107 protein-coding genes, 1 tRNA gene, 1 other RNA gene and 1 other annotated feature (2 of these 110 running past the window's edge) are annotated in these 114,581 nt (G+C 57.3%); of the genes, 56 read left to right on the top strand and 53 right to left on the bottom strand.

All coding sequences use genetic code 11. The features are described 5' to 3' along the window. From queA to secF, 5 genes are all read left to right on the top strand, one after another. A protein-coding gene (gene queA / locus F3J39_RS00555) for a tRNA preQ1(34) S-adenosylmethionine ribosyltransferase-isomerase QueA (protein WP_094111493.1) crosses the window boundary here: on the top strand, positions 1-76 show its final stretch. 1,004 nt of this gene lie to the left of the window's left edge; 76 of the gene's 1,080 nt are visible here — the last part of the coding sequence; the start codon falls outside the window, past its left edge; its stop codon occupies positions 74-76. A gap of 71 nt (positions 77-147) precedes the next feature. Next, the gene (gene tgt / locus F3J39_RS00560) at positions 148-1,272 is read left to right on the top strand and encodes a tRNA guanosine(34) transglycosylase Tgt (RefSeq protein WP_039385736.1); all 1,125 of its coding nucleotides are present in this window, start codon (positions 148-150) and stop codon (positions 1,270-1,272) included. Between the two features lie 25 nt (positions 1,273-1,297). Beyond that, positions 1,298-1,630, top strand: coding sequence for a preprotein translocase subunit YajC (gene yajC / locus F3J39_RS00565; RefSeq protein ID WP_039382958.1), 333 nt, complete (start codon positions 1,298-1,300; stop codon positions 1,628-1,630). A 25-nt stretch (positions 1,631-1,655) separates the two neighbouring features. After that, entirely contained in the window at positions 1,656-3,503 is a 1,848-nt protein-coding gene (gene secD / locus F3J39_RS00570) for a protein translocase subunit SecD (protein WP_071668617.1), read from the top strand. 10 nt (positions 3,504-3,513) lie between these two features. Next, the gene (gene secF, locus F3J39_RS00575) at positions 3,514-4,482 is read left to right on the top strand and encodes a protein translocase subunit SecF (RefSeq protein ID WP_065649969.1); all 969 of its coding nucleotides are present in this window, start codon (positions 3,514-3,516) and stop codon (positions 4,480-4,482) included. Positions 4,483-4,531: 49 nt separating this feature from the next. Here secF and F3J39_RS00580 read toward each other — a convergent pair whose 3' ends face one another. Both F3J39_RS00580 and lysM read right to left on the bottom strand, forming a co-directional pair. After that, a complete protein-coding gene (locus F3J39_RS00580) occupies positions 4,532-5,086 on the bottom strand; it encodes a DUF3251 domain-containing protein (protein WP_108569655.1) in 555 nt (184 codons plus the stop codon). Between the two features lie 15 nt (positions 5,087-5,101). Beyond that, on the bottom strand, positions 5,102-5,539 hold the full coding sequence (gene lysM / locus F3J39_RS00585; RefSeq protein ID WP_039382962.1) for a peptidoglycan-binding protein LysM: 438 nt from the start codon (positions 5,537-5,539) through the stop codon (positions 5,102-5,104). A 172-nt stretch (positions 5,540-5,711) separates the two neighbouring features. Between lysM and nrdR the strand changes: the two genes are divergently transcribed. The 6 genes from nrdR to pgpA all read left to right on the top strand — a co-directional run bounded on the left by nrdR (position 5,712) and on the right by pgpA (position 9,773). Beyond that, the gene (gene nrdR / locus F3J39_RS00590) at positions 5,712-6,161 is read left to right on the top strand and encodes a transcriptional regulator NrdR (protein WP_039382963.1); all 450 of its coding nucleotides are present in this window, start codon (positions 5,712-5,714) and stop codon (positions 6,159-6,161) included. 3 nt (positions 6,162-6,164) lie between these two features. Next, complete coding sequence (ribD, locus tag F3J39_RS00595; RefSeq protein ID WP_166713753.1) at positions 6,165-7,268, top strand: bifunctional diaminohydroxyphosphoribosylaminopyrimidine deaminase/5-amino-6-(5-phosphoribosylamino)uracil reductase RibD; 1,104 nt, start codon at positions 6,165-6,167, stop codon at positions 7,266-7,268. 94 nt (positions 7,269-7,362) lie between these two features. Then, the gene (gene ribE / locus F3J39_RS00600) at positions 7,363-7,833 is read left to right on the top strand and encodes a 6,7-dimethyl-8-ribityllumazine synthase (RefSeq protein ID WP_039382965.1); all 471 of its coding nucleotides are present in this window, start codon (positions 7,363-7,365) and stop codon (positions 7,831-7,833) included. 19 nt (positions 7,834-7,852) lie between these two features. Further along, positions 7,853-8,272, top strand: a complete 420-nt coding sequence (gene nusB, locus F3J39_RS00605; protein ID WP_039382966.1) for a transcription antitermination factor NusB — start codon at positions 7,853-7,855, stop codon at positions 8,270-8,272. A 45-nt stretch (positions 8,273-8,317) separates the two neighbouring features. Further along, on the top strand, positions 8,318-9,295 hold the full coding sequence (gene thiL, locus F3J39_RS00610; protein ID WP_039382967.1) for a thiamine-phosphate kinase: 978 nt from the start codon (positions 8,318-8,320) through the stop codon (positions 9,293-9,295). After that, positions 9,282-9,773 carry a phosphatidylglycerophosphatase A gene (pgpA, locus tag F3J39_RS00615; RefSeq protein WP_039382968.1) on the top strand — a complete coding sequence of 164 codons (492 nt, stop codon included), beginning with the start codon at positions 9,282-9,284 and terminating at the stop codon, positions 9,771-9,773. The genes thiL and pgpA overlap by 14 nt, the downstream gene beginning before the upstream one ends. Positions 9,774-10,011: 238 nt before the next feature. On the opposite strand, the gene F3J39_RS00620 is transcribed toward pgpA, so the two are convergent. From F3J39_RS00620 to xseB, 4 genes are all read right to left on the bottom strand, one after another. After that, on the bottom strand, positions 10,012-10,986 hold the full coding sequence (locus F3J39_RS00620) for an aldo/keto reductase (protein ID WP_039382969.1): 975 nt from the start codon (positions 10,984-10,986) through the stop codon (positions 10,012-10,014). Between the two features lie 68 nt (positions 10,987-11,054). Further along, a complete protein-coding gene (dxs, locus tag F3J39_RS00625) occupies positions 11,055-12,920 on the bottom strand; it encodes a 1-deoxy-D-xylulose-5-phosphate synthase (protein WP_071668929.1) in 1,866 nt (621 codons plus the stop codon). Positions 12,921-12,939: 19 nt separating this feature from the next. Then, entirely contained in the window at positions 12,940-13,839 is a 900-nt protein-coding gene (ispA, locus tag F3J39_RS00630; RefSeq protein WP_039382971.1) for a (2E,6E)-farnesyl diphosphate synthase, read from the bottom strand. Further along, positions 13,839-14,081, bottom strand: a complete 243-nt coding sequence (xseB, locus tag F3J39_RS00635; protein WP_039382972.1) for an exodeoxyribonuclease VII small subunit — start codon at positions 14,079-14,081, stop codon at positions 13,839-13,841. The genes ispA and xseB overlap by 1 nt, the downstream gene beginning before the upstream one ends. A gap of 234 nt (positions 14,082-14,315) precedes the next feature. Between xseB and thiI the strand changes: the two genes are divergently transcribed. Further along, entirely contained in the window at positions 14,316-15,764 is a 1,449-nt protein-coding gene (gene thiI / locus F3J39_RS00640; protein ID WP_039382973.1) for a tRNA uracil 4-sulfurtransferase ThiI, read from the top strand. 199 nt (positions 15,765-15,963) lie between these two features. Here thiI and yajL read toward each other — a convergent pair whose 3' ends face one another. Both yajL and panE read right to left on the bottom strand, forming a co-directional pair. After that, positions 15,964-16,575 carry a protein deglycase YajL gene (yajL, locus tag F3J39_RS00645; protein ID WP_039382974.1) on the bottom strand — a complete coding sequence of 204 codons (612 nt, stop codon included), beginning with the start codon at positions 16,573-16,575 and terminating at the stop codon, positions 15,964-15,966. Next, positions 16,529-17,449 (bottom strand): 2-dehydropantoate 2-reductase, encoded by a 921-nt coding sequence (gene panE, locus F3J39_RS00650; RefSeq protein ID WP_039382975.1) that lies wholly within the window; start codon positions 17,447-17,449, stop codon positions 16,529-16,531. Before panE ends, yajL begins: the two co-directional genes overlap by 47 nt. A gap of 124 nt (positions 17,450-17,573) precedes the next feature. On the opposite strand from panE, the gene F3J39_RS00655 reads away from it, so the two are divergent. Next, positions 17,574-18,065 carry a YajQ family cyclic di-GMP-binding protein gene (locus tag F3J39_RS00655; protein ID WP_039382976.1) on the top strand — a complete coding sequence of 164 codons (492 nt, stop codon included), beginning with the start codon at positions 17,574-17,576 and terminating at the stop codon, positions 18,063-18,065. Positions 18,066-18,163: 98 nt separating this feature from the next. On the opposite strand, the gene F3J39_RS00660 is transcribed toward F3J39_RS00655, so the two are convergent. The 8 genes from F3J39_RS00660 to F3J39_RS00695 form a co-directional block, all read right to left on the bottom strand. Beyond that, positions 18,164-19,528 carry an MFS transporter gene (locus F3J39_RS00660; RefSeq protein ID WP_094111498.1) on the bottom strand — a complete coding sequence of 455 codons (1,365 nt, stop codon included), beginning with the start codon at positions 19,526-19,528 and terminating at the stop codon, positions 18,164-18,166. Between the two features lie 202 nt (positions 19,529-19,730). Then, positions 19,731-20,618, bottom strand: a complete 888-nt coding sequence (cyoE, locus tag F3J39_RS00665) for a heme o synthase (RefSeq protein ID WP_039382978.1) — start codon at positions 20,616-20,618, stop codon at positions 19,731-19,733. A 13-nt stretch (positions 20,619-20,631) separates the two neighbouring features. Further along, positions 20,632-20,961, bottom strand: a complete 330-nt coding sequence (locus F3J39_RS00670; RefSeq protein WP_039382979.1) for a cytochrome o ubiquinol oxidase subunit IV — start codon at positions 20,959-20,961, stop codon at positions 20,632-20,634. Further along, the gene (locus F3J39_RS00675) at positions 20,961-21,575 is read right to left on the bottom strand and encodes a cytochrome o ubiquinol oxidase subunit III (RefSeq protein WP_039382980.1); all 615 of its coding nucleotides are present in this window, start codon (positions 21,573-21,575) and stop codon (positions 20,961-20,963) included. The genes F3J39_RS00670 and F3J39_RS00675 overlap by 1 nt, the downstream gene beginning before the upstream one ends. Next, complete coding sequence (gene cyoB / locus F3J39_RS00680) at positions 21,575-23,557, bottom strand: cytochrome o ubiquinol oxidase subunit I (RefSeq protein WP_039382981.1); 1,983 nt, start codon at positions 23,555-23,557, stop codon at positions 21,575-21,577. The genes F3J39_RS00675 and cyoB overlap by 1 nt, the downstream gene beginning before the upstream one ends. Positions 23,558-23,561: 4 nt before the next feature. After that, entirely contained in the window at positions 23,562-24,485 is a 924-nt protein-coding gene (gene cyoA, locus F3J39_RS00685; protein WP_039382982.1) for a cytochrome o ubiquinol oxidase subunit II, read from the bottom strand. Positions 24,486-24,921: 436 nt separating this feature from the next. Continuing rightward, positions 24,922-26,409: a muropeptide MFS transporter AmpG gene (ampG, locus tag F3J39_RS00690; RefSeq protein ID WP_071668931.1), complete on the bottom strand. Its 1,488-nt coding sequence runs from the start codon at positions 26,407-26,409 to the stop codon at positions 24,922-24,924. 55 nt (positions 26,410-26,464) lie between these two features. Continuing rightward, a complete protein-coding gene (locus tag F3J39_RS00695; protein WP_039382984.1) occupies positions 26,465-27,043 on the bottom strand; it encodes a lipoprotein in 579 nt (192 codons plus the stop codon). 265 nt (positions 27,044-27,308) lie between these two features. On the opposite strand from F3J39_RS00695, the gene bolA reads away from it, so the two are divergent. From bolA to F3J39_RS00740, 9 genes are all read left to right on the top strand, one after another. After that, positions 27,309-27,623, top strand: coding sequence for a transcriptional regulator BolA (bolA, locus tag F3J39_RS00700; RefSeq protein ID WP_039382985.1), 315 nt, complete (start codon positions 27,309-27,311; stop codon positions 27,621-27,623). A 301-nt stretch (positions 27,624-27,924) separates the two neighbouring features. Next, positions 27,925-29,229: a trigger factor gene (gene tig / locus F3J39_RS00705; protein WP_094111500.1), complete on the top strand. Its 1,305-nt coding sequence runs from the start codon at positions 27,925-27,927 to the stop codon at positions 29,227-29,229. A 335-nt stretch (positions 29,230-29,564) separates the two neighbouring features. Then, a complete protein-coding gene (gene clpP / locus F3J39_RS00710) occupies positions 29,565-30,188 on the top strand; it encodes an ATP-dependent Clp endopeptidase proteolytic subunit ClpP (protein ID WP_010616837.1) in 624 nt (207 codons plus the stop codon). A gap of 129 nt (positions 30,189-30,317) precedes the next feature. Beyond that, positions 30,318-31,589: an ATP-dependent protease ATP-binding subunit ClpX gene (gene clpX, locus F3J39_RS00715; RefSeq protein ID WP_039382987.1), complete on the top strand. Its 1,272-nt coding sequence runs from the start codon at positions 30,318-30,320 to the stop codon at positions 31,587-31,589. A 189-nt stretch (positions 31,590-31,778) separates the two neighbouring features. Then, complete coding sequence (gene lon / locus F3J39_RS00720; protein WP_166713754.1) at positions 31,779-34,133, top strand: endopeptidase La; 2,355 nt, start codon at positions 31,779-31,781, stop codon at positions 34,131-34,133. 211 nt (positions 34,134-34,344) lie between these two features. Further along, positions 34,345-34,617, top strand: coding sequence for a nucleoid-associated protein HU-beta (gene hupB, locus F3J39_RS00725; RefSeq protein WP_039382989.1), 273 nt, complete (start codon positions 34,345-34,347; stop codon positions 34,615-34,617). Between the two features lie 235 nt (positions 34,618-34,852). Further along, positions 34,853-36,721 carry a peptidylprolyl isomerase gene (gene ppiD, locus F3J39_RS00730; protein ID WP_166713755.1) on the top strand — a complete coding sequence of 623 codons (1,869 nt, stop codon included), beginning with the start codon at positions 34,853-34,855 and terminating at the stop codon, positions 36,719-36,721. A gap of 139 nt (positions 36,722-36,860) precedes the next feature. After that, positions 36,861-37,187: a helix-hairpin-helix domain-containing protein gene (locus F3J39_RS00735; RefSeq protein ID WP_166713756.1), complete on the top strand. Its 327-nt coding sequence runs from the start codon at positions 36,861-36,863 to the stop codon at positions 37,185-37,187. 101 nt (positions 37,188-37,288) lie between these two features. After that, positions 37,289-37,693, top strand: a complete 405-nt coding sequence (locus tag F3J39_RS00740; protein WP_166713757.1) for a YbgC/FadM family acyl-CoA thioesterase — start codon at positions 37,289-37,291, stop codon at positions 37,691-37,693. 42 nt (positions 37,694-37,735) lie between these two features. On the opposite strand, the gene queC is transcribed toward F3J39_RS00740, so the two are convergent. Next, positions 37,736-38,431 (bottom strand): 7-cyano-7-deazaguanine synthase QueC, encoded by a 696-nt coding sequence (gene queC / locus F3J39_RS00745; RefSeq protein WP_039382992.1) that lies wholly within the window; start codon positions 38,429-38,431, stop codon positions 37,736-37,738. A 26-nt stretch (positions 38,432-38,457) separates the two neighbouring features. Further along, the gene (locus F3J39_RS00750; protein ID WP_145339246.1) at positions 38,458-40,167 is read right to left on the bottom strand and encodes an SgrR family transcriptional regulator; all 1,710 of its coding nucleotides are present in this window, start codon (positions 40,165-40,167) and stop codon (positions 38,458-38,460) included. 92 nt (positions 40,168-40,259) lie between these two features. On the opposite strand from F3J39_RS00750, the gene cof reads away from it, so the two are divergent. Further along, positions 40,260-41,081, top strand: coding sequence for an HMP-PP phosphatase (gene cof / locus F3J39_RS00755; RefSeq protein ID WP_094111504.1), 822 nt, complete (start codon positions 40,260-40,262; stop codon positions 41,079-41,081). Between the two features lie 35 nt (positions 41,082-41,116). On the opposite strand, the gene F3J39_RS00760 is transcribed toward cof, so the two are convergent. Further along, complete coding sequence (locus F3J39_RS00760) at positions 41,117-42,151, bottom strand: PLP-dependent cysteine synthase family protein (protein WP_039382995.1); 1,035 nt, start codon at positions 42,149-42,151, stop codon at positions 41,117-41,119. 115 nt (positions 42,152-42,266) lie between these two features. On the opposite strand from F3J39_RS00760, the gene F3J39_RS00765 reads away from it, so the two are divergent. The 5 genes from F3J39_RS00765 to amtB all read left to right on the top strand — a co-directional run bounded on the left by F3J39_RS00765 (position 42,267) and on the right by amtB (position 48,184). Continuing rightward, entirely contained in the window at positions 42,267-42,728 is a 462-nt protein-coding gene (locus tag F3J39_RS00765; protein WP_039382996.1) for an Lrp/AsnC family transcriptional regulator, read from the top strand. Positions 42,729-42,750: 22 nt separating this feature from the next. Further along, positions 42,751-44,535: a SmdA family multidrug ABC transporter permease/ATP-binding protein gene (locus tag F3J39_RS00770; protein ID WP_104084630.1), complete on the top strand. Its 1,785-nt coding sequence runs from the start codon at positions 42,751-42,753 to the stop codon at positions 44,533-44,535. Further along, positions 44,528-46,291, top strand: coding sequence for a SmdB family multidrug efflux ABC transporter permease/ATP-binding protein (locus F3J39_RS00775; RefSeq protein ID WP_039382998.1), 1,764 nt, complete (start codon positions 44,528-44,530; stop codon positions 46,289-46,291). The genes F3J39_RS00770 and F3J39_RS00775 overlap by 8 nt, the downstream gene beginning before the upstream one ends. 232 nt (positions 46,292-46,523) lie before the next feature. Then, on the top strand, positions 46,524-46,862 hold the full coding sequence (glnK, locus tag F3J39_RS00780; protein ID WP_003850469.1) for a P-II family nitrogen regulator: 339 nt from the start codon (positions 46,524-46,526) through the stop codon (positions 46,860-46,862). Positions 46,863-46,894: 32 nt separating this feature from the next. After that, positions 46,895-48,184 carry an ammonium transporter AmtB gene (gene amtB, locus F3J39_RS00785; RefSeq protein WP_071669033.1) on the top strand — a complete coding sequence of 430 codons (1,290 nt, stop codon included), beginning with the start codon at positions 46,895-46,897 and terminating at the stop codon, positions 48,182-48,184. 41 nt (positions 48,185-48,225) lie between these two features. Here amtB and tesB read toward each other — a convergent pair whose 3' ends face one another. After that, on the bottom strand, positions 48,226-49,089 hold the full coding sequence (gene tesB / locus F3J39_RS00790; protein WP_039382999.1) for an acyl-CoA thioesterase II: 864 nt from the start codon (positions 49,087-49,089) through the stop codon (positions 48,226-48,228). Positions 49,090-49,292: 203 nt separating this feature from the next. Here tesB and F3J39_RS00795 point away from each other — a divergent pair, with 203 nt between their 5' ends. Further along, complete coding sequence (locus tag F3J39_RS00795) at positions 49,293-49,850, top strand: YbaY family lipoprotein (RefSeq protein WP_039383000.1); 558 nt, start codon at positions 49,293-49,295, stop codon at positions 49,848-49,850. 36 nt (positions 49,851-49,886) lie between these two features. On the opposite strand, the gene F3J39_RS00800 is transcribed toward F3J39_RS00795, so the two are convergent. Beyond that, the gene (locus F3J39_RS00800) at positions 49,887-50,198 is read right to left on the bottom strand and encodes an MGMT family protein (protein WP_039383001.1); all 312 of its coding nucleotides are present in this window, start codon (positions 50,196-50,198) and stop codon (positions 49,887-49,889) included. 157 nt (positions 50,199-50,355) lie between these two features. Here F3J39_RS00800 and ffs point away from each other — a divergent pair. Continuing rightward, positions 50,356-50,452, top strand: an RNA gene (ffs, locus tag F3J39_RS00805) — signal recognition particle sRNA small type. Positions 50,453-50,555: 103 nt separating this feature from the next. Here the strand turns inward: ffs and F3J39_RS00810 are convergent. From F3J39_RS00810 to F3J39_RS00820, 3 genes are all read right to left on the bottom strand, one after another. Continuing rightward, positions 50,556-50,774: an HHA domain-containing protein gene (locus tag F3J39_RS00810; RefSeq protein WP_039383002.1), complete on the bottom strand. Its 219-nt coding sequence runs from the start codon at positions 50,772-50,774 to the stop codon at positions 50,556-50,558. Between the two features lie 24 nt (positions 50,775-50,798). Beyond that, positions 50,799-51,176 (bottom strand): Hha toxicity modulator TomB, encoded by a 378-nt coding sequence (tomB, locus tag F3J39_RS00815; protein WP_039383003.1) that lies wholly within the window; start codon positions 51,174-51,176, stop codon positions 50,799-50,801. A gap of 145 nt (positions 51,177-51,321) precedes the next feature. Next, positions 51,322-51,675 (bottom strand): hypothetical protein, encoded by a 354-nt coding sequence (locus F3J39_RS00820; RefSeq protein ID WP_039385744.1) that lies wholly within the window; start codon positions 51,673-51,675, stop codon positions 51,322-51,324. Between the two features lie 317 nt (positions 51,676-51,992). Here F3J39_RS00820 and F3J39_RS00825 point away from each other — a divergent pair, with 317 nt between their 5' ends. The 3 genes from F3J39_RS00825 to F3J39_RS00835 are packed head-to-tail and all read left to right on the top strand — an operon-like array spanning position 51,993 to position 54,370. Beyond that, positions 51,993-52,634, top strand: coding sequence for an ATP-binding cassette domain-containing protein (locus tag F3J39_RS00825; protein WP_039383005.1), 642 nt, complete (start codon positions 51,993-51,995; stop codon positions 52,632-52,634). Continuing rightward, positions 52,631-53,470: a metal ABC transporter permease gene (locus F3J39_RS00830; protein ID WP_094111507.1), complete on the top strand. Its 840-nt coding sequence runs from the start codon at positions 52,631-52,633 to the stop codon at positions 53,468-53,470. Before F3J39_RS00825 ends, F3J39_RS00830 begins: the two co-directional genes overlap by 4 nt. A gap of 21 nt (positions 53,471-53,491) precedes the next feature. Then, positions 53,492-54,370, top strand: coding sequence for a metal ABC transporter substrate-binding protein (locus F3J39_RS00835; RefSeq protein ID WP_094111508.1), 879 nt, complete (start codon positions 53,492-53,494; stop codon positions 54,368-54,370). Positions 54,371-54,410: 40 nt separating this feature from the next. Here F3J39_RS00835 and ykgO read toward each other — a convergent pair whose 3' ends face one another. From ykgO to F3J39_RS00855, 4 genes are all read right to left on the bottom strand, one after another. Beyond that, the gene (ykgO, locus tag F3J39_RS00840; protein WP_071668939.1) at positions 54,411-54,551 is read right to left on the bottom strand and encodes a type B 50S ribosomal protein L36; all 141 of its coding nucleotides are present in this window, start codon (positions 54,549-54,551) and stop codon (positions 54,411-54,413) included. Positions 54,552-54,563: 12 nt separating this feature from the next. Beyond that, positions 54,564-54,821, bottom strand: coding sequence for a type B 50S ribosomal protein L31 (locus tag F3J39_RS00845; protein ID WP_039383008.1), 258 nt, complete (start codon positions 54,819-54,821; stop codon positions 54,564-54,566). 123 nt (positions 54,822-54,944) lie between these two features. Further along, on the bottom strand, positions 54,945-58,097 hold the full coding sequence (locus F3J39_RS00850; protein WP_039383009.1) for a multidrug efflux RND transporter permease subunit AcrB: 3,153 nt from the start codon (positions 58,095-58,097) through the stop codon (positions 54,945-54,947). 16 nt (positions 58,098-58,113) lie between these two features. After that, on the bottom strand, positions 58,114-59,310 hold the full coding sequence (locus F3J39_RS00855) for an efflux RND transporter periplasmic adaptor subunit (protein WP_039383010.1): 1,197 nt from the start codon (positions 59,308-59,310) through the stop codon (positions 58,114-58,116). A gap of 143 nt (positions 59,311-59,453) precedes the next feature. Here F3J39_RS00855 and acrR point away from each other — a divergent pair, with 143 nt between their 5' ends. Then, on the top strand, positions 59,454-60,089 hold the full coding sequence (gene acrR, locus F3J39_RS00860; RefSeq protein WP_039383011.1) for a multidrug efflux transporter transcriptional repressor AcrR: 636 nt from the start codon (positions 59,454-59,456) through the stop codon (positions 60,087-60,089). On the opposite strand, the gene rsmS is transcribed toward acrR, so the two are convergent. Genes rsmS through priC form a run of 3 tightly spaced genes read right to left on the bottom strand, consistent with a single transcriptional unit; the run spans position 60,086 to position 61,052 of the window. Beyond that, the gene (gene rsmS / locus F3J39_RS00865) at positions 60,086-60,241 is read right to left on the bottom strand and encodes a pleiotropic regulatory protein RsmS (protein ID WP_071668940.1); all 156 of its coding nucleotides are present in this window, start codon (positions 60,239-60,241) and stop codon (positions 60,086-60,088) included. The two genes, acrR and rsmS, sit on opposite strands and share 4 nt — an antisense overlap. A gap of 8 nt (positions 60,242-60,249) precedes the next feature. Then, complete coding sequence (locus F3J39_RS00870) at positions 60,250-60,495, bottom strand: membrane protein (protein ID WP_039383012.1); 246 nt, start codon at positions 60,493-60,495, stop codon at positions 60,250-60,252. Between the two features lie 44 nt (positions 60,496-60,539). Continuing rightward, complete coding sequence (priC, locus tag F3J39_RS00875) at positions 60,540-61,052, bottom strand: primosomal replication protein PriC (RefSeq protein ID WP_166713758.1); 513 nt, start codon at positions 61,050-61,052, stop codon at positions 60,540-60,542. A gap of 52 nt (positions 61,053-61,104) precedes the next feature. Here priC and F3J39_RS00880 point away from each other — a divergent pair, with 52 nt between their 5' ends. The 6 genes from F3J39_RS00880 (at position 61,105) to htpG (ending at position 67,352) form a co-directional block, all read left to right on the top strand. Next, on the top strand, positions 61,105-61,482 hold the full coding sequence (locus F3J39_RS00880; RefSeq protein WP_039383014.1) for a DUF454 family protein: 378 nt from the start codon (positions 61,105-61,107) through the stop codon (positions 61,480-61,482). A gap of 153 nt (positions 61,483-61,635) precedes the next feature. Then, complete coding sequence (gene apt / locus F3J39_RS00885; RefSeq protein ID WP_039383017.1) at positions 61,636-62,187, top strand: adenine phosphoribosyltransferase; 552 nt, start codon at positions 61,636-61,638, stop codon at positions 62,185-62,187. Positions 62,188-62,412: 225 nt separating this feature from the next. Beyond that, a complete protein-coding gene (dnaX, locus tag F3J39_RS00890; RefSeq protein WP_104084633.1) occupies positions 62,413-64,392 on the top strand; it encodes a DNA polymerase III subunit gamma/tau in 1,980 nt (659 codons plus the stop codon). Next, positions 63,737-63,798: a sequence feature (DnaX frameshifting element), on the top strand. It overlaps the preceding gene by 62 nt. 50 nt (positions 64,393-64,442) lie before the next feature. Continuing rightward, positions 64,443-64,772 carry a YbaB/EbfC family nucleoid-associated protein gene (locus F3J39_RS00895; protein ID WP_031377860.1) on the top strand — a complete coding sequence of 110 codons (330 nt, stop codon included), beginning with the start codon at positions 64,443-64,445 and terminating at the stop codon, positions 64,770-64,772. Beyond that, positions 64,772-65,377, top strand: coding sequence for a recombination mediator RecR (gene recR, locus F3J39_RS00900; RefSeq protein ID WP_039383019.1), 606 nt, complete (start codon positions 64,772-64,774; stop codon positions 65,375-65,377). Before F3J39_RS00895 ends, recR begins: the two co-directional genes overlap by 1 nt. A gap of 100 nt (positions 65,378-65,477) precedes the next feature. Then, positions 65,478-67,352 (top strand): molecular chaperone HtpG, encoded by a 1,875-nt coding sequence (gene htpG, locus F3J39_RS00905; protein WP_071668943.1) that lies wholly within the window; start codon positions 65,478-65,480, stop codon positions 67,350-67,352. A 65-nt stretch (positions 67,353-67,417) separates the two neighbouring features. Here htpG and F3J39_RS00910 read toward each other — a convergent pair whose 3' ends face one another. Next, positions 67,418-68,287, bottom strand: a complete 870-nt coding sequence (locus F3J39_RS00910) for a LysR substrate-binding domain-containing protein (protein WP_039383021.1) — start codon at positions 68,285-68,287, stop codon at positions 67,418-67,420. Between the two features lie 185 nt (positions 68,288-68,472). Here F3J39_RS00910 and F3J39_RS00915 point away from each other — a divergent pair, with 185 nt between their 5' ends. From F3J39_RS00915 to F3J39_RS00930, 4 genes are all read left to right on the top strand, one after another. Next, the gene (locus tag F3J39_RS00915) at positions 68,473-69,294 is read left to right on the top strand and encodes a DUF6024 family protein (protein WP_071668945.1); all 822 of its coding nucleotides are present in this window, start codon (positions 68,473-68,475) and stop codon (positions 69,292-69,294) included. A 151-nt stretch (positions 69,295-69,445) separates the two neighbouring features. Then, the gene (gene adk / locus F3J39_RS00920) at positions 69,446-70,090 is read left to right on the top strand and encodes an adenylate kinase (protein ID WP_039383025.1); all 645 of its coding nucleotides are present in this window, start codon (positions 69,446-69,448) and stop codon (positions 70,088-70,090) included. A 114-nt stretch (positions 70,091-70,204) separates the two neighbouring features. Further along, entirely contained in the window at positions 70,205-71,164 is a 960-nt protein-coding gene (gene hemH / locus F3J39_RS00925) for a ferrochelatase (RefSeq protein ID WP_039383026.1), read from the top strand. A 61-nt stretch (positions 71,165-71,225) separates the two neighbouring features. Beyond that, positions 71,226-72,527, top strand: a complete 1,302-nt coding sequence (locus tag F3J39_RS00930; protein WP_039383027.1) for an inosine/guanosine kinase — start codon at positions 71,226-71,228, stop codon at positions 72,525-72,527. Between the two features lie 53 nt (positions 72,528-72,580). On the opposite strand, the gene ybaL is transcribed toward F3J39_RS00930, so the two are convergent. After that, positions 72,581-74,269: a YbaL family putative K(+) efflux transporter gene (ybaL, locus tag F3J39_RS00935; protein WP_039383029.1), complete on the bottom strand. Its 1,689-nt coding sequence runs from the start codon at positions 74,267-74,269 to the stop codon at positions 72,581-72,583. A gap of 408 nt (positions 74,270-74,677) precedes the next feature. On the opposite strand from ybaL, the gene ushA reads away from it, so the two are divergent. Further along, on the top strand, positions 74,678-76,372 hold the full coding sequence (gene ushA / locus F3J39_RS00940; protein WP_247648226.1) for a bifunctional UDP-sugar hydrolase/5'-nucleotidase UshA: 1,695 nt from the start codon (positions 74,678-74,680) through the stop codon (positions 76,370-76,372). 47 nt (positions 76,373-76,419) lie between these two features. On the opposite strand, the gene F3J39_RS00945 is transcribed toward ushA, so the two are convergent. Beyond that, complete coding sequence (locus F3J39_RS00945; protein WP_039383032.1) at positions 76,420-76,851, bottom strand: multidrug/biocide efflux PACE transporter; 432 nt, start codon at positions 76,849-76,851, stop codon at positions 76,420-76,422. 90 nt (positions 76,852-76,941) lie between these two features. On the opposite strand from F3J39_RS00945, the gene F3J39_RS00950 reads away from it, so the two are divergent. After that, a complete protein-coding gene (locus F3J39_RS00950) occupies positions 76,942-77,814 on the top strand; it encodes a LysR family transcriptional regulator (RefSeq protein WP_039383034.1) in 873 nt (290 codons plus the stop codon). Here F3J39_RS00950 and ybaK read toward each other — a convergent pair. From ybaK to copA, 3 genes are all read right to left on the bottom strand, one after another. After that, positions 77,811-78,290 (bottom strand): Cys-tRNA(Pro)/Cys-tRNA(Cys) deacylase YbaK, encoded by a 480-nt coding sequence (gene ybaK, locus F3J39_RS00955; RefSeq protein WP_104084634.1) that lies wholly within the window; start codon positions 78,288-78,290, stop codon positions 77,811-77,813. The genes F3J39_RS00950 and ybaK overlap by 4 nt on opposite strands. A gap of 207 nt (positions 78,291-78,497) precedes the next feature. Next, on the bottom strand, positions 78,498-79,307 hold the full coding sequence (locus F3J39_RS00960; protein ID WP_104084635.1) for a TraB/GumN family protein: 810 nt from the start codon (positions 79,305-79,307) through the stop codon (positions 78,498-78,500). 71 nt (positions 79,308-79,378) lie between these two features. Continuing rightward, on the bottom strand, positions 79,379-81,886 hold the full coding sequence (gene copA, locus F3J39_RS00965) for a copper-exporting P-type ATPase CopA (RefSeq protein WP_166713760.1): 2,508 nt from the start codon (positions 81,884-81,886) through the stop codon (positions 79,379-79,381). A gap of 94 nt (positions 81,887-81,980) precedes the next feature. On the opposite strand from copA, the gene cueR reads away from it, so the two are divergent. After that, positions 81,981-82,397 carry a Cu(I)-responsive transcriptional regulator gene (gene cueR, locus F3J39_RS00970; protein WP_071668947.1) on the top strand — a complete coding sequence of 139 codons (417 nt, stop codon included), beginning with the start codon at positions 81,981-81,983 and terminating at the stop codon, positions 82,395-82,397. On the opposite strand, the gene F3J39_RS00975 is transcribed toward cueR, so the two are convergent. The 5 genes from F3J39_RS00975 to tesA form a co-directional block, all read right to left on the bottom strand. After that, positions 82,373-82,831, bottom strand: coding sequence for an NfeD family protein (locus F3J39_RS00975; protein WP_071668948.1), 459 nt, complete (start codon positions 82,829-82,831; stop codon positions 82,373-82,375). The two genes, cueR and F3J39_RS00975, sit on opposite strands and share 25 nt — an antisense overlap. Continuing rightward, entirely contained in the window at positions 82,831-83,745 is a 915-nt protein-coding gene (locus tag F3J39_RS00980; RefSeq protein WP_104084637.1) for an SPFH domain-containing protein, read from the bottom strand. The genes F3J39_RS00975 and F3J39_RS00980 overlap by 1 nt, the downstream gene beginning before the upstream one ends. Positions 83,746-83,803: 58 nt before the next feature. Then, on the bottom strand, positions 83,804-84,658 hold the full coding sequence (locus F3J39_RS00985) for a co-chaperone YbbN (RefSeq protein ID WP_094111783.1): 855 nt from the start codon (positions 84,656-84,658) through the stop codon (positions 83,804-83,806). A gap of 79 nt (positions 84,659-84,737) precedes the next feature. After that, on the bottom strand, positions 84,738-85,511 hold the full coding sequence (locus tag F3J39_RS00990; RefSeq protein WP_104084638.1) for an SDR family oxidoreductase: 774 nt from the start codon (positions 85,509-85,511) through the stop codon (positions 84,738-84,740). Between the two features lie 25 nt (positions 85,512-85,536). After that, positions 85,537-86,169, bottom strand: coding sequence for a multifunctional acyl-CoA thioesterase I/protease I/lysophospholipase L1 (gene tesA, locus F3J39_RS00995; protein WP_139803627.1), 633 nt, complete (start codon positions 86,167-86,169; stop codon positions 85,537-85,539). On the opposite strand from tesA, the gene ybbA reads away from it, so the two are divergent. Together ybbA and ybbP are read left to right on the top strand one after the other, a co-directional pair. Further along, positions 86,137-86,823 carry a putative ABC transporter ATP-binding protein YbbA gene (gene ybbA, locus F3J39_RS01000; protein WP_039383054.1) on the top strand — a complete coding sequence of 229 codons (687 nt, stop codon included), beginning with the start codon at positions 86,137-86,139 and terminating at the stop codon, positions 86,821-86,823. The genes tesA and ybbA overlap by 33 nt on opposite strands. Next, positions 86,820-89,237, top strand: a complete 2,418-nt coding sequence (ybbP, locus tag F3J39_RS01005; protein ID WP_104084640.1) for a putative ABC transporter permease subunit YbbP — start codon at positions 86,820-86,822, stop codon at positions 89,235-89,237. Before ybbA ends, ybbP begins: the two co-directional genes overlap by 4 nt. 36 nt (positions 89,238-89,273) lie before the next feature. On the opposite strand, the gene purK is transcribed toward ybbP, so the two are convergent. The 4 genes from purK to ppiB all read right to left on the bottom strand — a co-directional run bounded on the left by purK (position 89,274) and on the right by ppiB (position 92,186). Then, a complete protein-coding gene (purK, locus tag F3J39_RS01010; protein ID WP_166713761.1) occupies positions 89,274-90,338 on the bottom strand; it encodes a 5-(carboxyamino)imidazole ribonucleotide synthase in 1,065 nt (354 codons plus the stop codon). Next, positions 90,335-90,844 carry a 5-(carboxyamino)imidazole ribonucleotide mutase gene (purE, locus tag F3J39_RS01015; protein ID WP_039383061.1) on the bottom strand — a complete coding sequence of 170 codons (510 nt, stop codon included), beginning with the start codon at positions 90,842-90,844 and terminating at the stop codon, positions 90,335-90,337. Before purE ends, purK begins: the two co-directional genes overlap by 4 nt. Positions 90,845-90,975: 131 nt before the next feature. Then, the gene (gene lpxH, locus F3J39_RS01020) at positions 90,976-91,692 is read right to left on the bottom strand and encodes a UDP-2,3-diacylglucosamine diphosphatase (RefSeq protein WP_094111780.1); all 717 of its coding nucleotides are present in this window, start codon (positions 91,690-91,692) and stop codon (positions 90,976-90,978) included. After that, a complete protein-coding gene (gene ppiB, locus F3J39_RS01025; protein WP_039383066.1) occupies positions 91,692-92,186 on the bottom strand; it encodes a peptidylprolyl isomerase B in 495 nt (164 codons plus the stop codon). The genes lpxH and ppiB overlap by 1 nt, the downstream gene beginning before the upstream one ends. A gap of 215 nt (positions 92,187-92,401) precedes the next feature. On the opposite strand from ppiB, the gene cysS reads away from it, so the two are divergent. Then, on the top strand, positions 92,402-93,787 hold the full coding sequence (cysS, locus tag F3J39_RS01030; protein WP_094111779.1) for a cysteine--tRNA ligase: 1,386 nt from the start codon (positions 92,402-92,404) through the stop codon (positions 93,785-93,787). A 33-nt stretch (positions 93,788-93,820) separates the two neighbouring features. Here cysS and ybcJ read toward each other — a convergent pair whose 3' ends face one another. Both ybcJ and folD read right to left on the bottom strand, forming a co-directional pair. After that, the gene (gene ybcJ / locus F3J39_RS01035; protein WP_039383070.1) at positions 93,821-94,033 is read right to left on the bottom strand and encodes a ribosome-associated protein YbcJ; all 213 of its coding nucleotides are present in this window, start codon (positions 94,031-94,033) and stop codon (positions 93,821-93,823) included. After that, entirely contained in the window at positions 94,033-94,899 is an 867-nt protein-coding gene (gene folD / locus F3J39_RS01040) for a bifunctional methylenetetrahydrofolate dehydrogenase/methenyltetrahydrofolate cyclohydrolase FolD (RefSeq protein WP_039383072.1), read from the bottom strand. Before folD ends, ybcJ begins: the two co-directional genes overlap by 1 nt. Positions 94,900-95,074: 175 nt before the next feature. On the opposite strand from folD, the gene F3J39_RS01045 reads away from it, so the two are divergent. Continuing rightward, complete coding sequence (locus F3J39_RS01045; RefSeq protein ID WP_166713762.1) at positions 95,075-95,578, top strand: DUF1198 family protein; 504 nt, start codon at positions 95,075-95,077, stop codon at positions 95,576-95,578. A 95-nt stretch (positions 95,579-95,673) separates the two neighbouring features. Beyond that, a tRNA-Arg gene (locus tag F3J39_RS01050) sits at positions 95,674-95,750 on the top strand. A gap of 193 nt (positions 95,751-95,943) precedes the next feature. On the opposite strand, the gene F3J39_RS01055 is transcribed toward F3J39_RS01050, so the two are convergent. From F3J39_RS01055 to vgrG, 5 genes are read right to left on the bottom strand one after another with little or no spacing between them, the layout of a single operon-like run. Further along, complete coding sequence (locus tag F3J39_RS01055; protein ID WP_094111778.1) at positions 95,944-97,368, bottom strand: hypothetical protein; 1,425 nt, start codon at positions 97,366-97,368, stop codon at positions 95,944-95,946. Beyond that, positions 97,369-97,623 (bottom strand): PAAR domain-containing protein, encoded by a 255-nt coding sequence (locus tag F3J39_RS01060; RefSeq protein WP_094111777.1) that lies wholly within the window; start codon positions 97,621-97,623, stop codon positions 97,369-97,371. 50 nt (positions 97,624-97,673) lie between these two features. Continuing rightward, on the bottom strand, positions 97,674-98,426 hold the full coding sequence (locus F3J39_RS01065) for a hypothetical protein (RefSeq protein ID WP_094111776.1): 753 nt from the start codon (positions 98,424-98,426) through the stop codon (positions 97,674-97,676). Next, entirely contained in the window at positions 98,420-100,564 is a 2,145-nt protein-coding gene (locus F3J39_RS01070; protein ID WP_166713763.1) for a DUF3274 domain-containing protein, read from the bottom strand. The genes F3J39_RS01065 and F3J39_RS01070 overlap by 7 nt, the downstream gene beginning before the upstream one ends. Continuing rightward, entirely contained in the window at positions 100,561-103,098 is a 2,538-nt protein-coding gene (vgrG, locus tag F3J39_RS01075; protein WP_094111774.1) for a type VI secretion system Vgr family protein, read from the bottom strand. Before vgrG ends, F3J39_RS01070 begins: the two co-directional genes overlap by 4 nt. Before the next feature lie 437 nt (positions 103,099-103,535). On the opposite strand from vgrG, the gene F3J39_RS01080 reads away from it, so the two are divergent. The 4 genes in view from F3J39_RS01080 to F3J39_RS01095 are tightly spaced (at most 12 nt apart) and all read left to right on the top strand, a layout consistent with a single transcriptional unit that may run on beyond the window. Beyond that, positions 103,536-105,227 (top strand): ShlB/FhaC/HecB family hemolysin secretion/activation protein, encoded by a 1,692-nt coding sequence (locus F3J39_RS01080; RefSeq protein ID WP_083429512.1) that lies wholly within the window; start codon positions 103,536-103,538, stop codon positions 105,225-105,227. Positions 105,228-105,229: 2 nt separating this feature from the next. Further along, on the top strand, positions 105,230-105,757 hold the full coding sequence (locus F3J39_RS01085) for a toxin-activating lysine-acyltransferase (RefSeq protein ID WP_094111773.1): 528 nt from the start codon (positions 105,230-105,232) through the stop codon (positions 105,755-105,757). 12 nt (positions 105,758-105,769) lie between these two features. Continuing rightward, complete coding sequence (locus F3J39_RS01090; RefSeq protein ID WP_166713764.1) at positions 105,770-114,439, top strand: hemagglutinin repeat-containing protein; 8,670 nt, start codon at positions 105,770-105,772, stop codon at positions 114,437-114,439. Then, positions 114,436-114,581: the start of a hypothetical protein gene (locus F3J39_RS01095; RefSeq protein ID WP_104084645.1), read on the top strand. The gene runs 220 nt beyond the window's last position; 146 of the gene's 366 nt are visible here — the first part of the coding sequence; its start codon is at positions 114,436-114,438; its stop codon lies beyond the right edge, outside the window. Before F3J39_RS01090 ends, F3J39_RS01095 begins: the two co-directional genes overlap by 4 nt.

Consider the following 114,581-nt stretch of genomic DNA (forward strand, 5'->3'; position numbering starts at 1 on the left):
TAGCTACGGGGATGCGATGTACATCACCCGTAATCCGCACGCTCCTGACGAACCTGTCGGAAGCACACACCCTTAATGTTCCAGTGCCGCCTGCGGGTGGCACGGCTACAGTCGGGTAAATCAGACTGTTTCTCTGATGAGGTTAATGTGAAATTTGAATTAGATACAACAGACGGACGCGCGCGTCGCGGACGTCTGGTTTTCGATCGCGGCGTGGTTGAAACCCCGGCATTTATGCCGGTGGGCACGTATGGCACCGTTAAAGGCATGACGCCGGAAGAAGTGAAAGAGACCGGTGCGCAGATCCTGCTGGGCAACACTTTCCACCTCTGGCTGCGTCCGGGGCAGGAGATCATGAAGCTGCACGGCGATCTGCATGACTTTATGAACTGGCAGGGACCGATTCTGACCGATTCGGGCGGCTTCCAGGTATTCAGCCTGGGTGATATCCGTAAGATCACCGAAGCGGGCGTGCATTTCCGCAACCCCATCAACGGCGATCCGATCTTCCTCGATCCGGAAAAATCGATGGAGATCCAGTACGATCTCGGCTCCGATATCGTGATGATTTTCGATGAGTGCACGCCATATCCGGCTGACTGGGATTATGCAAAACGTTCGATGGAGATGTCGCTGCGCTGGGCACAACGCAGCCGCGATCGCTTTGATTCACTCGGTAATAAAAATGCGCTGTTCGGGATTATCCAGGGCGGTGTTTACGAAGATTTACGAGATGTCTCCGTCAAAGGTCTGGTAGAGATTGGCTTTGATGGGTACGCTGTGGGCGGCCTCGCGGTGGGTGAGCCGAAAGAGGATATGCACCGTATTCTGGAACATGTCTGTCCGCAAATTCCGCAGGATAAACCGCGCTATCTGATGGGCGTCGGAAAGCCAGAAGATCTGGTGGAAGGCGTACGCCGCGGTATCGATATGTTTGACTGCGTTATGCCTACCCGCAACGCGCGCAACGGTCATCTGTTTGTTACCGACGGCGTGGTGAAAATCCGCAACGCGAAGTATAAAGATGACACCGCGCCGCTGGATGCGGAGTGTGATTGTTACACCTGTCGCAATTACAGTCGCGCCTACTTGCACCATCTTGATCGCTGTAACGAAATACTGGGCGCACGCCTGAATACGATTCACAATCTGCGCTATTACCAGCGTCTGATGGCGGGTTTACGCCAGGCTATCGAAGAGGGTAAATTAGAGCACTTTGTTAGCGAGTTCTACCTACGGACGGGCAAAGCGGTTCCACCGTTAAACGTCTGATTATTCTATCAATGAGGGAAATTAAATGAGCTTTTTCATTTCTGACGCCGTCGCAGCAGCGGGCGCTCCGTCACAGGGAAGTCCGTATTCTCTGGTGATCATGCTGGTGGTTTTTGGTCTGATTTTCTACTTCATGATCCTGCGTCCGCAGCAGAAGCGCGCCAAAGATCATAAAAAGCTGATGGACTCCATCTCGAAAGGGGATGAAGTGCTGACCAACGGCGGCCTGGTGGGTCGTGTCACTAAAGTTGCTGATACCGGTTATATCGCTATCGCCCTGAACGACACCACTGAAGTAGTGATTAAACGTGATTTCGTGGCCGCCGTCCTGCCGAAAGGGTCGATGAAGGCGCTGTAATTTTATCTTCCCGAAGGGAACTGCCGTGTTAAACCGTTATCCTTTGTGGAAGTACATCATGCTGGTCGCCGTTATTCTTATCGGCCTGCTGTATGCGCTTCCTAACCTTTATGGTGAGGATCCGGCCGTTCAGATCACTGGTGCGCGCGGAAGCGCCGCCAGTGAGCAGACGTTGGATCAGATCCAGAACGTACTCAAACAAGACAACATTCAGAGCAAATCCCTCGCACTGGAAAATGGCGCTATTCTGGCGCGTTTCGCTAACACCGATGTGCAGCTGCGCGCGCGCGAAGCGCTTACAACTGCGCTGGGTGACGATTTCGTGGTAGCCCTCAATCTCGCACCGGCCACGCCGCGCTGGCTCACTCTGCTGGCAGCGGAACCGATGAAACTCGGTCTGGACCTGCGGGGCGGGGTGCACTTCCTGATGGAAGTGGATATGGATACCGCGCTGGGCAAGCTGCAGGAGCAGAATGCAGACGGCCTGCGCAGCGATCTGCGTGAAAAGAATATTCCTTATACCAACGTCAGCAAACTCGCTAACTACGGTGTGGAAGTGCGTTTCCGCGACGCCAAAAGCCGCGATGACGCGATCGGCTACCTGACGCCACGCCACCGCGATATGGTATTCACCAGTGCGGGCAGCGATGCAATGCGCGCGGTGATGACCGATGCGCGCCTGAGTGAAGCGCGGGAATATGCGGTACAGCAGAATATTAATATCCTGCGCAACCGTGTTAACCAGCTGGGCGTTGCTGAGCCGCTGGTGCAGCGTCAGGGGGCCGACCGCATCGTGGTTGAGCTGCCGGGTATCCAGGATACCGCGCGGGCAAAAGAGATCCTTGGTGCCACCGCGACGCTGGAGTTCCGTCTGGTTAATACCAGCGTAGATCCGGGTGCTGCGGCAAATGGACGCGTGCCGGGTGACTCAGAAGTGAAGAAAACGCGGGAAGGGCAGCCGGTTGTGCTCTATAAGCGTGTCATTCTTACCGGCGATCACATCACCGATTCCACGTCCAGCATGGATGAGTACAACCAGCCGCAGGTGAATATTTCACTGGATGGCGCGGGCGGTAACATCATGTCGAACTTCACCAAGGACAACATCGGCAAGCCGATGGCGACCCTGTTTGTGGAGTACAAGGACAGCGGCAAGAAAGATGCCAACGGCAGAGCGATTCTGGCGAAGCAGGAAGAAGTGATCAACGTGGCGAACATTCAGTCACGGCTGGGTAATAGCTTCCGCATCACCGGTATCAGCAACCCGAACGAAGCGCGTCAGCTGTCGCTGCTGCTGCGTGCCGGTGCGCTGATTGCGCCGATTCAGATTGTCGAAGAGCGTACCATTGGCCCGACTATGGGTCAGCAGAACATCACCCAGGGTCTGGAAGCCTGCCTGTGGGGTCTGATCGCTTCGATCATCTTTATGGTGGTGTTCTACAAAAAGTTTGGTCTGATTGCGACCAGCGCGCTGCTGTGTAACCTGGTGCTGATTGTCGGCATCATGTCGCTGCTGCCAGGCGCCACGCTCACCATGCCGGGCATTGCCGGTATCGTGCTGACGCTGGCGGTTGCCGTAGATGCCAACGTGTTGATTAACGAACGTATTAAAGAAGAGCTGCGTAACGGACGCTCGGTACAGCAGGCGATTCATGAGGGCTACAAAGGCGCCTTCTCCAGTATCGTCGACGCCAACGTCACCACGCTGATTAAAGTCATCATTCTTTATGCGGTGGGTACCGGCTCCATCAAAGGCTTTGCAATCACCACCGCTATCGGTATTGCAACCTCGATGTTTACCGCTATCGTCGGCACCCGTGCCATCGTTAACCTGGTGTACGGCGGCAAACGCATCAACAAGCTGTCTATCTGAGGAGTGCGTTGTGGCACAGGAATATAGTATTGAACAGCTGAACCACGGGCGTAAGGTCGTAGACTTTATGCGCTGGGATACGCTGGCGTTTATCATCTCGGGTCTGCTGATCGTGGCGTCAATCGCCATTATCGGCGTGCGCGGGTTTAACTGGGGACTCGATTTCACCGGCGGTACGGTGATTGAGATTAACCTGGAGAAACCTGCAGATCTCGATGCGCTGCGCGAAGGTCTGGTAAAAGCGGGCTTTGACGAGCCGCTGGTGCAGAACTTCGGCAGCAGCCGCGACGTGATGGTGCGGATGCCACCTGCGACCGGCAATGCGGGTCAGGAGCTGGGCAACAAGGTGTTGTCCTCTATCAACCAGACCACGCAGCAGAACGCGACGGTAAAACGCATTGAGTTTGTCGGACCAAGCGTAGGTAGCGACCTGGCGCAGGCGGGGGCGATGGCGCTGCTCTCTGCGCTGATCGCTATTCTTATCTACATCGGGTTTCGCTTTGAATGGCGTCTGGCGCTGGGCACCGTGCTGGCGCTGGCGCATGACGTTATCATCACCTGCGGCCTGCTGGCGCTATTCAGCATTGAAATCGATCTGACCATCGTTGCCTCGCTGATGTCGGTGATTGGTTACTCGCTTAACGATAAGATTGTGGTTTCTGACCGTATTCGTGAGAACTTCCGTAAGATCCGTCGCGGTTCTTCTTACGATATCACCAACGTGTCGCTGACCCAGACGCTGAGCCGTACCCTGATCACTTCTATCACCACGCTGGCGATGATCCTGATCCTGTTCATCTTTGGCGGCGCGCTGCTGAAAGGCTTCTCGCTCACGATGCTGATTGGTGTGACGATCGGTACGATCTCATCCATCTACGTCTCTTCAGCGCTGGCGCTGAAGCTGGGGATGAAGCGTGAGCATATGCTGGTGCAGAAAGTGGAAAAAGAGGGCGCCGATCAGCCTTCTATTCTGCCGTAAGCCCGGCGCTGACCGATGCAAAAAGGCCCTTCTCCGGAAGGGCCTTTTTTTATGGCGCGGCGTCTGCCGTTACCTCATGTACGCGCACATAGCCGAGCCGATCCGGTGTCAGGCCACTCAGGTGCAGCGGCACTGTTACCGTGCTGCGCGGCATCAGGCTGGCGGGCACGCTGATGCGCTGACTCAGGCTGTCGGCGGCCAGCGGCTGACCACTGGCGGGATCGCTTTCACCCCACACCACGGTCGCGCTCAGCGCGGGTACCGGCTTGTCATCAGCAGAGCGGATAACCAGGCTGGCCTGGCTGCCGTTTGCTTCTGCACTCACGTTCAGCAGTGCGAGACGCAGCGTACCCAGCTGCGTCTCCAGATCAACCGGCGTCGCGGAACCAGGTACCAGCCATGCGCCCTGAGTGGAGCGGCTGTTAAGCTGGCCCTGCTGCTCCAGCGCGCCGGCGCGGCGGGTGAGATGACGCATCTGCTGATTGAGCTGGCTCACCTCCTGATGCAGCTCTCTGACCTGAGGGGCAGGAGGCGGGGCGCTGCAGCTGCTTAGCAGAAGCAGCGACAGCACCGCCGGAACCGGTAAGCTCCTGAGGAGTCTCATGCTCTCTCCCGCACCTTATTCCGGAATACGCAGTACCTGGCCCGGATAGATTTTGTCCGGATGGCTCAGCATCGGCTTGTTAGCTTCGAAGATTTTGTTGTACTGATTCGGATCGCCGTAGACCTGTTTGGAAATAGCGCTCAGGGTGTCGCCTTTTTTCACTGTGTAGAGGTTGGCTTCGCGTGCGGTGTCGCTGACGGTGACTTTATCATCCACTTTAGTGATGCCGGCAACGTTACCGGCTGCCACCAGAATCTTCTCTTTAAGCTCCTGTGAAATGCCATCGCCGCTGACGGTTACGGTATCACCCTGCACATTGACGTTGACTTTATCGCTGTCTGGCAGGCCGAGCTTGTTGATGTGATCCTGCAGCTTTTTGCTGGAGTCATCACCGCCTGTCACGCTGTCCCACAGTTTCTCTCCTGCTTCTTTGACGAAGTTAAACAGACCCATAGTTCCTCCTGTGATTGTGCCGGATTGGCTCTTTAAGCGTAGTGCGTTTTTGACATTTGCTGGCAGAAGCGGTTATGAGCGCTGAAAAAACCGCCACGCAGGCGGCCTCTGTTTTGTTAAATGTGAGTTCGCGTTACACTATGTGGCCCAAAATCTCGCGACAGGAAACGTCATGCATTGCCCATTCTGTTCCGCTGTGGATACCAAAGTGATCGACTCACGCCTGGTCAGTGAAGGTTCCTCGGTGCGCCGCCGCCGTCAGTGTCTGGTCTGCCATGAGCGCTTTACCACGTTTGAGATGGCGGAGCTGGTGATGCCGCGCGTGGTAAAAAGCAACGACGTGCGTGAGCCTTTTAACGAAGATAAGCTGACCAGCGGCATGATGAAGGCGCTGGAGAAGCGCCCCGTCAGTGCTGATGCGGTCGATAGCGCAGTCAATCACATTAAAACCCAGCTGCGTGCGACCGGCGAACGTGAGATTGCCAGCAAGCTGATTGGCAATCTGGTGATGGAAGAGCTAAAAAAACTGGATAAGGTCGCCTATATCCGCTTCGCCTCGGTCTACCGCAGCTTTGAAGATATCCGCGACTTTGGCGAAGAGATCGCCCGCTTACAGGACTGAATCATGACCGATGCTCGCTATATGGCGCGCGCGCTGGAACTGGCGCGACGCGGTCGTTTCACCACCACGCCCAACCCCAACGTCGGCTGCGTGATCGTGCGTGACGGCACAATTGTCGGCGAAGGCTGGCATCAGCGCGCGGGTGAACCGCATGCTGAAGTGCATGCGCTGCGCATGGCCGGAGAGCAAGCGCGCGGTGCAACCGCCTACGTTACGCTGGAGCCGTGCAGCCATCATGGCCGGACGCCACCCTGCTGCGATGCGCTGATTGCTGCTGGCGTCAGCCGCGTGGTGGTCGCCATGCAGGATCCTAACCCGCAGGTTGCAGGGCGCGGTCTCTGGCGCCTGCAGCAGGGGGGAATTGAAGTCAGTCACGGGCTGATGATGGCGGAAGCGGAAGCGCTCAATCGCGGGTTTCTCAAGCGTATGCGCACCGGGTTTCCCTGGATACAGCTCAAGCTTGGCGCTTCACTGGATGGCCGCACAGCGATGGCGAGCGGTGAGAGCAAGTGGATCACCTCGGCGGCCGCCCGCCGGGATGTGCAGCAGTTCCGCGCGCAGAGTTCCGCCATTCTTACCAGCAGTGCCACCGTGCTGGCCGACGATCCGTCACTCACGGTACGCGCAGATGAACTCAGCGACAGCGTTCTCCAGCAGCTGGATACGCAGACTCTGCGGCAGCCGGTGCGGGTGGTGGTTGACAGCCAGCAGCGCGTGACGCCGCAGCACCGGCTGATTCATCAGCCGGGTGAGAGCTGGCTGATGCGTACCGCTCCCGATGACGCCGCGTGGCCGGAGAGCGTAACGCAGATTGCGGTGCCGCCGCGCGGCGAACAGCTTGATCTGGTCGCGATGATGATGCTGCTCGGTCAGCGTCAGATTAACAGCGTCTGGGTCGAGGCGGGAGCGGGCCTGGCGGGCGCGCTGATTCAGGCCGGACTGGTGGATGAGCTGATTGTTTATATCGCACCGATACTGCTTGGCGACGCCGGACGCGGGCTCTGTACGCTCCCCGGGCTGGAGGCGTTGAGCGCCGCGCCGCGCCTCGATTTTCGTGATGTGCGCAAAGTGGGTGACGATCTGCGTCTTACCCTGACCCTGCGTTAAGCATGCACGGAAAAGCCTGAGCGCCCGGCTAAAGAGTATGATAGAATCCGCCCCCTTCTGCGGGGGCTATAAAACACACACCCAAAGGATATGTATGAACGTTATCGAAGCTGCTGTTGCCACGCCTGATGCTAAAATTGCCATCGTGATTGCGCGTTTTAACAACTTTATCAATGACAGTCTGCTGGATGGCGCGGTAGATGCGCTGAAGCGTATCGGTCAGGTTAAAGCTGAAAACATCACCGTGGTCTGGGTGCCGGGCGCCTATGAGCTGCCGCTGGCCGCGCGCGCGCTGGCGAATACCGGTAAGCACGACGCGATTGTTGCGCTGGGCACGGTGATCCGTGGCGGCACTGCCCACTTCGAATATGTGGCAGGTGAAGCGAGCTCCGGTATCGCTAACGTGGCAATGAGCTGCGAAATCCCGGTCACCTTCGGCGTTCTGACCACCGAAAATATCGAGCAGGCGATTGAACGCGCCGGCACGAAAGCGGGTAACAAAGGCGCAGAAGCCGCGCTGACCGCACTTGAAATGATCAACGTATTGAAAGCCATTAAAGCCTGATTTTTGTAAGGGGAATTTTGTGAAACCTGCTGCTCGTCGTCGCGCCCGTGAGTGCGCTGTCCAGGCGCTCTACTCCTGGCAGTTGTCCAACAACGACATTGCCGATGTGGAATACCAGTTTCTGGCGGAACAAGACGTCAAAGACGTCGATATTAGCTATTTCCGCGAACTGCTGGCCGGTGTGGCGACCAACAGCGCGTACCTGGATGGCCTGATGAAACCCTGGCTGTCGCGCCAGCTTGAAGAGCTGGGTCAGGTAGAAAAAGCGATCCTGCGCCTCTCGCTCTATGAGCTGAGCAAGCGTGCGGATGTGCCTTATAAAGTCGCCATCAACGAAGGTATTGAGCTGGCAAAAGTGTTTGGCGCTGAAGACAGCCATAAGTTTGTCAACGGCGTGCTGGATAAAGCCGCTCCGCAAATACGACCAAACAGAAAGTAGTGCAGAAGGCCGGGTGACCGGCCTTTTTTCATTGAGACCTGATTTATGTCCTGTGGTGAATTTGAACTGATCGCACGCTATTTCAACCGTGTAACCAGCTCCCGTCGCGACGTGGAGAAGGGCATTGGTGATGACTGTGCGTTACTGAACGTTCCTGACAAACAGACCCTCGCTATCAGCACCGATACGCTGGTAGCGGGCGTCCATTTCTTACGCGATATCCATCCGGCCGATCTCGGCTACAAAGCGCTGGCGGTAAACCTCAGCGATTTAGCTGCGATGGGCGCCGATCCGGCATGGCTGACGCTGGCACTGACGCTGCCTGAGGTCGATGAGACCTGGCTGGCGGGCTTCAGCGACAGCCTGTTTGAGCTGCTCGACTACTACGATATGCAGCTGATTGGCGGCGACACCACGCGCGGTCCGCTCAGCCTGACGCTGGGTATTCATGGGCTGGTGCCTGTCGGGCGCGCGCTGAAGCGCTCCGGTGCAAAGCCAGGTGACTGGATCTACGTTACCGGCACGCTGGGTGACAGCGCGGCGGGACTGTCGCTGCTGCAGCATCATCATCGTCTTGACGATCCGGCGGTGCACGAGGTGCTGATCAAGCGTCATCTGCGTCCGATGCCGCGCGTGCTGCAGGGCCAGGCGCTGCGCAGCCTTGCTACCTCGGCGATCGATATCTCTGATGGCCTGATTTCCGATCTTGGCCATATTCTGACGGCCAGCCGGGTTGGCGCACGCCTGAATCTCGACGCGCTGCCGCTCTCCGCTACGCTGCGCGATCATTTTGCGCCGGAGCAGGTGCTGCGCTGGGCGCTGAGCGGCGGTGAAGATTATGAACTCTGCTTCACGGTGCCTGAAGTTAACCGCGGCGCGCTGGATGTGGCGCTGGGCCGGCTTGGCGCACCTTATACCTGTATCGGACAGATCGCCCCGGAAGCGGAAGGGCTGACGCTGCTGGAGCACGGCAAGCCGCGCCGCTTTAACCATAAAGGATTTGACCATTTTGACGCGCGATAAAGATGTAGCGAAAAGTCGCCTGCGGATGCGCAATCCCTGGCATCTGCTGGCAACCGGTTTTGGCAGCGGATTAAGCCCTTTTATGCCGGGTACCGTAGGCTCGGTGGCCGCGATCCCGTTCTGGTGGCTGATGACGTTTCTGCCGCTGCAGCTCTATTCGCTGGTGGTGCTGGTGGGTATCAGCGTGGGCGTCTATCTCTGTCATCGCACCGCGCGTGACATGGGCGTACACGATCACGGCAGCATCGTCTGGGATGAGTTTGTCGGCATGTGGATCACGCTAATGGCGATCCCGGTGCTTAACGGCTGGTGGGTACTGGCTGGTTTTGTCATCTTCCGGATTTTTGATATCTGGAAACCGTGGCCTATTCGCTGGTTCGATAAGAACGTTCATGGCGGAATGGGCATTATGGTCGACGATATCATCGCCGGCGTAGTCTCCGCAGCCGTATTATACGGCGCCGGCCTGCTGCTGTAAGGGCGGCCAGGGACGCATTAATGCGTATAACCCGCGGTATATGATTCGGCCAGGGGCGCATGAATGCGCCCCCTACGTATATTTTGTAGGGGCGGTATTTATGCCGCCCTGGTTTCAGGCGCATCGATACGTATAACCGCGGTACATGGCTCGGCCAGGGGCGCATGAATGCGCCCCCTACGTCATGTTTTGTAGGGGCGGCATTTATGCCGCCCTGGTTTATGCGGATATCAATTGCTTACTCATACCCTACAGCCGGATGCGGCTGATAGACCATCTCCAGCTCGGCGATATCTTCCGCACTCAATTCAACGTCAACCGCTTTAACCAATTCGGCAAACTGCTGCTCACGTGAAGCGCCGATAATAGGGGCGGTCACGGCGGGTTTATGCAGCAGCCATGCCAGTGCGACCTGCGCGCGCGTCACCTTTTTCTCCGCGGCAATGGTGGCCAGTCGCTCCGCAATCGCGGCGTCGTTCTCTTCTGTACCGGTATACAACTTCTCCATCACATTATCAGAGACCGAGCGTGCGGTAGTTTCCCCCCAGGGGCGCGTCAGTTTGCCGCGCGCCAGCGGGCTCCACGGCAGCACGGCGATGCCCTCACGCTGACAGAGCGGGTGCATCTCCTTTTCCTCTTCGCGCTGGATCAGATTGTATTGATCCTGCATGCTGACAAAGCGCGCCCAGCCATGATCTTGCTGCAGCTGCAGTGCCTGAGCAAACTGAGAGGCGTGCATGGAAGAGGCGCCGATATAACGCGCCTTACCCGCTTTCACCACCTCATCCAGCGCCTGCAGCGTCTCTTCAACGGGCGTTGCATAGTCCCAGCGGTGGATCTGCAGCAGATCCACATGATCCATGCCGAGTCGCATCAGGCTGTCATCGATCGACTGCAGAATATTCTGCCGCGACAGGCCCTGCGACAGGTTGCTGAGCGGGAAGTAAACTTTGGTCGCGACCACCACGTCATCGCGCCGCGCGAAATCTTTCAGCGCGCGTCCGAGGATCTCTTCGCTGCTGCCGTCAGAATAGCTGTTGGCGGTATCAAAAAAGTTGATCCCCGCGTCCAGCGCCTGTTTGATCAGCGGCCGGCTGCTCTCTTCCGGCAGCGTCCAGGCGTGGTTGCCGCGCATCGGATCGCCATAGGTCATGCAGCCTAAGCAGAGTCGGGATACCTGGAGATCGGTCTGGCCTAAACGAACGGTTTTCATTGAGAGCTCCTGCTCTTATGCGTGGGAAAAGGATTCCGTAAGCATAGCAGCAGGAGCGAAGAGGGGAGTTATTGCGCGAGCCAGGCAGCGATCTGCTGCTGAATGCCGGCGGCATCCAGTTGATAGTCGTGACGCACCTCTTCCTGAGTACCCTGTGGAATAAACTCATCTGGCAGGCCAAGGTTGAGCACCGGCACGGCCAGGCGTTTCGCCATCACAAACTCATTTACGCCGCTGCCGGCGCCACCCATGATGGCACCTTCTTCCAGCGTCACCAGCGCATCATGGCTCTGCGCCAGCTCGCGAATCAGGGTTTCATCCAGCGGTTTCACAAAGCGCATATCTACCAGCGTGGCGTTCAGTGCTTCAGCCGCGGCCTGCGCATCCGGCAGCAGCGTGCCGAAATTGAGGATCGCCAGCTTTTCACCCTGACGCTTCACCACCCCTTTGCCCAGCGGCAGACTGGTAAGCGGCTCAAGCGTGGCACCGGTACCGGTACCGCGCGGATAGCGCACCGCGCTCGGACCCGCCTGATAGTGATAGCCGGTGTAGAGCATCAGGCGACACTCATTCTCGTCGCTTGGCGTCATAATCACCATGCCGGGCACGCAGCGCAGATAGGCGATATCAAATGCGCCCTGATGCGTCTGACCATCCGCGCCGACAATACCGCCGCGGTCGATAGCAAACAGCACCGGCAGCTGCTGAATCGCCACATCGTGGATCACCTGATCGTAAGCGCGCTGCAGGAAGGTGGAGTAAATCGCCACGACCGGCTTGTAACCGCCAATCGCCATGCCGGCAGCAAAGGTCACGGCGTGCTGTTCAGCAATCGCCACGTCAAAATATTGCTGCGGATAGGCGCGCGAATAACTCACCATGCCGGACCCTTCACGCATTGCCGGCGTGACCGCCATCATGCGCGGATCGTCAGCGGCGATCTCGCTCAGCCAGTCGCCAAAAATCTTCGAGTAGCTCGGCAGACCAGGCACGCTTTTTGGCAGCGCACCGCTGGCCGGGTCAAACTTCGGCACGGCATGCCAGGCGATAGGATCCTGCTCGGCAGGGGCATAGCCTTTGCCTTTTTTGGTCATGATATGCAGGAACTGCGGACCTTTAAGATCGCGCATATTCTTCAGCGTGCTGACCAGCGTCAGTACATCATGGCCGTCAACCGGACCGATGTAGTTAAAGCCCAGCTCCTCGAACAGCGTGCCGGGCACCACCATGCCTTTCAGATGCTCTTCGGTGCGCTTCACCAGCTCTTTAATCGGCGGCAGGCCGTCCAGCACGCGCTTGCTGCCTTCGCGCAGGCGCGAATAGGTTTTACCGGAGAGGATCTGCGCCAGGCGGTTATTCAGCGCGCCAACGTTCTCCGAGATCGACATCTCATTGTCGTTGAGGATCACCAGCATATCGGGCTTGATATCGCCGGCATGGTTCATCGCCTCAAACGCCATTCCGGCGGTAATTGCGCCGTCGCCAATGATACAGGCGGTGCGGCGACCTTTACCTTCCCGCTCGGCGGCGACCGCCATGCCGAGACCGGCGCTGATGGAGGTAGAAGAGTGTCCGACGCTCAGGACGTCATATTCGCTCTCACCGCGCCACGGAAACGGGTGCAGGCCGTTTTTCTGCCGGATGGTGCCGATGCGATCGCGGCGTCCGGTCAGAATTTTATGCGGATAAGCCTGATGGCCTACGTCCCAGACCAGATGGTCAAATGGGGTATTGTAGACGTAATGCAATGCGACGGTCAGCTCGACAACGCCCAGACCCGACGCAAAGTGGCCGGATGAGCGGCTGACGCTATCCAGCAGATACTGACGCAGCTCATCGCACAGGGCCGGAAGTTTCTCTTTCGGCAGTAAACGTAATTCCTGCACCGTGCCTGCTAACGCCAGTGTCGGGTATTTTGCAATATCAAAACTCATCAGAGACTCATTATGAAAGTTATTTATCGCGTTCAATTATGAAGCTTGCCAGCGCTTGTAATACGCTTGTGTCATAGCCCTGGCCGGCGAGGATCTCCAGCGCCCCCAAAGCTTCCTGATAGAGCGCCTGCGCTTTTGTACGCGCGCCCTCAAGCCCTAACAGGGCAGGGTAGGTACTTTTGCCCAGCGCCTGATCGGCGCCCTGGGTTTTGCCCAGCACGGCGGTATCGCCGGTGACATCCAGAATGTCATCCTGCACCTGAAACGCCAGGCCGATAGCATCAGCATAGGTGTCCAGCAGCGGCAGCGCCAGGCGAGCCGGCTCGCCTGCAGCCAGCGCACCCAGACGCACGGCAAGACGGATCAGTGCGCCGGTTTTATGGCGATGGATCTGCTCAAGCTGCGCCAGATCGATCTGTCTGCCTTCGGCCGCTAAATCCAGCGCCTGGCCGCCGCACATACCGGCAACGCCGCTGGCCTGCGCCAGTTCAGAGATCATTCTCACGCGCGTTGCCGCGCTGACGCCCGGCATCGGTTCATCAGCCAGAATAGAGAAGGCCAGCGTTTGCAGCGCATCGCCCGCCAGAATGGCCGTATCTTCACCATAACGAATATGACAGGTAGGCTGTCCGCGGCGCAGCGCGTCATCATCCATCGCCGGCAGATCGTCATGGATCAGCGAATAGGCGTGGATACACTCTGTGGCGGCGGCAGGCGCATCAAGGCTGGCTGCGTCGGCGTTAAGCATTTCACCGGTGGCATAGACCAGAAAAGGACGCAGACGCTTACCTCCTAATAGTGCCCCATAATGCATGGCATTCACCAGCGGGGAACTCTGAAAAGGCAGTGGATCTATTAAACGTGTCAGCGCCTGATTTACGCGCTCATGATAGGTTTGCTGTAGCTGGACAAAATCCATTAGTCGTTATCCGGCGTAAAAGGGGTAAGGTCGGCCGTTTTATCATCGCTCAGCAGGATCTGTACGCGCTGTTCAGCCTGCTGCAGCGTCTGCTGACCGCTGCGCGCCAGCTGCACACCGCGCTCAAACTCATTCAGCGCCTCTTCCAGCGGCAGCTCGCCGCTTTCCAGCCGGCTCACAATCTGCTCCAGCTGCTGCAGGGCGGTTTCAAAACTCACGGGCGCTTCGGCTTTTTTCGGCATAATCAGTGTCGACTCACAGTTTGGGACATCTTCGTGCAATCGGTCATGGTAGCCGACGGGGAATAATAAGCAAAATGTTGAATGTGATTGCGGTAGCAGAAGCAGTCACGCAGTAAAGGTGGTATACTTTTGCGCCTCGGATGCGGACGCTCTCGCGATCCCCGCAATATTATGATCTTACCAGCTAAGTGCTGATGATTTTAGCACTTATTTGCCCAACGAAGCTGTGTCGCCATGAAGTTTATCATCAAGCTCTTCCCTGAAATCACCATCAAAAGTCAGTCGGTGCGGCTGCGCTTTATCAAAATTCTTACTGGCAATATCCGCAATACCCTGCGTTCTCTGAATGAGGATATCAAGGTGGTGCGCCACTGGGATCACATTGAAGTACGCGCCAAAAACGAAGCGCTGCGTGAAACCATTGTGGATGAGCTGACGCGTATTCCTGGTATCCACCACGTGCTCGCCGTTGAAGATCGTGCTTACACCGATATGCACGATATCTTTGAGCAGACGCTGGCGCTGAATCGTGAGCGCCTGGAAAATAAAAGCTTCAGCGTGCGCGTAAAACGTCGCGGCACCCACAGCTTCAGTTCACAGGATGTGGAACGCTATGTAGGCGGCGGGCTGAATCAGCATATCGCCAGCGCGCGCGTGCAGCTGAAGCAGCCGGATGAGACGGTTAATCTGGAGATTGAAGACGATCGTCTGCTGCTGATCACCGGTCGCTTTGAAGGGCTGGGCGGCTTTCCAATCGGCACGCAGGAAGATGTGATGTCGCTGATCTCCGGTGGTTTTGATTCCGGTGTGTCGAGCTATATGCTGATGCGACGCGGCTGCCGCGTACATTACTGCTTCTTTAATCTTGGCGGCGCGGCGCATGAGATTGGCGTGCGTCAGGTAGCACACTATCTGTGGAATCGTTTTGGCCGCTCACACCGCGTGCGCTTTGTCGCTATTAATTTTGAGCCGGTCGTCGGCGAGATTCTGGAAAACGTCGATGACGGGCAGATGGGCGTGGTGCTGAAGCGCATGATGGTGCGCGCCGCGTCGATGATTGCCGAGCGCTACGGCGTACAGGCGCTGGTGACTGGCGAAGCGCTGGGCCAGGTATCGAGCCAGACGCTGACCAACCTGCGCCTGATCGATAACGCATCCGATACGCTGATCCTGCGTCCGCTGATTTCACACGATAAAGAGCACATTATTAATGTGGCGCGGCAGATCGGTACGGAAGATTTCGCCCGCACCATGCCGGAATACTGTGGCGTGATCTCAAAAAGCCCGACGGTTAAAGCGGTGAAAGGCAAAATTGAAGCGGAAGAGCAGAATTTCAACTTCGATATTCTTCAGCGCGTGGTGCAGGAAGCGACTAATCTCGATATCCGCGAGATTGCTGAACAGACCGAAGAAGAAGTGGTGGAAGTAGAGACCGTGGACTCTTTTGGCACTAACGATGTGGTGCTCGATATCCGTGCCGCTGACGAGCAGGACGCTTCCCCGCTGGATCTCAGCGGCGTGGAAGTGAAGTCGCTGCCGTTCTATAAGCTCAGCACGCAGTTTGGCGATTTGGATCAGAACCGGACCTGGCTGCTCTATTGCGATCGTGGCGTGATGAGCAAACTGCAGGCGCTTTATCTGCACGAGCAGGGTTTTACAAACGTGAAAGTTTATCGCCCATAGCACGTCAGGGGCGCCACCGGGATATCACCGGAATTTGTTGGGGCGCATTAATACGCCCCCTACGTCTGGCTTCGTAGGGGCGCCATTAATGGCGCCCTGGTTTATGTGCGGCATCCGATTCGGCCCAGGGGCGCATTAATGCACCCCCTACGGTGATACCGGAATTAATTTCGCGCAACGGAATTCGCAGAGGCGCACTTTATTCGCGCTCGTCGAACTCCTGATAATTATAAATGCCTGCCGCCAGCACCAGCTGTGAGGCGACTTCGCGTGCGGTCTCTTTATCCTGCAGCAGATCCACCAGCTTTAATGCAAAATCAAACGCTGTACCCGGTCCCTGGCTGGTGAGCAGATTGACGCGCGGATCCCATACCACGCGGCGCTCCATCCATTTCGCATCCGGAATTGTCTCTTTCAGGCCCGGAAAGCCGGTCATATTCCCGACCGGAAAAAGATCGTGCGGCACCAGTACCGTGCCTGGCGCTGCGCAAATAGCCGCCACAATTTTGCCTGTCAGATGAAACTGGCGCACCGTTTCCACCAGCAGCGGGCTGTCGCGGAACGTCTCCGCACCTTTCAGACCACCGGGCAGAACAACGGCGTCAAAATCGTTATCTGCCACTTCTGCCAGAGGGGCATCAGCCAGCAGGCGCACGCCGCGCGAGCATATAATTTCCCGTGTGCCGTCACTCTCTGCGCTGGCGGTAGTGACAGTGATGCCGCCGCGCACCAGCACGTCGATGGTGGTGACCGCTTCGGTCTCTTCACTGCCATGAGCGAGGCATACCAGTACGGATGGGCTGGCGTTCATATTGTGACTCCTTACGTTTTACCAGATCATAAAGGCGGCTATTCTCCGGCAGCGTAATGCCCTGACTGCGCGCGCGGCGCAGCAGATAGCCGGTAATATAATCAATTTCAGTTTGTCGCTGCGTACGGATATCCTGCAGCATAGAAGAGACATTGGCGGCAGTCGTGTCGATAACGTCATAAATAATGGCGCGTAGCGTCTCTGCATCCATATGCTGTCCTTCACGCGTCAGCAGCAGCGCCAGCTCGTCGCACAGCGTATCGATCTGCTCCGGCCAGGCGCGCAGCGCGCCGTTCAGGCACTCATGCTCTACCGTTAGCGGATTGATAACGCAGTTCACCGCCAGCTTGCGCCAGCAGGCGGAGGCAATATCATCATGCCAGGCAACGTCAGGTAATGCCTGATGCAGCAGATCCGCGAGATGGCTCAACGGCGCGGCGTCACGGCTGACCGGTCCGATATGCGTGATGCCAGCCGCCACGTGGCGGATCACTGTCCCGTCATGCATCGCCGCATGGGTGGTGATGCCGCGCAGCAGCGGCTGCGTCAAATCGCGCAGCTCCTCCAGCGTTCCCATACCGTTATGCAGCAGCAAAACCGGCATGTCCGCGCGCAGCACGCTCTGAAGATTTTTAATCGCTGGCGAAACCTGTGGCGCTTTCAGGGTAACCAGCAACAGGTCGCTGCGCGCCAGAAACAGCGGATCGTTGGCGATAAAGGTGTGATTGCTCACTTCGCCCTGCAGATCGGTGACGTTAACGGAACAGTAGGGCTGCGGCACGCGCAGCCAGCCCTGTACGTCGTGACCCTGACGGGCCAGCGCAGTCAGCCAGACCTGCCCCAGCGCGCCGCAACCCAGCACGGTAATTTTCATTCTGCCTCCTGCTGGCGGGGTATTTTCACATCACATACTCAGTATAGCTTTGAGCTGCCGCGTGTTTTATTAGCGCAGCAAGACGCGTATTATGCATGTCACTTTAGTATCAGGAGAAGAAAAGATGCCATCTTTCGATATCGTTTCCGAAGTCGAGCTGCAGGAAGTCCGCAACGCGGTAGAAAATACCAACCGTGAACTCTCAACCCGCTTCGACTTTCGTAACGTCACCGCCAGCGTTGAGCTAAATGAGAAGAACGAGACGATTAAAATCACCACCGAGTCCGATTTTCAGGTGAAGCAGATTGTCGATATTCTGCGTGAAAAGCTACTGAAGCGCGGTATTGAAAACGCTGCGATTGAGGTGCCGGAAGAGATTGAACACAGCGGTAAAAGCTGGAGCGTAGAAGCCAAACTGAAAAAAGGCATTGAAAGCGACGTTGCCAAAAAGCTGGTGAAGCTGATCAAAGACAGCAAGCTTAAGGTGCAGACGCAGATTCAGGGTGACGAGCTGCGCGTGACCGGCAAATCGCGCGACGATCTGCAGGGCGCCATGGCGCTGGTGCGCGGTGGCAACCTTGGCCAGCCGTTCCAGTTCAAAAACTTCCGCGATTAATCCTCTCTGGCGCACGCCGTACCGCGATAGATCGACAGCGCACCATGCCGGATAGATCGCTGTAAAAAAAAGCCCGACGCAATGGTCGGGCTTCAGATTCAGCAGCTGGCGAGCAGCGCCTCTATCTCAACGCGGCTCGTGACTTTGCTGTCGATTTTGATATACGCGCTTTTCTCTTCCGGCACGATAAATACGGATGCCACGCCAGGCTGAGCTTTCAGACGTTTTTCCAGATTCGGCACGGCCAGCACGGCGTCGCTCAGTACCAGTCGCAGGCTGCTGACGTAAGGCGGCTCCTGCATCGACATCGCAACAAACAGCCAGGCCGCAGCGATAATCGCTCCGATGAGAAATACCGTCTGCGCATCAATATGACCAAAAATCCAGCCGCCGAGGCTGCCGCCAATCGCCACTCCAAGAAACTGGCTGGTGGAGTAGATACCCATGGCGGTGCCCTTATAACCAGCCGGTGACTCTTTGCTGATCAGCGAGGGCAGAATGGCCTCCATTACGTTAAACGCGAGGAAAAAGAGCTGCACGCCAGCCACCAGCGTCCAGAAGTGGCCTTCTGCTCCCCAGAGAACGATTTCCGCAATGATAATCAGCGCCACGCAGCTGACAAAAACCCGCTTCATACGGCGCTTTACTTCGGCGTAGATAATGACCGGCACTACGGCGACAAAGGCAACCAGCATGGTCACCAGATAGATTTTCCAGTGCTCAGCTGCCGGGAGGCCTGCCAGTTCAAACTGGCCGGGCAGGGCGACAAAGCTCGACATCAGCAGCACGTGCAGACAGAGAATGCCGATATTAAGCTTCAGCAGTCTGGGATTGGCCAGCACGGCGCGAATGCTGCCTTTTACCATCCCGGACTCGCGGTTAAGCACGTGACCGCGCGCGTTTGGCACGACCAGCAGCGTGATAACGATACCCAGCGTTGCCAGCAGCGCAATCATCCAGAACAGCGCATGCAGCCCCAGCGCGTGCGTGACAATGGGTCCGGCCACCATGGCAATCGCAAAGGTCACGCCAAAACTGATACCGATAAATGCCATCGCTTTAGTGCGGTTCTGCTCACGGGTGAGATCGGACAGCAGCGCCATTACGGCGGCGGCAATAGCGCCGGAGCCTTGTAAGGCGCGACCAAGAATAATGCCCCAGATTGAGGTTGTCGTGGCGGCGATCACGCTGCCAAGGACAAACAGCAGCAGGCCGCCGACAATCAGCGGCTTGCGTCCGATACGATCGGAAAGCAGCCCGAAGGGGATCTGAAAAATGGCCTGTGCCAGACCATAAATACCAATTGCCAGACCAATCAGGGTTTCGCTGGCACCCTGCAACGCCATGCCGTAAGTAGTAAGTACCGGCAGAACCATAAACATTCCGAGCATACGCAGGGAAAAAACGGTACCTAAACCCCATGTAGCGCGCAGCTCTACCGGCGTCATTTTATTGTCGTTCATTCCAACCTCTGTAAGTGTCTGCCTGTCATGCACCATGCTGCAGCAGCCAGTAACACCCTGTTGCTGCAAATCGATTTATTTCGGGCATTTAGCACCCATTTTAGGGAGCAGGGGAGGGCGGGTAAAACATTTGTTTTTAAGCAGTGGTAACAAAAAGAAAGGGCGCGAAAATCGCGCCCTTTCTCAGAGTGACGGTGCCCGCTTACCAGACGTAAGTGAGCAGGTCTTTGGATGCGGGAGCCATGAAGTCAACTGACATCATGACGCTCAACGCGGTGATGGCGATGATAGAGAACACAAACAGTTTACGCGCCCAGACTTTATCGTTTGAGGTTTTGTAACCTGAGAGTGCCATACCCAGCCACCAGACGCTGACCGCCGCAGCCACGATCAGATATTTGTAGCCCGCATAACCACCCAGTGAGAGCATCAGCGTGGCAATCATAAACGCCAGAATGTAGAGCGTAATATGATTTTTCGCCACAGAGATGCCTTTCACCACCGGCAGAACCGGAATGTTGGCGGCCTGGTAATCTTTAAAGCGGAAGATGGCAATCGCGTAGGAGTGCGGCATCTGCCACAGGCTAAAGATAGCCAGTAAAATTAATGCGCCAGCATCAAACTCATTGGTGACTGCGCAGTAGCCAATTACCGGTGGCGCAGCACCGGAGAGGCTGCCGATCAGCGTTCCGTAGACCGAATGACGCTTCATATAGAGGCTGTAAACGCCAACATAGACCACGAAGCCCATGACCGCCAGCCACATGGCCAGCGGGTTGGCGCCGAAATACAGCAACGCAAAGCCAGCAATACCCAACGCAGTGGCATAAACCAGGCTTACTTTCGCCGAGATCAGGCCTTTGACCAGAACCCGGTTCCGCGTTCTCTCCATTTTGATGTCGATATCGCGGTCAATCACATTGTTGAATACACAACCCGATGCGACCACCAGCGATACGCCAGCCAGCGCGGTGAGAAACAGGGGATAATCGATGCTGCCTTTAGAGGCCAGCAGAAATCCACCGATGACAGAAATTAAATTTCCGAAAATAATTCCTGGTTTTGTTACTTGCAGGTATTGCTTAATCATTACGCGTGACTCTTTAGTGGGCCATCATGTTGTAGTTGAGGTTCCACATAATCCACAGTGAACCGATCACAACAATCAGAATGATGATTGCTGAGAAGACAATGGCCACCATGTTCCAGCCACCCTCTGATTTGCTGTCCAGATGCAGGAAGTAGACCAGGTGCACCAGCACCTGAACCACTGCACACACCAGAACCACACCCAGGATGGTGCCGTGTGAGGCACTGCCATCCATTACCATCCAGAACGGGATCGCCGTCAGGATGATAGAGAGGATGAAGCCGATCATGTAAGACTTCACGCTACCGTGTGATGCACCATGTTCGTTTACAGAATGACTCATTACATGGCCCCCATCAGATAGACAACGGTGAATACGCAGATCCACACCACATCCAGGAAGTGCCAGAACAGGCTCAGGCACATGATACGGGTACGGTTGCTCTCAGTCAGACCACGTTTAGCGATCTGGAACATCAGAACCGCCATCCAGATCAGACCAGAGGTAACGTGCAGACCGTGCGTACCAACCAGAGTAAAGAAGCCAGAAAGGAAGCCACTACGGTTTGGACCGAAGCCTTCCGCAATCAGGTGATGGAATTCATAGATTTCCATCCCGATAAATCCGGCACCGAACAGGAAGGTCAGGGCCAGCCAGCCAATGACCGAACCTTTGTTCTGGTTGTTCATCGCAATCACTGCCATTCCATAAGTAATGGAGCTCAGCAGCAGCAGCGCGGTTTCAACCAGCACAAACGGCAGTTCGAAAATATCTTTACCTGCCGGGCCACCGGCAGTGTTGTTGACCATTACTGCATAGGTCGCAAACAGCGTTGCGAAGATAATGCAGTCACTCATCAGGTAGATCCAGAAGCCAAAGACTTTATTGGCTCCTGCATCGTGATGCCCATGCTCCGCATGGGCGTCGTGGTGGTGTTTTACGGTTTGAGTCGACATTATTTCAGACCTGCTTTGCTGATGTCATCAAAGTGCTTCTTCTCGATCTGCTCGATTTCAGCAACCGGAACGTAGTAATCCACGTCCTCATCGAAGCTCTTCACAATCCAGGTCACGATAGTGCCCAGGAAAGTGAGACCCGCCAGCCACCAGATATGCCAGATCATGGCGAAACCGAAGACTGTTACGAATGCAGCGATAACAATGGCCGCGCCGCTGTTTTTCGGCATATGAATTTCTTCATATTTTTCTGGCTGCTTGTACGCTTCGCCTTTCTCTTTCATTTCCCAGAACGCATCACGCTCGTGGATATGAGGGATAACAGCAAAGTTGTAGAACGGTGGTGGTGAAGAGGTTGCCCACTCCAGCGTACGACCGCCCCACGGGTCACCAGTCAGATCGCGGTTCTGATCGCGGTCACGTACCGATACCCAGAACTGAACCAGCTGGCACAGAATACCGCAGGCAATCAGCGCCGCACCGCCAGCTGCAACAACCAGCAGCGAGTGGAACTGTGGATCGATATCCTGGCTCAGACGACGGGTCATACCCATGAAACCCAGTGCGTACAGCGGCATAAAGGCAACAAAGAAGCCGATGATCCAGAACCAGAAGGCGCGTTTACCCCAGGTTTCGTTCAGCGTGAAGCCAAACGCTTTCGGGAACCAGTAAGTCACACCGGCCATGCAACCGAAGACAACACCACCGATGATAACGTTATGGAAGTGTGCAATCAGGAACAGGCTGTTGTGCAGGACAAAGTCTGCGCCCGGTACGGCCAGCAGTACGCCGGTCATACCACCGACTGAGAAGGTCACCAGGAAGCCGATGGTCCACAGCATCGCTGAGTTAAACTCAATACGACCCTGATACATGGTGAACAGCCAGTTAAAGATTTTCACCCCGGTCGGAATCGCGATGATCATCGTCATGATACCGAAGAAGGCGTTAACGTTAGCGCCCGCACCCATGGTGAAGAAGTGGTGCAGCCAGACGATGAACGACAGTACGGTAATGGCGATGGTTGCCCACACCAGTGAGGTGTAACCAAACAGACGCTTTTTCGAGAACGTCGCGGTAACTTCAGAGAAGACACCAAAGACCGGCAGAACGAGGATGTACACTTCCGGGTGACCCCAGACCCAGATCAGGTTGACGTACATCATCATGTTACCGCCCATATCATTAGTAAAGAAATGGAAGCCGAGGTAACGATCAAGCGTCAACAGTGCCAGCGTCACGGTCAGAACCGGGAACGCAGCGATGATCAGGACGTTGGTGCAGAGTGATGCCCAGGTAAAGACCGGCATTTTGAACAGGTCCATGCCCGGCGCACGCATCTTCAGAATGGTCACGAAGAAGTTGATACCGGTCAGCGTGGTCCCGATCCCTGAGAGCTGGAGACTCCAGATCCAGTAGTCGACCCCGACGCCAGGACTATACTCCGCGCCAGAAAGCGGCGGATAAGCCAGCCAGCCAGTCTGTGCGAACTCGCCCACACCCAGAGAGATGTTCACCAGGATCACACCGACCGCGGTAAACCAGAAGCTCAGGTTGTTCAGGAACGGGAACGCAACGTCACGGGCACCGATTTGCAGCGGAACCGCGATGTTCATCAGACCTACAACGAATGGCATTGCCACGAAGAAGATCATAATCACGCCGTGAGCAGTGAAGATCTGATCGTAGTGGTGCGGAGGCAGAATGCCCGCCTCACCGGCAGAAGCCATAACCTGTTGGGTACGCATCATTACCGCATCGGCAAAGCCGCGCAGCAGCATGACAAATGCCATGATGATATACATGATACCCAGTTTTTTGTGGTCAACGGAGGTAAGCCATTCTGACCACAGATACTTCCACTTACCAAAATAGGTGAGGGCGGCAACCAGCGCCAGACCACCAATGATGATAGCGGCGACCGTAACCATGATAATAGGCTCATGGTACGGCACTGCATCCAGTGTTAATTTTCCGAACATCGTATTATTCCCCGGTTCCCGCAGCAGCGGCGTGATTCATGTCCATGCCTTCGTGTGACATGTCCATTTTCCCGTGGCTCATCTTGAACTTATCAATAATCTGCTTGAAGAGTTCAGGATTCGCAGTTGAGAAATATTCCACCGGATGATTCTCACTTGGCGAAGCCAGTTTCTCAAACTCATCCATGGTGGTCAGCGTGTTAGGTGCCGCTTTAACTTTGGCAACCCACTGCTGGAATTCCGCATCATCTTTAGTTGCAATGGCCTTGAACTTCATGCCAGAGAAACCGCGACCACTGAAGTTTGATGAGATACCGTCAAACGTTCCTGGCTCATTGGCGATCAGGTGCAGTTTGGTCTGCATGCCCGCCATGGCGTAGATCTGGCTGCCGAGCGTAGGAATGAAGAACGAGTTCATCACGGAGTTAGAGGTGATTTTGAAGTTAACTGGCGTATTTGCCGGGAAGGCAATCTGGTTAACGGTGGCAATACCCTGTTCCGGGTAAATGAACAGCCATTTCCAGTCCAGTGCAACCACATCGATCTCAACAGGCTTAACGTCAGAGACCAGCGGTTTAGCCGGCTCCAGCGCATGCGTTGATTTCCAGGTCAGCACGCCGAGGAAGATGATGATCAGGATCGGAATGGTCCAGACCACGGCTTCCACTTTGTTAGAGTGTGACCAGTTAGGGCTGTACTTCGCTTCGGTATTGGTCGCCCGATATTTCCAGGCAAACACAACAGCCATTAAGACTGCCGGAATAACGACAATCATCATCAAGCCAAAGGCTGTCAGAATCAGTGAACGTTGCTCCATTGCAATCTGTCCCTTGGGATTTAACAACGCACTATCGCAGCCGCTGAGTAATACAGCGCCTGCGATTAATGACAAAATCCCCAAACATTTATTGTATTTCATGAGTCTCATTTAACGACCTCAATGACAAGGGCTCTATTGTCGTTTAAGTGTGCGCGCATTTTACGGTAAGGTTTATGCAGTGTAAACCAGCTTAAGGATGTGTCAGAAGGGTGTTGACACCTTTTGCTAAGGGAGTCACAGATGTTACGCAGAGTGACAAATTATTAACCGCGACAAGCAGTTGGCGGCAATATAACAAAAAGCAATGACAGAAACCGCAGAAAAAACAGGGAAAGCATAAACCGTACTTTTAATGCTCACTTATTTAACAATTATGCATCATTTGAGCGATAATTTTTCCACAAACTGATTGCTCACCGGATTTAAATATCGCCCGATGTTGTTAAATTAATGTTTTTATTTCGCGATGAAAAAAATGCTATTTGCGCTAATTCGCAGGTGCTATTTTTAAACAAAATAAATAGCGCCTGCAAATAGTGTCTGGCTATCGCTCAGCGAGCCGGTGGGTTTTCCTCAGAGCCAGACAGTCGAGTACCACGCCCAGCATAACGGCCAGAACGGCAATGCCGATGCCCGCCTCAAACAGTGGCGTCAGCAGCGCAGTCAGCGATTCTGCACCTGCAGCTGTTAGCGCCAGCGTCAGCAGCCAGCAGCCCAGTAACGCGCAGCCTGCGGTGAACAGGCGGACAATCCAGCGATAGCCCACAGGCCAGCTGGTACGCGGAATAAACGTGCCGCTCTGCTGCATCTGAAGAAGCGTGGTGCGGCTAAGCCACAGCAGCAGCAGTCCCGGTAGCGCAGCCACAACGGTAAACGCATAGAAAGCTGACCAGCCCCATAGCTCAACCAGCCAGCCGGCGGCCGGACCCACATAAACGCGGCCAACAGCAGCCAGCGCTGAGAGCAGAGCGAACTGGGTGGCAGAGAACGCTTTATTACACATGGTCATCAGCAGCGCCACAAAGGCTGCTGTTCCCATGCCACCACACAGATTTTCAATAAACACCGCGCTGGCCATGCTCCAGAGGTGGGGCGGGGTAACCGCCAGCAGCCAGTAAGCGGCGTTCGATACGGCCTGCAGAATGCCAAACAGCATCAGAGCGCGAAACAGGCTCAGACGCTGCATCAGCACGCCGCCATAGAGTGCGCCGATAATCGTCGCCAGCAGCCCCAGCGTTTTATTCACCAGGCCAACATCGCCCGCGCTGAAGCCGACGCCGCGGATAAGAAAGGTTGTTGTCAGCGACGCCGCGAAGGCATCTCCCAGCTTATAAAGGATGATCAGGGTGATAAGCAGCCAGGCATTGTTACGCTGAAAAAAATCCGCCAGAGGAAACGTAACGGCCTGGCGCAGCGTATGCGGCTCGCGTTTAGCCGCAGCGGGCTCGCGAGCCAGCAGCGTGGCAATCAGCCCCGGGATCATTAGCAGCGCCATCAGCCAGTAGGTTGCGCGCCAGCCCAGATAGCGATCGGCAAGCCAGAGTGCCAGCCCGCCGGAGATAAGCATCGCCAGGCGATAGCCCAGCACCGTAATCGCTGCGCCGCTGCCGCGCTCTTCCGGCGGCAGGATATCCGTTTTCCACGCATCAAAAACGATATCCTGAGAGGCGGAACAGAATGCGACCAGCACGGCGATGGCCGCCAGCAGCGTTAAATCCTGAGCCGGATGCATAAAACCGAGCGCAACAATGCCGGCAATCAGCGCCAGCTGAGTCAGCAGTAGCCAGCCCCGGCGACGTCCCAGAAACGGCGGCGTATAGCGGTCCATCACCGGCGACCAGAGAAACTTGAAAACGTAAGCCTGTCCTACCAGCGAAAAGAAGCCAATGGTTTTGAGGTCGACATTCTCTACGGTCATCCATGCCTGCAGCGTGCCTGCGGTCAGCGCCAGCGGCAAGCCGGAAGCAAAACCAAGCAGCAGCAGTACCGCCGCGTTACGTTGGGTAAATATTCGCAGATAGTGAGAGGTCATAGCCAGCCTGAGGTAGTGCCCGGCACAGACGGCCGGGCAGATGACAGCGGAGCGGTTAGCGTGCGTTCTGTTTAATGAAGTTGTTTACGCTGGTGTCCTGCGCCATATCGGCGATCACATCGCTCAGCGTCGCATTCACAGCGTTGGTGATCTTGTCGTTGGTGGCATTGAAAGCGCCTTCAATGCTGTAGGTCTGACGGTAGTTTTTCACCTGCTTGTTGCCATTTTTCGCCGTGGCAATAATAGAGATATCCGCTTTCGTGGTGATGCTGTAGCGCACGTTACCCTGCGTGACGTCAGCGTAGAGGCCATTCACCACAATCTGCAGATCCACTGCGCCGTTCGGGCCAATCATATATCCGCGGGAGGTCATCTGCTTCTCCAGCACTTCCTGCAGCAGAAAACGCAGGTCGCGTGATGGCGTCAGCGTAACCAGCTGTCCATCGCGGTTAACCTTTGCCAGCGCCTGATCGCTGCGCTGATCGGCACCGTTTACGCTGACGGTAACGCCCATCAGGCTCGGATCCTGTTGTGGCAGCTGGATCTTTGGCTGAATGTTCAGGGTTGTACTGTTGCTGGCACAGCCGGCTAAAACAAAAGCAGCCAGCAGAGGGAATAACAGTTTTTTCAACATACTCATTCTCATTAGCGTTAGGTTGGGAGATAAATCCGGCGTCATCATAGCATTGCAGCGAGGTGAAAAAAGCCCCAGCCACCGGGAAATTGATTGTAAAGGCTTTTTTCAGCCCGGAGGAAAACCCGCAGGTTGACCCGCCCGGATTGCCGGTTATGATGCGCTGCAGAGCGGGAATATTTTCTGATTTTTACCGGGCAGTAATGCAAAACCTACTAATATTTAAACAGATGGGGCACAGCGCTCGCCGGAGAGGGTGTAAACAATGATTCGCGAACAAATAGAAGAAAAGCTGCGCAACGCTTTCACACCTGCACACCTCGAAGTGCATGATGAAAGCTATCGTCATAACGTGCCTGCCGGTTCTGAAAGTCACTTTAAAGTGGTGATTGTCAGCGATCACTTTACCGGCCAGCGCTTTTTACAGCGGCATCGCGCCATCTATGGCGAACTGTCTGCGGAACTGGCAGGCAGCGTACACGCGCTGGCGCTGCATACCTACACGCAAAAAGAGTGGCACGGGCTGCAGGATACTGTCCTGGCTTCGCCTAACTGCCGGGGTGCCGGTACGCTTGCCTGATGCTGGCATCTTCAACCTTTCCTGAAACGGCCTGCGGGCCGTTTTTTCGTTTCTCAGACGCTAAACGCGATCTGCGGCGCAAAAAAGCAGCAAAGTCGTTAAAAAGTGGTGAGTTTGCAGCCTCGACTCATTCCGGCGATGCCGCTATAATGCGGCGTCTATTTTTCCGGAATGTCTTCGGGACGCTTCTGGTGACAGGGATGTGGTTCTGCCCGCAGAGGCCGTCCCGGTTATTGGATACGGCGCATTAATTGTGTGGTGTCTGAAGTTGACCGAGCACGTGATTTTTTGAGGTAACAAAATGACAGTTTCAGTAGAAACCACCCAGGGTCTGGGCCGCCGCATTTCGATTACTATTCCAGCTGACAGCATTGACGCTGCAGTTAAGAAAGAACTGATTGAAGTGGCTAAGAAAGTCCGTATCGATGGTTTCCGTAAAGGTAAAGTGCCATCGCATATCATCAATCAGCGCTACGGCGCCTCTGTTCGCCAGGATGTGCTGGGCGAGCTGATGACGCGTAACTTTGTTGACGCCATCATCAAAGAGAAAATCAATCCAGCAGGCGCGCCTGACTACGTGCCGGGTGAGTATAAAGAAGGCGAAGACTTTACCTATGCGGTTGAGTTTGAAGTCTACCCGGAAGTGGAATTACAGGGTCTGGACGCAATCGAAGTTGAAAAACCGGTTGTTGAAGTGACCGATGCAGACGTTGACGCGATGCTGGATACCCTGCAGAAGCAGCAGGCTACCTGGAAAGAGACTGACGCAGCGGCTACCGCTGAAGATCGCGCTACCATCGATTTCAACGGTTCTGTTGATGGCGAAGAGTTTGAAGGCGGTAAAGCGTCTGACTTCGTACTGGCGATGGGTCAGGGTCGTATGATCCCTGGTTTTGAAGAAGGCATCACCGGTAAGAAAGCGGGTGACACCTTTACTATCGACGTTAAATTCCCGGACGATTACCACGCAGAAAACCTGAAAGGGAAAGATGCGAAGTTTGATATCGTTCTGAAGAAAGTTGAAACCCGTGAACTGCCAGAACTGACCGCTGATTTCATCAAACGTTTCGGCGTAGAAGATGGTTCAGTTGATGGCCTGCGTGCAGAAGTGCGTAAAAACATGGAGCGCGAGCTCAAAGGCGCTATCCGTAACCGCGTGAAGTCTCAGGTTCTGGATGGTCTGGTTGAAGCGAACAACATCGACGTGCCAGCCGCTCTGATTGATGGCGAAATCGACGTGCTGCGTCGTCAGGCTGCTCAGCGCTTTGGTGGCAATGAGAAGCAGGCGCTGGAACTGCCACGTGAGCTGTTCGAAGAGCAGGCAAAACGTCGCGTTGTTGTAGGTCTGCTGCTGGGCGAAGTGATCCGCATCAACGAGCTGAAAGCGGATGAAGATCGCGTTAAGACGCTGATTGAAGAGATGGCTTCTGCGTATGAAGATCCGCAGGAAGTTATCGAGTTCTACAGCAAGAACAGCGAGCTGATGAACAACATGCGCAACGTTGCGCTGGAAGAGCAGGCGGTCGAGGCTCTGCTGGCGAAAGCCAAAGTCGCCGACAAAGCGACCTCTTTCCAGGAGCTGATGAACCAGACCTCTGCGGCCTGATTAATCACTTAACGGAATGTGCTCAGCCCGCGACCTCCTGTCGCGGGCTTTTTTATTTTTATGATAAAAACCCCCTTCCTGCACCGCTATTTGACTAATTAAGCGGCAAATTATCCGTTATGCTCTTTTTCCAGGTTAGCGAATAGAGAAAAGGTTGTTATGCTTGAAACAACCGGGCAGCATCCCCAGATAGAGGAAGAATGCGAGAGAACCGTGAGGCTGGCTGATTAACCGTCCTGAAATGTCGGAACGAGGCGGCTGTGCATAGTTTTCGCAGCGCGTCTCACGTAGAATCGGTACAGAATGTTGCCAATGAAATTTATCAGGAGACGGTAATGTCATACAGTGGCGATCGTGAATTTACTGCACCAACTAATGCGCTGGTGCCAATGGTGGTCGAACAAACCTCGCGCGGCGAGCGTTCTTACGACATCTATTCCCGCCTGCTTAAAGAGCGCGTTATCTTTCTGACCGGTCAGGTTGAAGATCACATGGCGAACCTGATTGTGGCGCAGATGCTGTTTCTGGAAGCAGAGAATCCGGAAAAAGATATCTATCTCTACATCAATTCACCGGGTGGCGTGATTACGGCTGGTATGTCGATCTACGATACCATGAAATTCATTAAGCCGGACGTCAGCACCATCTGTATGGGCCAGGCGTGCTCAATGGGCGCGTTTTTGCTGACGGCAGGAACCAAAGGTAAACGTTTCTGCCTGCCTAACTCCCGCGTGATGATTCACCAGCCGCTGGGCGGCTATCAGGGACAGGCAACGGATATTGAAATTCACGCGCGTGAAATTTTGAAAGTAAAACAGCGCATGAATGAGCTGATGGCTGAGCATACCGGCAAATCGCTGGAGCAGATTGAGCGCGATACCGAACGCGATCGTTTCCTCTCTGCAAGCGAAGCGGTAGAGTATGGCCTGGTTGACTCTATCCTGACACACCGTCAATAAGACGCACCTGCCTGGCCCTTACGCTATAGTTAACGGGGGGCAGGCAGATGAGTTGCATGCATACCGGCCGTTGTTGTACGGCCAGTGCCGTACACCAGAGTAGGTCTGAGAACGAAAAGAGGTTAGCTGATGACAGATAAGCGCAAAGACGGTTCAGGTAAGTTGCTGTACTGCTCTTTCTGCGGCAAAAGCCAGCATGAAGTCCGTAAGCTGATTGCCGGGCCGTCAGTCTATATTTGCGACGAATGTGTCGATTTATGTAATGACATCATTCGTGAAGAGATCAAAGAGGTTGCGCCCCATCGCGAGCGTAGCGCTCTGCCAACGCCACATGAAATTCGTCACCATCTCGATGACTATGTTATTGGTCAGGAAAAGGCGAAAAAAGTGCTGGCGGTTGCCGTTTACAACCACTACAAACGTCTGCGCAATGGCGATACCAGCAACGGTATTGAGCTGGGCAAAAGTAACATCCTGCTGATCGGCCCAACCGGTAGCGGTAAGACACTGCTGGCAGAGACGCTGGCGCGCCTGCTGGATGTGCCTTTTACCATGGCGGACGCCACTACGCTGACCGAAGCGGGCTACGTGGGCGAAGATGTAGAAAACATCATCCAGAAGCTGCTGCAGAAGTGCGACTATGATGTGCAGAAGGCGCAGCGCGGTATCGTCTACATCGATGAGATCGATAAAATCTCCCGTAAGTCTGATAACCCTTCTATTACGCGTGATGTGTCAGGCGAAGGCGTACAGCAGGCCCTGCTGAAGCTGATCGAAGGCACCGTTGCCGCTGTCCCGCCTCAGGGTGGCCGCAAACATCCGCAGCAGGAGTTCCTGCAGGTTGATACATCGAAAATCCTGTTTATCTGCGGCGGCGCATTTGCCGGCCTTGATAAGGTGATTTCGCAGCGTGTAGAAACCGGATCGGGTATCGGCTTTGGCGCGACAGTAAAAGGCAAATCGCAAAAAGCCAGCGAAGGCGAACTGCTGTCACAGGTAGAACCGGAAGATTTGATCAAATTTGGTCTGATTCCGGAATTTATCGGTCGTCTGCCAGTGGTTGCTACGCTGAACGAGCTGAGCGAAGAAGCCCTGATTCAGATCCTGCGCGAGCCGAAAAATGCGCTCACCAAGCAGTATCAGGCGCTGTTTAACCTGGAAGGCGTTGAACTGGAGTTCCGCGACGAAGCGCTGACGGCTATCGCTAAAAAGGCGATGTCGCGTAAAACCGGTGCGCGCGGTCTGCGTTCTATCGTTGAGGCGGCGCTGCTGGAAACCATGTATGACCTGCCTTCAATGGAAGATGTCGAGAAAGTGGTTATCGATGATTCGGTGATTGATGGCGAGTCCGATCCAATGCTGATTTATGGTAAGCATGAAGCACAAGCTTCTGGCGAATAAATAAGCAGCCAAATCACGTTGTTATCTTAAAAAAGGGGAATTTTATTCCCCTTTTACTTTTCTCACCGCTGTGACATTGAATGTCGGATAAGCATCCCCATATACTCATAATCCTGTGGGTTTAACTGCATACAGCCTGTATTACGCGGTACCCATCACCTGGCGGACATTAAACTAAGAGAGAGCTCTATGAATCCTGAGCGTTCTGAACGCATTGAAATCCCTGTGTTGCCGCTGCGCGACGTGGTGGTTTATCCGCACATGGTAATTCCGTTGTTTGTTGGTCGGGAAAAATCGATTCGTTGCCTGGAAGCAGCAATGGATCATGACAAGAAGATCATGCTGGTTGCCCAGAAAGAGGCTTCAACGGATGAACCTGGAATTAACGATCTCTTTGCCGTAGGGACAGTGGCGTCCGTACTGCAGATGCTGAAGCTGCCTGATGGCACAGTTAAGGTGCTGGTGGAGGGCCTGCAGCGTGCCCGCATTACCACGCTATCTGACAATGGCGATCACTTTGTTGCTCAGGCTGAATATCTGACTTCGCCAGAAATTGAAGAGCGCGAGCAGGAAGTGCTGGTGCGCACCGCGATTAATCAGTTTGAAGGCTATATCAAGCTGAACAAAAAGATCCCGCCTGAAGTGCTGACGTCGCTGAACAGCATTGATGATGCGGCGCGCCTGGCCGATACCGTGGCGGCGCATATGCCTCTTAAGCTGGCGGATAAACAGTCCGTGCTGGAGATGTCCGACGTTAACGAGCGTCTGGAATATCTGATGGCGATGATGGAATCGGAAATCGACCTGCTGCAGGTTGAAAAACGTATTCGCAATCGCGTCAAAAAGCAGATGGAAAAAAGCCAGCGCGAATATTATCTGAATGAACAGATGAAGGCGATTCAGAAAGAGCTGGGCGAGATGGATGATGCGCCAGACGAGTATGAAGCGCTGAAGCGTAAAATCGACGCGGCTAAAATGCCATCTGAAGCGCGTGAAAAAGCGGAAGCTGAGCTGCAGAAGCTGAAGATGATGTCGCCGATGTCGGCAGAAGCGACGGTGGTGCGCGGCTATATCGACTGGATGGTGCAGGTTCCATGGAACGCGCGCAGTAAGGTGAAGAAAGATCTGCGCAAAGCGCAGGAGACGCTTGATACCGATCACTTTGGTCTTGAGCGCGTCAAAGATCGCATCCTTGAGTATCTTGCGGTGCAGAGTCGCGTCAGCAAAATCAAAGGCCCAATCCTCTGTCTGGTTGGCCCGCCGGGTGTGGGTAAAACCTCTCTGGGACAGTCGATTGCGAAAGCGACCGGACGTAAATATGTGCGTATGGCGCTGGGCGGCGTGCGCGATGAAGCAGAAATTCGCGGACATCGTCGCACCTATATCGGTTCAATGCCGGGCAAACTGATCCAGAAAATGGCGAAAGTGGGTGTGAAAAACCCGCTGTTCCTGCTGGATGAGATTGATAAAATGTCGTCTGATATGCGCGGCGATCCCGCTTCGGCACTGCTGGAAGTGCTGGATCCGGAACAGAACATCGCGTTTAACGATCACTACCTGGAAGTCGACTACGATCTGTCTGACGTGATGTTTGTCGCGACCTCCAACTCCATGAATATTCCGGCACCGCTGCTGGATCGTATGGAAGTGATCCGCCTGTCGGGCTATACCGAAGATGAAAAACTCAATATTGCGAAGCAGCATCTGCTGCCAAAACAGATTGAGCGCAATGCGCTGAAAGAGAAAGAGATCAGCGTTGACGATAGCGCAATCATCGGCATCATCCGCTATTACACGCGTGAAGCAGGCGTGCGTAGCCTGGAACGTGAGCTCTCTAAGTTATGCCGTAAAGCGGTCAAAGCGCTGCTGATGGATAAAACTCAGAAGAGCATCACAATTAATGGCGACAACCTGAAAGATTTCCTTAGCGTACAGCGTTTTGATTACGGTCGCGCTGACAGCGAAAACCGCGTAGGACAGGTGACCGGCCTGGCGTGGACAGAAGTGGGCGGCGATCTGCTGACCATCGAAACCGCATGTGTGCCAGGTAAAGGCAAGCTGACCTATACCGGTTCTCTCGGCGAGGTTATGCAGGAGTCGATTCAGGCTGCATTAACCGTGGTTCGCGCCCGGGCAGAAAAACTGGGTATTAACGGCGACTTCTACGAGAAGCGCGATATCCACGTGCACGTGCCGGAAGGGGCTACGCCGAAGGATGGTCCGAGTGCCGGTATTGCGATGTGTACGGCGCTGGTCTCCTGTCTGACCGGTAACCCGGTCCGTTCCGATGTGGCGATGACCGGTGAGATCACGCTGCGCGGTCAGGTACTGCCTATCGGTGGTCTGAAAGAGAAACTGCTGGCAGCACACCGTGGCGGGATTAAAACTGTACTGATCCCGGATGAAAACAAGCGCGATCTGGAAGAGATCCCGGCAAACGTGATTGCCGATCTCAGTATTCACCCGGTTAAACGCATTGAAGAGGTGCTGAATCTGGCCCTGGAAAATGCGCCATCCGGTATGCAGGTTGTGACGGCAAAATAGCGCTGAGCAGCAAACGCGGCTAAAAAACGAAGCTGGCAGGCCAAATCAGGCTTGCCAGCTTTTTTTTGCCTGTTAAGTTAGAGGGCTGCTGGATCGGCGATTAAGATGAATACCGTTGTTTCAGCACCACAGGCTTGTTATAACTGGCTGCGCGTTTGCTCCGGCGTAAAGAGACGGGGCAAAGTGAATAATAAAAGAGGGGATGAAGAGAGTGAATAAGTCACAGTTGATCGACAAAATCGCTGCAGAAGCGGACATTTCAAAAGCAGCAGCCGGACGTGTACTGGAGGCCTTTACCGAATCTGTTTCTGGTGCGCTGAAAGAGGGCGACGAAGTAGCCCTGGTGGGTTTCGGTACTTTCTCTGTGCGCGAGCGCGCTGAGCGTGCCGGCCGTAATCCGCAGACCGGTAAAGAGATCACCATCCCGGCTGGCAAAGTACCGGGATTCCGCGCGGGTAAAGCGCTGAAAGACGCCGTTAATTAAGCCAGTCAGGATTAACCAGTGAAGCATTTTCTTCTCTGGATTGAGGACGAAAAAGCCGTTCTCATGTAACATACGGGCACATCATTACTGATGTGCCTTTTTTATTTGATGCGCAGCTTAAGCCAGTGGCTTCAGTCTCCGCATGGTTGCCAGCTGCCAGCCTGAACTGCAGCTGCACGATGATGGCATCGTGTCTGAGCTTTACATTCACACTACAGCGGAGTGTTGTCATACCATGATGGACAATTTACGCGCGGCGTCGAATCATGTCGTGCTCAAGGTTATTCTGGGATTGATTATCCTGTCCTTTGTGCTTACCGGGGTGGGCAACTACCTGATAGGTGGCAATGGCGATTACGCTGCAAAAGTTAACGGCCACGAAATCAGCCGGGCTGAGCTGGAGCAGGCGTTTAACAGCGAGCGCAATCGCCAGCAGCAGATGCTGGGCGATCAGTTCTCGCAGCTGGCGAGCAATGATGGGTATATCCAGCAGATGCGCCAGCAGGCGCTGTCACAGCTGGTGGATCAGGCGCTGCTGGATCAGTACATCAGCGAGCTGCATCTTGGCATCAGTGATGAGCAGGTAAAGCAGGCCATTTTTAACCAGAAAGCGTTTCAGACCAACGGCAAATTTGATAATGCCAAATATAACGGTCTGATCACCAGCATGGGCTTCTCAGCCGATCAATATGCAGAAGCGCTGCGCAAGCAGTTGCTTAATCAGCAGCTGATCAACGCCATCGCTAACACTGATTTTATGCTGAAAGATGAAACCACAAAGCTGACCGATTTAGTCTCGCAGCAGCGGGAAATTCGTCAGGCGGTGATTAACGTGGATGCGCTGGCAGCGAAGCAGACGGTTAATGACGATGAGATCGCGCAGTATTATCAGCAGCATCAGAACAGCTTTATGGCCCCGGAGCAGTTCCGCGTCAGCTACATCAAAATGGATGCAGCAGCGATGCAGCAGCCGGTCAGCGAAGCGGACATTCAGAGCTGGTACGATCAACACAAAGCGGACTATTCACAGCCCCAGCGCAGCCGTTACAGCATCATACAGACCAAAACTGAGGCGGAAGCCCGATCGGTACTGGATGCGCTGAAGCAGGGCGGGGACTTTGCCAGCCTGGCGAAAAGCAAATCTGCCGATCCTATCTCCGCGCGTAAAGGCGGTGATATGGGCTGGCTGGAGCCTGCAACCACGCCGGACGAGCTGAAAAACGCCGGCCTGACGCAGAAAGGCCAGCTTTCAGACGTGATCAAGTCCTCAGTAGGTTTCCTGGTGGTACGTCTGGATGATATCCAGCCGGAGCAGGTGAAGCCGCTGGCGCAGGTGCATGACGTTATTGCAGATAAAGTTAAGCAGGAGAAAGCGCTTGACGCCTTCTATAAGCTGCAGCAGAAAGTCAGTGAAGCCGCCAGCAATGACAATGAATCGCTGGCGGGTGCAGCCCAGGCATCGGGTCTTAAAGTCAGTGAAACAGGCTGGTTTACCCGTGATGATATGCCTGCCGACCTCGACTTTGACGCGGTTAAACAGGCGGTCTTCAGCGGCGGCTTAATTGGGCAGAACGGCGCGCCGGGCAACAATTCCGATATTATCAGCGTGGATGGCGATCGCGCGTTTGTGCTGCGCATCAGCGAACACAAACCGGAAGCGGTAAAACCGCTTGACCAGGTGAAGGCACAGGTGACCGACCGCATCAAACACGATAAGGCGACGCAGCAGGCTAAAGCGCAGGCAGATAAACTGCTGGCCGATCTGAAAGCGGGCAAGAGTGAGGCGCTGAGCGCGGCAGGACTGACGCTGAGCAGCAGCAAAGTGGTTGATCGTAACGCACAGGATCCGGTCGCCCAGACCGCATTTTCACTTCCGCAGCCGGCAGCGAATAAACCTTCCTGGGGCGTAAGCGAAGATATGCAGGGCAACGTCGTACTGGTCGCGCTGGATAAAGTCTCTGCCGGCAGCCTGCCGCAGAACCAGGTCGATGAGATGATCAAAGGCGTGACGCAGAACAATGCGCAGATCGCGTTTGAAGCGCTGCTTGAAAACCTGCGCAAAGAGGCGAAGATCAAATATGGGGCAGCGGCACAAGCCCAGTAAGCCTCACAAAAAAAGGTAATTTTCTGCAACAATCAAAGGCCGCTTCTGCGGCCTTTTCCATCTCTGCGCTTCGCCTTTTGCCGGACATCCTCTGCTGTGACACGCTGCTGATGCTGTCAAACACAAGGAGAAAAACAGCATGAACAAATCTACTTTTCACGCATTTTGTCTGACACTGGCGCTGGGCGGCGCACTCTGCGGCAGCACTCTTGCGCATGCGGCGGGAGAGCCCGCGGAAGCACAGGCGAAGCTGCCCGCATCGCTGACGGCCGGAGCGGTCAGCATCAACGACGCTACCGCGGAGCAGCTGGCGAGCGCCATGAATGGCATCGGATTGAAAAAAGCGCAGGCGATCGTCAGCTATCGCGAAGAGTATGGGCGCTTCACCGCGCTGGATCAGCTCAAAGAAGTGCCGGGTATCGGCAGCGCGCTGGTCGAACGCAACAGCGATCGGCTCAAACTGTGAAGCACTTCGCGACGCTGAAGAATCTGTGAAGACCGGCAACAGGCTGTGCTATGCTCAACAGGTCCAACCAGTTAGTAATTTCAGCCTGTTCAGGAGCGTTGATGCAAACCACAATCAAAGTGCGCGGCTATCATCTGGATGTCTATCAGCACGTTAATAACGCGCGCTATCTCGAATTTCTGGAGGAGGCGCGCTGGCAGTGGCTGGAAGAAGCGGACGCCTTTAACTGGCTGATGGGGCAAAAACTGGCGTTCGTGGTAGTAAACATCAACATCAACTATCGCCGGCCTGCGGTTCTGGGCGACCGTCTGGTCATTGAAAGTGACGTGTCACAGCTCAGCGGTCGCAGCGGGATCATCGCACAGCGTGTGCTGCTTGCAGAAGATCGCACTCTGGTGGCTGACGCTCTGCTGACGTTTGTCTGTATCGATTTACGGACGCAAAAAGCGGTGCCGCTGGAGGGAGAACTGCGCGAACGCCTGGCCACTCTCATGGCCGGACGTTAAACCGTGGCGTCACTGCTGACGCCACGCCAGCGACATGCTGACTCAGCGCAGGCCGCTTTTTTGCTTCATTGCCGTCATTATCGCGGCGGCATTGTCCTGATACTCCGCCAGCCCGCGGGCACGTAAATGACAGGCGGCGCAGGTTCCGCAGCCATCTCCTTTAATGCCGTTATAGCAGGTCAGCGTCTCTGTCCGCACCAGCGGCAGCTGCTGCCAGTAATCAGCAAGCGCCCAGGTCTCTGCTTTATTCAGCCACATCAGCGGCGTCTCAAAACGTATCTCGCGAGCCATGCCAAGGCTGACCGCGTGATTTAACGCTTTAACAAACTCATCGCGGCAGTCGGGATAGCCGGAGAAGTCGGTCTCGCAGACGCCGGTAATAACAGCTTCAGCTTCTACCTGATACGCGTAGACAGAAGCGAGCGTCAGAAACAGAATATTACGGCCCGGGACAAAGGTGCTGGGTAATCCGCTGGCATCAGCCTCATAGGCCGGTACCGGAATGTTATCGCGCGTCAGGCTGCTTATCGCCAGTTCGTTAAGCAGGGTGACATCCAGTACTTTATGCGCGCGCGCGCCCAGTTTATGTGCCAGCTCCGCCGCCACCTCGATCTCTTCGCGGTGGCGCTGGCCATAATCGAAGGTGACGCAGTGAACTTCATCATAGTGCTGCAGAGCCTGAATCAGGCAGGTGGTGGAGTCTTGTCCACCACTAAAAACGACAACGGCGCGTTTCATTAACTTATCTCTCCTGGTGTGGTCTCTTATGGTACTGCGTCAGCGCCGGAGTGAACAGGGCTGACGGCTGGCGGCGGGATCCACGCCCGGGTAAAGTCAAACCAGCCCAGTGAAGTCAGCCGCACACCTTCAACGCCCGCTGGCGCCAGTACCTGATAACGGTAGTTGAACAGCGGCAGCAGATAACCTTCGCTCATCAGCGTATGGAAAAGTTGCTGAACGGCGGACGAGCGTACGCTGTCGTCTGGCTCACGGGCGATCTGCTGAAGCGACTGACGAAAGCTGTCGCGCAGCGGCTGCCACAATCTGTCCTGCTCCAGCCAGTTCAGCAGGGTAAACTGCGGCGCGTCACCGATCAGCCGGTCGCCCATAATAATATCCGCTGCGGTGAGATCCTGCGCGTGGCCCCAGCTTTTTACCTCATGAAAGACGCAGCTCAGCTCACAGCCGTGTGAAGCCAGCAGCGTAACCAGCGCCTCCGCCATCACGTGCAGTTCAACCGGCAGATGGTAATGCAGGGTCAGTCGGGCGGGCAGGGCAACGGGGTCCGCCCCGGTCTGCGGAACCGGCCAGCCGGGCAGCAGCGAGTGACTCGGCGTAATCAATCCTTCTGCCAGCGGCAGCTGGCGGATCACATCGCTGCGCTGGATCAGCGTAATCAGCGTCCGGGCCTGAGCCGTACTGAAACGCAGCGAGGGGCGGGTCGCCAGATAGCAGAAGCCGCGGCTGATACTGCGGTCTACCGGCCGCAGCTGCTGCAGTTCGTCAGCATTGCCAATCGCAATCTGGACCGGATGCCGGCAGCTGTTGCCCTGTTCCGGCATAAACAGGGCAGGCGTGATCCAGTATTCAATACGCTGGATCAGCGCGCGCTGCAGATGCCAGCGCGCATAGCTCTCCAGCCGCAGCAGGGTCGGGGTAAACTGCACCAGCTGCCAGGGGCCGCTGCCGGTTTGCGGGCTGTCGGGGTGCGGCAGCAGACAGAATTGATGGGCCAGCCGCTGCGGCAGCCAGTAGTCGGGCCGATGCAGCCGGATACGCAGCGTGAGCGGATGTGGCGCGTCAATCTGCGCCACGCTGGCAAGCAGCGCGCGGCCGTCGGGGCTGCGGATAATCTGCTGCAGGACCGCTGCCAGCTGCGCGGCATACAGCGGCTCGCCGTTATGCCAGCTGAGCTGCGGACGCAGCCAGAAGCTCCAGTTCAGTCCGCTGCTGTCATGCTGCCAGTGGTGCGCCAGATCGCCGCTGACGCGGTTGTTTTCTACGCGCGTCAGGCCAGAGAAAATCTGCCGGGCCAGATGCTGCTCAGCGCGGCCGAGAGGCTGCAGGGGGGCCGGGAACGCCAGGGTACGATAATAAGGAATGCGCAGCACCGGCATACGATCCTGCCAGTGCCCGCCCATCAGTGGCTGCAGCAGCTGCAGCAGGCGTTCCGGCGGCAGATCAAGCGTCTGCAGCATCTGGATCGGTTCGCCCGCCAGCAGCTGGCGGTTAAGCAGCTGCTGGCGCAGCGTCTCCGGTGCGATCAGAAACTGCAGTTCACCCTGCTTACCGCGCCCCGGCTGGCTGCTCCAGCGGATCCAGCCCGCCTGCTGCCATTTTTTCAGCAGAGTACGCGCATGACGTTCGCTGCAGAAACAGCGCTGAGCCAGCATGGCAACGCTTAGTCGCTGCGTCTCTCCCTGGCTGGCGTGCCACAGCCGCTGAAACTGGCTGACACGATGAAGTTCACGCATAGTTAAACCCGGAACAGTTTTCAAAAAGTATTCACTATTCGTTCCGTAATTACCAGGCGATAGTAAAAGCATCCCCCGACAGGAGAACAGGCATGGCTCGTCTTGCAGCATTTGATATGGACGGCACGCTGCTGCTGCCCACGCATCAGTTAGGTAAAGAGACGCTGGAAACCCTGCATGCGCTGCAGCAGCGCAATGTGATTCTGGCTTTTGCCACCGGCCGCCATCTGCTGGATATGCAGGTGATCCGTACACAGATCACGCTGCCTGCCTGGCTGATAACCGGTAACGGCACGCGTATTCACGACCCGCAGGGCAACCAGCTGTATGGCTGCGATCTGCCGGCGGACGTCGCAGAGCAGGTCATGCGAACCCGCTGGGAAACGCCAGCCTCCATTCACCTGTTTACCGACGAGGGCTGGTTTACTGATAAGCCACTGCCTGGCGCGCTGGAGGCGCACTCGCTGAGCGGATTTAGCTATCAGCTGTGCGATCTGCAGCAGATGTCAGGAAATAACATCACCAAAATCTGTTTTATCGCACCCCACGAGATGCTGCTGGCGCTGCAGGAAGAGCTGCAGCAGGCGCTGGGCGCGCGTGCCACTATCTGTTTTTCCGCCTGGGACTGTCTTGAGGTTCTGCCGACAGGTTGCCATAAAGGCGCGGCGCTGGCGCGACTGTGCGAACATCTCGATCTGCCGCTGGCGGAGTGTATGGCCTTTGGCGATGCGATGAACGATCGCGAGATGCTGGAGCAGGTAGGTAAAGGCTTTGTTATGGGCAACGCGATGCATCAGCTTAAAGCCGCGCTGCCGCATTTGCCGGTTATCGGCCATTGCGAGACACAGGCGGTGTCTCACTATTTAAATCACTGGCTGACCACGCCCCACCTTGATTACTCCCCCAGGGGCTGAGTCTTGCCGTGAGCCGGACCGGATGTCCGGTTTTTTTATTGCAGCGCCTGCAGCCAGGGCTGAATATCGCCAATCTGCGCCGCAACCCACGCCGGGTTGTAATAGGTGTCAGGATAGCGTTCGCCGCTGTCGCAGAGCAGCGTAACCAGCGCGCCCCGTTCACCGCTGGCGCGCATGCGTTTCGCCACCTGCATCATGCCCCAGAAGTTGGTGCCGGTTGAAGCGCCGGGGCGCCGCCCGAGGATCTGTTCCAGCCGCAGCATAGCCGCCAGCGTGGCGCCATCGGGGACTTTGATCATCTCATCAATCACGTCGGGCAGAAAAGAGGGTTCGACGCGCGGGCGGCCGATTCCTTCAATCAGGCTGCCGCGTGCATTGCGCAAACTGCTGTCCCGGCTGTGCCAGTAGTCAAAAAATACCGAATGCTGCGGGTCAGTAACCAGCAGGCGGGTGGAGTAGCCCTGATAGCGAATATAGCGGCCCAGCGTGGCGGAAGTGCCGCCGGTGCCGGCGCTCATGATCAGCGTATGCGGCACCGGAAACGGCTCATGCGCCATCTGCCGGAAAATACTTTCAGCAATATTATTATTGCCGCGCCAGTCCGTCGCGCGCTCGGCATAGGTAAACTGATCCATAAAGTGGCCGTTGAGTTCACGCGCCAGCCGCTCAGACTCCGCGTAGAGCTGGCACGGATCAGCCACAAAATGGCACTCTCCGCCATAAAAACGGATCATCTCAATTTTGCGCTTTGCGGTACTGACCGGCATAACCGCGATAAACGGCAGGCCGAGCAGCCGGGCAAAGTAGGCTTCCGATACGGCAGTACTGCCGGATGACGCTTCAATAATCGGGGTTTTTTCACCGATCCAGCCATTAGCCAGTCCATACAGAAACAGCGAACGCGCAAGGCGATGTTTCAGGCTGCCGCTGGGGTGCGTGCTCTCATCTTTGAGATAGAAAAAGATGCCCGGGAAATCGTCCAGCGTAAAGCGGATCAGGTGTGTGTCAGCCGAGCGCTGGATATCAGCGTTGATCTCATTAATGGCGTGGCGGATCCAGGGGGTTTGCATGGCGATTCTCTCCGGTTTTCATTGCCGCCAGTGTACGGCACGGGCAGGAAAAAGAGGTTGCTAAAACCAGGGTATAATCGGCTTTTCAGAGAAAAATATTCTCCGGTGAGGCGTGATGATAGATAAAGTTGACCGTAAGCTGCTCGCCCTTTTGCAGAAGGATTGCACGCTATCGCTGCAGGCGCTGGCAGAGGCGGTCAATCTGACCACCACGCCCTGCTGGAAGCGCCTGAAAAAACTTGAAGATGACGGTATCATCCGGGCGCGCGTAGCGCTGCTGGATGGTGAAAAACTCGGTCTGTCACTGACCGCGTTTATGCTGATCAAAACGCAGCAGCACAGCAGCGAATGGTTCAGGCAGTTTGTCGCCGTGGTTGAGCCAATGCCGGAAGTCATGGCGTTCTACCGTATGGCCGGTGAGTATGACTATCTGCTGCGAATACAGGTTGCGGATATGAAGAGCTACGACGCGTTTTATAAGCGGCTGGTGAATGGCGTGCCGGGCCTGATAGATGTCACCTCCAGCTTTGCGATGGAAGAGATTAAATACTCAACCGCGCTGCCCGTTGTGCCCTGAAGCGTAAATAAAGAGAGAGATTGTGCGATTATTCAGCCAGCTTAGTTGGTATTTCCTGCGTGAGTGGCGCCGCTATGCCGGTGCTGTCTGCCTGCTTATTATCATCGCTTTACTGCAGCTGATCCCGCCGCATCTGGTCGGCGTAATTGTCGATGGCGTCACGCAGCAGCGGCTCTCTGCCGGGCAGATTATGATGTGGATCGGCGTCATGTTGCTGACCGCCGTTATCGTTTATCTGCTGCGCTATGTCTGGCGCGTGCTGCTGTTTGGCGCCTCGTATCAGCTGGCGGTAGAGCTGCGCGAGGACTTTTATCGTCAGCTAAGCCGGCAGCATCCTGCGTTCTATCTGCGCCATCGCACCGGCGATCTCATCGCGCGCGCAACGAATGATGTCGACCGCGTTGTGTTTGCAGCGGGAGAGGGAGTGCTGACGCTGGTGGACTCCCTGGTCATGGGGCTGGTAGTGCTGGCGGTCATGAGTACGCAGATAAGCTGGCAGCTGACGCTGCTGGCGCTGATCCCGATGCCCTTTATGGCGCTGGCGATCCAGCGGGATGGTTCCCGGCTGCATCAGCGTTTTAAAGTTGCGCAGGCGGCGTTCTCCAGCCTTAACGATCAGACGCAGGAGAGCCTGACCAGCATCCGTATGATCAAAGCATTTGGACTGGAAGATCACCAGTCGCAGCAGTTTGCTGACATCGCCAGCGATACCGGACGTAAAAATCTGCATGTTGCGCGGGTGGATGCGCGATTTGATCCCATTATTTACGTCGCCGTTGGCTTCTCCAACCTGCTGGCGATCGCAGGCGGCGGCTGGATGGTATGGCACGGTATCCTGACGCTGGGTCAGCTCACCAGCTTTGTGATGTATCTGGGGCTGATGATCTGGCCGATGCTGGCGCTGGCGTGGATGATCAACATCGTGGAGCGCGGCAGTGCGGCCTGGAGCCGTATTCGCGCGCTGCTGGCTGAAGCGCCGGCAGTGGCTGACGGCACCCTGACGTTACCGCCTGAGCCGGCTGTGCTGCAGCTCGCCATTGACGCCTTTCACTACCCGGGGACAGAAAATGCCGTACTGCAGGATATCCATGCGAAGCTGCAGCCAGGGCAGATGCTGGGATTATGTGGCCCGACCGGCTGCGGTAAAAGCACGCTGCTCAGCCTCATCCAGCGCCACTTCGATATCGATCGGGGAGAGATCCGCTACGGCGAGCTGCCGCTGGCGCAGCTGCAGCTGGACAGCTGGCGCAGCCGCCTGGCGATAGTGAGCCAGACGCCGTTTCTGTTTTCTGACAGCGTGGCAAACAATCTGGCGCTGGGTCGTCCCGACGCCACGCAGCAGCAGATTGAGCAGGCGGCAAGAATGGCCTGCGTGCATGAGGATATTCTGCGCCTGCCGCAGGGCTATGAGACAGAGGTCGGAGAGCGTGGGGTCATGCTTTCGGGCGGACAGAAGCAGCGTATCGCGATTGCCCGTGCGCTGCTGCTGGAGGCGGAGATCCTGATTCTGGATGATGCGCTCTCTGCGGTAGATGGACGTACTGAACATGACATCCTGCATAACCTGCGCATCTGGGGAGAGAACCGTACGCTGATTATCAGCGCGCACCGTCTCTCGGCATTAACGGAAGCGAGTGAAATTCTGGTGCTGCAGCAGGGGCGCGTTGCGCAGCGAGGCGATCATGACCAGCTGGCGGCGCAGCCGGGCTGGTACCGCGATATGTACCGCTATCAGCAGCTGGAAGCGGCGCTGGATGATGAGAGTGAAAACAAAGATGAAACCGCAACAGGAGCGCAGCATGGCTAAGTCGCAGCGGCTGTGGCCGACGCTGAAACGGCTGCTGGCATACGGAAAACCCTGGCGCCGCTCGCTGTGGCTGGCAACCGGTATGCTCTGGCTGGCGGCGGCGGCCGAGGTGACCGGCCCGGTGCTGGTCAGCTATTTTATCGATCGCCTGATCGCCAGACATCAGATGCCGTGGGGCATCGTGGCGGGATTACTGGTGAGTTTTATTCTGCTGCAGCTTATGGCGGCGGCGCTGCACTATTTTCAGGCGCTGCTGTTTAACCGTGCGGCAATCGGAGTGGTGCAGCAGCTGCGCGTTGATGTCATGAACGCGGCGCTGCGCCAGCCGCTGAGCGCGTTCGACACCCAGCCGGTGGGGCAGATTATTTCGCGCGTCACCAATGACACCGAGGTTATTAAAGATCTCTATGTCACCGTAGTCGCCACCGTGCTGCGCAGCGCCGCGCTGATTGGCGCGATGCTGGTCGCCATGTTTTCGCTCGACTGGCGTATGGCGCTGGTGGCGCTGGTTATTTTCCCGCTGGTGCTGACCGTGATGCTGATTTATCAGCGTTACAGTACCCCGATTGCCCGCCGGGTTCGCAGTTATCTGGCGGATATCAACAACGGCTTTAACGAAGTGATCAACGGCATGAGCGTGATCCAGCAGTTCCGGCAGCAGGCGCGTTTTGGGGCACGCATGAGCGAAGCGAGTCGCGCCCATTATATGGCGCGCATGCAGACGCTGCGGCTGGACGGATTTCTGCTGCGTCCGCTGCTTAGCCTCTTTTCTGCACTGATTTTGTGCGGCCTGTTACTGCTATTCAGTTTTGCTTCACCCGGCGCATTTGAAGTCGGCGTGCTTTATGCCTTTATCACCTACCTGGGCCGGCTGAATGAGCCGCTGATCGAACTGACGACGCAGCAGTCGATGCTGCAGCAGGCGGTGGTATCGGGTGAGCGCATCTTTGAACTGGTTGATGCGCATCAGCAGGGGTATGGCAGCGAAAGTGCTCCGCTGCGTTCCGGAGAAATTGCGCTGCACGACGTCAGTTTCGCCTATCGCGACGATCGCGACGTGCTGAGCAATATCTCCTTTACCGTGCCGTCACGGGGCTTCGTTGCGCTGGTCGGGCATACCGGCAGCGGCAAGAGCACGCTGGCAAACCTGCTGATGGGTTACTATCCGGTAAAGCACGGATCGATTGTGCTGGACGGGCGTCCGGTCTCTTCGCTCTCGCACGATGCGCTGCGCACCGGCATTGCCATGGTGCAGCAGGATCCGGTGGTGCTGGCCGATACGCTGCTGGCTAACGTACAGCTGGGGCGGGCGATCCCTGAAGAGCGGGTGTGGCAGGCGCTGGAGAGCGTGCAGCTCGCTACGCTGGCCCGCGCGCTACCGGACGGTATCCATACGCGACTGGGAGAGCAGGGCAATACGCTTTCGGTCGGGCAGAAACAGCTGCTGGCGCTGGCTCGCGTGCTGGTCGCGCCGCCGCAGATCCTGATCCTCGATGAAGCTACCGCGAACATCGATTCCGGCACCGAGCAGGCGATTCAGCAGGCGCTGCGCACTTTGCGCCAGCACAGCACGCTGGTGGTCATTGCGCACCGGCTCTCGACAATTATGGAGGCGGAACAAATCCTGGTGTTACATCGCGGCCATATTGCCGAGCGCGGTACGCATACAGAGCTACTGGCGCAGCAGGGGCGCTACTGGCAGATGTATCAGCTGCAGCAGGCTGGCGAGCAGCTGGCGGCCGGCGCATCCGCCTGAGTTGCACCTTTTTTGTTCATCCTGACCCGTTCTTTTCTCGCTTCTGCACCTCTTTGACGCCCTGAGCACCAAAGAGGTGCAGACCCCCGTACCGTTCTTTCTCTCCGGCAATGCCGCCCCGCGCTGAGCCTGTACCGCCGCCGCGTTTAACCGCGTTTTGCACTTCTGGCACACCCTTTGCTTTAACCACTGCGTATACATCGCGCAGTTGTGTTTAATCCGGAGGGGACGTATGAAGCTGGTTACCGTGGTAATCAAACCATTCAAGCTGGAGGATGTCCGTGAGGCACTATCCTCCATTGGCATTCAGGGGCTGACGGTATCTGAAGTTAAAGGGTTCGGCCGTCAGAAAGGACATGCCGAACTCTATCGCGGGGCCGAGTACAGCGTTAACTTCCTGCCAAAAGTAAAAATCGATATCGCGATTGCAGATGACCAGCTGGATGAAGTGGTTGATGTCATCAGTAAAGCGGCCTACACCGGCAAAATTGGCGACGGCAAAATCTTCGTTGCTGAGCTGCAGCGGGTGATCCGTATCCGTACCGGTGAAACTGACGAAGCGGCGCTCTGATCCGGGTTCTGACTTGAGATGGGATGAAAAAAATGAAAAAAATGATGATGAAACTGGGCCTTGCCAGCCTGGCGCTGTTACCCACTCTGACGCTGGCTGCTGCCCCTGCGGTCGCAGATAAAGCGGACAACGCCTTTATGATGATTTGTACCGCGCTGGTACTTTTTATGACAATTCCCGGCATCGCGCTGTTTTATGGCGGCCTGATCCGCGGTAAAAATGTCTTGTCCATGCTCACACAGGTTGCCGTAACCTTTGCCCTGGTCTGCGTATTGTGGGTTGTGTATGGCTACTCGTTAGCCTTTAGCGAAGGCAACGCCTTTTTCGGCAACTTCCAGTGGGTGATGCTGAAAAACATCGAGCTGAAAGCCGTCATGGGCAGCTTTTATCAATATATTCACGTCGCGTTCCAGGCGTCGTTTGCCTGTATTACCGTCGGATTGATCGTGGGCGCGCTGGCTGAGCGTATTCGCTTCTCAGCGGTGCTGATTTTCGTCGGCGTCTGGCTGACGCTCTCCTATCTGCCGATTGCGCATATGGTGTGGGGCGGCGGTTATCTGGCACAGGATGGCGCGCTGGACTTTGCCGGCGGTACCGTGGTGCATATCAACGCCGCTGTCGCGGGGCTGGTGGGCGCGTATCTGGTCGGAAAGCGTGCCGGTTTTGGTAAAGAGGCGTTTAAACCGCATAACCTGCCGATGGTGTTTCTCGGTACGGCCATTCTCTACGTCGGCTGGTTTGGCTTTAACGCCGGTTCAGCGTCATCGGCGAACGAAATTGCTGCGCTGGCGTTTGTGAACACCGTTGTCGCTACCGCCGGTGCGGTGCTCTCCTGGGTCTTTGGTGAGTGGGCGCTGCGCGGTAAGCCTTCGCTGCTGGGTGCCTGCTCCGGCTTTATCGCCGGCCTGGTCGCCATTACGCCAGCCTGTGGCTACGTGGGCGTTGGCGGCGCACTGATCATCGGTCTGGCGGGCGGACTCGCGGGCATCTGGGGCGTTACGACGCTGAAAAGATGGCTGCGCGTCGATGATCCCTGCGATGTGTTTGGCGTGCACGGCGTGTGCGGCATCCTCGGCTGCATCCTGACCGGCGTCTTCGCCTCCAGCTCACTGGGTGGCGTTGGCTATGCGGAAGGCGTCACTATGGGGCATCAGGTCTGGGTCCAGATATTCAGCTGTATCGTTACCGTAGTCTGGTCCGGCGTGGTGGCCTTTATCGGCTTCAAGCTGGCGGATGTGATTGTCGGCCTGCGCGTACCGGAAGAGCAGGAGCGTGAAGGTCTGGATGTAAACAGCCACGGCGAAAACGCATATAACCAGTAAGCTAAAAATGAAGAAAAGGGGCGACCAGGTCGCCCCTTTTTTTATGCGTCGCGCTGACGCATAACACCTTCCTGTACCGTGGTCGCCACCAGCGTACCCTCCTGCGTATAGAACTCGCCGCGTACAAAGCCGCGCGCGCCAGAGGCAGACGTGCTCACCACGCTGTAAAGCAGCCATTCTGAGAGATCGAACGGGCGGTGAAACCACATCGAGTGATCGATCGTGGCCACCTGCATATCCGCTTCCAGGAACCCTTTGCCGTGCGGCTGCAGCGCCACCGGCAAAAAGTTAAGGTCGGAGGCGTAGCCCAGCACATATTGATGGATGCGACGATCGGCAGGCATCTGGCCATTGGCGCGCACCCAGACCTGGCGCACCGGCTCAGCCACGTGGCCCTTAAGCGGGTTGTGGATCTGAACCGGGCGGATATCCAGCGGTCGCTCAGCGAGAAACTTCTCTTTGAGCTTCAGCGGCAGATGCGCGGCGAGTTTTTGCGCCAGATCGCGTTCAGAGGGCAGTTCATCCGGACCCGGTACCGGGGGCATGCTGTTCTGATGCTCAAACCCGGTTTCAGGCGCCTGAAATGAGGCGGTCATATAGAAAATAGGCTGACCATTCTGGACTGCGCTGACGCGGCGCGCGCTGAAGCTTTTACCGTCGCGCAGCGTTTCAACATCGTAAATAATCGCTTTATGGCTGTCGCCGGGACGCAGAAAATAGCTATGAAATGAATGAATAATGCGATCTTCCGGCACCGTCTGTTTAGCAGCATAGAGCGCCTGGCCCACCACCTGACCGCCAAACACCTGACGCAGACCGAGATCTTCACTCTGCCCGCGGAACAGGCCTTCTTCCAGTTTTTCCAGATTTAATAGCGTAAGCAGGTTAGTCAGCGCCTGGCTCATAATCATGTCCTCATCAGCAGATATGGCGCAAGTGTGAAAGATCCGACCAGTTTGCGCAACGGATTTGCGCTGATTTCTGATGACGGGCGACGCGCCAGGCGCAATGCGGATTTCTGTGCCAGAATTAAGAGCAATCGGCGGTTGAAATGCCAGCTAAAAAATTAACCGCCGACAATCATAGTGTTCATAAGGAGACGACATCGATGAAACTTTGGCAGGTTATTAGCGGTATGACACTGGCGGCGGCGATTACAGGGTGTGCTGACCACAGCAAACCGGTTCCGACGCCTACGCTTGGCTCGGCGGTTGCCAGCCAGCAGTCGGCCATCAAGCAGCCTAACGTAAGCGGTTCTGTTTATATCCGTCAGCGCATCGCGCTGCCGCCGGATGCAGTACTGACCGTTACGCTGGCAGATGCGTCGCTGGCGGACGCGCCTTCTAAAGTGCTGGCACAGCGTGCCGTGCGTACCGAAGGCAAACAGTCACCGTTCCAGTTTATTCTGCCCTTTAATCCGGCAGACATTAAGCCAGACGCGCGCATTCTGCTGAGCGCAGCCATCACTATGGATGGCAAACTGGCGTTTGTTACGGACACGGTAAAGCCAGTGATCAATCAGGGCGGCACCAAAGCTGAACTGCTGCTGGTGCCGGTTGCCAATCGCGCAATGCCGACGCAGCCGGGTGCCGCTACCACGGTTCCGTCGACGTCGCCTACTCAGGTAACGCCATCGGCTTCAGTACCGGCGCCGACCAGCCTGTAATCTGCAGCATCAGCAGGCCCGTTGCGGGCCTGCTGATTAAATTTCCCAGCGATAGCGTGCCATATCAATCCCGCCTTCCTCACTGACAACGACGCCTTCAGCCTCCAGCGCATCGCGCTGACGTAGCAGATCGTCACCCTGCAGGGAAATCTGTCCGTAACGGTTAACAACGCGATGCCAGGGCAGCGTGCTTTCCGGCGGCAGGCGACGCAGTACACCGCCGACCTGACGCGCAGCGCGCGGTGAACCGGCGAGTAAGGCGATATCACCGTAGGTGGTTACCTGACCGCGCGGTATTGCGGCCACAATGTGCCACACGCGTGCGGCAAAATTCAGAGAATCATTCATTATCGGGAGTAAGAAACAGAGGGAAACCAGAAGCAGGGTAGCTGACAGAGTACGCCTGTTCAAGAAAACAACGGTTGTCTGGCTCACCCTTGCAATTGCACAGGCGTTCGCTGATAATGCCCCCGCTCTCCGAAAAGAGAGCACTCAATGGAGGCCCTGTTGGTTCTCCCGCAACGCTAACTTGTGAACTCGGTCAGGTCCGGAAGGAAGCAGCCGCAGCAGGCGACGCGTGTGCCGGGATGTAGCTGGCAGGGCCTCCACCCATTTCGGGCCAGCAAATAGCCGCGCCTCTCCAGGATTTTACGGCACTCCCTTGCCTTATTCCGCTTCAGTCACTCAACAGCACTGCACGCTTTATCAGCGAACATATTTCCACACAGAGCCTGGCACTTTATCGTAAAGCTTGTTCATGGTCAGTTCAGCAAGGCGATGATCTGCTGCTGAATAGAATACTGCCAGTTCGCTATCCGGTAATTCATACTTATTTTTTTCGATGACCCGTTCAAGGGTATCAATTGAACGACAACGACGCAGACGCATCAAATAGTCGGTCTTGGTCAGGGTTTGATTGCTCATGAAAAAAATCTTCTCACTCTGATGCTAAAAGGAATGGCTCGGTTGCTGAAGATAAGCACACTCTTCGGCGAAAATATTAAATAAGCGTTTAGCGGATCGCTGCCAGCGCTGAAGATCCTTTGCATTGATACTGTAACTGCTAAAAAGCATAAAGGTATCATCAAGATATTCATCGATTTGAGAAATCAGCGACTCGTCTTCGGTATGCTTAATTTTGTAATTCATTGTGAAAGAGGCGATATGCTCAATAAAATCGTTGAGCTGTAAATTAGCAGAGGAGGCAGGGTCGTTAACCCAGTCGCGATGATTTTCACTCAGGGTAGCCATACTCTCGTCATACAGGTTTTCACATAAGAATTTAAGCTGGGCAATATCATGCCGTTTCGGTGAGTATTCGTCCATCTTTTTCCCTCCATAGCGAGCACAGGAGCCGCAACGCGGCGAGATTTAAAAGAGCTACCAGGGAGCGATCACGAATAAAAATAATTCAGCGACCTGTTAAATGTAATCCACAATCATTAGTTTTGCTCACCTCAATTACCAAATATTACAATTCATCAGCAGGGGAGAGGCGCGTATTGTCAATCACATCAAACACCAGCGCACCGGGCTTTATGTGGAACATAACTTCTTCATGTCGGGTAAAGGTTTCGTTCAAATCGAGGCAGGGATTAAATAAATCCCAGGAAAATTCATAAAGCATTTTAAAACTATCTGGATTAATGGTTTTAATAGATAGCACCTGAAAACTTTCAGGAACTAATTGAGCACTTTGCGAATACCAGTCTAACTCTCCGGCCAGCGCTTCAGCTATTTTAAGAATATTCCCCTGGATGACGCTGCGAAGTTTGTCACAGTCATGTTCATCTGCCGCAACGTCCACATTAATAATAGCCTGCATAGCGTATTCCGTAAAAAAAGATCGTACCGCTATCATTGAGTCTTGCTGGTTGTAATGCAAGCAGGCGATTAACGCTACCAGCGATTATTGCGATGGGTGATGCCACTGGCGATCTGCCCGGTGCACGGACGATCAATTTTTGAAACACTTCTCTGCACGCGCGTCACCGTTAAATCCAGTAGCATATTGTTATGTTATAACATAATGGTGGACGCGATGCGCAACAGCGGTCTGTTACTTTCCGTCGGCAGTCGTCTGATGGTTGTCATGATACTTATTACTCTGCTAATGCTCTGCGTCTTCTGGGGCACCACGGCATGATCCACTTTAATCAGCTCCAGGTTGGCTATCGCGGGCAGGCGATAACCGCGATCCCCGACGGAAAACTGGCTGCCGGCAGTATGACCGCGCTGACCGGCGCAAACGGCAGCGGCAAGTCAACCCTGCTGAAAACGCTGGCTGGCGTAATTGCACCGGTCTCCGGCTCCTGCCCGATCGGCGTGCCCGCCAGCGCTATTGGCTGGCTGCCACAGCGTAGCGAACTGGAGACGCGTTTTCCGCTTACGGTGTATGAACTGGTTGCCACCGGCTGCTGGCCGCGCTGCGGCTGGTTTGGCGGCATTAACCGGGCGCTGCGCAGAGAGATCGACGCCGCGCTGGACGCCGTACAGATGCGGGCGTTTGCTGATGCGCAGCCTGCCACGCTCTCTGGCGGCCAGCTGCAGCGGGTCCTTTTTGCCCGGCTTCTGATGCAGCAGAGCCGGGTATGGCTGCTGGATGAACCTTTCAGCGCTATCGATGCATCCACCACTACTCTGCTGATGGCGCTGCTCCGGCAGCAGCAGCAGCAGGGCACGACGCTGCTGGTGGTCCTGCACGACAGGCCGCTGGTCAGCCGCTACTTCAGCGCAGAATTGTCGCTGGACCACTCGCCAGAGAGAGTGCAGGTGACGTCATGACGCTGCTGCAGCCTTTTATCGAATTTGGCTTTATGCGTCGCGCGCTGGTGGCCTGTGTTGCGCTGGCGCTGAGCGCCACTCCGCTGGGCGTATTTCTGTCACTGCGCCGGATGAGCCTGATAGGCGATGCGCTATCGCATGCGATCTTGCCGGGTGCAGCGGTTGGCTACCTGCTCTCAGGTCTGTCGCTGGTGGCAATGGGCGCAGGCGGACTGCTGGCGGGGCTGGTGGTGGCGCTGCTCTCCGGTGCCGTCAGTCGTTACACCCCGTTAAAAGAGGATGCCAGCTTTTCCGGATTTTATCTTGGCTCGCTGGCGCTGGGGGTCACGCTGGTTTCGCTGCGCGGCTCCAGTGTGGATCTGCTGCACGTGCTGTTTGGTTCACTGCTGGCAGTCGACACTCGTGCGCTGGTTCTGGTTGCCGCTATCGCCACGTTCACGCTGCTGACGCTGGCGCTGATTTTCCGCCCGCTGGTCATTGACGCCTTCGATCCCGACTTTTTGCGGGTGCAGAACCGCTGGAGCGCACCGCTGGTACAGGGGCTTTTTCTGCTGCTGGTCGTACTGAACCTGGTTGCTGGCTTTCAGATTCTGGGAACGCTGATGTCCGTCGGGCTGATGATGCTGCCCGCTACCAGCGCCCGCTTCTGGAGCCGTCGGCTCACCCCATTGCTGTTTATCGCTATGCTGCTGGCAATCGCTGCTGCGCTAAGCGGGCTGATGCTCTCCTGGTACTACTCACTGCCTGCCGGACCAGCCGTGGTGCTGAGTGCCGCCGGGCTGTTTCTGCTCTCTGTTCTGACAGGGCCATGCGGCGGCGTGCTGCGTCGTCGTTAATATACTGATAAGGGGATACAAATGAAGTTTATTGCACTGAGCCTGATAACCAGCGCGATGCTGGTCAGCCCGTTTACGCAGGCCGGTACTATCAACACGGTAGCCAGTTTTACCGTGCTGGCCGATATCGTAAAACAGGTTGGCGGCGATCATGTGCGTGTCACCTCGCTGGTCGGGCCGGATGGCGATCCGCATACCTTTGAGCCTTCGCCACAGGATAGCCAGGCGCTGGCGCAGGCCAGCGTGGTGTTTGTCAGCGGTCTCGGTCTGGAAGGGTGGATGGATCGGCTGATAACGGCTTCAGGCTATCGCGGCGATGTGGTGGTGGCATCGAGCGGCATCAGCACGCGTACCATGGAAGAGGAGGGCAGTACCGTTACCGATCCGCACGCCTGGAACAATCTGCAGAACGGTGAAATTTATGCGCGTAACGTAATGCAGGCGTTGATAAAAGCCGATCCGCAGGACGCCGCCGACATCCGGCGCAGCGGCGAACGCTACATTCAGCAGCTGCAGCAGCTCGACAGCTGGGCTAAATCTGCATTTGACGCCGTGCCGCGCAGCGCGCGCAAAGTGCTGACCAGCCACGACGCCTTTGGCTACTTCGGACAGCGTTATGGCGTTACCTTCCTGGCACCGGTCGGCTTTTCCACGGAAGCAGAAGCCAGCGCCAGCGACGTTGCGCAGATTATTAAGCAGCTCAGGCGTGAGCATATTCACCGCTACTTTATTGAAAATCAGACCGACCCGCGCCTGGTTAAACAGATAGCCAGTGAATCGGGGGCGCAGCCCGGCGGCGAACTCTATCCGGAGGCGCTCTCCGCTGCTGGCGGTCCGGCTGCGACCTATACGGCAGCATTTCGGCATAACGCGGAAGCGATGCTGAAAAGCATGCAATAAAAAAGGCCGGGGAGCATCCCGGCCAAACTCTCACAACGCATTAACGCTTTTTCTTTCTTCCCTGAACCGCTTTGAAACGTGGATTGGATTTGCAAATCACATAAATACGGCCTTTACGTCGTACCACTTTGCAATCCCGGTGGCGGGTTTTAGCCGACCGAAGTGAACTCACGACCTGCATCGTACTGCTCCTTTATTTGGTGCGCGTCAGGAAGCTGCCAAAGCGCTTGTTGAAGCGCGCCGCGCTGCCCTCTTTGGCGAACTCTTTTTGTTTGCCGGTATAATAAACGTGCGATTTGGAGGAGACATCCAGCGTCACGTAGGGCAGAACCTCGCCTTCAAACTCGATGGTGCGTTCAGTTTTAATGGTTGATCCCACTTTAAAATACTCATCAGCGGTAGTGTCATGGAACAGAACCGGACGATAGTGCGGGTGGATATCAGGCTTCATATGACGATTCCTATGTAATGTTATAATATAACAATATTATGCGCCCGTTATGGCGCGATTGCAACCGTCATCAGGCACCATAAAAAAAGGCCGCATCTGCGGCCTTTTTCATTAAGGAGTCAATCAGTGTTTCGCGTGTTCAGCCGGATGGCTGCCTTCAAGGTCCGCTTTATGCTTACTGAAGCGGCGACGCACCACGACGAAGAAGACCGGTACAAAGAAGATTGCCAGCGCGGTAGCGGTGACCATTCCTCCCATTACGCCGGTACCTACTGCGTTCTGAGCGCCGGAACCGGCACCGCTGCTGATTGCCAGCGGCAGTACACCGAGGATAAACGCCAGTGAGGTCATCAGAATCGGGCGCAGACGCATACGTACCGCTTCCAGCGTCGCTTCCACCAGGCCTTTGCCCTCTTTATCCATCAAATCTTTCGCAAATTCGACGATCAGAATGGCGTTCTTAGCGGAAAGACCAATCGTGGTCAGCAGTCCGACTACAAAGTAGACGTCGTTACTGAGCCCGCGCAGGGTAGTGAAGATCAGCGCGCCAATCACGCCGAGCGGCACGACCAGCATCACCGAGAACGGAATAGACCAGCTCTCATAGAGTGCCGCCAGGCAGAGGAAGACGACAATCAGCGAGATCGCGTAGAGCGCCGGGGCCTGGTTACCTGACAGACGTTCCTGATAGGACATGCCGGTCCAGTCGTAGCCAATACCGGTTGGCAGTTTCGACGCCAGCTCCTCCATCATATCCATCGCGTCACCCGAGCTCTTGCCCGGCGCAGCCTGACCGAGGATCTCCATGGAAGGCAGACCGTTGTAACGCTCCAGTCGTGGTGAGCCATACTGCCATTTCGCCGAGGAGAAGGCAGAGAAGGGCACCATATTGCCGGCGCTGTTACGCACATACCATTTGCCAATGTCATCCGGTAGCATGCGCGCATCCGCTTTACCCATAACGTACACTTTCTTCACGCGACCGCGATCGATAAAGTCGTTGACGTAGGATCCGCCCCAGGCGGCGCCCAGCGTAGTGTTGATATCAGAGAGCGATACCCCCAGCGCCTGCGCTTTTTCCTGATCGATAATCAGTTTGTACTGCGGCGTATCTTCCAGGCCGTTCGGACGTACGCCAACCAGCGTATCTGAATGCTGGGCGATCATGCCAAACAGCTGATTTCGCGCTTCGGTCAGCTTTTCATGGCCCAGGTTGCCCTGATCAATCAGCTGGAAGTCAAAACCGGTGGCGTTCCCCAGTTCGATAATGGCCGGCAGGTTGAACGGGAAGACCATGGCATCTTTAATCTGACCCAGTGCGCCCATGGCGCGTCCGGCGATAGCCGGTACTTTCAGATCGGCGCTGCCACGCTCATCCCACGGCTTCAGGCTGACAAACGCGATACCGGTGTTCTGACCACGGCCGGCAAAGCCAAAGCCGTTAACGGTGAACACGGAATTGACGCTATCTTTCTCTTTGGTCAGGAAGTAGTCCGTTACCTGATCCAGCACTTTCTGAGTACGCTCCTGGGTTGCACCGGCTGGCAGCTGCGCCTGCGCCAGTAACAGCCCCTGATCTTCTTCCGGCAGGAAGGAGGTCGGCAGCTTCAGGAACAGCCACGCCATGCCAAGAACAATGACCAGATAGATCACCAGATAGCGGCCGGTACTGCGGATAATATGGCTGACGCTGTCGACATAGTGATTGGTGCTTTTGTCGAACATGCGGTTGAACCAGCCAAAGAAGCCGGTGGTTTTACCATGCTCACCTTTTTTAATCGGTTTGAGCATGGTGGCACAGAGGGCAGGGGTGAGGATCAGCGCGACCAGCACCGACAGCGCCATCGCTGAAACGATGGTGATCGAGAACTGACGGTAGATAACCCCGGTCGAACCGCCAAAGAACGCCATGGGAATAAATACCGCAGAGAGCACCAGCGCAATACCGACCAGCGCGCCCTGAATCTGCTCCATGGAGCGTTTGGTCGCCTCTTTCGGCGGCAGTCCCTCTTCTGCCATAACGCGCTCAACGTTCTCGACGACCACGATGGCGTCATCAACCAGCAGGCCGATGGCGAGCACCATACCAAACATCGTAAGCGTGTTAATGGAGTAGCCAAAACCATTGATGATAGCGAAGGTACCCAGCAGCACCACCGGTACGGCGATGGTGGGGATCAGCGTGGCGCGGAAGTTCTGCAGGAACAGATACATAACCAGGAACACCAGCACAATCGCTTCAAACAGGGTTTTAACCACTTCGAAAATGGAGATTTTTACAAACGGGGTCGTGTCATACGGGTAGACGGTCTTCATGCCTGACGGGAAGAACGGCTCCAGTTTACCCAGCTCTGCTTTAACCGCTTCTGCGGTATCCAGTGCGTTAGCCCCGGTCGCCAGCTTGATACCGATACCGGATGCGGGCTTGCCGTTGTAACGGGCAATAACTTCGTAGTTTTCACCACCCAGTTCAATTTTTGCCACGTCGCGCAGACGCACCTGCGAACCATCCTGGTTCACCTTGAGCATGATGTTGCCAAACTCATCGGTTGAGGTCAGGCGGGTCTGAGCAATAATCGAGGCGTTAAGCTGCTGGCCCGGCACCGGCGGTGTACCGCCCAGCTGACCGGCAGCGACCTGGGTATTCTGCGTCTGCAGCGCGCTGATGACGTCAACCGGCGTCAGCTGATAGTTGTTCAGCTTGTGCGGATCGAGCCAGATACGCATCGCATACTGTGCACCAAACACCTGGGTATCACCTACGCCTGTGGTACGGCTGATAGGATCTTTGATATTAGAGGCGACATAGTCCGCAATGTCGTTCTGCGTCATGCTGCCATCGTCACTGACAAAACCGGCTACCATCAGGAAGCTGCTGGAGGATTTTTTAACCTGAATCCCCTGTTGCTGTACTTCCTGCGGCAGCAGCGGCATCGCCAGCTGCAGCTTGTTCTGCACCTGTACCTGCGCGATATCCGCGTCGGTACCGGACTGGAAGGTCAGCGTCAGCGTCAGCGTACCGGATGAGTCACTGCTCGAGGACATATACATCAGCCCGTCGATGCCGTTCATATTCTGTTCAATAACCTGCGTAACAGAATCCTGCAGCGTTTTTGCATCCGCACCCGGATAAGATGCCTGGATCTCAACCGCCGGTGGCGCAACATTGGGATATTGCTCAATCGGCAGGCTGATGATCGATAGCGCACCCGCCATCATAATGATGATGGCAAGCACCCATGCAAAAATGGGGCGATCGATAAAGAACTTAGCCATGTATCAACGGCTCCTGTTATGACGATGATTTAGCAGACTGAGATTCCTGGGCTGCTTTAGCATCATCTGAGACCTCTTTTGGCGTAACCTGCGCACCCGCTTTCGCGCGCTGAATACCGACGGTAATCACGCGGTCGCCCTCTTTCAGACCATCGGTAACCAGCCATTTGTCACCAAACGCCTGATTTGCAGTGATCTTACGTACTTCTACTTTGTTATCTGCGCCAACAACCATCGCGCTGGCATCACCGGTTGGCGTACGGGTCACGCCGGTTTGCGGCACCAGCAGCGCGGTTGGGTTCACGCCTTCATCCAGACGCGCGCGCACAAACATACCCGGCAGCAGACGGTTATCCGGGTTGGGGAAGATGGCGCGCAGCGTAATCGAACCGGTGGTTTCATCGACGGTGACATCGGAAAATTCCAGTGTTCCCGACTGCTTGTAAGGGCTACCATCCTGCATCAGCAGCGTGACGTTAGCTTTACCATCGGTCTGTTTCAGCTGGCCCGCTTCGAGCTCGGCGCGCAGGCGCAGAAAATCGTCACTGGACTGCGTTACATCGACATACATAGGATCCAGCTGCTGCACGGTCGCGAGCGCGTTAGTCTGACCATTGGAGACCAGGGCACCTTCCGTCACAGAGGATTTGCCGATACGGCCGCTGATAGGCGACGTGACTTTGGTGTAGGCGAGGTTGATACGGGCAGTTTCAACGTTAGCCTGGGCAGCCTGCACAGCAGCCGCGGTCTGAGCCGCAGTGGCCGCTGCGTTGTCGTAATCCTGCTGACTGATATATTTGGTGCCGAGCAGTGGCTTATAACGTTTGATGGTGAGCTGCGCTACGCGGGCATTAGCCTGCGCCTGCGCTAAATCCCCTTTAGCACTGTCGTAAGCTGCCTGATAGGTGGCAGGATCGATCTGATAAAGCGACTGGCCCGCTTTAATATCACTGCCTTCAACAAAATTACGCTTCAGAATGATACCCGACACCTGAGGGCGGACTTCTGCTACGCGAAACGCGGAAGTGCGACCAGGCAGTTCAGTCGTGACCTTCAGGGGTTCAGCTTTTAATGTGACCACCCCGACTTCCGGCGGCTGTTGCTGCTGCTGGCCGGCTTGCTGAGATTTATCATCATCACATCCTGTTAACAAAAAGCTGCCTGAAAGCATCACGGCGGCCGCCAGAGGCACTAACCCTCTGTTTTTATTCATAAATAAAACCTCTAGTGTCCGATATCAAATGATCAATGGATCACAAACCGATAAACCCATTGCTGCGTTAAAACACGGGTCATGCTATGGTACATACATTCACAAATGTATGTAAACTTGCCAGTTTGTAAAAACAGCTCCCTATGGCACGAAAAACCAAAGCGCAAGCACTTGAAACGCGTAATCAAATTCTTGATGCCGCATTAGCACACTTTTCTGAACAGGGTGTGGCCGCCACGTCGCTGGCTGATATCGCCGCAGCGGCTGGCGTCACGCGCGGTGCCATTTACTGGCACTTTAAAAATAAAGCCGATCTGTTACAGGAAATCTGGCTGCGCTGCGACGCCGGGCTGGACGATGTGGAACTTGAGTATCAGACAAAATATCCGGACGATCCACTTTCTGTAATGCGTTCGATGCTGATCTATATCCTTGACGCCACGGCAAAGGATGCGCAAAGACGCGCACTTATGGAGATTATCTTCCATAAATGTGAGTTTGTGGGCGAAATGTCAACGCTGGTTGCGATGCAGCAGGGCTTACTGCAGGCGTGTTATGACCGCATTGAAACCGTGCTGCGCAGCTGCATTGAAGCGGGACAGCTGCCCGGTGCGCTGAATACCCGTCAGGCGGCACTGCTGATGCGTGGCTATATCAATGGCATGATGGAGAGCTGGCTGTTTAATCCGCACAGTTTTGACCTGGCCGCGGAAGCGCCGCAGATCGTTGATGCGTTTCTCGATATGCTGCGGCTGAGCCCGACCCTGAGCGGGCGTTAATCTGCATGCGCGGCGGCCAGCTTCTGTTCATAGTCGCGCCGGACGATCGCCAGCGCGGCCAGCACCGTCGCGGGCGGCACCTGGTTCTCCTCCAGCAGCTGAATCAAATCGACCGCCAGCTTAATCTCATCCGGTGCGCTCTCAAGCGACATACTCTCTCCTAAATTCGTAGTTTTATTGCAACCAGCAGCATCAGCACTGCGCCCGCCAAAGCGGCAGCTACGCCGGCGATATGCAGCGTGCCGATTTCGCCATTCATAAAGTAGGTGGCAATATAGCCGCCAATCAGCGCGCCAATTGCGGCCAGTACCAGCCCGGGGATCATCCCGCCGGGCCTGCCGGGCAGCAGCAGGCGCCTGAGCCAGCCAGCGGCCAGGCCCGTTACTATCCAGATAATCAGCGTCACCGGTTCCTCCTTCTGCCTTATGCGTTGAGTATAGAAGTGCAGCGCTACGGCTGCGCGGCGGGCAGATCGAGCTGATAAAGCGCAGCGCGACAGCGGCTTAATCGCGCCTGCAGCTGCTCCACTTCCCGCATCAGCTGCTGCTGCACGCTCAGCGTTTCTGCCCGGGCAAGATGCGCCTCGCGCTGGCGCAGCATGGCGAGTAGCCGCGTCTCATACCCCTGATACTCAACACGCTTCTGCTGGCGGGTATCCCGCCGCGGCTGCTCCCGCCACGGCCGCAGCTGCTGGCTTTCGCATTCGCGCTGAAGTGCCGCCAGCTGATCCAGCACCCGCTGCGCCAGCCACTGCTGCTGCACGGCGCCGTGCTGTTTTTGCTGCAGATGGTGCAGATTCTGCTCCAGCTCCTGCAGATAGTCGCTCAGGCGGGTGCCTTTCGTATGAAACAGTGCGGCATCAAAGCGCGGCACTCTGCAGACGCCGTCCGGCTGCTGTGCTATGCGCTGGCGCAGCGTTTCAACGATTTTTTGCAGCCGCTCAGGCGCGGAAAGGAGAGGCATCACTTCGGTTCCATGTTAACGTAAGAGCATATTCAGTATTCAGGCATCTGGCATGCAGCGTTTTCTACTGTTGAGCCTTGGCTGGCTGGCGATAGTGCTGGGCACGCTGGGCATTGTATTACCTTTACTCCCGACAACGCCATTTGTGTTGCTGGCCGCCTGGTGTTTTGCCCGTTCATCGCCGCGCTTTCACCACTGGCTGCTGTGGCGCTCGCCTTTTGGCCGCTATCTGCGTCACTGGCAGCGTCATCGTGCCATGCCGCCAGGCGCTAAGGGGCGGGCAATAGTGCTGATTATCATCACCTTTGCGTTCTCGCTCTGGCTGGTAAAGCTGTTCTGGCTGCGTCTGCTGCTGCTGGTGTTATTAGCGATACTGCTGCTCTTTATGTGGCGTATCCCGGTAGTAGCAGAAGAGACAACGCAACATTAACCGCGTCAGGGTTGCATTTAGGCCGCTGTTTGCTTAGATTTGGGCATCTTCGTGCGTGGCTTCCCTCTGTGAAACGACTTCGCTTAACCCGGTCTCCGGGTATTGGCGCTGTTGAAGCTGCGCGTTTTAGATATTTTTCCAGGCGTAACCTTTATGACCGCAACTGCGCAGCAGCTTGAACTGATCAAAAACAGCATCAAAAGTATTCACGACTATCCGAAGCCGGGCATTTTGTTCCGCGACGTGACCAGCCTTATGGAAGATCCGCAGGCCTATGCGGCGGCGATCTCCATTCTGGTTGAGCGTTATCGTGACAAAGGCATCACCAAAGTGGTGGGTACAGAAGCGCGCGGCTTCCTGTTTGGTGCACCCGTAGCGCTGGGGCTGGGCGTAGGCTTTATACCGGTGCGTAAACCGGGCAAGCTGCCGCGTGAAACCTGGCAGGAGCGCTATGAGCTGGAGTACGGTACGGATGCGCTGGAGCTGCACAAAGACGCGATTAAACCCGGCGATATCGTGCTGGTCATCGACGATCTGCTGGCAACCGGCGGCACCATTGAGGCGACGGTAAAACTGATCCGCCGCGCGGGTGGCGAAGTCAACGATGCCGCTTTTGTCATTAATCTGTTCGATCTTAGCGGCGAAGCGCGCCTGACCGCGCTGGGCGTTAACTGCTACAGCCTCGTCAGCTTCCCCGGCCACTAAGGCCTGCTGCGCTCTGCCGTTTTGCGGAGCGCAGTGCTTATCCCATAGGTTACTCTGCCTGCGCCTGCCCGAGACGGGTATAGGCATATTTCGCTGTGGCTGGTAAACTACTGCCCAAATACACAGGGTTTGCGAAGCTGCATTTTTTCCCTTTTTCTGACGGTGGCTGCCGGCTGATTGCCGCGCTGCTGTGCCAACTCAATACAATCCAGTGACCACATCCACATGAGCTATCAGGTACTTGCGCGAAAATGGCGTCCCCAGGCCTTCGCAGACGTAGTGGGTCAGGAACATGTGCTGACTGCGCTCGCCAACGGGTTATCACTGGGACGTATTCATCATGCCTATCTTTTCTCCGGCACCCGCGGCGTAGGGAAAACTTCTATTGCCCGCCTGCTGGCGAAAGGGTTGAATTGCGAAACCGGTATTACCGCTACGCCCTGTGGCAAGTGCGACAACTGCCGGGAAATTGAGCAGGGCCGCTTTGTTGACTTAATCGAGATCGATGCGGCTTCCCGTACCAAAGTGGAAGATACGCGCGATCTGCTGGATAACGTGCAGTACGCGCCAGCGCGCGGTCGCTTCAAGGTCTATCTGATTGATGAAGTACATATGCTGTCGCGCCACAGCTTTAATGCCCTGCTGAAAACGCTGGAAGAGCCGCCGTCCCACGTTAAGTTTTTGCTGGCCACCACCGATCCGCAGAAGCTGCCGATCACTATCCTGTCGCGCTGCCTGCAGTTCCATCTGAAAGCGCTGGACGTTGAACAGATTCAGCAGCAGCTGAGCTATGTGCTGGAGCAGGAGCAGATTGCCGCGGAGCCACGTGCGCTGCATCTGCTGGCGCGCGCTGCCGATGGCAGTATGCGTGATGCGCTGAGCCTGACCGATCAGGCGATCGCCAGCGGGCAGGGCAGCGTCACGCGCGATACCGTCGCGCAGATGCTCGGCACGCTGGATGATGAACAGCCGCTGGCGCTGATTGAAGCGCTGGTGGAGGGCAGCGGCGAACGGGTAATGGCGCGCCTGAATCAGGCCGCTTCGCGCGGAGTAGAGTGGGAAGCGCTGCTGGTTGAGATGCTGCGGCTGCTGCATCGCATCGCAATGGTGCAGCTGCTGCCTGGCTCTCTCAATGATGAAGAGTTCAGTGAAGCGCAGCGCCTGCGTGAGCTGGCGCGTACCCTGCCACCCGCTGACGTGCAGCTCTACTATCAGACGCTGCTGATGGGACGCAAAGATCTGCCGCTGGCACCCGATCGGCGCCTGGGTGTGGAAATGACGCTGCTGCGCGCGCTGGCTTTCCATCCACAGGCTACACTTGCTGAACCGGTGGCGCGTCCGTCGCTGGCACCGCAGGCGGCACCGCAGGTACCTGCCGCCGCCCCGGCTGAGCAGCCTGCTGCGGCTACACAACCGCAGATGGCACCGGCTACGCAACCGCAGATGGCGCCGCCCGCTGCGCCGGCTCCGGCAGAACCGCAGGCTCCGCCTGCCGGCAATCTGCCGGACACCACCAGTCAGCTGCTGCAGGCGCGTACGCAACTGCTGCGTCAGGGGGCAGGTAAAGTAAAAAAGAGTGAGCCGGCAGCGCGTCCCGCGCGGCCGGCAAATCAGGCGCTGGAGCGTCTGGCTACGGTGACGGAGCGCGTTCAGCAGCGTGCACCCGAAACCGCAAGCGCGCCGGTAAAACCGGAGGCGTACCGCTGGAAAGCACAGCAGCAGAGTGAGGAGAAAGCGGAGCCGGTCGCAACGCCAAAAGCCTTGCGTTCAGCGCTGGAGCATGAGAAAACGCCGGAGCTGGCTGCGCGGCTGGCCGAGGAAGCACAGCTGCGTGATGCCTGGACCGCTGAAATTGCCCGGCTGACGCTGCCAAAGCTGGTGCAGCAGGTGGCGCTCAACGCGTGGAAAGAGCAGCATGAACAGAGCGTGACGCTGCATCTGCGCAGCAGCCAGCGACACCTCAATTCTGCGGCAGCCCGGCAGGCCATTCAGGCTGCGCTAAGCCAGGCGGCGGGTCAGGAAGTTGAACTGACCATCGTGGAAGATGATAATCCGGCGGTGCTGACGCCGCTGGAGTGGCGACAGGCCATCTATGAAGAGAAGCTGGCGCAGGCGCGCCAGTCGCTCGCAAGTGATACCCACATTCAGATGCTGCAGCAGTTCTTTGATGCCGATCTGGATGAAGAGAGTATCCGACCCGTATGATCACGCTGTCGCGCAGAGGTTGCGCGCAGCCCCAGCAGAGAGAGAAAACTATGTTTGGTAAAGGCGGATTGGGCAACCTGATGAAACAGGCCCAGCAGATGCAGGATAAAATGGCCAAGGTTCAGGAAGAGATCGCCGCGCTGGAAGTTACGGGCGAATCGGGTGCGGGTCTGGTTAAAGTAACCATCAACGGCGCGCACAACTGCCGTCGCGTGGAAGTCGATCCCAGCCTGCTGGAAGATGACAAAGATATGCTGGAAGATTTGATTGCTGCAGCCTTTAACGATGCGGCGCGTCGCATCGATGAGACGCAGAAAGAGAAGATGGCTTCTGTCTCTTCCGGTATGCAGCTGCCGCCTGGCTTCAAGATGCCGTTCTGATGCAGACCAGTCCACTGCTTGAAACCTTAATGGAGTCACTGCGCTGTCTGCCGGGTGTAGGCCCGAAGTCAGCGCAGCGCATGGCGTTTCACCTGTTGCAACGCGATCGCAGCGGTGGCATGCGTCTGGCTCAGGCGCTGACGCGCGCGATGTCGGAAATCGGCCACTGTGCCGATTGCCGCACCTTCACCGAACAGGAGATCTGCACCATCTGTGCTAACGCCCGTCGGCAGCAGAACGGGCAGATTTGCGTGGTGGAAAGCCCGGCAGATATTCACGCCATTGAGCAGACCGGCCAGTTTGGCGGACGCTACTTTGTGCTGATGGGACATCTGTCGCCGCTGGATGGGATTGGTCCGCAGGATATCGGGCTCGATCGCCTGGAGCAGCGTCTGGAACATGAGACGCTGCAGGAGGTGATCCTGGCGACCAACCCCACGGTAGAGGGTGAAGCGACCGCCAACTATATCGCTGAGCTGTGCGGTCAGTATGGCGTTGACGCCAGCCGTATTGCACACGGTGTGCCGGTAGGTGGTGAGCTGGAGATGGTTGATGGCACCACGCTGTCGCACTCTCTTGCCGGGCGTCATAAGATTAAATTCTAAGCACTCGCCGGTTTCATTCACTGAAACCGGCTTGAAAATTTTCCCGCCATCCCCATCTCTTCCTCAACGTTCGATCAACCCCGATTCTGTTGAGGTAGCAATGACCATGAAAGGACAAGAGACGCGTGGCTTCCAGTCAGAGGTAAAACAACTTCTGCACCTGATGATCCATTCCCTCTATTCAAACAAAGAGATTTTCCTGCGTGAACTGATCTCCAACGCCTCTGATGCCGCTGATAAGCTGCGCTTCCGCGCGCTTTCCACTCCGGATCTCTATGAAGGCGACGGCGAGCTGCGCGTGCGTATCTCGGTCGACAAGGAGAAACGGACGCTGACGCTGAGCGACAACGGTATCGGTATGCGTCGCGATGAGGTAATTGAAAACCTCGGTACTATCGCTAAATCAGGCACCAAAGCGTTCCTGGAGTCTATGGGCTCTGACCAGGCGAAAGACAGCCAGCTGATTGGCCAGTTTGGTGTGGGTTTCTACTCCGCCTTTATCGTTGCTGACAAAGTGACCGTGCGCACCCGCGCTGCCGGCGCACAGGCCAGCGAGGGCGTGTTCTGGGAGTCAGAAGGCGAGGGCGAATATACCCTGGCAGAAATCGAAAAAGCCGATCGCGGTACCGAGATCACGCTGCATTTCCGCGCAGGGGAAGATGATTTCCTTGACGCCTGGCGCGTGCGTAACGTCATCAGCAAATATTCCGATCACATCGCACTGCCGGTAGAGATCGAAACCAAAGATGAAGAGAACGACACCGTAACCTGGGAGAAGGTCAACAAAGCCCAGGCGCTGTGGACGCGTAATAAAGCGGAGATCAGCGACGACGAGTACAACGAGTTCTACAAGCACATTGCACATGACTTCAGCGATCCGGCTATCTGGAGCCATAATCGCGTGGAAGGCAAGCAGGAGTACACCAGCCTGCTCTACATCCCGCAGCGTGCTCCGTTCGATATGTGGAACCGCGACAGCAAGCATGGCCTCAAGCTTTATGTACAGCGCGTGTTTATTATGGATGACGCTGAGCAATTCATGCCGAACTACCTGCGCTTTGTGCGCGGTCTGATTGACTCTAACGATCTGCCGCTTAACGTCTCACGTGAAATTCTGCAGGACAGCCGTGTCACCCAGAGCCTGCGCGCCGCGCTGACTAAGCGCAGCCTGCAGATGCTGGAAAAACTGGCAAAAGATGATGCAGAGAAGTATCAGCAGTTCTGGAAAGAGTTTGGTCTGGTACTGAAAGAGGGACCGGCAGAAGATAGCGCCAATCAGCAGGCGATTGCTAAACTGCTGCGTTTTGCCACCACGCAGAGCGAAGGCAGCGAGCAGAGCGTATCGCTGGATGACTACCTGAGCCGCATGGTTGAAGGTCAGGAGAAGATCTACTACATCACGGCGGACAGCTATGCCGCGGCGAAAAGCAGCCCGCATCTGGAGCTGTTCCGCAAAAAAGGCATTGAGGTACTGCTGCTCTCCGATCGTATCGATGAGTGGATGATGAGTTATCTCACCGAGTTCGAAGGTAAAACGTTCCAGTCAGTAAGCAAAGCTGATGAGTCGCTGAGCAAGCTGGCGGATGAAGAGACCGAAGAGCAGAAAGAAGCGGAAAAAGCGCTGGAGCCGTTTGTTGAGCGCGTGAAAACGCTGCTGGGCGAGCGCGTTAAAGAGGTGCGACTGACGCATCGTCTGACCGATACGCCTGCTATCGTCACCACTGATGCTAACGAAATGACCACCCAGATGGCGAAGCTGTTTGCCGCCGCCGGTCAGGATGTTCCGGAAGTGAAATATATCTTTGAGATCAATCCGGAGCATGGCCTGGTGAAACGCGTAGCGGATACCCAGGATGAGGCGCGCTTTGCCGAATGGGTTGAACTGCTGCTGGATCAGGCGCTGCTGGCTGAGCGCGGTACGCTGGACGATCCTAACCAGTTTATCCGCCGCATGAACCAGCTGCTGACGGCGTAACGCCGCACAGCGCGAAGCGAATAAAACAGCTAAGGGCGCCATTAATGGCGCCCTTTTTTATGGCGTCAGCACTGCGCCTGCTCTCTGAGCCATGCGCGAAACAGACGGATCTCTGCATTCTGCTCGCGCGAGCGTTTGGCCATCATCCAGGTCGCGCGATCGATGCGCACAAAGCCCAGCGGCGCAATCAGCGCGCCCGCTTCCAGCTCCTGCTGCACCAGCAGTCGCGGGGCCATAATGATCCCCAGACCGCTTCTGGCGGCCTGAATAGCCAGCATCAGATTATCAAAGTGTTTGCCACGCCAGAAATCACCGCGTGCGCCGCTGTTTTTTGCCCACTCAGCCCAGGCGTGCAGCCGGGTATCCGCATGCAGCAGCGGCAGCGTTTGCAGATCGCGCGCGCTCTGCAGGCGTTCGGCGTAGTGGGGCGCACAGAGCGGCCCAATCGCGTCATCGCTGATAAGCGTGGCTTCAATATCATCATCGGGCTGCTGCTCATAACTCAGGATCAGCACATCGGTGTGTTCACTGCGCAGCTGATCGATCTCAACCAGTGACTGAAACTGCACGTCGATATCCGGGTAGCGCTGATAGAAACTGCTGATACGCGGGATCAGCCACTGAGAGAGAAAGCTGGGCGCACAGGAAACAGAGAGGTGATGCCGCATACCGGTACGTATGCTTTCGCAGCTGGTGGCGAGTTCGCTGAACGCTTTCTGACAGCTGACCAGAAGGCGTTCGCCATGCGAGGTGAGTTTGACGCGTCCGTTAGTGCGTACAAACAGCGGTTTGCCCATCCAGCTCTCCAGCTGGCGCACCTGATGGCTGACGGCGCTGTGGGTGACATGCAGGGTTTCCGCTGCCGTACTGAAACTGCTGTGCAGCGCTGCCTGATGAAAATAGCGCAGCGCCCGTAGTGACGGAAGCGCGGTCATACTCGTCCCTTGTGTAAAAACCTAACAGGGATTGTCAGTTTATATCATTTTAATGTCCAGCCGCATTGCCCTAACCTCTGCTCCAGATTCTGGCAGGTTGACGGGACGGGCTGGCTATGTATCAGCCACGCGTTTTATCTGCCGGAAAGCACCACTTCGCAGCTAATACAGGGAAACGTTACGCGATGGCCTCACAAAACGCCTCTGCCAGGGCGGCGATATGCGATCGGCTGCGCAGCCAGCTATCCCGCTACTACCGGCTGGAAAATTACGATCTCTTCTTTGCGCCCACGCTGCATATTGCGCGGGTGGTGCTCTCTCAGCTTTTTTTACGCCAGGAGCAGGCGCGTAATCAGACACGCTACGCCTCGCACCATCCGGTTAGCGAGCTGAGCGTGCTGCCCGCCGTCCCGATGATGGCGGGAAATATCGCCCTGATAGAGCATGTGGATCTGGCGGAAGGGCGGGTGCGCTCGCTCGACGCCTGCCAGAGTCAGGGCGTGACCGACGCTTCCGGGTCGTTTGCCAGCGCGCTGCACAAAACGCTGATTGCCGGCTCCCATCTGTTTGTCGCACACCTGAACCACCATGCAGCGCTGAGCGACGATCTGGTACTGATTGCGCTGCGCACGACAAAATTCAGCACGCTGGTGCGCAGCGAACTGCGGCTGATAGAGCAGGGGCTGGCGCTGGGAAGCGCGCCGCAGCAGGCGCTGACGATGATGGAGAGCGCTGAGTGGAAGCCGTTTAATATCGCCATGGTTGACCGGTTTGCGCTCGAAACGCCGCTACCGCTCGCCTCACTGCAGCAGCCCGGTTTGCCATTTGCCCTGATTGATCTGCCGCCGGCGCTGCATAATGTTACCCTGCCGCCGGAGATCCGGCGGCTGCCCGGACGTTTGCTGATCCCGGCCAGCCTGCGCGGCAGCGGCAGCAAACATACAAACGTCACCGCGACGCTGAAAAAGCAGCTGAAAGCGTTGTTGCTGCGTAGCCTGAATTCCTAAAATCAATCCCTCAGCTGGCGCTTCATCCCAAAGCAGGTCACAGTAGGCGGGCCAGTGATAGCGTGCCCGTTGCCTTGTGGCTGGCGGGTCATAATGGTATGTTCTTGGCCTTCATAGATTGATCAATGCGATTCGCAAGGGGAATTACGCAATGCGTATTATTCTGCTCGGGGCACCGGGCGCAGGTAAAGGCACTCAGGCTCAGTATATTATGGAGAACTACGGTATTCCGCAGATCTCTACCGGTGACATGCTGCGCGCCGCAGTAAAAGCAGGCACCGAACTGGGCCAGCAGGCGAAAGCCATCATGGATGCCGGTAAACTGGTGACTGATGAACTGGTGATTGCGCTGGTTAAAGAGCGTATCGCGCAGGAAGACTGCAAAAACGGCTTCCTGCTCGATGGCTTCCCACGCACCATCCCGCAGGCTGACGCCATGAAAGAAGCGGGCATCAAAGTCGATTACGTGCTGGAATTTGCCGTGCCGGACGAGCTGATCGTCGATCGCATTGTGGGCCGTCGCGTGCATGCGCCTTCTGGCCGCGTATACCACATCAAAAACAAGCCACCAAAAGTGGAAGGTAAAGATGATGTGACCGGTGAAGAGCTGACCACGCGCAAAGACGATCAGGAAGAGACCGTGCGTAAGCGTCTGGTTGAGTATCATGAGCTGACAGCGCCCCTGATTGCTTACTACAGCAAAGAAGCGGAAGCGGGTAACACCGCCTATCACAAAATTGACGGCACCCGCCCGGTGGCTGACGTCAGTGAAGAACTGCGCCGTATCCTCGGCTAAGTACCAAAAGGGCCGGATGCCTGGCCCTTTTACAGCAATTGCTTTTCCCGCCCGTGATTTCCGCTACAATTTCCCCCGATTCACCACTCTTCGTTGCGATATCAAGGAAACAGAATGAGGCAAGATAAGCCCGGTGTTCTGCTGGTTAACTTAGGCACACCTGAAGCACCTACCACCCCGGCGGTGAAACGCTATCTGAAGCAGTTCCTCGGCGATCCGCGCGTGGTTGATACGCCGCGCTGGCTATGGTGGCCCATCCTTAATTTTATTATTCTGCCGTTTCGTTCGCCGCGCGTGTCGAAACTCTACGCCTCCGTCTGGATGGAAGAGGGATCGCCGCTGATGGTATTCAGCAAGCGGCAGCGTGCCGCGCTGGCGCAGCGCGTGGACATGCCGGTCGAGCTGGGCATGAGCTATGGTCAGCCGAGCCTGGACGGAGCGGTACATCGCCTGCTGGATCAGGGCGTCACGCACCTGATTGTGCTGCCGCTCTATCCGCAGTTCTCCTGCTCTACCGTTGCCGCCGTGTGGGATGGCCTGGCCAGCAGCTTTAAACCGCTGCGCTCGCTGCCGCAGGTCTCCTTTATTCGCGACTATGCTGAGCATCCGGCTTACATTGCCGCGCTGAAAGCCTCCGTTGAGCGCTCATTTGCCCGCCACGGCGAGCCGGATCTGCTGGTGCTCTCTTACCACGGCATTCCGCAGCGTTTCGCCAATGAAGGCGATGATTATCCGCAGCGCTGTAAAGATACCACCGCCGCACTGGCGGCGGCGCTGAATATCGCCCCTGAAAAAATCATGATGACCTTTCAGTCGCGCTTCGGGCGTGAGCCGTGGCTGATGCCTTACACCGATGAGACCATGAAAAGTCTGCCGGCCAAAGGCATTAAGCACGTGCAGGTCATGAGCCCCGGCTTTGCGGCGGACTGTCTGGAAACGCTGGAGGAAATCAGCGGTGAAAACTGCGAAATTTTCCTGCATGCAGGCGGCGAAAAATTTGAATATATTCCCGCGCTTAACGCTGATGACGAGCACATTGAGATGATGGTACAGCTGGTCAACGCGCGCCGCTAAGCGCATCAGGCAGAGAGTATGATATGCTTCTCTGCCTGATTTTCCCTGATGACTGCTTTTCATGAAATTTCCCGGCAAACGTAAATCCAAACACTATTTTCCCGTCAACGCGCGCGATCCGCTGCTGCAGGCTATTCAGCAGGAGCAGGAGGAGGGCAGCTGGGTGGTGGGTATCGACCAGACGCTGGTGGATATCGAAGCCAAAGTTGATGACGCGTTCCTGCAGCGCTACGGCCTGAGTGCCGGGCATTCGCTGGTGATTGACGACGCGACGGCGGAAGCGCTCTATAACGAGTTGATGCGCGAGCAGCTGATCAGCCACCAGTTTGCCGGCGGCACCATTGGCAACACGTTGCACAACTACTCGGTGCTGGCTGACGATCGTTCCGTGCTGCTGGGCGTCATGTGCAATAACATCCAGATTGGCGGCTACGCCTATCGCTATCTCTGCAACACCTCCAGCCGTATGGATCTGAACTTCCTGCAGGGCGTGGACGGCGCGATTGGCCGCTGCTTTACCCTGATTGGCGAGCACGGTGAACGGACCTTCGCGATCAGTCCGGGGCTGATGAACCGGCTGCAGGCGGAGAGTATCCCGGAAGAGGTGATTGCCGGGGCGTCAGCGCTGGTGCTGACCTCCTATCTGGTACGCTGCCAGCCTGGTGAACCGATGCCGGACGCCACGCTGCGCGCCATTGCGTATGCGAAAAAGCATAATGTGCCGGTGGTGTTAACGCTGGGTACAAAATATGTCATTCAGGATAACCCGCAGTTCTGGCGTGATTTCCTGCGCGATCACGTCTCTATTGTCGCGATGAACGAAGAAGAAGCGTTTGCGCTGACCGGTGAACAGGATCCGCTGCTGGCAGCTGATATGGCGCTGGAGTGGGTCGATCTGGTACTCTGCACCGCCGGTCCGACCGGGCTCTACATGGCGGGCTTCACTGAAGATGAATTTAAGCGCAAAACGAATCACCCGCTGCTGCCGGGCGCGATTGCGGAATTCAACCAGTATGAGTTCAGCCGGGCGATGCGCCAGCAGGATTGTCAGCAGCCGCTGCGCATCTTCTCGCATATCGCGCCTTACATGGGCGGACCGGAAAAGATCATGAATACCAACGGGGCAGGGGACGGGGCGCTGGCAGCGCTGCTGCACGATATCACGGCGAACAACTTCCATCGCCTCAAAGTCCCCAACTCCAGCAAACATGCGCGTGAATATCTGACCTACTCCTCGCTGGCGCAGGTGTGCAAATATGCTAACCGCGTGAGTTATCAGGTGCTGAACCAGCATTCACCGCGCCTGACGCGCGGCCTGCCGGAGCGGGAAGATAGCCTGGAAGAGTCTTACTGGGACAGATAAGCGCGCAGTAAAAAGGGGCGCATCAGTGCGCCCCTGCAGTCAGCGATCCCCGATCAAATCGGGCATTCGCGGGAGATCGGCTCAACGGCGATCTCCTTTTTCAGCACATTGAGCATGCTGCTGGCAATTTCACGCTCGCCCATCACGACCTGATTAGCGCCGCGATCCATAATATAGGCGACTTCGTCGTCATAGTGCGCACGGGCGATAATCTCAATATCCTTGCGCTTCTCACGTGCGGCCACCACCACTTCACCCGCTTCATAGCCATTCGGAATGGTCAGCAGCAGCCAGCGGGCGCAGTCAAGCCGTGCCAGCTCCATGGTCTCTGCGCGTGCTGCATTGCCCAGCACCGCTCTGATACCCTGTTCACGCAGCGCTTCAACGCGCGGGCGGGAGTTTTCCACCACCACCAGCGGGATATCTGCTTCCAGCAGCTGCTGCCCCAGCAGGCTGCCGACGCGTCCATAACCCACAATCACCGCGTGATTACAGATATCTACCGGGATCTGTTTCTCTTCCGCCATCGCCTCTTCCAGCGTCTGCTCCTCAGCGGTTTCAGTTTTATCCAGATAGCGCTCCAGCAGCGAGAAGAGGATAGGGTTCAGCATAATGGAGAGAATAGCCGCCGCCAGCACCAGGTTGCGCCCCTCTTCGCTGAGCAGATCGAGTGAAATGCCGAGGCCGGCGAGAATAAAGGCAAACTCACCAATCTGCGCCAGACTGACCGAAATGGTCAGGGCGGTACGGCGTGAGTGCCCCAGCAGAGTGACCAGCGCCCAGGCGGCGATTGATTTACCCAGCACCACGATGGCGAGCGCGCCCAGTACCGCCAGCGGCTGTTCAATCAGGATCATCGGATTAAACAGCATGCCGACCGATACAAAGAACAGTACGGCAAAGGCGTCGCGCAGTGGGAGCGTGTCGCGCGCCGCGCGGTGGCTCAGCTCAGATTCGTTCAGCACCATGCCGGCGAAGAAGGCGCCAAGGGCAAAGGAGACATCAAAGAACTCTACGGCACCAAAGGCGATACCGAGCGCCAGCGCCAGCACCGATAGAGTAAAGAGTTCACGCGAGCCGGTAGCCGCGCTTTTTGCCAGGATCCACGGGATAACGCGGCGGCCTACCACCATCATCAGCACCATAAAGGCGGCCACTTTACCGATGGTCAGCAGCAGATCCCATGCCAGCAGGGTCGGACTGGCGTTACCCTGTTCCAGCATGCCGGCGATGGCAGGCAGCAGCACCAGCGTCAGCACCATCACCAGGTCTTCCACAATCAGCCAGCCGATCGCAATCTGGCCGCGCTGGCTGTCAATCAGCTGTCGCTCCTCCAGCGCCCGCAGCAGCACTACGGTACTGGCCGTAGAGAGGCACAGGCCAAACACCAGGCCAGTCATCCATGACCAGCCCATGGTCCAGGAGAGCCCCATTCCCAGCAGCGTCGCCACCGCGATTTGCGCCACGGCGCCGGGAATGGCGATCGACTTTACCGCCATCAGATCTTTCAGTGAGAAGTGCAGTCCGACGCCAAACATTAGCAGAATGACGCCCAGCTCTGCCAGTTCAGGTGCCAGATTCGTATCCGCAACAAAGCCTGGCGTAAAAGGGCCCGCAACCACGCCGGCAACCAGATAGCCCACCAGCGGAGAGATGCGCAGGCGATTGGCCAGCATGCCAAGGAGAAACGCGAGGACCAGGCCCCCGACAATAGTGGTGATCAACGGTGTGGTGTGATGCATGCCTGTCTCCTTGTGTGCAAATGTGTCCGCTTGTAACAATCAAGTGTAATGCAAATCCTGCTGCAGCGTTTAGACATTTGCGGGATGAAAGCTGAATAAACTGAAAAAATGCGATAAAAAACGTGCCGAAGCGCTATTTTCAGCAGTTATCCTGGCGTGCAGGTAGTGATAATGCATTACAGCAGCGTTAAAAAGCGCAGCATCCCCCGACGGGCCCAGCCGGCGAGAGCAGATGAAAATAGCAGCGGGTACTGCCTTTCAGCTTGAGTTAAGCAGGGAACTGTGCGACACAGAGGGCAGAAATCTGTCAGGTCCACGATGCAGTGGAAAAAAACGAACAAGGAGAGCGTTGTGTTGTTACTTACCCCGAAAAAGCGCTGGCTGGCGCTGCTGGTTTTGCTGGTGCCGATGCTGGCGCAGGCGTGGCAAACCGATCGCAGCTATCGCTTCAGCATCCTGCATACCAACGATCATCATGGCCATTTCTGGAGTAACGCGCAGGGTGAGTATGGGCTGGCAGCACAAAAGAGCCTGATGGACCAGCAGCGTTATGATGTCCAGGCGCGCGGAGGGGGTGCGCTCATCCTCTCCGCCGGGGATATCAATACCGGCGTGCCGGAGTCAGATGTGCTGAACGCAGAGCCTGACATTCGCGGCATGAATCTGGTGGGTTATGACGCTATGGCGCTGGGAAACCACGAATTTGACAAGCCTCTGAGCGTGCTGGAACAGCAGAAAAAGTGGGCGCGTTTTCCCTTTCTCGCGGCGAATATCTATCAAAAAGGCAGCGATCGGCGGCTGTTTTCGCCCTGGGCCATATTTAACCGTATGGGCCTGAAAATAGCGGTTATCGGGCTGACCACTACGGATACGCTGCGTATTACCAACCCGGAAAATGTCGCAGAGCTTGAGATCCGCGATCCGGTCAAAGAGACGCTGAAAGCGGTAGCGGAGCTGCGCGCCACGGAAAAGCCTGATGTGATCATCGCGCTGACGCATATGGGACATTATGACGACGGTCAGCACGGCAGTAACGCACCGGGCGACGTTGAGCTGGCGCGCAGCCTGCCGCCCGGCACCCTGAGTGTTATCGTGGGCGGCCACTCGCACGATGCCGTCTGTATGGCGCAGGCTAACCGCAGCGTGCCCGATTATCAGCCAGGCCAGCCCTGCCAGCCCGATCGGCAAAATGGCGTCTGGATCATGCAGGCTAAAGAGTGGGGCAAATATGTGGGTCGCGGCGATTTTACCTTTCGCAACGGTGAGCTGACGCTGGAAAATTATCAGCTCATCCCGGTTAACCTGAAGCATAAAGTCACCAACCAGGATGGCAGCGAAACCTGGCTGCCTTATCAGGAGCCGATTGTACCCAATACCGCGATGATGAAGCTGCTGACCCCTTTCCAGCTGCGCGCCGGTAAACAGCTGGATGTCGCCGTTGGCCGCAGTGACGGGCTGTTTGTCGGCGAGCGCAATAAAGTCCGCTTTGAGCAGACCAATCTGGCGCAGCTGATCCTGCGAGCGCAGATGGCCGCGACCAAAGCGGATGTGGCGGTGATCAGCGGCGGCGGCATCCGCACATCGCTTTCGGCAGGCGAGCTGCGCCTGCGCGATCTGCTGCAGGTGCAGCCGTTTGGCAATCAGGTGGTGTCGGTCACGCTGAGCGGTGAGGAACTGCAGGCATATCTTGCCCGCATCGCCAATATCAAAGCTAACTCCGGCGGCTTTGCGCAGCTGGCCGGCATCAGCCTGGTGGCCGACGGCACCTCAGTGAGTGATGTCAAAATCAACGGGAAGCCGCTGGAGAAGACAAAAACCTATCGCCTTGCCACTAACAGCTTTAACGCCAGCGGCGGCGACGGCTATCCGCCGCTGACGGCGCGCGCGGGCTACCGCAACAGCGGTCTGCGCGATGCTGACGTGCTGCGCGACTATATTACTCAGCATTCGCCGCTAAAAATCGCTGATTTTGTGCCGCCAGCCGTCGTGCATCTGACCGACGAGCAGGTACGCGAGCGTGACAAGGCGCTGGAAAAGCAGCGCAAGCGCAGCTATCCGCGTATGTTCCTGGCATGGATCTGGCCGCGCGCGGCGCAGGATTAAGCGTAACCGGCGCGCTGCTTCCGGCCGGAGGCAGCGCGCGCCCGGCATCAGGCGCGGCAGGATGGCTGCGCAAACCAGCGCAGGCGCAGCTTATCCCAGACCCAGTTGTAAACCATGGTGTAGGGCAGGAAAAACAGAAAGAATCCCACCTCCACTAAAAAGGCGTTAAGCAGCGAAATATGCAACATGCCGGCGGCGATCGGCAGGCCAATCAGGATAAATCCCCCTTCAAAACAGAGCGCATGCAGGGCACGCAGCCCCAGCCCGCGCTTCTGATGCGGCGGCCAGATGCGATCGAACAGGGTGTTATAAATCATGTTCCACAGCATCGCGACGGTAGAAAGGGCAATCGCCAGCGTGCCCATCTGGAACAGCGGCTTGTCCATAATCCATGCTGCCAGCGGCGCGATAGTCACAATAGCCAGGCCCTCAAAGCCCACGGCGTGCAGAATGCGTTCTTTCAGCGAACGGGTACGCATAAATACCTCCGGTTACGTAATAACGCGCATTTTCGCACTGCACGCATCTGAGATAAAATGAGTGTCTATCGAAAAAAACGATGGTAAACCATGAAATACTCTCCGGAATCCCTTGAGGCATTTGTCCAGACTGTTGCGAGCGGCTCTTTCTCTGCTGCTGCCCGCGCGCTGGCAAAAAGCCAGTCCACCATCAGTGCTGCCATCGCTAACCTTGAAATTGATTTAGGCTTTGCGCTGTTTGATCGTCGCGGCCGTCAGCCGGTGCTGACACCGCAGGGGGAACGCGCGCTGGCTCAGGTGCAGCAGATCCTGGCCGCCAGTCAGCGGCTGGATGAACTGGCGCTGCGTCTGTCGCAGGGTGTTGAGCCGCGCCTGAGTCTGGCCATTTCCGATTTCTGGCAGGCCGATCATCATGAACATCTGCTGACGCGGTTTGATGCCCGCTACCCCGATATCGACTTTGAATGCATGATTGCAGAGGATGAGGATGTACTGGATCTGCTGCAGGCGGGGCGGGTGCACCTGGGCGTGGTCCGCACTCAGCCTGCGCTGCCGCCCGATCTGGCGGTAGCCCGGCTGCAGGTGGAGGCGCAGATGGCGATCTTTCTGCATCAGGATCACGCGCTGTCGCAGCTGGCTCAGGTGAGTGAGGCGCAGCTCAGCGAGCTGCGGCAGCTGCGGCTGAACACCTGGGTACAGACGCGCGGACCGCTGCCGGCTGCCGGACGAACCTGGTCAGCGCCGACGTATCTGCTGCTGCTGGAGATGGCGGAGCAGGGGTTTGGCTGGAGCGTACTGCCGCGCTGGCTGGTGGATCAGTTTGGTCATCAGGTCCTGAAAGAGCTATGCGTTCCCGGCTGGCCGCAGCATATTGCGGTAGATGTGGTCTGGTCGCGACGTAATCCGCCCGGCCCGGCCGGGCGCTGGATGATCGATCAGCTTTGCGCGCAGCAGCCCGATTAATCGCAGCGTGCCACGTCGGCCAGTGTGGCATTCAGCAGCCGCGCCAGATCCTCTGCAGCCAGTTCAATGTCGAGGCCGCGTTTACCGCCAGAGATAAATATGGTGGCAAACTCTGCGGCCTGCCGATCGATTACCGTTGGCAGGCGCTTTTTCTGGCCCAGCGGACTGATGCCGCCCAGCAGGTAGCCGGTGACGCGCTGCGCCAGCTGCGGATCGGCCATCTCTGCTCGCTTTGCGCCCAGCGCTTTCGCCACTTTTTTTAGATCAAGCTGGGATGCAACCGGCGTAACCGCCACCGCCAGCGCTTTCGCATCGCCGTTCAGCGCGACCAGCAGCGTTTTAAACACCTGGCGCGCATCAAGGTTGAGCTTGCGCACCGCTTCATCGCCAAAATGCGTTTCATGGCTGTCATGCTCATAGGGGTGCAGCGTAAACGCCACGCCGTTTTTTTCCAGAAGTTTGACTGCAGGGGTCATCATTAATCCTTACGACAAAAATTCTTCTCAAAGATTGCGCTAATAACAGTGGCGAAAATCTGAACTTTGCGCGAGAATTGTCCCGCGCCACTCACCCTGGCGATAACCAAAATCATAAACAAATTCCTCTTTGACAGGTCGATAGTGATATCGGCCTTCTTTTTTTGTCTTATCCTTCGGCCACTCCTGAGCAGCGCAGGTGTCGCGTTACGGCTGCTTCTGTTTTAGCAGGCCGGGCAGATTATCATCGCCATAGAGATGCAGCGCGCCGACGGCCACCAGATAGCGACCCGATGGCAGCGCCAGCAGCTGTTCGCGCCATTGCTGGTTACGGTTACGCATCAGCGTATCGCTCAGCTCGCTGCCAAAGGTCGCGGGCAGCGCTACCGGCTGCTGCGCGGGCGGCGCTTCAAGCCACCAGCTGATCATCGTCTGCAGCAGCCGCGCATTGGTATGCCAGTGCTCAAGCGTATCCACCAGCAGCGCCCGACCCTCCTGCGGCAGGGATTTCAGCAGCGCGATCTGCGTCTCCGGCCCTTCCAGCTCAATGATCGGCTTGCCCGCTGCCTTTGCGGCCTGCAGCAGCTGATAATCGATACCATACTCCGGACGCAGTCCGAGCCGCTGCGCCTGGTGCGCCTGCAGCATCAGCGCTATCTGCCAGCAGGGCAGGGTATCAAAGAGATCACTCTCCAGCCCCAGATCCTGACAGAGCGTCTGCAGCCGCGTCAGCGTGGCGCTCTCCAGCCGGGTGTGCAGCGGCGGCAAATCTGCGGTATCCGCAAAAGGAGAGCCGCCGCGCGTGATGTCCGCCTCAACAATCAGCGCATCCGCTTTCTGCAGCTGACGCAGCAGGCCGGCTGGCAGAGGCTGCATGTTGCGTGTGCCCATATGGATACTGCCGGTCAGATGCAGCAGCCGGTCGCCCAGACGCATATCCATTGCCGGCCAGCGGTAGGCAGACGGAAAAAGCGCGGCGATGCGCTGCCAGAGACGTTGCCAGATAGGGCTGTTCATGTCCGCTCCTGTTACGGTTAAACCGTCATGCTAACGATTTATTTCGGCTAAAAACAGCGCGCTGGCTGCTATTACCGGTCGGGCGGAGTGAAACGCAGCAGGCGGTTTGCATTGCTGACGACGGTGATGGAAGAGAGGGCCATTGCTGCCCCCGCGACAATCGGGCTCAGCAGCAGGCCGGTAAAGGGATAGAGCACGCCCGCCGCAATCGGAATACCCAGGCTGTTATACACAAATGCGCCCAGCAGATTCTGGCGCATATTGCGCAGCGTGGCCTGCGAAATCGCCAGGGCATCCGCTACCCCATGCAGGTCGTTACGCATCAGCGTAAGCGGCGCCGTTTCGACCGCGACATCGCTGCCGCTGCCCATCGCAATACCGGTATCCGCCTGCGCTAACGCTGGCGCATCGTTGATGCCATCTCCTATCATCATCACCCGGCGCCCCTGCTGCTGCAGGCGGCTTATGGCTTCTGCTTTACCCTCTGGCAGCACGCCGGCGATCACTTCATCAATTCCCGCTTCAGCAGCGATAGCGCGGGCTGTGGCCTGATGATCGCCCGTCAGCATCACCAGCCGGTAGCCAGCCTGATGCAGCCGCTGCAGTGCCGCTTTACTCTCCGGCCGCAGATTATCGCGCAGCGCAATCAGGCCCAGCAGCTGGTGCGCGTCGGCCAGCAGCACTGGCGTAGCACCGCTTGCCGCGATGCGTTCGATATCTGCCCGGGCGGCGTCATAGTTAATCTGCTGCTCATCAAGCAGGGCCGTGTTGCCCAGCAGCAGGGTCTGACCTGCCACCTGCGCGCTCACGCCCCTGCCGCGCAGCGTCCGGAAGCGGGTGATCTCTGCTGCCGGCGGCTGCGGCGCGGCAGCGAGGATCGCGCTGGCAAGCGGATGCGTGGATCCCTGCTCCAGCTCCGCTGCGGCCTGCAGGATCTGCTGTTGATCCCGGTCAGCATAGCAGCAGATCTCGCCGATCTGCGGCGCTCCCTGCGTCAGCGTACCGGTTTTATCAAACACCAGCGTGTCAGTTTCGCTGGCGTGCTGCAGCGCGTCGGCATCGCGCACCAGGATACCCAGCTCTGCCGCACGGCCGGTGCCGGCGATGATCGACATCGGCGTGGCCAGCCCCAGCGCACAGGGACAGGCGATGATCAGGACGGTAGTGATGATCACCAGCGCATAGGCGAGCTGCGGCTGTGGCCCAATCAGATACCAGGTGAGGCCGCTCAGCAGCGCAATCGCTACCACAACCGGTACGAAAACGGCAGAGATGCGATCGGCGAGGCGGCCAATCTCCGGCTTGCTGCTTTGCGCCTGACGCACCAGATTAATAATACGTGCCAGCGTGGTGTGGCTGCCGGTGGCGCTGGCGATAAAGCGCAGCGTGCCATCCTGCACCACCGTGCCGGCATAGACTTTGCTGCCAGGCGCTTTTTCCTGCGGCACGGCTTCGCCGGTCAGCATCGCTTCATCGCACCACGCCTCTCCCTGCGTGACGTCGCCATCCACCGGTACCCGATCGCCGGTGACCAGCTTCAGAGTCATACCGGCGGTGACGGCGCTCAGCGGCAGCTGCTGCTCACCCTGTTCGGTGACCACGCACGCCTGCGCCGGCGTCAGATCCAGCAGCCGCTCCAGCGCGCGCGAGGCGCGCTGACGGGCACGCTGTTCCAGCGCGTGCCCGAGGTTAATCAGGCCGATGATCATGACGCTGGCTTCAAAGTAGAGGTGGCGTGCCTGCAGCGGAAAAAATTCCGGCCACAGCGCCACGCTTATCGAATAGAGCCAGGCAGCGCCGGTGCCGAGCGCCACCAGCGTATCCATGGTGGCGGTGGCTAATCGCAGGCTGCGCCAGGCGCTGCGGTAAAAGTGGCCGCCGGCAATGATCATGACCAGCAGCGTGGCAACGCCCAGCGTACGCCACAGCGTCTGATTCTCCGGCGTCAGCATCATATGATCGCCCGCCATGCCCCAGAACATCATCGGCACGCCAAACCCCAGCGCCAGCGCCGACTGCCAGCTGAAGCGGCGCATCGCCTGCCGCGCGTTCGCCTGCTGACGCTCGCGCCGGCGCTGTTCATCCTCAATCACTTCAGCGCTGTAGCCTGCCTTGTCTACGGCGGCAATCAGCGCCGGTGCGTTAACCTCACCCAGCACCAGCGCGCTGCGTTCACCGAGGTTAACGCGTGCTTCCGTGACGCCGGATACCGCGCGCAGCGCGTTCTCTACCCGGCTGACGCAGCTGGCGCAGCTCATGCCATCAATCAACAGATGCTGTACCGGCAGCGCCGCTTCTGCCGGCTGAGAGGCCGTTGTCAGCGCCTCCGGCGGCGGCTCCTGAGCTGTCAACGGATCAGACTTTGGGGATGTTGCCTCAGGCTGCAGCATGGCGTGGTAGCCAGCCTGCTCTACGGTTGCGATCAGCTCGCTGGCGCTGGCCGTCCCGGTCACGCGTGCCTCCTGCTGCGTGACCTCCGCCTGCTCGACGTCGCTGCGCTGTTCCAGCGCCTCTTTAACCCGTTTGACACAGTGGCCGCAGGAAAGCCCCTCCAGCGCCAGCGTTTGTCTGTCTGACATGATAGTCTCCTTAGTGAACAGAGTTGACCGGCTGCACCGGTTACAGTAGTTATAAGCGTAAACCTTCCATTCGGGGGAAGGTCAAGGAGCCGGCATGAATATCAGCGACGTTGCCAGAAAAACCGGGCTGACCAGTAAAGCGATCCGCTTTTATGAAGAGAAAGGGATCGTGACGCCGCCGCTGCGTAGCGGAAATGGCTACCGGCACTATGACGAACGCCATCTGGAAGAGCTGCATCTGCTGCGCCAGGCGCGCCAGGTTGGCTTTACGCTGGATGAGTGCCGCGAGCTGGTGGCGCTGTTCAACGATCCTGCGCGGCACAGCGCAGATGTCAAAGCGCGCACGCTGCAGAAGGCTGAAGAAATTGCAGCGCATATTGAGGAGCTGCACGCCATGCGGGCGCGCCTGCTGTCACTGGCAGAGGCGTGTCCCGGCGACGAGGGCGCCGAGTGCCCGATAATGAATCAGCTGGCGGGCTGCTGCGGTCACTCCGGCGGTAAACGCGGCTGAATCAGCAGCGTGATCCCTTCAACCGCCGTGACCGTCACCCGCGTGCCCGCGGGCAGATCGTCTGTTGCCTGTACGCGCCAGCTGCTGTCACCAATCTGTACATGTCCGATACCACTTTTAAGCGGCGTCTCCAGCGTCAGCTGCCGGCCAATCAGCTCTTTACCGCGCTGGTTCAGCGTGTTGGGTTGCTGCGTTGCAGCCTGATGGCGCATCCAGCCATACCAGCCCAGCGCGCTCAGCAGCGTCAGCGCGGCAAACAGCAGCCCCTGACCAGCCCACGAGAAGGGCCACAGCCACTCGGCCAGGCCAACCAGCAGCGCCGCCATACCGCACCAGAGCAGATAACCGCTGGTGCCCAGCATTTCGGCTGCCAGCAGCAGCCCGCCCAGCGTCAGCCAGAACCAGTGCGGATGGGCAATCAGCTCCATCAGCATTACGGCCTCCGCTCCGCATGACGCTCTTTCAGCAGTTCACTGATGCCCGCTACCGAGCCGATCAGGCTGCTGGCATCAAGCGGCATCATCACCACTTTACTGTTGCCGGCTTCGCCAATTTTCTGCAGCGCATCAGTATATTTCTGCGCAACAAAGTAGTTAATGGCCTGGATATCACCGGCGGCGATCGCGTCAGACACCATGCGCGTGGCGTTCGCTTCCGCCTCTGCCTGCCGCTCACGCGCCTCGGCCTGTAAAAAAGCGGAGGTGCGCTCGCCTTCCGCTTTCAGAATCTGTGACTGCTTGTCGCCTTCAGCGCGCAGTATGGCGGCCTGACGCACGCCTTCAGCAGCCAGAATATCGGCGCGTTTGGTACGCTCAGCTTTCATCTGCGCATTCATGGCAGCGATCAGCTCCTGCGGTGGCCGCACATCGCGGATCTCAATGCGGGTAATTTTGACGCCCCAGGGGTTTGTCGCTTCATCAACGATATGCAGCAGGCGGGTGTTGATGTTGTCACGCTGCGACAGCATCTCATCCAGCTCCATGCCGCCAAGGACCGTGCGAATGTTAGTCATCGTGAGGTTGATTATCGCCAGCTCCAGATTACTGACCTCATAGGCGGCACGCGCCGGGTCAACGACCTGAATAAAGCAGACGGCATCAATGGTGACGTTGGCGTTATCTTTGGAGATGATCTCCTGAGAAGGGATATCGAGCACCTGCTCCATCATATTGATGCGGCGACCCACGCGATCCATAAACGGCACCACCAGGTTAAGCCCCGGCGAGAGCGTACGGGTGTAGCGTCCGAAGCGCTCTACCGTCCACTGATAGCCCTGCGGAACAATCTTGATACCGGCCCATACAATCACCAGCACCAGCACGATGATAACAGGAATAGCGGTCAGCATATAACCTCCTGGCTGTCAGATTACCGGGCCGAGTCGCTTCGGCCCGTCTGCGTATCCGTCAGTAGAGCAGCGAATAGAGCTGTCGGCGATAGCGCGAGGCGAGGGCGTCGCCGGTGCCAAGCGCGGCCAGGATCTCCTGGAACATTTTGCGCACTTCACCGTCACCGGCAGCGAGATCGCTTTTCAGAAAGCCCAGCAGCAGCTCCAGCGCCTCTTCATTACGCCCAACCTGATGCAGCTGTAACGCAAGTTTAGCAGCCAGGGTCGCGTTCTGCGGCTCGGCGTTCAGCTGCTCCTGCAGCAGCTGGATCTCAGGCGTATCCGCCGCCTGCTTCAGCAGGTCGATCTGTGAGACCAGGCTCTGATAGCGTGTATCCTGATCCTGCAGCGGCACCACATCCAGCACCGCTTCCGCTTCATCACTGCGGTTCAGGGCGATCAGCACTTCTGCCAGCAGAAAGCCAATCTCACTGTTTTTATTGCTCAGCTGCCAGGCATCTTTCAGCAGCGGCAGCGCCTCCAGCGGCTTGTTCTGCTGCATCAGTTCCATAGCCTGCTGCGCTTTCAGCTCCTCTTCGCGCGGCAGAACTTTTTCCAGTAGCGCGCGGATCGCCTCTTCCGGCTGCGGGCCCTGGAAACCATCTACCGGCTGTCCGTTCTGGAACAGATAAACCGTGGGCAGCGAGCGCAGACCGAACTGTGATGCCACCGCGGGCTCGTTGTCGCAATCGAGTTTTGCCAGCAGGAACTGGCCGGCATACTCCTGTGCCAGACGCTCCAGCACCGGGGTAAGCTGCAGGCAGTGCTGGCTGCGTTCAGACCAGAAATAGAACAGAACCGGCAGCTGCATGGATTGCTCCAGCGTCTGCTGCAAATTGGACTCATTGATGTCGGTGATCAAAGCGTGTGACATGAAAAACGCTCCTGGCAGAAAGTGTAAAGAGAATATGGGGATAAAGTGTCCCGCTTCAAGCGCTGACTGATGTTACCGCTCAGTTGCTGCACAAAATGCGATCCAGCATCCAGCCCGGCAGCAGTCGTTTCAGAAAACTCATGCCCCAGGCCACCAGCGTAACCGGATAGCGCAGCCGCGGGTGACGGCTCTCCAGCGCATGGCGCAGTTTGGGCAGAATCGCTTCCGGCGGCAGGGTAAAACGCGCTGCGATACCGGGATTCTGCACCGGCTTCTCCTGTTCACCCTGCTGCACGTTATCGGTGAAGCGCGTGGCGATCGGTCCCGGCTCTATCAGGCTGACGCGCACGCCGCTGGCGCGCACTTCCATACGCAGCGCATCGCTCCACGCCTCCAGCGCCCACTTGCTGGCGGCATAGGCGCCACGCCCCGGGGTGGAGATCAGTCCCAGCACCGAGCTGGTATTGATAATGCGGCCGTCGCCGCTGTTCTGCAGCGCCGGCAGCAGCCGCATCGTCAGCTGATGGGTACCAAAGAGGTTGGTGGAGAACTGCTTTTCAAGCTGCTGGCGGCTGACGCTGCTCAGCGGCCCATACTGGCCAAATCCGCCGTTATTAAATAGCCCGTGCAGGCAATGCCCGGTGAGTGCCAGCACCTGTTCTGCCGCGGCATCCACACTTGCGGCATCGTCAAGGTCGAGCAGGATGCCGGTATATCCCAGAGCAGTCATCCGCGCAACATCCTCGGCGCGGCGGCAGGCGGCAAGCACGTGGTAGCCGCGCGCCTGCAAATCGCTGGCGGCTGCCAGCCCGATACCGCTGGAGCAGCCGGTGATCAAAACCGATTTTTGCATTTCTTTACCTGTCAAATAGCACGACTTAGCGCGAGTCATGCTTAACTAGCGGAGCCAGCGCGTCAGCCATAATGCCGGCAATAAACGGCTGCGCATCCGGATTGGGGTGAATACCATCCTGCTGCATCCACTCCGGCTTCAGATAGACCTGCTCCATAAAAAAGGGCACCAGCGGCAGGCTGTACTCTTCCGCCAGGCGCGGATAGATGGCGCTGAACGCTTCAGTGTATCGTCGTCCATAATTAGCAGGCAGCCGGATCTGCATCAGCAGCGGCTGCGCGTCAGCGGCTTTCACCGCAAGGATAATCGCACGCAGATCCTGCGCGATAGCCTGCGGCGGAAAACCGCGTAAACCATCATTACCGCCCAGTTCGATTAACACCCAGCGCGGCTGATGCTGTTTTAATAGTGCAGGCAGCCGTGCCAGACCCTGTCCGGCGGTATCACCGCTGATGCTGGCGTTGACGACGTTGGGCTGCTGCTGCCAGCGCGTGCTGAGCAGGGCAGGCCAGGCGGCGCTGGCAGACATCCGGTAGCCGGCGCTCAGGCTGTCACCTAATACCATCAGCGTATCGGCTGCAGCGATGCGCGATACCAGCAGCAGCACCACACACAGGAAGGGATAATGCCAGCGGAAAACATTGTTGCGGTTCATCATCTTACTAAGTCCGTCGGTCAGGGTGAGCATCAGCTCTCAATCCTTACCGGAGTTGAGCTGGTTGTCAAACCAGCCGAAACGCTCGCGCTGATTGGCGAATCGGGATCGGGGAAGTCGACGCTGCTGGGGATCCTCGCCGGGCTGGATGATGGCAGCAGCGGCGAGGTTCATCTGCTTGGTCAGCCGCTGCACCGCATGAACGAAGAGCAGCGCGCGGCGCTGCGCGCACGCGAAGTCGGTTTTGTGTTTCAGTCATTTATGCTGGTGCCCACGCTAAATGCGCTGGAGAACGTGCAGCTGCCGGCGCTGCTGCGCGGCGAGAGCGATCGCGACAGCCGGGCACAGGCCAGCGAGCTGCTGGCGCAGCTTGGCCTGAAAGCGCGCCTGCATCATCTTCCTGCACAGCTTTCAGGAGGCGAACAGCAGCGGGTGGCGCTGGCGCGCGCATTTAGCGGGCGTCCCGGCCTGCTGTTTGCGGATGAGCCCACCGGTAATCTCGATCGTCAGACCGGGGAGCGCATTGCCGATCTGCTGTTCTCGCTCAACCGTGATTACGCCACAACGCTGATCCTGGTGACCCATGATGAGCAGCTGGCCGCGCGCTGCGATCGGCGGCTGCGGCTGCGTGACGGCAAGCTGTGGGAGGAGGCATGATCTGGCGCTGGTTCTGGCGCGAATGGCGCTCGCCTTCGCTGCTGATTGTCTGGCTGGCGCTGACGCTGGCGGTGGCCTGCGTGCTGGCTTTGGGTTCCATCAGCGATCGCATGGAGAAAGGACTCAGCCAGCAGAGCCGCGACTTTATGGCGGGCGATCGTACGCTGCGCAGCAGCCGGCCGGTGCCGGAAGCCTGGCTGACGCAGGCGCGTGAGGAGGGATTAGCGATCAGCCGTCAACTCAGCTTCACCACTATGACCTTTGCGCGGGAGACGCCGCAGCTGGCAGATGTTAAAGCGGTGGATGACGCCTATCCGATGTTTGGTACATTGCAGACCGAGCCACCGGGCCTGCGTCCGGCGGCAGGCAGCGTGCTGGTCGCCGCGCGTCTGCTGGCGCTGCTGGATCTGCGCGTCGGCGATCCGATAGAGGTCGGCGACGCCACGCTGCGCATTGCCGGTACGGTGATCCAGGAGCCGGACAGCGGATTCAATCCCTTCCAGACGGCGCCTCGTCTGTTAATGAACCTGGCGGACGTTGAAAAAACCGGCGCCGTTCAGCCCGGCAGCCGCCTGAGCTGGCGCTATAAGTTTTCCGGCGACGCCGCACCGCTGGCGCGCTACGATCGCTGGATCGAGCCGCGCCTTAAAGGGGGCGAACGCTGGATAAGCACCGAAAACTCAGAGGATGCGCTGGGCCGTTCCATGCAGCGCGCGCAGCAGTTTCTGCTGCTGTCGGCATTACTGACGCTGCTACTGGCCATCGCGGCCGTGGCGGTAGCGATGAGCCACTACTGCCGCAGCCGTTACGATCTGGTGGCGGTGCTGAAAACGCTGGGGGCCACGCGACGTGCACTGCAGCGGCTGATTATCGGCCAGTGGCTGGCGGTGCTGCTGTTAGCGGGCGTGACCGGCAGCGCGCTGGGGCAGGGGATCGAACTGCTGCTGCTTACCCTGCTGAAGCCGGTGCTGCCCGCATCGCTGCCTGCCGCCAGCCTCTGGCCATGGCTCTGGGCGCTGGGCACCATGTTTGTTATTTCCCTGCTGGTGGGGCTGCGTCCTTATCGTCTGCTGATGGCGACCCAGCCGCTGCGCGTACTGCGGCGCGATGCGGTGGCGCGCGTCTGGCCGCTGCGCGTCTATCTGCCGGCGATGGCGCTGGTGGTGGTGCTGCTGCTGGCGCTGCTGCTGGGGGGCAGCAAAATGCTCTGGGCGCTGCTCACCGGCATCGTACTGCTGGCGCTGCTGCTCGCCGTGCTGGGCTGGGGTACGCTGCTGCTGCTGCGCCGGCTGGTCGTGCGTAACCTGGCGCTGCGGCTGGCCATTAACCGTCTGCTGCGACAGCCGGCAATGACGCTGAGCCAGCTGGCCGCGTTCTCGCTCTCTTTTATGCTGCTGGCGCTGCTGCTGGTTATGCGCGGCGATCTGCTCGATCGCTGGCAGCAGCAGCTGCCGCCGGATGCACCAAACTATTTTCTGCTGAATATTACGCAGGCGCAGGTGCCACAGGTGCGTGACTTTTTGCAGCAGCATCAGATCAAACCGGAAACCTTTTATCCCGTCGTGCGCGCGCGTCTGGTTGAGCTGAACGGCAAAGCTGCCGATCCGCGTCAGGATAATGCGCTGAACCGCGAGCTCAATCTGACCTGGCAGGCGCAGCGGCCGGATCACAACCCGCTGCTTGCCGGCAGCTGGCCCCCGCGGCCAGGGGAGGTTTCGATTGAAGCCGAACTGGCGCAGCGGCTGGGCGTTAAGCCAGGGGATGAGCTGACCTTTAGCGGCGATACGCAGACGTTCAGCGCGCGCATCAGCAGTCTGCGTAAGGTGGACTGGGAGAGCCTGCGGCCTAACTTCTTTTTTATCTTCCCGCCCGGCGCGCTGGAGCAGCAGCCGCAGACATGGCTGACCAGCTTCCGCATGGCGAATAATCCGGCGCTGCTGGCGCAGCTGAACCGGACGTTCCCGACGCTGAGCCTGCTCGATATTGGCAGCATCATGAAACAGATTGGCCAGGTGCTGGCGCAGGTGAGTCAGGCGCTGGAAATCATGGTGGTGCTGGTGACGCTGTGCGGTGTCCTGCTGCTGCTGGCGCAGATCCAGATCGGCATGCGCCAGCGTCGTCAGGAGCTGGTGGTGTATCGCACGCTGGGCGCGAGCAAACGTCTGCTACGCGGCACGCTGTGGTGTGAGTTTGCTCTGCTCGGCGTGGTTTCCGGAATAGCGGCTGCGCTGGGTGCAGAGGCCGCGCTGTGGGCACTGCAGCGTAAAATTTTCGATTTTCCCTGGCAGCCCGACTGGACGCTGTGGTTTGCGCTACCGCTGTGCGGAGCGCTTCTGCTGTCGCTGTGCGGCGGCTGGCTGGGCGTGCGACTGCTGAAGGGCAAAGCGCTGTTCCGGCGCTTTGAAGCGGCGTAATCAGGATCCCTCTGTCTGAGGGATCCCGTCAGCAACTCAGAGCTTCGCCTGCGCCCAGGCGAGGCCCGAGGCGTATTCCGGCGGCAGCAGCGGCTGCAGCGCGTGCAGGGCAGTGGCAAGACGTGATGGCTCACTGTCAGTGAGATTCAGGTGTCCCACCTTGCGGCCAGGCCGGACCTCTTTGCCATACCAGTGCAGATGCACCAGCGGCTGCGCCAGCCAGGCGTGGTTTACGTCGCTGCCGATCAGATTCACCATCACCGAGGGTGCGAATACCGCCGGCTGCGGCAGCGGCAGGCCAAGAATGGCGCGCAGATGCAGCTCAAACTGGCTGATGGACGCGCCGTTCTGCGTCCAGTGACCGCTGTTGTGCACGCGCGGTGCCAGCTCATTGATCAGCAGTCCCTGCGGCGTGATAAAGCACTCCATCGCCATGACGCCCACGTAATCCAGCGCCTGCATAATGGTGCGCAGCATGGTTTCCGCCTGCTGCTGCTGTGCACTATCCGCCTGCGGGAACGCCACGCTGGTGCGCAGAATGCCCTCTTCGTGCAGGTTGTGTGTCAGCGGGTAGAATACCATGCTGCCATCCTGACCGCGCGCGCCTACCAGCGAAACCTCACCGCTAAAATTTATGCCCTGTTCAACAATGCACTCGCCATAGCACTCAGCGGGTAACGTCTCTGTTTCATCCGCCCGCAGCCGCCACTGGCCGCGACCGTCATAACCGCCGGTGCGGCGTTTGACAATCGCCAGTTCGCCCAGCTTCTCAAACACCGCCGGCCACTCATCAGGTGCGGCCAGCAGCTGCCACGGTGCGGTAGCCAGACCAAGCTCATCCAGCAGCTGCTTCTGCGTCAAACGGTCGGCAAGGCGCGGGAAGATATCGCGGTTCACAAAGGCGGGGTGGCGGGCGAGCTCGCGCGTCAGGGCGGTTTCCGGCCAGCGTTCAATCTCGGCGGTGATCACGCTCTCTGCAATGGGCAGCGAGGCGGGCTCCGCATCCAGTCCCACCGGATAGACCGCAATGCCCAGCGGCTCAGCCGCCTGGCGCAGCATACGGCCCAGCTGACCGTTACCCAGTACGCATACCGGCTTCATGCCTCACCCCGCGGATCCGGATTCTCCAGCACCTCATCGGTCTGCGCCTGGCGCCACGCGGTGAGACGCGATGCCAGTGCCGCATCGTGGGTGGCCAGGATCTGCGCGGCCAGCAGCGCCGCGTTGGCTGCGCCCGCTTTGCCAATGGCCAGCGTACCCACCGGAATGCCGCGCGGCATCTGTACAATCGAGTAGAGGCTGTCAACACCGCTCAGCGCGGCGCTCTGCACCGGTACGCCCAGCACCGGCACCAGCGTTTTTGCTGCGATCATGCCGGGCAGATGCGCAGCACCGCCGGCGCCCGCAATAATCACCTGGTAGCCATGCGCAGCGGCACCTTCAGCAAAACTGAACAGCTTGTCCGGGGTGCGGTGGGCAGAAACCACCTCCACGTGAAAGGGAACGTCCAGGCTGTTGAGAATTTCCTCGGCGAACTGCATGGTAGCCCAGTCACTTCTGGAACCCATGACGATAGCGATACGGGCCGGGGCGGCAGTGGATGACATGCGGTCAACTCCTGTGAATAGACAAACGAACCTGGCCGGTGAGGCAGGTAAGAAGGGCACAGAGGATAGCATGAGATAGCAGCAAGGAAAACGGTTGCGCGGCCATAAAAAGGGCAATTGCACCCGTAAAATCAGAAGGGGAAGGCGATCAGTTTTATGCCGCTGGCGTCCAGCTGGATCATCGAGCCTGCGTTGTGCCATGCCCCAAGAACAGCGCGCTGCGCGGGAAGGCCATTCAGAGAGAGCGTGTGGATTTCCGGCCGGTGCGTATGGCCGTGGATCAGCAGCGGAGCCTGCTGGCGCTGCATGGCTGCTGCCACCGCCTGCGGGTTTACATCCATAATGGCCAGCGATTTATGCTGGTTCGCCTGCCGGCTGCCGGCGCGCATTCTGGTCGCGATGCGCAACCGCAGACGCAGTGGCAACGCCAGAAACAGCCGCTGCAGCCAGCGCTGGTGGACCTTTGCGCGAAAGCGCTGATAGCCAGCATCGTCCGTGCAGAGCGTGTCGCCGTGCATAATCAGCACGCGCTGACCATACAGCTCCAGCACCTTCTCCTCCGGCAATAGCGTCATGCCGCTGGCGCGGGCAAAGCGCTTGCCCAACAGGAAATCGCGGTTGCCGTGAATAAAATAGACCGGCACCGGCAGGGCGCGCAGGGCGGTGGCGATCTGCTGATGCAGCGGATTAGGATCGTCATCGCCAATCCAGGCTTCAAACAGATCGCCCAGGATGTAAAGCGCCTCGCACTGCCGCGCTTCACCCTGCAAAAAATGCAGAAAACCGGCAGTAATTGCCGGTTCTTCCTGACACAGATGGAGATCTGCGATAAACAGCGTGCGCGACATTACTCGCTGACGGTCACTTTCTGGATGACAACGTCTTCGGTCGGCACGTCCTGATGCATACCGCTGCGGCCGGTTTTCACCGCTTTGATTTTTTCGACGACATCCATACCTTCAACCACTTCAGCAAACACGCAGTAACCCCAGCCCTGCAGGCTTTCGTCGCGGAAGTTCAGGAAGTCGTTGTCAGCAACGTTGATAAAGAACTGTGCGGTTGCCGAGTGCGGAGCCTGAGTGCGCGCCATCGCCAGCGTGCCTTTGGTGTTTTTCAGGCCGTTGTTCGCTTCGTTGCGGATTTCAGCTTTAGTAGCTTTCTGCTTCATGCCCGGTTCGAAACCGCCACCCTGAACCATAAAGCCATTGATGACACGGTGGAAAATAGTGTTGTCATAAAAACCTTCACGGCAGTAGTCCAGGAAGTTCTGTACGGTGGCCGGCGCTTTATCATCAAAGGTTTTGATTACGATATCGCCATGGTTCGTCTGGAAAGTGACCATTATATTCGTCCTGTGGAGGTTGTATTCAGTATCAGTTGCCGCGTTCGCATGCGGACGGGCATTTTGTCGACGCCTCTTATAACATAATTTCCCGGAACGCGTCAGCAAGGCAACGGCATCTGGTATCTCAGCGATGCACAAGTCAGAAAAATACGGCACAATATCAGGCTACCAAAGAAGGCGTCTCCCGCACACGATAAAAACGGAACCGTTCAATGCTAAAGATCTATAACACCCTGAGTCGACAGAAAGAGGAATTTAAACCTATTCATGCTGGTGAAATCGGCATGTACGTGTGTGGTATTACGGTTTACGACCTCTGTCATATCGGCCATGGGCGTACGTTTGTGGCATTTGACGTGGTGGCGCGTTACCTGCGCTATATTGGCTATCAGCTGAAGTATGTGCGTAATATCACTGATATTGATGACAAAATTATTCGCCGCGCTAACGAAAATGGCGAAACCATTGAGACGCTGACCAACCGCATGATTGCGGAGATGCACCAGGATTTTGCCGCGCTGGGCATCCTGCCGCCGGATCTGGAACCACGCGCCACGCGCCATATTGCGGAAATTATTGAGCTGGTGGAGCGGCTGATTGAACGCGGTCACGCCTACGTGGCGGAGAACGGCGATGTGATGTTTGATGTGCTGAGCGATACCGATTATGGCGCGCTGTCGCGTCAGGATCTGGAGCAGCTGCAGGCGGGTGCCCGTGTGGAAGTGGCAGAGGTAAAACGCAACCCGATGGATTTCGTGCTGTGGAAGATGTCCAAAGCCGATGAGCCGTCGTGGGAATCGCCGTGGGGCAACGGTCGTCCGGGCTGGCACATCGAGTGCTCCGCCATGAACTGCAAGCAGCTTGGCAGCCACTTTGATATTCACGGCGGCGGCTCTGACCTGATGTTTCCGCACCATGAAAATGAAGTGGCGCAGTCCACCTGCGCGCACGACGGTCCCTATGTCAATTACTGGATGCACTCCGGCATGGTGATGGTTGACCGTGAGAAGATGTCAAAATCACTCGGCAACTTCTTCACCGTGCGCGATGTGCTGCAGCACTACGACGCCGAAACCGTACGCTATTTCCTGATGTCAGGCCACTATCGCAGCCAGCTTAACTACGGCGAAGATAACCTCAACCAGGCACGTGCGGCGCTGGAGCGTCTGTATACCGCACTGCGGCATACCGATACCGGCGCGCAGCCTGCCGGTGGCGAAGCTTTTGAAGCGCGTTTCCGCGCGGCGATGGATGATGACTTCAACACGCCTGAAGCCTACTCGGTGCTGTTTGATATGGCGCGCGACGTGAACCGCCTGAAGAGTGAAGATAAAGCGGCGGCTGACGGGCTGGCGGCCAGATTGCGCGAGCTGGCGAATGTGCTGGGGATTTTGCAGCAGGATCCGGAGCTGTTCCTGCAGAGCGGAGCGCAGACGAATAATGACGAAGTCGCAGAGATTGAGCAGCTGATCAAAATGCGCAACGACGCGCGTCAGGCGAAAGACTGGGCGCAGGCGGATGTGGCGCGTGACCGGCTCAACGCGCTCGGCATTGTGCTGGAAGATGGTCCGCAGGGCACCACCTGGCGACGTAAATAAGAAAAAAGGGCGAACCCGGGTTCGCCCTTTTTGCTATGCGACCACCGTTATGCGCTGGCCGGCAAACTCTACCGTCTGTCCGGCAACGATTTTACAGCGCTTGCGCGTTTCAATCGCCCCGTTCACGCGCACTTCACCTTCATCAATCACCGCTTTGGCCTGCGCGCCGCTCTCTACCCAGCCTTCCAGCTTCAGCAGATCGCACAGATCAACGTGCTGATGTTTACCCAGTGAGAAACTCGCCATTATGCTTCCTCCACGTCGTGATACGCTTCGCACGCCAGCAGCGTGTTTTCAATTAAAGTGGCTACCGTCATCGGCCCGACCCCGCCCGGGACTGGCGTAATGTAAGAGGCGCGCTCAGCGGCAGCGGCAAAATCAACGTCGCCCACCACTTTACCGCTCTCCAGCCGGTTGATGCCGACGTCAATCACCACCGCGCCTGGTTTGATCCAGTCACCCGGAATAAAACCGGGCTTGCCCACGGCCACGACCAGCAGATCGGCGTGCTCCACGTGATGGCGCAGATCGCGGGTGAAGCGGTGAGTAACCGTCGTGGTACAGCCTGCCAGCAGCAGCTCCATGCTCATCGGGCGGCCAACGATGTTAGACGCGCCGACCACTACGGCGTTCAGGCCATAGGTATCGATGTTATAACGCTCCAGCAGCGTGATAATACCGCGCGGCGTGCAGGGACGCAGTTTCGGCGCACGCTGGCAGAGGCGACCCACGTTATAGGGATGGAAACCATCCACATCTTTATCCGGCGTGATGCGCTCCAGCACCTTGACGTTGTCGATACCGGCCGGCAGCGGCAGCTGCACCAGAATGCCGTCAATCGCCGGGTCACTGTTCAGCTCATCAATCAGCGTCAGCAGCTCGCTTTCGCCGGTGGAGTCGGGCAGGTTATAAGCACGGGAGACAAAGCCCACCTCTTCGCAGGCGCGACGTTTATGCGTGACGTAGATCTGCGAAGCGGGATTTTCGCCCACCAGGATCACGGCCAGACCCGGCGCACGTTTGCCCGCCGCCAGGCGCTGCTGCACTTTTTCCGCAACTTCGCTACGCACCTGCTGCGCAATCGTTTTACCGTCAATAATTTTTGCTGCCATCAGAGAGGAAATCCATCTGTAGAGAGTTAAATCGGGGATGGTGCCTATTCTGGCAGAAGCGCGGGCGGCTGTCAGTCACAGTTTCAGCAGCCTGCGCGCTTTCAGGCTTTTTTCGTGGTGACGCGTGCCAGCCTGCATAGGTATGATATCTGCAGGACACTCTGGGAACGATGTAATGATCTGGATAATGCTTGCCACTCTGGCAGTAGTGTTTGTGGCTGGATTTCAGCTGCTCACCGCCGCCTCGCGTCACGCCGCCCAGCGGCTCAGCAAGCGGCTGCAGCTGCCGCCGGTACAGGTGGAGTCAATGCTCTCGATGATGGGGAAAGAGGCGGCGAAAGAGTTTACCGACTACCTCAGCCGCGATAACGAAACGCATCTGCACAATGGCGCAGCGGTACTGCTGATCTGGCAGGTACTGATTGTTGACGGCAGCGAGGAGAACAGCCAGCGCTGGCATGCGATCCTCAGCCGCGCCGGTTTCCCGGCACTCATCAGCCGCCAGCAGCTGCTGCTCGCGCTGGGCTTTCTGCGCCAGCTGGAGCCGGACAGCCAGGAGCTGCACGTGCTGCGTGAGCAATATAATGCGCGCTTTACGCCACAAGGGATTGAGCTGGAAGGGGAATCCACCGGCACCAGTAATCTCGTGTCGCTCAGCGAATGGCGCAAACGCCATTGATGCAAATTGGTTATTCCCGCAGCACTCCGCTGCACAGAAACGGCAAAAACGTTGACGTACCCGCTTCCCGACGTATAATCCGACCCAACTCCTCAGCGCCCTTAGCTCAGCTGGATAGAGCACCGGCCTTCTAAGCCGTAGGTCACAGGTTCGAATCCTGTAGGGCGCGCCAAGTCAAATCAAACAGTTACGCCACTCCGCCAGCTTTCATATTTTCAGCATGGGACAGATTTGGGACACGACTGCCTGAGGGTCGCCGTCGCAGTTTTTCGCCGCTCTGTTAACAATAGCGGCTCAGCTATCTGAATTAACAATACAGTGACATAAGGATTTCAGACGCGGTTGCTGAAACCGTACAGTATGTTTTATTCGTAATCATAATATCTGTTCAGCTCAGCTTCTTTTTTATAACTTTTCCCGAGCATAAACCCGATAGATAAAAGCGTTAAGATTATCGGCATGATAAATACTGCGCTGCGGGTAAAGAAATCTTTTTCAAAGCTCCATCCCACCTCGATACTGATTGTCATAAGCAGCAGAGAGGTGGCAAGTATAAAACTGCAGCCAAGCAGACTGCCGCTCTTTTTGAGACTTTTGATGTAGGCAGGGCTGTAATTGTCCTCGGGCCGGGCAAGTTTCCCGTTCATTTGAAGAAACGTGATTTGCTCGCCTCTCTTCTCCCTTGCTGCCAGCAGCTGAGCACGTTCTCCGTTACGAACTGCCATGGCTGCCCAGTCCATCATCAGCCACTGATAGCCCGTCGTCCAGGTATCGGCTATCCGCATATTTTGCCAGCTCCGGACGTTAATTCCTGCATTGTTCTCCGCCAGGGAATTTTTCAGCAAATTAAGACTTTCTCCCTGCAGATCGCTGGTCCAGACGTGCCGCAGGTCAGCGGGCCTGACTTGCCCGGCAGACAGCAGTGCATTAATCCTGCGCTCAAGATTATAAATTTGAGCGCTCATTCCTTTAAAACAGCAGACCGGCACTCTGTTTCCGCTTATTTGCCGGTAGCGGGAAAAGAGCAGTGCACAGGCATATTCACAAAAGTTACGATTATCGCCATCATGCAGTTCGGCAATTAACAGCAGACGAAATCCGTTAAACGACCCGTCTGTCCACTGCTGAACCAGTGACAGTTCAGGCATGTCGTCAAAATAGTGAAAGCTGGCATGGCGGAATGCGGCATGGAAAGAGCGGACCAGCGATGTGATGTCATCGCGAACAGATCCTGCTGTATTACCCATGTAGAGAAACAGTTCAGGACGTTCGGTGATGGCGTCAATCTGTGTCAGATCCAGCTGTTCCAGCAGGCGCTGCACTGTGACCAGCATCCGTCCCATGCCTGACCTTTCATCATCCTCAACGGAAAGCCTGAGGGGAATATCGCCATCCACCGGCATTTTCCCCTCAAGTCCGAGCATTTTCAGTGCTGCGTTATCAACCGGAAAGATTGAGGTGTGTTCAGCCAGCAGCGTCCATTCAGAAGCCCGTGATTGCCAGTCTGATTCAACACCGCAGTACGCAAGCTGCATCAAAAGACGCCAGCAACAGAGAATGTTGAAAAAAATAAAGCATAGCGAAACAACCGTCATGCAGACCGCAACAGGGAGCGCCAGTAATCGCCAGATAAGCATGCTGAGCGTTAGCTGCGCATTCTCAAGCGTCAGGGCACTGAACATCAGCATCAATATAAGGGCCACAATACCTGCAGCTATCGTAAACAGACGGGGAAAGCGTATTTCCGTTTTCTCCGGACAAGAGAGCAACGGCTTCCAGAAATATTTCATTTATCGCACTCCTGCTTCGGGCAAAGAGCTTAATAGCAGGCATCCGCACGCCACTTTGCAACGATGGGTCACAACGTGACGGCCGTTCATGATCCAGGCAGGATGCCCTTCAGCAGCAGCGGTTTCACCATGCTGACTGCACCGCGCTTTGTCGCCGATCAGCATTACCGGCTTACCATCGAACATCTCTCCTGAAGCTTCAGTAACATAGCCTCCCGCCGACAGGCGGTCTCCCAGTCGAATAACGCCATCCATGAAATATCCTTACTCTCTATCCTGTTAAATTTATTTTTGTGCAAATGAAATCACATTCCCGCCTTCATATCGCACTGCATGCGGGTCCAGCCCGTATAGCCCTTTACCTCCGGCACCCGGGTCGGCAGATTCTGGAAGTTGGCGTAATACTGCTCCATTCTTACTGGCAGGATGCGGGGGTCGATATAAAGGAGACCCCAGCGCGAAACGTTCTCACCTTTGCCAGGACGAATAGCGTCCAGCCGGTCATAGTAAACTTTGCCTTTAAATGTATAGCTGTAGTTAATCCCTTCTCCGCCCGGCATGATGCGCGGATCGTCAAAAGGGTGAGAGGACATATAGAGGTGTCCCTGCTTCGTCAGCAGAAATCCCTGGTCGTTGACCACGGTCAGGGAAGCGATGTTTTCGTATGCGGGAGAATCAGAACCCGCTTCGTCATCTTCACGGCCTTTTACGGTTGAAGACATCCATGTGCGACCATAATCTCGTGAAATTGTCATGCCGGAAGAGTTCCACCATGGAACAGCGATGTAGCGTTCGGAGGCGTTGATGTAGGGCTTGGTAAAGATGCGATAAAACTGCGACGATACCTCACTGCGGATATCGCGCTTCTCATCCACAAACCACAGGGCGCCCTCGCAGGCGACCCCGTGCAGCTCCAGCCAGCGGTGGTCGTCAAAGCGGTACACCACCTGCACCGGCATCTGCCGTTTCTTCAGCGGCTTGCCGCTGCAGCCGCTGGCAGTCAGCACAATCAAAGCTGCCAGCGCTGTAATTACAATGTGTTTCCATAACGTCACCATATCGTTCCCTCCGCTTTTTTCTTTGCCGGCACATCGCGATAGCCTGCCGGCTCCGGCATGTCCCACTGATGTACAGGCACTTCTTTATGATGCACCTCCGGATGCCGGGCGGGCTCTACGCACGTTTTCGGACCATAATCATTCACCACGCCGAACTCACCAACCGGCAAAGTTTGATCCGGTTTATTCATAAATTGTTTGGTTTCTTCCAAATCCAGAATGCCGGTTTTATGATAATTTTTTGTTTTTGCATCCGGATTAAACTCGTGCCGCCAGTCTGCACGCTTGCGCAGATTGAGCCAGAAGGCGGGATCTTCAAAGGCCATGCAGTTACCGATGGCGAGGTCGTAGGCAACAGCCTTTTCCTGCACGTTCTGATCCATCACTATTGAAGAGTGCTGGCTGAACCTCACCGGATCGCCATATTTTTCCATCTCGTTGATTTCTTCGCTTGTTTTACGCCGCTTCAGCTGGTAGCGCTGCGTGCTGCTGCCGACCACGCGACCGGAGACAAACGCGGTGCCGTAATACCGGTTGACCGCAGCCAGCTCGGTTTCAGACAGCAGCTGACCGGAGCGATGCGGATAAACAAATCCGATCGCCGGACGAAACTCTGTCACCTGCCAGGCGTTCTCATACTCGCGGGCGGAGTAGTCGATATAGCGATCTTCGCCTCCAACGCCCGTTTTATATTTCATGTCCCCGCTGCGATCGTGCCCCATCAGGGTCAGCTCTATCACTTCAGGCAGGGCCTCGGCGTTTTCAGTCACGCCGCTTTCCATTGGATAGGCCACGTTAGTGGGCCAGCCGTCATACGTAAAATCACCGGGCCGGAAAGCAGGCTTTTTGAAAGGCGCACCGGACGCGTTACCGCCCGTACTGTGGTGCTGACAGAACGCGCGCTGATAGAGATTGGGTATGCCGCCGGCGAGCGTATCAGGAATACCGCGCCAGCCGATGCCCTGCACACTGGACAGCGACACCGTGCCGTCATTCGGGCAGAAATAGTTATAAACCCGGCCGTAGTTATTGCGGCTGTAGCGGGGATCGCTGCTCCAGCGGTGTTTGCGCCACAGCGTGGTATCGTGGTACATGGCTGTGACAAACTCCGGCCGGTAGCAACCCGTGGCGTCATACTTTGGATTTGTGGCCATCAGCCGGCAGAAATTACGCAGCGTCTCCTGACGCCCGTGCGACGTCTGCTGCTTGCCGGGCAGCATATTTTCCATGAGCCGCGGATCAAGTGAGTAGGGGGAGTGGCAGAGGATGGCGCAGTCGGCAACCGGATAATCAGCTACCTGTTGCCTGACCAGCATATTCGCCAGCATGGTAATGATGGTGCCCTGGCTGTGCGCCACTATATTGATGGTGTCGTGACGTGTACTGGGGTTCTTTCTGATTTCCAGAATCAGATCTGCCAGCCGCTGAGCAGCAAAAAACTGATAAATGCGGTGCGGATTGCCATAAATCGGGTGGGTAAAGTCCCCGCCGTTAAGTTTGCGGCTGTAGATCCCCGCCATCCAGATGGCCCCGCCGTTCGCGCCGGGCCCCAGCATGTCAGGAATGCAGGTGGTTGCGTTAGCAAAGGTGCCGCCATTCTTCGCTGCTGCCAGGTTCAGCACGTTGCCGTAGTTATCGTTGCAGAAGCCGCGTCCCTCAGCGTTCAGCTTTTTCAGCCGTACCGGATCATCTTCCTGAAACGCATCGTAGGGGAGAACTGTTTCCAGCCCGAGGCGGGCGACCTCATCACGGTAGCGCCGCTGGTCTGCGTTATAGGTTTCACGATCGACCGGGCGATAGCCCCAGTAGAACGGAATAACCGGCGATCGCCCGCTGGCCGTCACGCGCTTTGGCGCATCTTTCAGGTCGGTTAATCCCTCAATTTCACTCCACTGGTGCGGGTACATGTCGTCGCGCGCCAGTCGGGTATTCAGCCCGGCAATAATCCCTTTCTCCTGCGTTTCGTAAGCTTCGCCGATGTCGTTGACGCCGTGTACAAGAATAACAATACAGGGCAGGGGGCTGTTTACAGGAAACTCCTGCATCAGCATACCGCCGGCGGTATCGCGATTAAGGCCGATGAAGCTGCCCAGTTCCGGATCGTTAAAGGCGCTGTTTTTTGAGGTGTGATGAGTCATCGCTTTGCCTCCCTGATAAGCGTAACAACCAGCTGTTCGGTCTCTGCAAGATCCAGCAGCGGAGAGTGCCCGGCAGCATCGGTGATACCCTCCACCGTGCTGCCGTCCGGCCGGGTAACGCGGAAGGGCTGGCTGACCAGCGGGTGTTTCCGGTCGCCGTTTCGGTACAGGCGTACACCGCGCGCCAGCGGGTTATCTTTAAACAGCGGATCGACAATTTTTGCCGGTTCCCCCTTCTGATAAACAAGAGTCGGCGCTTTCTGCTCAATGTGCGCCGGCGAGAATATCTCTACGCCGCCGTTCGGGTGCAGGCGGATCCCGCCGCCGCCGCAGTGCAGATACAGGCCTTTTTTGGCGCTTATCTGAAGCTCTCCGTTGACGCTGGCGATCTGCATGTTCCGATCGGCAAGCGCCGCCAGCTGGCCGCGCTGCGCCTGAAGCGTGATATCGCCAGACGCGGCAATCAGTTTGATGCCAAGCCTGCGCACAAAGGCGGAAATTCCCTGGCCCGCCGCGACAGAAAGACGTTTGAACACGCTGACGCTGCCGTTACTGCCGGCGGTGATCACCGCATCTTTACCGGCGGCGAGATGGAGGCTTTCAGGTGTTGCCTGTGCAATACCCGCTTCACCCCAGGAGAGAATGCCCGGCTGCGCCAGCCCGGAAACGGCCTGCTGCAGCGCCTGCTGCGGGGCAGTGTCAGCGCCGTCAGCGCCGGCCCCGGCGGCCGACGACTGCAGGCTGTAAGCTATGCTGAGCGCCTGCTCCAGATGCGCGATCGCGTCGGTCATCTCCAGCAGCGTTCCGCGTGCACCGGTCTGCGCGGCGGTCGTCAGGTAGATCCCCTTTGCGGCACGCACGGTGGCGTGATGATCGGTGCGCAACTCTGCGCCTTTACCGCGTGCTTTGCGACCGGTATCGACCATATGACCGAGGTTAAGCTGCGTTTTGCCGAACTCGGTTGATAGCTTGATGTGCTCATTGCCTGCCGCATCTTCCAGCCGGATTTTGTTCTTCCCCTTTGTCCGGATAACATTGCGCGTGCTGTTACTATCGTTAACGACGTCCGGATTTAGCGCGTCATGCAATACATGGGCAATGTAAGGCCGCTCGGGATCGCCACTTTCAAATGCGATTGCCACCTCCGTGTTGTCCAGCAGCGGAAAATGCACGCCATACTTATCGCCTGCGTAGATGCGGGCCAGACGGACAGGCATGCTTTCCCTGCCTTTCTCCCAGCTGGCGAGATCAAAACTGAATTTCACCCGATAGCGCCCCTGACTATCGGGACGGGCAAGGCTATCGTTCATAACGCTGCCGGAGACGCGGGCGGGAATCGTTCCTGAGATAACCGGTCTTGGCAGGCGCTCCGGCCGGAAAGCGGCGCGCTCACTACAGGGAATACCGCTGAGTGCCGTCTGATAGCCTGTTGCCCGGCTTGCGCGGCAGACGCTCTCAACGATAAGAAAGCCGGACATAAATGCTTCAGGCTGCTCGCCGTCGATTTCAGCCACCATGCCCGGCTGCAGTGCGGGATCGTCAGTGATGGCTTCCAGACACGTCCGGCCGGACAGATGGCGCTCATGGCGGATGCGGGCATAGTGCCAGGCTGTTTCAGCATCTCCGCCCTGAATGCTGCTCCACCGATCGCCCGTGCTATGCTGAATATCAGCGTAGTGATAATCGCTGCCTGTGGTGTAGGGAGCTTCACCGCTCATGTCCGCCTCATGTTCCGGCGGAATAAGCCGGCTTTGCCGGTAGTCGTAATTGCGCGTACGTACCGATGCAGGCACCACCGCTGAGTGGCAGCGCATCTGCCATATTGTCAGGGTATCGCCTGTTAACCCTGCTCCGGGCAGCGACTGAATTTTCGCGCCAGATAGGTAGCCTGCCTGCTGATCGGCAAATACGATGACGGTGATCTCTTCAGCAGTTTCATGTTTGCAGAAGCGGAACCAGATCCCGACTTCAGAAAGCAGACGCCGGATAAAACTCAGGTCACTCTCTCCCCACTGAACGATCATCTCACGCCTGGGGTAACGCCACTGCAGCAGGCTCATGTCAATCTCATAATCCCTAAAGCCGTGCGACTTCAGGACAGAATTGACGAGCTCGGGAACAGACGTCCGCTGATAGATAGCGTACCGGTGCGTGCTGGACATCAGCGCCAGAGGATGTTCGAGTGTGACTTCATACGTTGATTCGTCAACGCTGGTTGATATATGGGAAAGGCGGGTGATAACCCCATAAATTTTGCGTAATGTGTGCCAGCGATCCTTAGCAGGCCGAAAGAGGGAGCACGCCGTGGAACAGGCCCGCATCATAAAAACTGCCGGCTGCATCATCACTTTCTCAGGTGGTATATCCTGAACGGATGAAGTAAAGCGGATGATAAATCGATAGGGCTGGCTAAGGGACTCTCGCCCTTCGAAAGATTTAACGTCTGCAACGATCTCGCAGCTTTCAAAGGCGAGCAGATAGTGATTGAGCGAATCCGCAACGGCGAATGAGCCCGAACGTCCTGTCAGGGGCATAGATATCCTTATTTAGTTTGGCATTACAAACCATAAGGACAAGTGTAAATAATTACAGAGGGTTAGTATATTGTAAAATTTGATTTAATTCTGGCTCTGATTCCGACAGGGGAGAAGCATTGAACCCTGCAGGGCAACGGACTCTGGTCATGATTTTTTCGGTTTTCCGCCCCTATCCTGAGTCAGCAGACGGATGCGCTTTTGCCAGCAGTCCGGCCTTTCAGTAAATAATGGCCCTTTTTTTTGCCTCTCTCTACTCTAGCTGCTGCATAACATACATCCCGGAAAAATTAGCAGAATGATTAATCAGTCTGAATTATCTGGCTTAAAAAAAACCATACTGACGTTGTTATCAGGTCATTTTCGTGAATAATATGCGGCAATTTTTATATTAATTAATAAGATTTGCGTTTAGTTTACGTGACAAGGATTGTCTGATGGTTTCATCTGATACATCAATTACGCTCTGTTTCTCTTTTCTGGTTGCTGCTTTTATAACCAGCGAGGCCACTGCGGAGCCCTTGCCTGATGCAGGTGAACAGGTCCGGCAGCAGCAACAGCGCCAGCGGGCGCTGGAGCAGCAGATAGAGCCGAAAGCGCCTGATGTGCGACTTTCACCGCCCGCTTCTGGTTTTGGCCGCCTCTCTTTTCCTGCAGAAAAACCCTGCTTTCCTCTCACGCGTATCGTGCTTGAAGGGCAGCAGGCGCTGCCGCACTGGCTGCCGCTTAACGCTATTGCCAGCCAGGCGCAGGGAAAGTGCCTGGGCGGGCGCGGCATTAATCTGCTGATGAGTACGCTGCAAAACCGGCTGGTTGATCATGGCTATGTTACTACGCGGGTGCTGGCACCTTCGCAGGACCTTAACAGCGGCACGCTACGGCTGGTGATCCTGCCCGGTTACGTGCGGGAGGCCAGACTGACGCCGGGTAGCGATCGTTATCTGTGGCTCTACAGCGCATTTCCTGCCCGCGACGGTAATCTGCTGGATTTGCGTGATATCGAACAGGGGCTGGAAAACCTGCAACGGCTGCCGACCGTGGTAGCCGATATGTCGGTCGTGCCCGGTGAACAGCCGGGCGAGAGCGATATAGAGGTACGCTGGCAGCAGAAAAAGATGTGGCGCCTCGGTCTCTCGCTGGATGATTCCGGTACGCGCAGCACCGGACGCTATCTGGGTGGCGTCACGCTGTCGCTCGATAACCCTTTTGCGCTGAGCGATCTTTTTTATCTGTCGGCCACGCACGATCTGCAGGGCAAAGGCGGTAAAGGCAGCAAAAACGTCATCGGCCACTACTCGGTGCCGTTTGGATACTGGATGTTCTCCGCAACGGCCAGCGACTATGACTATCACCAGACGGTCGCCGGAACCCATCAGGACTACCGCTATAGCGGAAAAAGTCAGAGCCTCGATTTACAGCTTAGCCGGGTACTGCATCGCAGCGGCTCGCAAAAAACCTCGCTGACCTATGACGTCCTGACGCGCGAAACCCGCAACTATATCAACGACACCGAAGTTCAGGTGCAGCATCGCCAGACGGCGGCGTGGCGTATCGGTCTGCAACACCGCCACTATATCCGCCAGGCGACGCTGGATGCGGGCATCAGCTATCAGCGCGGCACGCGCTGGTTCGGTGCCCAGCCCGCACCCGAGGAGTATTTCGGCGAGGCGACGGCGCTGAGCAAAATCGTTCAGCTCAATGCGCAGTTCAGCCTGCCGTTCAGCATCGGCAGCCAGCATTTTCGCTACGGTGCGCAATACCTGCGTCAGATGAGTAATACGCCGCTCACGCCGCAGGAGCAGTTTTCGATAGGTAACCGCTGGACTGTGCGCGGTTTCGACGGCGAACGCACGCTGAACGCGAGCCGCGGCTGGTTCGTCCGCAATGACATCGCCTGGAGTACGCCGCTGCCTGCACAGGAGTTCTACCTGGGCGCGGACTATGGCGAGGTGGGCGGCGCGGGCAGTGAGTTGCTGACCGGCCAGCATCTGGCGGGCGGGGTGGCGGGGCTGCGCGGTCAGGCCTGGAATACCGGTTATGACCTGTTTATCGGGACGCCGCTGTCGAAGCCTGACGGTTTACGCACCAGCAGCGTCACGCTCGGCTTCAACCTCAACTGGAGCTACTGAGAATGCGCGCAGGCAAGTATGAGGTTAAATCACCGCTGATTCTGGGCGGTGAAGAGAGTGAAGCGGAAATACTGGGATCGGCGGTGTGGCTCTGGATGCACTCGCCGCTGCATCGTGATGCGCCGCTGCACGCCCTGCCGACGCTGCTGCTGCCGATCATCAAACAGCGACAATATGTGCTGGTGGCTGAAGCCGGTACGCCGGTTTTTTTCTTCAGCTGGGCCTGGCTGAACGAAGAAGCCGAAGCGCTTTATCTTACACGGCCCGCTATCCATTTTCCGCCTGACGCGTGGAACAGTGGCACACGCATGTGGTGCTGCGACTGGATCGCGCCATTTGGCCATACCGTAGCGATGAGTCGCCTGATCCGGCGCGATCTCTTTCCTCATGCCTGCTGGCGGGCATTAGATCACCGCGGTGAGCAGCGCGGCAGGCGCGTATTCAGCTTTCATGGCAGCCGCGTGACCCATAAAGCGGCAAAAACGTGGCGCCAGCAGCATCCGCTCGCCGCCGCGTTACCGCAAATCTGATAAGGATATTAGATGAACAAAAATCGCTACCGCGTGATTTTTAACACAGTCCGCGGCATGCTGATGGTGGTGCCGGATATTGCTAAATCAGGCCGGGCCGGCAGCGCACGCGCGTCAGGTCTCAGCCACACGCTTAGCAGCCTCACTGGCCGAGTCGGCGCATTATGTTTTAGTCTCTGGCTGGCGATGGGCGTGATACAGCCTGCCAGCGCCGCCATTGTGGCAGATGCACAGGCGCCTGGCGGCCAGCGGCCCACGATAATAAACAGCGCCAGCGGTACGCCGCAGATCAATATCCAGACGCCCTCCGCAGGCGGTGTTTCCCGCAATACGTATAGTCAGTTTGATGTCGGAAAGCGGGGAGCGATCCTCAACAACTCCCACAAAAACGTTCAGACCGGACTCGGCGGGATGGTAAGCGGCAATCCCTGGCTGGCCCGGGGCGAAGCCAAAGTGATCCTGAATGAGGTTAACTCACGCAATCCCAGCCGCCTCAACGGCTTTGTTGAAGTCGCGGGTCAGAAAGCCCAGGTCGTTATCGCCAACCCGTCCGGGATCACCTGCAACGGCTGCGGATTTATCAATGCCAGTCGCGGCACCCTGACCACCGGACAGGCGCAGCTCAACAATGGCAACCTGACGGGCTTTAACGTTGAACGCGGTGAAGTGGTGGTCGAAGGGGCGGGGATGGACAGCTCACGCCAGGACTATACCGACATTATTGCCCGATCGGTGAAGGTCAATGCCAGCGTCTGGGCCAGGGATCTTCGCGTCACCACCGGACGAAACAAGGTGGATGCCGCACACCAGCAGGTCACGAAGCAGAGCGACGAGCCCGCTACAGAACCCCGGATGGCGCTTGATGTCTCCAGCCTGGGCGGCATGTATGCCGGAAAAATCCGTCTGGTCGGCACGGAGAGGGGCGTCGGCGTTCGCAATGCGGGCAATATTGGCGCGCAGGCGGGTTCGGTGGTTATCACCGCTGATGGCCGCATTGAGAACAGCGGCGCTATTCAGAGCCGTAGCGATCTGCAGCTCGCCGCGCGGCAAGGGGTCAGCAACAGCGGTACGATCTTTTCTGGCGGAAAAGCTTCGGTAACCAGTGCGGCAGATGTGCAGAACCGCGGCTCTGTTGTGGCACGCAATGACGTTACGCTGCAGGCTGGCAGCCTCAACAGCACGGCTTCAGGCGTTCTCGCGGCAGGTGTGCAGGATGACGGCAGGCCTGGTGAATCGGGCAATCTGACCCTGACGACAACGGGCCAGCTTCGCGCGCAGGGGAAAAACCTGGCCGGCGGCAGCCTGAGCGCACGCGGGCAGACTATTGACCTCAGCGGCAGCCGTACTGAGGGTAAAAACCTGACGCTCGACGCCCGCGAGGGCGATATCGCGACGCGCAGCGGCACCCTGACCGCGCAGCAGCAGCTCACCGCGCGCACCGGAAAAATGCTGAACAACGATGGCGCCACGCTGACAGCCAGCAAGCTCAACCTGCAGGCGCGCGATCTCTCCAGCCAGCAGGGTCAGATCCTGCAAACCGGGCGTGACGATCTCACGCTTAGTTTCGCGGGCAGCCTGAATAATCAGGGCGGCCGTATCGCGACTAACAGTGACAACCTGACGCTCAATGCGGCTGCGATCGATAACCAGTCGGGTGACATCACCCATACAGGCCGCGGCACACTGTCGATCACCACCGGTAATCTGCGCGGCAGTAAGGGATCGCTGCGCTCAAATGGTCAGCTCACCCTGCGCGGTGGCGATGTCGATCTTGATAGCGGCACCACCTCGGCCCGGCAGATCGATATCAACGCGGACAGCCTGGCGAACCGGCAGGGCTTTATCGCGAGTGAAGGCGATCTCAGTCTGCGAGGCGCACAGCTGGCTAATCAGCAGGGCGTTGTGAGGGCGGGTAAGACGCTGCGCGTCACGGCGGATGCGCTGCAGAACGGTCAGGGCAGGATAGTCAGTAGCGACACCGGGCATGTGGATGCCCGCTTACTGGATAACCGTAACGGCCAGCTGGCGGCGCAGCAGGCGCTAACGCTGCGCGGCGATACGCTCGATAATCGTGACGGCGGCCTTATCCAGAGCGGTGCGCAGCTTGATATCGGCGCAGAGACGCTGCTTAATCAGAACAGCGGCGAAAAAGGCGGCGTGATCAGCCAGGGCGACATGCTTATCCGCGCCGGACAGATAAACAATACGCAGGGTCTGATGCTGAGCGGAAACGCGTTGCAACTGGCGGCTGGCGGCCTGAATAATGTCGCTGGCACGCTGGTGGCACAGGAGCAGCTCAGCCTCGACACGCACTCCGCGTTCAACAACCGGGCAGGTCTGCTGCAGGGCGGTAGCGTGCTTATCGACAGCCACGGCGAGGCGATCGATAACCAGAGCGGCACCCTCTACAGCCTTAGCGATCTTCATCTGCACAGCGGCGCGATCGACAATCAGGCCGGAACCGTGGGCGCGAAAGGCGATCTTACGCTGCAGAGTGGCGAAGTAGATAACCGCAGCGGCGGGCGCATCGTCAGCGAGCAGGCGGCTTCGCTGGAAATGGCTCGTCTGGATAACCGTGGCGGAGAGATCCAGAGCATTGGCGATCTGCTGGTGAGTGCGCAGAGCATGATAGACAATGCGGGCGGCCTGATTCGCAGTGGCGCGAACGCCGTGCTGAACGCATTGCAGCTGAACAATCAGGATACTCAGGGTGATCAGCAGGGGATTGAAGCGGCCAGCCTGCGGATCAACAGCGACGATGTGTTCAATCAGCGCGGCATGTTACTGGCCGATCGGCAACTAACCATCAGCAGCCGTGGCTCGGTCGATAACCGGCAGGGTACGATTTCGGCCGGAGAAGATCTGCTGCTGCAGAGCAATGACCTGACGCCGGAGAGTCGCCTGCGCAGCTTCAGAGTGGCGCAGCCTCAGAGCAATAGTCTGACGCTGGAAAATCGGGAGGGCGTCCTTAAAGCGGGCCGATCGCTAACGATCCGTGCCGATCGCCTGGCGGGTGACGGACAGATCCTCTCCCTGGGTGACATCACGCTGGTCAGCCAGCAGAGCCTGAACAACCGTGGCGAGATGATTGCCAACGGCAATTTCAACTTCACAACCGCAGGCGATGTTGACAACAGCGGTAAACTGCTGGCGGGCGGCAAGCTCGATCTGCGCGCCCCCCACCTGCTGAACGCTGCCACCGGCGAAATCAATGCCGGACAGAACTGGCTGACGCTTAGCGGACAGCTGACCAACTATGGGCTGATCGACGGCAAACAGACGCTGCTGAAGGCGTCGGTGCTGACCAATACCGGCAGTGGCCGGCTCTATGGCGACAGCGTTGGCGTACAGGCTAATATTTTCAACAACCTGGCGGAAAACGGCACTGCCGCCACGCTGGCGGGACGTGAGCGGGTGGATATCGGCGTGCAGACGCTGAACAATCGTGACCACGGCCTGATCTACAGTGCCGGCGATATGGCGCTGGGCGGTGAGCTGAATGCTGACGGCCTGGCAACCGGCAGAGCGGGCACCCTCAATAATCACAGCTCCACCATCGAGTCAGCGGGCAACATGCAGATGGCTGCCGGTGAAATCAATAACGTCAACGATCGTTTCAGCACCGGGCTGGTAACCGTGTCTTCGGAGGCGATTACCGGGTATCAGCACTCGGGCGATACCGTTCGCTGGAAAGCTGGCGAGCCGGGCGTCTTTGTTGACCGCAACTCGGCCGACTCACTGCTTAATCTCAACACGCCAGGCAATACCGGCAGCAATAACGATAACTTCTACCAGTATGACTACACGCGTACGGTGCAGGAGACGCAGATCGCCGAAAGCGATCCGGCGAAGATTATCGCGGGCGGTGATTTGACGATAAACGCTGACCGCGTGCTGAATGATAAGAGCCAGATTATCGCGGGCAATACGCTGACAATAAACGCGCGCGATCTCAATAACGTCGAGGTGGCGGGCCAGCGAATCACGACTGACGTCGGTAAGGTGACTCACTACAAGCGCATCCGTCATAAAGGTGGCGACGAGCAGGGCGACAGCACATCGGATTACACGCCGCCGGACGTGATTGAGACCATTGCCCTGAAGCCAGGAGAGCTGGTCGATCACGGTGAACTGAGCGGCAACCCCCTTTCGCTCGTCCCACAGAGCACAGAGGGAACCGACGCCACGACGGGGCGTGCGGGCGGCGTGAATGCCCATATCACAGGCAGCATGCCTGACATTGCCGCGCTGCTTAAACCCGGCCAGCATTTTGATGTGCCCGGCAGCCAGGGGGAGAACGCAAGCGTGATCCGCATCGTCGGGCCCGATACGCGCCTGCCGGACAACAGCCTGTTCAGAACCAATCCCTCTCCCGGCGGGAAATATCTGGTAGAGACCGATCCGCGCTTTACTCAGGAGAAGCAGTGGCTGAGCAGCGACTATATGCAGGACGCCCTGACGCAGAACAGCGATAACGTACTGAAGCGCCTGGGTGACGGCTATTACGAGCAGCGGCTGATCCGGGAACAGGTCATGAACCTGACAGGGCAGCGCTACCTGGGCGGCTTTACCAACGACGAAGATCAGTACAAGGCGCTGATGAACAACGCTATCGCCTTTAGTCAGCGCTATCACCTGACGCCAGGCGTGGCGCTGACGCCTGAGCAGATGGGGCTGCTGACAAAAGATATTGTCTGGCTGGTTAATGCGCAGGTCAGACTGCCGGATGGCTCCAGCCAGACGGTGCTGGTACCGCAGGTGTATGCGCGCATTCAGCCAGGCGATGTCGATGGCAGCGGTGCGCTGATTGCGGGCCGCAACCTCAACCTGAACCTGGGCGGTGGCCTGTTTAACAGCGGTACGCTGGCCGGGCGCGAAGTGGTGAAGCTGAGCGCCGGTAATATCACCAACATGGCGGGGACGATCAAAGGCGCCAGTGTCGATCTTCTCGCCCGCGCAGATATCAATAACATCGGCGGCGTGATCGGGGCAACCGACTCGCTGCTCGCCCGCGCCGGACGGGATATCAATACCGTCAGCACAACCCGCAGCGTGAGCAGCCGGAACGGTGAAAACCAGTTCGACCGGACCACGGTGGATAGCGTGGCAGGCATGTACGTGCAGGGCGACGACGGCCGGCTGATACTGCAGGCCGGACGTGATATCACTCTCACGGCGGCGCAGGTGGTTAACAGCGGCGAAAATAGCCAGACGGTGATTAAGGCCGGACGCGATCTGACGCTCAATACTGTCAGTACGGCGAATCGGGACACGCTTGTCTGGGATAGCGATAACAGCCTGAAGCAGGGCAATACGCAGGAGATCGGCAGCGAAGTCGTCAGCAAGGGCGATCTCTCGCTGCTGGCAGGCAACGATCTTCATGCCCGCGCGGCCACCCTGTCGGCAGATGTTGCGCTGGCGCTGACCGCCGGACATGACGTCACACTGACAAACGGCGAGAACATCCGGGATCTGGACGAGCGGCAAAAGACGACGGGCAGCGGCGGCTGGCTGTCGAAGAGCACGACAACCACACGCGACCAGATTTCGCGTCAGACGGCGCAGGGGAGTTCGCTGAATGGCGACACTATTTCCGTGGCGGCGGGCAACGATCTGCGCGTACAGGGCAGCCAGATAGCGAGTACCGGCGATCTCTCTCTGCAGGCGGGGCACGATCTCAGCGTTACCGGAGCGACTGAACGCAACAGCGAACAGCATCTGGCGCAGGAGAAAAAGAGCGGGTTTTCCGGCACCGGCGGTATCGGCTTCAGTTACGGCAAACAGAGCCTGAAAACCACCGACACCGCGCAGGAGACGACCAGCCAGGGCAGCACCGTGGGCAGCGTGAACGGCAGCGTGTCGCTGACGGCGGGCAACCGGCTGGATATCAACGGCTCCGATCTTATCGCGGGCAAAAACCTGACGCTGGACGGCCGCGAGGTGAGCATCACCGCAGCGGAAAACCAGAGCAGCCAGACGCACCGGGTGGAGCAGAAAACCTCGGGCCTGACGCTGGCGCTTTCCGGCACGGCAGGCAGCGCGCTGAACACGGCGGCGCAGACGGTGCAGGAGGCGAAGTCTGCCGACAGCGGACGGCTGGCGGCGCTGCAGGGTACTAAAGCGGCGCTCAGCGGCGTGCAGGCGGTGCAGGCCGGCCGGCTGGCAGAGGCGCAGGGCGACAGCCCGGAGAACAACAACGCCATCGGCGTCAGCCTCTCTTACGGTAGCCAGTCTTCCACTTCCACACAGCGCAGCGAGCAGCGCACCGCACAGGGCAGCAGCCTGACGGCGGGCGATAATCTGAGCGTGGTGGCGCGCGGCAGCGGCGTGAAAGGGCACGGTGGTGACCTGACGGTGCAGGGCAGCCAGCTGCAGGCGGGCAGAGACCTGCTGCTGTCGGCGAACCGGGACCTCAACCTGCTGTCGGCCGCGAACACCTCGTCGCTGGAGGGTAAAAACGAGAGCCACGGCGGCACGGCGGGCATCGGCATCGGCGCGGGTCAGGGCGGCTGGGGCATCAGCGTCTCCGCCAGCGCAAATAAGGCAAAAGGCAGCGAGCAGGGCAGCGGCGTCACCCACACGGAAACGCAGGTGAGCGCGGGCCGTGAGGTGACGCTGGTAAGCGGGCACGACACCACGCTTCAGGGCGCGCAGGTGAGCGGCGAAAAAATCAGGGCGGACGTGGCGCGCAACCTGACGCTGACGAGCGAGCAGGACAGCGACCGCTACGATTCGAAGCAGCAGAGCGCCAGCGCCGGGGGCAGCTTCACCTTCGGGTCGATGACCGGCTCGGCGAACGTGAACCTGAGCCGGGATAAGATGCACAGCACCTGGCAGAGCGTGGAGGAGCAGACCGGCCTGTTCGCGGGGAAAGGCGGCTTTGACGTGACGGCTGGAGGGCACACGCAGCTGAACGGCGCGGTTATCGGCTCGACGGCGACGGCGGATAAAAACCGTCTGGAGACGGGCACGCTGGGCTGGCGCGACATCGAAAACCGGGCGGACTATAAGGTGGAGCATCAGAGCGCGGGCGTGAGCACCGGGGGCAGCATCGGCGGCCAGTTTGCGGGGAACATGGCGAACGGGCTGCTGACGGGGGCGAACCACAGCGGCAGCGGCAGCTCGCTGACGAATGCGGCGGTGAGCGGGGGCGCGCTGGTTATCCGCGACGGAGATAAGCAGTCGCAGGACGTGAGCGGGCTGAGCCGCGACGCCGCGCACGCGAACCAGACGCTGTCGCCGATATTCGATAAAGAGAGGGAGCAGAACCGGCTGCAGGCGGCGCAGCTGATAGGGGAGATAGGCAACCAGGCGGCGGACATCGCGCGCACGGAGGGGCAGATAGCGGGCGAGAGAGCGAAGAGGGATCCGGCCGCGCTTCAGGCCGCGAAGGCAGCGCTGGCCGGCAAGGGCAACCTGACCCCCGCAGCCGGGGAGATAGCGGAACAGGCTTATAAAACCGCCGCGGCGCCTTTCGGCACGGGCAGCGCCCTTCAGCAGGGCATTCAGGCGGCGACGGCTGCGGTGCAGGGCCTGGCGGGGGGCAGCCTGACGCAGGCGGTAACTGGCGTGGCGGCACCGTACCTGGCAGAGGTTATTCATAACCAGACGCTGAACGCGGACGGTTCGGTGAACGTGCAGGCGAACCTGATGGCGCACGCGGTGGTGGGTGCGGTGACGGCTTACGCGGCGGGAAACAGCGCGCTGTCGGGGGCGTCGGGCGCGGCGATGGGCGAGTACATCGCGCAGCGGATGTATCCGGGCACTGACCGCAGCGACCTGACGGAGACGCAGCGCCAGACCATAAGCGCGCTGGGGACGCTGGCGGCGGGCCTCGCGGGCGGAGTAGCGGGCGACAGCACGGCGGGCGCGGTGGCGGCCGCGCAGGCGGGGAGGAATGCGGTAGAATATAATCATCTCAGCCCTGCCCAGCAGAAAAGCCGCAGTGAAGAGTTAACAGCCTGCGGCAGTGACAGCAGTTGTAAAGCTAGTGTTCGTGAGCACTATGCCAAAGAGTACGACAAGGTTCAGGCGCAGATAAACACCTGTTCAACGGCTGCTGAATGTGTTGCTGTCGCGAAAGAAATGAAACAATGGCAGGCTGAAAGTAGCGCAAGAAGTGACGAACTGGCAGCCAAAGCACGAAATGAAGGCATGGACTCGCTGACTCCGGCAGAGAAACAGGAATGGGTTAATCTGCGTGGGGCACAATCAAACTTTGATGGTTCGATTAATACGCTGATTTATCGTGCGCAAATGTTTGGTGGTTCAGAAGAAACCACGACTGAACTTGTTAACATTTTTGGTCATGCGGCGATAGCAAATGCGGCGGGTGCTGCTACTGGTATCAGCAAGGCGACTGGTGGCAAATATACGCCTAATGCTGACGCGGTTGGGAATATGGGAGAATTTTTTAAACAGTCTGGTTTTGGTAGCCAAATGAAAGAAAGCGCTCAGAAAACAAGCCAGATCTTTCAGGGGCAAAGCGTCTATCAAGCGAAGGGGGCTGTTGGAGATTATATTGCGAAAGGAGATAAATATTATCTCGATGGGTTGCACAAAGATCATATTGAGGTTTTTGATAGCAAAGGAAAAGTTAAAGCTGTCCTGAATATTGATGGGTCTTTTAATGATGCAAAAACTAAGGCCGCCAGAGCTGAAGGGCGGAGGATACCAAAATGATTGATATTAGTATGCTAGATAAATTCAAAGATGCTTATCTGGAGTTGTTAAAACAGAAGGCAGGGAAAGGGCTTGATACAGATGATTTTTATTTGGCAGAAGATTATTCAATAGTTGAGAGTATTCAAAGGGATATAAAAAA

It is taken from the genome of Pantoea sp. Acro-807 (assembly GCF_011752675.1).
Taxonomy (GTDB): Bacteria; Pseudomonadota; Gammaproteobacteria; order Enterobacterales; family Enterobacteriaceae; genus Pantoea; species Pantoea eucrina.

Coding starts and splice junctions, on each gene's coding strand:
- F3J39_RS01090 (WP_166713764.1), top strand. CDS start 105,770: ATGAACAAAAATCGCTACCGCGTGATTTTTAACACAGTCCGCGGCATG.
- F3J39_RS00830 (WP_094111507.1), top strand. CDS start 52,631: ATGACGCTGCTGCAGCCTTTTATCGAATTTGGCTTTATGCGTCGCGCG.
- dnaX (WP_104084633.1), top strand. CDS start 62,413: ATGAGCTATCAGGTACTTGCGCGAAAATGGCGTCCCCAGGCCTTCGCA.
- cyoA (WP_039382982.1), bottom strand. CDS start 24,485: ATGAGACTCATGAAATACAATAAATGTTTGGGGATTTTGTCATTAATC.
- cof (WP_094111504.1), top strand. CDS start 40,260: ATGGCTCGTCTTGCAGCATTTGATATGGACGGCACGCTGCTGCTGCCC.
- F3J39_RS00655 (WP_039382976.1), top strand. CDS start 17,574: ATGCCATCTTTCGATATCGTTTCCGAAGTCGAGCTGCAGGAAGTCCGC.
- F3J39_RS00800 (WP_039383001.1), bottom strand. CDS start 50,198: ATGAATGATTCTCTGAATTTTGCCGCACGCGTGTGGCACATTGTGGCC.
- F3J39_RS00930 (WP_039383027.1), top strand. CDS start 71,226: ATGAAATTTCCCGGCAAACGTAAATCCAAACACTATTTTCCCGTCAAC.
- ybaL (WP_039383029.1), bottom strand. CDS start 74,269: ATGCATCACACCACACCGTTGATCACCACTATTGTCGGGGGCCTGGTC.
- F3J39_RS00775 (WP_039382998.1), top strand. CDS start 44,528: ATGGCTAAGTCGCAGCGGCTGTGGCCGACGCTGAAACGGCTGCTGGCA.
- F3J39_RS00835 (WP_094111508.1), top strand. CDS start 53,492: ATGAAGTTTATTGCACTGAGCCTGATAACCAGCGCGATGCTGGTCAGC.
- purE (WP_039383061.1), bottom strand. CDS start 90,844: ATGTCATCCACTGCCGCCCCGGCCCGTATCGCTATCGTCATGGGTTCC.
- thiL (WP_039382967.1), top strand. CDS start 8,318: ATGTCCTGTGGTGAATTTGAACTGATCGCACGCTATTTCAACCGTGTA.
- copA (WP_166713760.1), bottom strand. CDS start 81,886: ATGTCAGACAGACAAACGCTGGCGCTGGAGGGGCTTTCCTGCGGCCAC.
- ispA (WP_039382971.1), bottom strand. CDS start 13,839: ATGGATTTTGTCCAGCTACAGCAAACCTATCATGAGCGCGTAAATCAG.
- F3J39_RS01055 (WP_094111778.1), bottom strand. CDS start 97,368: ATGAAATATTTCTGGAAGCCGTTGCTCTCTTGTCCGGAGAAAACGGAA.
- F3J39_RS00675 (WP_039382980.1), bottom strand. CDS start 21,575: ATGTCGACTCAAACCGTAAAACACCACCACGACGCCCATGCGGAGCAT.
- priC (WP_166713758.1), bottom strand. CDS start 61,052: ATGCCTCTCCTTTCCGCGCCTGAGCGGCTGCAAAAAATCGTTGAAACG.
- ybcJ (WP_039383070.1), bottom strand. CDS start 94,033: ATGGCGAGTTTCTCACTGGGTAAACATCAGCACGTTGATCTGTGCGAT.
- purK (WP_166713761.1), bottom strand. CDS start 90,338: ATGAAGCCGGTATGCGTACTGGGTAACGGTCAGCTGGGCCGTATGCTG.
- vgrG (WP_094111774.1), bottom strand. CDS start 103,098: ATGCCCCTGACAGGACGTTCGGGCTCATTCGCCGTTGCGGATTCGCTC.
- F3J39_RS00855 (WP_039383010.1), bottom strand. CDS start 59,310: ATGAATAAAAACAGAGGGTTAGTGCCTCTGGCGGCCGCCGTGATGCTT.
- F3J39_RS00845 (WP_039383008.1), bottom strand. CDS start 54,821: ATGAAGCCTGATATCCACCCGCACTATCGTCCGGTTCTGTTCCATGAC.
- F3J39_RS01065 (WP_094111776.1), bottom strand. CDS start 98,426: ATGGTGACGTTATGGAAACACATTGTAATTACAGCGCTGGCAGCTTTG.
- apt (WP_039383017.1), top strand. CDS start 61,636: ATGACCGCAACTGCGCAGCAGCTTGAACTGATCAAAAACAGCATCAAA.
- folD (WP_039383072.1), bottom strand. CDS start 94,899: ATGGCAGCAAAAATTATTGACGGTAAAACGATTGCGCAGCAGGTGCGT.
- yajC (WP_039382958.1), top strand. CDS start 1,298: ATGAGCTTTTTCATTTCTGACGCCGTCGCAGCAGCGGGCGCTCCGTCA.
- ybaK (WP_104084634.1), bottom strand. CDS start 78,290: ATGACCCCTGCAGTCAAACTTCTGGAAAAAAACGGCGTGGCGTTTACG.
- hemH (WP_039383026.1), top strand. CDS start 70,205: ATGAGGCAAGATAAGCCCGGTGTTCTGCTGGTTAACTTAGGCACACCT.
- F3J39_RS00660 (WP_094111498.1), bottom strand. CDS start 19,528: ATGAACGACAATAAAATGACGCCGGTAGAGCTGCGCGCTACATGGGGT.
- recR (WP_039383019.1), top strand. CDS start 64,772: ATGCAGACCAGTCCACTGCTTGAAACCTTAATGGAGTCACTGCGCTGT.
- F3J39_RS00945 (WP_039383032.1), bottom strand. CDS start 76,851: ATGCGTACCCGTTCGCTGAAAGAACGCATTCTGCACGCCGTGGGCTTT.
- F3J39_RS00760 (WP_039382995.1), bottom strand. CDS start 42,151: ATGCAAACCCCCTGGATCCGCCACGCCATTAATGAGATCAACGCTGAT.
- F3J39_RS00985 (WP_094111783.1), bottom strand. CDS start 84,658: ATGTCACACGCTTTGATCACCGACATCAATGAGTCCAATTTGCAGCAG.
- F3J39_RS00740 (WP_166713757.1), top strand. CDS start 37,289: ATGCAAACCACAATCAAAGTGCGCGGCTATCATCTGGATGTCTATCAG.
- cyoB (WP_039382981.1), bottom strand. CDS start 23,557: ATGTTCGGAAAATTAACACTGGATGCAGTGCCGTACCATGAGCCTATT.
- lysM (WP_039382962.1), bottom strand. CDS start 5,539: ATGGGTCTGTTTAACTTCGTCAAAGAAGCAGGAGAGAAACTGTGGGAC.
- cueR (WP_071668947.1), top strand. CDS start 81,981: ATGAATATCAGCGACGTTGCCAGAAAAACCGGGCTGACCAGTAAAGCG.
- F3J39_RS00880 (WP_039383014.1), top strand. CDS start 61,105: ATGCAGCGTTTTCTACTGTTGAGCCTTGGCTGGCTGGCGATAGTGCTG.
- ppiB (WP_039383066.1), bottom strand. CDS start 92,186: ATGGTCACTTTCCAGACGAACCATGGCGATATCGTAATCAAAACCTTT.
- acrR (WP_039383011.1), top strand. CDS start 59,454: ATGGCACGAAAAACCAAAGCGCAAGCACTTGAAACGCGTAATCAAATT.
- F3J39_RS01060 (WP_094111777.1), bottom strand. CDS start 97,623: ATGGATGGCGTTATTCGACTGGGAGACCGCCTGTCGGCGGGAGGCTAT.
- F3J39_RS00670 (WP_039382979.1), bottom strand. CDS start 20,961: ATGAGTCATTCTGTAAACGAACATGGTGCATCACACGGTAGCGTGAAG.
- clpX (WP_039382987.1), top strand. CDS start 30,318: ATGACAGATAAGCGCAAAGACGGTTCAGGTAAGTTGCTGTACTGCTCT.
- tig (WP_094111500.1), top strand. CDS start 27,925: ATGACAGTTTCAGTAGAAACCACCCAGGGTCTGGGCCGCCGCATTTCG.
- F3J39_RS00820 (WP_039385744.1), bottom strand. CDS start 51,675: ATGCAGGCTATTATTAATGTGGACGTTGCGGCAGATGAACATGACTGT.
- lpxH (WP_094111780.1), bottom strand. CDS start 91,692: ATGTCGCGCACGCTGTTTATCGCAGATCTCCATCTGTGTCAGGAAGAA.
- ppiD (WP_166713755.1), top strand. CDS start 34,853: ATGATGGACAATTTACGCGCGGCGTCGAATCATGTCGTGCTCAAGGTT.
- F3J39_RS00915 (WP_071668945.1), top strand. CDS start 68,473: ATGGCCTCACAAAACGCCTCTGCCAGGGCGGCGATATGCGATCGGCTG.
- ybbA (WP_039383054.1), top strand. CDS start 86,137: ATGCCAGCGGAAAACATTGTTGCGGTTCATCATCTTACTAAGTCCGTC.
- rsmS (WP_071668940.1), bottom strand. CDS start 60,241: ATGTCGCTTGAGAGCGCACCGGATGAGATTAAGCTGGCGGTCGATTTG.
- F3J39_RS00750 (WP_145339246.1), bottom strand. CDS start 40,167: ATGCGTGAACTTCATCGTGTCAGCCAGTTTCAGCGGCTGTGGCACGCC.
- F3J39_RS01085 (WP_094111773.1), top strand. CDS start 105,230: ATGCGCGCAGGCAAGTATGAGGTTAAATCACCGCTGATTCTGGGCGGT.
- ribE (WP_039382965.1), top strand. CDS start 7,363: ATGAACGTTATCGAAGCTGCTGTTGCCACGCCTGATGCTAAAATTGCC.
- F3J39_RS00695 (WP_039382984.1), bottom strand. CDS start 27,043: ATGTTGAAAAAACTGTTATTCCCTCTGCTGGCTGCTTTTGTTTTAGCC.
- yajL (WP_039382974.1), bottom strand. CDS start 16,575: ATGAACGCCAGCCCATCCGTACTGGTATGCCTCGCTCATGGCAGTGAA.
- thiI (WP_039382973.1), top strand. CDS start 14,316: ATGAAGTTTATCATCAAGCTCTTCCCTGAAATCACCATCAAAAGTCAG.
- tesA (WP_139803627.1), bottom strand. CDS start 86,169: ATGATGAACCGCAACAATGTTTTCCGCTGGCATTATCCCTTCCTGTGT.
- ybbP (WP_104084640.1), top strand. CDS start 86,820: ATGATCTGGCGCTGGTTCTGGCGCGAATGGCGCTCGCCTTCGCTGCTG.
- bolA (WP_039382985.1), top strand. CDS start 27,309: ATGATTCGCGAACAAATAGAAGAAAAGCTGCGCAACGCTTTCACACCT.
- nrdR (WP_039382963.1), top strand. CDS start 5,712: ATGCATTGCCCATTCTGTTCCGCTGTGGATACCAAAGTGATCGACTCA.
- panE (WP_039382975.1), bottom strand. CDS start 17,449: ATGAAAATTACCGTGCTGGGTTGCGGCGCGCTGGGGCAGGTCTGGCTG.
- F3J39_RS00990 (WP_104084638.1), bottom strand. CDS start 85,511: ATGCAAAAATCGGTTTTGATCACCGGCTGCTCCAGCGGTATCGGGCTG.
- queC (WP_039382992.1), bottom strand. CDS start 38,431: ATGAAACGCGCCGTTGTCGTTTTTAGTGGTGGACAAGACTCCACCACC.
- tomB (WP_039383003.1), bottom strand. CDS start 51,176: ATGGACGAATACTCACCGAAACGGCATGATATTGCCCAGCTTAAATTC.
- lon (WP_166713754.1), top strand. CDS start 31,779: ATGAATCCTGAGCGTTCTGAACGCATTGAAATCCCTGTGTTGCCGCTG.
- F3J39_RS00735 (WP_166713756.1), top strand. CDS start 36,861: ATGAACAAATCTACTTTTCACGCATTTTGTCTGACACTGGCGCTGGGC.
- tesB (WP_039382999.1), bottom strand. CDS start 49,089: ATGAGCCAGGCGCTGACTAACCTGCTTACGCTATTAAATCTGGAAAAA.
- F3J39_RS00980 (WP_104084637.1), bottom strand. CDS start 83,745: ATGCTGACCGCTATTCCTGTTATCATCGTGCTGGTGCTGGTGATTGTA.
- F3J39_RS00975 (WP_071668948.1), bottom strand. CDS start 82,831: ATGCTGATGGAGCTGATTGCCCATCCGCACTGGTTCTGGCTGACGCTG.
- ribD (WP_166713753.1), top strand. CDS start 6,165: ATGACCGATGCTCGCTATATGGCGCGCGCGCTGGAACTGGCGCGACGC.
- F3J39_RS00620 (WP_039382969.1), bottom strand. CDS start 10,986: ATGAAAACCGTTCGTTTAGGCCAGACCGATCTCCAGGTATCCCGACTC.
- xseB (WP_039382972.1), bottom strand. CDS start 14,081: ATGCCGAAAAAAGCCGAAGCGCCCGTGAGTTTTGAAACCGCCCTGCAG.
- ampG (WP_071668931.1), bottom strand. CDS start 26,409: ATGACCTCTCACTATCTGCGAATATTTACCCAACGTAACGCGGCGGTA.
- F3J39_RS00810 (WP_039383002.1), bottom strand. CDS start 50,774: ATGAGCAATCAAACCCTGACCAAGACCGACTATTTGATGCGTCTGCGT.
- F3J39_RS00895 (WP_031377860.1), top strand. CDS start 64,443: ATGTTTGGTAAAGGCGGATTGGGCAACCTGATGAAACAGGCCCAGCAG.
- htpG (WP_071668943.1), top strand. CDS start 65,478: ATGACCATGAAAGGACAAGAGACGCGTGGCTTCCAGTCAGAGGTAAAA.
- F3J39_RS00765 (WP_039382996.1), top strand. CDS start 42,267: ATGATAGATAAAGTTGACCGTAAGCTGCTCGCCCTTTTGCAGAAGGAT.
- amtB (WP_071669033.1), top strand. CDS start 46,895: ATGAAAAAAATGATGATGAAACTGGGCCTTGCCAGCCTGGCGCTGTTA.
- cyoE (WP_039382978.1), bottom strand. CDS start 20,618: ATGATTAAGCAATACCTGCAAGTAACAAAACCAGGAATTATTTTCGGA.
- F3J39_RS00850 (WP_039383009.1), bottom strand. CDS start 58,097: ATGGCTAAGTTCTTTATCGATCGCCCCATTTTTGCATGGGTGCTTGCC.
- F3J39_RS01080 (WP_083429512.1), top strand. CDS start 103,536: ATGGTTTCATCTGATACATCAATTACGCTCTGTTTCTCTTTTCTGGTT.
- cysS (WP_094111779.1), top strand. CDS start 92,402: ATGCTAAAGATCTATAACACCCTGAGTCGACAGAAAGAGGAATTTAAA.
- F3J39_RS00910 (WP_039383021.1), bottom strand. CDS start 68,287: ATGACCGCGCTTCCGTCACTACGGGCGCTGCGCTATTTTCATCAGGCA.
- F3J39_RS01070 (WP_166713763.1), bottom strand. CDS start 100,564: ATGACTCATCACACCTCAAAAAACAGCGCCTTTAACGATCCGGAACTG.
- F3J39_RS00580 (WP_108569655.1), bottom strand. CDS start 5,086: ATGAGACTCCTCAGGAGCTTACCGGTTCCGGCGGTGCTGTCGCTGCTT.
- dxs (WP_071668929.1), bottom strand. CDS start 12,920: ATGAGTTTTGATATTGCAAAATACCCGACACTGGCGTTAGCAGGCACG.
- ykgO (WP_071668939.1), bottom strand. CDS start 54,551: ATGCAGGTCGTGAGTTCACTTCGGTCGGCTAAAACCCGCCACCGGGAT.
- F3J39_RS00825 (WP_039383005.1), top strand. CDS start 51,993: ATGATCCACTTTAATCAGCTCCAGGTTGGCTATCGCGGGCAGGCGATA.
- ushA (WP_247648226.1), top strand. CDS start 74,678: ATGCTGGCGCAGGCGTGGCAAACCGATCGCAGCTATCGCTTCAGCATC.
- clpP (WP_010616837.1), top strand. CDS start 29,565: ATGTCATACAGTGGCGATCGTGAATTTACTGCACCAACTAATGCGCTG.
- F3J39_RS00960 (WP_104084635.1), bottom strand. CDS start 79,307: ATGAACAGCCCTATCTGGCAACGTCTCTGGCAGCGCATCGCCGCGCTT.
- glnK (WP_003850469.1), top strand. CDS start 46,524: ATGAAGCTGGTTACCGTGGTAATCAAACCATTCAAGCTGGAGGATGTC.
- F3J39_RS00950 (WP_039383034.1), top strand. CDS start 76,942: ATGAAATACTCTCCGGAATCCCTTGAGGCATTTGTCCAGACTGTTGCG.
- adk (WP_039383025.1), top strand. CDS start 69,446: ATGCGTATTATTCTGCTCGGGGCACCGGGCGCAGGTAAAGGCACTCAG.
- F3J39_RS01045 (WP_166713762.1), top strand. CDS start 95,075: ATGATCTGGATAATGCTTGCCACTCTGGCAGTAGTGTTTGTGGCTGGA.
- F3J39_RS00795 (WP_039383000.1), top strand. CDS start 49,293: ATGAAACTTTGGCAGGTTATTAGCGGTATGACACTGGCGGCGGCGATT.